At 66.5% G+C, this 114,780-nt stretch carries 101 protein-coding genes, 1 tRNA gene, 1 pseudogene and 2 riboswitches (2 of these 105 running past the window's edge); of the genes and pseudogenes, 47 read left to right on the forward strand and 56 right to left on the reverse strand.

Annotated features, from left to right (window positions below):
* The 3 genes from CFN17_RS04010 to CFN17_RS04020 form a co-directional block, all read right to left on the reverse strand.
* Window positions 1-872, reverse strand: the 5' portion of a protein-coding gene (locus CFN17_RS04010; RefSeq protein ID WP_208751329.1) for an acyl-CoA dehydrogenase family protein. Its footprint begins 274 nt before the window's first position; only the first 872 of its 1,146 coding nucleotides appear in the window; it begins with the start codon at window positions 870-872; the stop codon falls past the left edge of the window.
* Between the two features lie 115 nt (window positions 873-987).
* Entirely contained in the window at window positions 988-1,881 is an 894-nt protein-coding gene (locus CFN17_RS04015) for an amidohydrolase family protein (RefSeq protein WP_208750078.1), read from the reverse strand.
* 1 nt (window position 1,882) lies between these two features.
* The gene (locus tag CFN17_RS04020) at window positions 1,883-2,818 is read right to left on the reverse strand and encodes an SDR family NAD(P)-dependent oxidoreductase (RefSeq protein WP_208750079.1); all 936 of its coding nucleotides are present in this window, start codon (window positions 2,816-2,818) and stop codon (window positions 1,883-1,885) included.
* 138 nt (window positions 2,819-2,956) lie between these two features.
* Between CFN17_RS04020 and CFN17_RS04025 the strand changes: the two genes are divergently transcribed.
* The 4 genes from CFN17_RS04025 (at window position 2,957) to pabB (ending at window position 6,717) form a co-directional block, all read left to right on the forward strand.
* On the forward strand, window positions 2,957-3,436 hold the full coding sequence (locus CFN17_RS04025; RefSeq protein ID WP_208750080.1) for a MarR family winged helix-turn-helix transcriptional regulator: 480 nt from the start codon (window positions 2,957-2,959) through the stop codon (window positions 3,434-3,436).
* 10 nt (window positions 3,437-3,446) lie between these two features.
* Window positions 3,447-3,977 (forward strand): NUDIX domain-containing protein, encoded by a 531-nt coding sequence (locus CFN17_RS04030; protein ID WP_208750081.1) that lies wholly within the window; start codon window positions 3,447-3,449, stop codon window positions 3,975-3,977.
* 86 nt (window positions 3,978-4,063) lie between these two features.
* The gene (locus CFN17_RS04035; RefSeq protein WP_208750082.1) at window positions 4,064-4,648 is read left to right on the forward strand and encodes a low molecular weight protein-tyrosine-phosphatase; all 585 of its coding nucleotides are present in this window, start codon (window positions 4,064-4,066) and stop codon (window positions 4,646-4,648) included.
* Complete coding sequence (gene pabB, locus CFN17_RS04040; protein WP_208750083.1) at window positions 4,645-6,717, forward strand: aminodeoxychorismate synthase component I; 2,073 nt, start codon at window positions 4,645-4,647, stop codon at window positions 6,715-6,717. Before CFN17_RS04035 ends, pabB begins: the two co-directional genes overlap by 4 nt.
* 17 nt (window positions 6,718-6,734) lie before the next feature.
* On the opposite strand, the gene cls is transcribed toward pabB, so the two are convergent.
* Entirely contained in the window at window positions 6,735-8,210 is a 1,476-nt protein-coding gene (cls, locus tag CFN17_RS04045; protein WP_208750084.1) for a cardiolipin synthase, read from the reverse strand.
* Window positions 8,211-8,303: 93 nt separating this feature from the next.
* Between cls and CFN17_RS04050 the strand changes: the two genes are divergently transcribed.
* Entirely contained in the window at window positions 8,304-9,272 is a 969-nt protein-coding gene (locus CFN17_RS04050) for an aminodeoxychorismate lyase (protein ID WP_208750085.1), read from the forward strand.
* 90 nt (window positions 9,273-9,362) lie between these two features.
* Here the strand turns inward: CFN17_RS04050 and CFN17_RS04055 are convergent, their stop codons facing one another.
* A complete protein-coding gene (locus CFN17_RS04055) occupies window positions 9,363-10,316 on the reverse strand; it encodes a hypothetical protein (RefSeq protein ID WP_208750086.1) in 954 nt (317 codons plus the stop codon).
* Window positions 10,317-10,543: 227 nt separating this feature from the next.
* A riboswitch (SAM riboswitch) is annotated at window positions 10,544-10,658 on the forward strand.
* 12 nt (window positions 10,659-10,670) lie between these two features.
* Between CFN17_RS04055 and CFN17_RS04060 the strand changes: the two genes are divergently transcribed.
* From CFN17_RS04060 to CFN17_RS04070, 3 genes are read left to right on the forward strand one after another with little or no spacing between them, the layout of a single operon-like run.
* Entirely contained in the window at window positions 10,671-10,976 is a 306-nt protein-coding gene (locus CFN17_RS04060; RefSeq protein ID WP_261792353.1) for a DUF1737 domain-containing protein, read from the forward strand.
* Window positions 10,973-11,392 (forward strand): rhodanese-like domain-containing protein, encoded by a 420-nt coding sequence (locus CFN17_RS04065; RefSeq protein WP_208750087.1) that lies wholly within the window; start codon window positions 10,973-10,975, stop codon window positions 11,390-11,392. Before CFN17_RS04060 ends, CFN17_RS04065 begins: the two co-directional genes overlap by 4 nt.
* On the forward strand, window positions 11,393-12,601 hold the full coding sequence (locus CFN17_RS04070; RefSeq protein ID WP_208750088.1) for an O-succinylhomoserine sulfhydrylase: 1,209 nt from the start codon (window positions 11,393-11,395) through the stop codon (window positions 12,599-12,601).
* 8 nt (window positions 12,602-12,609) lie between these two features.
* Here the strand turns inward: CFN17_RS04070 and CFN17_RS04075 are convergent, their stop codons facing one another.
* The 5 genes from CFN17_RS04075 to CFN17_RS04095 all read right to left on the reverse strand — a co-directional run bounded on the left by CFN17_RS04075 (window position 12,610) and on the right by CFN17_RS04095 (window position 18,556).
* Window positions 12,610-13,773, reverse strand: coding sequence for a glutamate--cysteine ligase (locus tag CFN17_RS04075; protein WP_208750089.1), 1,164 nt, complete (start codon window positions 13,771-13,773; stop codon window positions 12,610-12,612).
* 51 nt (window positions 13,774-13,824) lie between these two features.
* The gene (locus tag CFN17_RS04080) at window positions 13,825-15,348 is read right to left on the reverse strand and encodes a UDP-N-acetylglucosamine 1-carboxyvinyltransferase (RefSeq protein ID WP_208750090.1); all 1,524 of its coding nucleotides are present in this window, start codon (window positions 15,346-15,348) and stop codon (window positions 13,825-13,827) included.
* A gap of 105 nt (window positions 15,349-15,453) precedes the next feature.
* The gene (locus tag CFN17_RS04085; protein WP_208750091.1) at window positions 15,454-16,257 is read right to left on the reverse strand and encodes an energy-coupling factor transporter transmembrane protein EcfT; all 804 of its coding nucleotides are present in this window, start codon (window positions 16,255-16,257) and stop codon (window positions 15,454-15,456) included.
* The gene (locus CFN17_RS04090; RefSeq protein ID WP_208750092.1) at window positions 16,254-17,879 is read right to left on the reverse strand and encodes an ABC transporter ATP-binding protein; all 1,626 of its coding nucleotides are present in this window, start codon (window positions 17,877-17,879) and stop codon (window positions 16,254-16,256) included. The genes CFN17_RS04085 and CFN17_RS04090 overlap by 4 nt, the downstream gene beginning before the upstream one ends.
* A gap of 29 nt (window positions 17,880-17,908) precedes the next feature.
* The gene (locus CFN17_RS04095) at window positions 17,909-18,556 is read right to left on the reverse strand and encodes an ECF transporter S component (protein ID WP_208750093.1); all 648 of its coding nucleotides are present in this window, start codon (window positions 18,554-18,556) and stop codon (window positions 17,909-17,911) included.
* A 66-nt stretch (window positions 18,557-18,622) separates the two neighbouring features.
* A riboswitch (TPP riboswitch) is annotated at window positions 18,623-18,767 on the reverse strand.
* Between the two features lie 200 nt (window positions 18,768-18,967).
* Between CFN17_RS04095 and CFN17_RS04100 the strand changes: the two genes are divergently transcribed.
* Window positions 18,968-19,561, forward strand: coding sequence for a heme-degrading domain-containing protein (locus tag CFN17_RS04100; RefSeq protein ID WP_395926165.1), 594 nt, complete (start codon window positions 18,968-18,970; stop codon window positions 19,559-19,561).
* Here CFN17_RS04100 and CFN17_RS04105 read toward each other — a convergent pair.
* Window positions 19,558-20,313, reverse strand: coding sequence for a DUF4386 family protein (locus CFN17_RS04105; RefSeq protein WP_208750094.1), 756 nt, complete (start codon window positions 20,311-20,313; stop codon window positions 19,558-19,560). The two genes, CFN17_RS04100 and CFN17_RS04105, sit on opposite strands and share 4 nt — an antisense overlap.
* Window positions 20,314-20,474: 161 nt before the next feature.
* Between CFN17_RS04105 and CFN17_RS04110 the strand changes: the two genes are divergently transcribed.
* Window positions 20,475-20,738 carry a DUF4235 domain-containing protein gene (locus CFN17_RS04110; protein WP_208750095.1) on the forward strand — a complete coding sequence of 88 codons (264 nt, stop codon included), beginning with the start codon at window positions 20,475-20,477 and terminating at the stop codon, window positions 20,736-20,738.
* Here CFN17_RS04110 and CFN17_RS04115 read toward each other — a convergent pair.
* Genes CFN17_RS04115 through CFN17_RS04145 form a run of 7 tightly spaced genes read right to left on the reverse strand, consistent with a single transcriptional unit; the run spans window position 20,735 to window position 27,866 of the window.
* A complete protein-coding gene (locus CFN17_RS04115; RefSeq protein WP_208750096.1) occupies window positions 20,735-21,433 on the reverse strand; it encodes an ion transporter in 699 nt (232 codons plus the stop codon). The genes CFN17_RS04110 and CFN17_RS04115 overlap by 4 nt on opposite strands.
* A complete protein-coding gene (gene mnhG, locus CFN17_RS04120; protein ID WP_261792354.1) occupies window positions 21,414-21,842 on the reverse strand; it encodes a monovalent cation/H(+) antiporter subunit G in 429 nt (142 codons plus the stop codon). The genes CFN17_RS04115 and mnhG overlap by 20 nt, the downstream gene beginning before the upstream one ends.
* Complete coding sequence (locus tag CFN17_RS04125) at window positions 21,832-22,110, reverse strand: monovalent cation/H+ antiporter complex subunit F (RefSeq protein ID WP_208750097.1); 279 nt, start codon at window positions 22,108-22,110, stop codon at window positions 21,832-21,834. Before CFN17_RS04125 ends, mnhG begins: the two co-directional genes overlap by 11 nt.
* Window positions 22,107-22,652 (reverse strand): Na+/H+ antiporter subunit E, encoded by a 546-nt coding sequence (locus tag CFN17_RS04130; RefSeq protein ID WP_208750098.1) that lies wholly within the window; start codon window positions 22,650-22,652, stop codon window positions 22,107-22,109. The genes CFN17_RS04125 and CFN17_RS04130 overlap by 4 nt, the downstream gene beginning before the upstream one ends.
* A complete protein-coding gene (locus CFN17_RS04135) occupies window positions 22,649-24,262 on the reverse strand; it encodes a Na+/H+ antiporter subunit D (protein ID WP_208750099.1) in 1,614 nt (537 codons plus the stop codon). The genes CFN17_RS04130 and CFN17_RS04135 overlap by 4 nt, the downstream gene beginning before the upstream one ends.
* On the reverse strand, window positions 24,259-24,795 hold the full coding sequence (locus tag CFN17_RS04140) for a Na(+)/H(+) antiporter subunit C (RefSeq protein WP_208750100.1): 537 nt from the start codon (window positions 24,793-24,795) through the stop codon (window positions 24,259-24,261). Before CFN17_RS04140 ends, CFN17_RS04135 begins: the two co-directional genes overlap by 4 nt.
* A complete protein-coding gene (locus CFN17_RS04145) occupies window positions 24,792-27,866 on the reverse strand; it encodes a Na+/H+ antiporter subunit A (RefSeq protein ID WP_208750101.1) in 3,075 nt (1,024 codons plus the stop codon). Before CFN17_RS04145 ends, CFN17_RS04140 begins: the two co-directional genes overlap by 4 nt.
* Window positions 27,867-28,030: 164 nt before the next feature.
* Between CFN17_RS04145 and CFN17_RS04150 the strand changes: the two genes are divergently transcribed.
* Genes CFN17_RS04150 through CFN17_RS04160 form a run of 3 tightly spaced genes read left to right on the forward strand, consistent with a single transcriptional unit; the run spans window position 28,031 to window position 31,157 of the window.
* Window positions 28,031-29,434, forward strand: coding sequence for an MFS transporter (locus tag CFN17_RS04150; RefSeq protein WP_208750102.1), 1,404 nt, complete (start codon window positions 28,031-28,033; stop codon window positions 29,432-29,434).
* A 38-nt stretch (window positions 29,435-29,472) separates the two neighbouring features.
* Complete coding sequence (locus CFN17_RS04155) at window positions 29,473-29,955, forward strand: cation:proton antiporter regulatory subunit (protein ID WP_208750103.1); 483 nt, start codon at window positions 29,473-29,475, stop codon at window positions 29,953-29,955.
* A 5-nt stretch (window positions 29,956-29,960) separates the two neighbouring features.
* Entirely contained in the window at window positions 29,961-31,157 is a 1,197-nt protein-coding gene (locus CFN17_RS04160; RefSeq protein ID WP_208750104.1) for a cation:proton antiporter, read from the forward strand.
* Window positions 31,158-31,203: 46 nt separating this feature from the next.
* Here the strand turns inward: CFN17_RS04160 and dcd are convergent, their stop codons facing one another.
* Together dcd and CFN17_RS04170 are read right to left on the reverse strand one after the other, a co-directional pair.
* On the reverse strand, window positions 31,204-31,779 hold the full coding sequence (gene dcd / locus CFN17_RS04165) for a dCTP deaminase (protein ID WP_208750105.1): 576 nt from the start codon (window positions 31,777-31,779) through the stop codon (window positions 31,204-31,206).
* Between the two features lie 47 nt (window positions 31,780-31,826).
* Window positions 31,827-32,273 (reverse strand): SRPBCC family protein, encoded by a 447-nt coding sequence (locus CFN17_RS04170; RefSeq protein WP_208750106.1) that lies wholly within the window; start codon window positions 32,271-32,273, stop codon window positions 31,827-31,829.
* A 282-nt stretch (window positions 32,274-32,555) separates the two neighbouring features.
* Between CFN17_RS04170 and CFN17_RS04175 the strand changes: the two genes are divergently transcribed.
* Window positions 32,556-32,629: transfer RNA gene (locus CFN17_RS04175), tRNA-Gly, on the forward strand.
* A 90-nt stretch (window positions 32,630-32,719) separates the two neighbouring features.
* Here CFN17_RS04175 and CFN17_RS04180 read toward each other — a convergent pair.
* Both CFN17_RS04180 and CFN17_RS04185 read right to left on the reverse strand, forming a co-directional pair.
* A complete protein-coding gene (locus CFN17_RS04180; protein ID WP_208751333.1) occupies window positions 32,720-33,880 on the reverse strand; it encodes an MFS transporter in 1,161 nt (386 codons plus the stop codon).
* Window positions 33,881-34,107: 227 nt separating this feature from the next.
* Window positions 34,108-35,469 (reverse strand): MFS transporter, encoded by a 1,362-nt coding sequence (locus CFN17_RS04185; RefSeq protein WP_208750107.1) that lies wholly within the window; start codon window positions 35,467-35,469, stop codon window positions 34,108-34,110.
* A 141-nt stretch (window positions 35,470-35,610) separates the two neighbouring features.
* Here CFN17_RS04185 and CFN17_RS04190 point away from each other — a divergent pair, with 141 nt between their 5' ends.
* Window positions 35,611-36,465 (forward strand): LysR substrate-binding domain-containing protein, encoded by an 855-nt coding sequence (locus CFN17_RS04190; protein ID WP_208750108.1) that lies wholly within the window; start codon window positions 35,611-35,613, stop codon window positions 36,463-36,465.
* Window positions 36,466-36,684: 219 nt separating this feature from the next.
* Window positions 36,685-37,080, forward strand: coding sequence for a hypothetical protein (locus CFN17_RS04195; protein ID WP_261792355.1), 396 nt, complete (start codon window positions 36,685-36,687; stop codon window positions 37,078-37,080).
* A 156-nt stretch (window positions 37,081-37,236) separates the two neighbouring features.
* Here the strand turns inward: CFN17_RS04195 and CFN17_RS04200 are convergent, their stop codons facing one another.
* Both CFN17_RS04200 and CFN17_RS04205 read right to left on the reverse strand, forming a co-directional pair.
* Window positions 37,237-40,785, reverse strand: coding sequence for a bifunctional proline dehydrogenase/L-glutamate gamma-semialdehyde dehydrogenase (locus CFN17_RS04200; protein WP_208750109.1), 3,549 nt, complete (start codon window positions 40,783-40,785; stop codon window positions 37,237-37,239).
* Window positions 40,786-41,120: 335 nt separating this feature from the next.
* Entirely contained in the window at window positions 41,121-42,584 is a 1,464-nt protein-coding gene (locus CFN17_RS04205) for an amino acid permease (RefSeq protein ID WP_208750110.1), read from the reverse strand.
* A gap of 143 nt (window positions 42,585-42,727) precedes the next feature.
* On the opposite strand from CFN17_RS04205, the gene CFN17_RS04210 reads away from it, so the two are divergent.
* From CFN17_RS04210 to CFN17_RS04250, 9 genes are all read left to right on the forward strand, one after another.
* On the forward strand, window positions 42,728-43,675 hold the full coding sequence (locus tag CFN17_RS04210; protein WP_208750111.1) for a LysR family transcriptional regulator: 948 nt from the start codon (window positions 42,728-42,730) through the stop codon (window positions 43,673-43,675).
* Between the two features lie 75 nt (window positions 43,676-43,750).
* Window positions 43,751-44,179, forward strand: coding sequence for an aspartate 1-decarboxylase (panD, locus tag CFN17_RS04215; protein ID WP_208750112.1), 429 nt, complete (start codon window positions 43,751-43,753; stop codon window positions 44,177-44,179).
* 132 nt (window positions 44,180-44,311) lie between these two features.
* On the forward strand, window positions 44,312-45,238 hold the full coding sequence (locus CFN17_RS04220) for an AEC family transporter (RefSeq protein ID WP_208750113.1): 927 nt from the start codon (window positions 44,312-44,314) through the stop codon (window positions 45,236-45,238).
* A gap of 68 nt (window positions 45,239-45,306) precedes the next feature.
* Window positions 45,307-46,437, forward strand: a complete 1,131-nt coding sequence (locus tag CFN17_RS04225; RefSeq protein ID WP_208750114.1) for an FAD-dependent oxidoreductase — start codon at window positions 45,307-45,309, stop codon at window positions 46,435-46,437.
* Between the two features lie 32 nt (window positions 46,438-46,469).
* Complete coding sequence (locus CFN17_RS04230; protein ID WP_208750115.1) at window positions 46,470-47,363, forward strand: LysR family transcriptional regulator; 894 nt, start codon at window positions 46,470-46,472, stop codon at window positions 47,361-47,363.
* 134 nt (window positions 47,364-47,497) lie between these two features.
* Window positions 47,498-48,595: a tartrate dehydrogenase gene (locus CFN17_RS04235; RefSeq protein ID WP_208750116.1), complete on the forward strand. Its 1,098-nt coding sequence runs from the start codon at window positions 47,498-47,500 to the stop codon at window positions 48,593-48,595.
* A 121-nt stretch (window positions 48,596-48,716) separates the two neighbouring features.
* Window positions 48,717-50,126 (forward strand): C4-dicarboxylate transporter DctA, encoded by a 1,410-nt coding sequence (dctA, locus tag CFN17_RS04240; protein WP_261792356.1) that lies wholly within the window; start codon window positions 48,717-48,719, stop codon window positions 50,124-50,126.
* A gap of 1 nt (window position 50,127) precedes the next feature.
* Window positions 50,128-51,321 (forward strand): glycerate kinase, encoded by a 1,194-nt coding sequence (locus CFN17_RS04245; RefSeq protein ID WP_208750117.1) that lies wholly within the window; start codon window positions 50,128-50,130, stop codon window positions 51,319-51,321.
* 138 nt (window positions 51,322-51,459) lie between these two features.
* Window positions 51,460-52,476, forward strand: coding sequence for a DUF1524 domain-containing protein (locus tag CFN17_RS04250; protein WP_208750118.1), 1,017 nt, complete (start codon window positions 51,460-51,462; stop codon window positions 52,474-52,476).
* Window positions 52,477-52,516: 40 nt separating this feature from the next.
* Here CFN17_RS04250 and CFN17_RS04255 read toward each other — a convergent pair whose 3' ends face one another.
* The 4 genes and pseudogenes from CFN17_RS04255 to CFN17_RS04270 all read right to left on the reverse strand — a co-directional run bounded on the left by CFN17_RS04255 (window position 52,517) and on the right by CFN17_RS04270 (window position 56,730).
* Window positions 52,517-55,144, reverse strand: coding sequence for a trehalase-like domain-containing protein (locus CFN17_RS04255; protein WP_208750119.1), 2,628 nt, complete (start codon window positions 55,142-55,144; stop codon window positions 52,517-52,519).
* 149 nt (window positions 55,145-55,293) lie between these two features.
* Window positions 55,294-55,446: pseudogene (locus tag CFN17_RS19875) on the reverse strand (aldehyde dehydrogenase family protein); the annotation flags it as partial.
* A 36-nt stretch (window positions 55,447-55,482) separates the two neighbouring features.
* The gene (locus tag CFN17_RS04265; RefSeq protein WP_208750120.1) at window positions 55,483-56,343 is read right to left on the reverse strand and encodes an alpha/beta fold hydrolase; all 861 of its coding nucleotides are present in this window, start codon (window positions 56,341-56,343) and stop codon (window positions 55,483-55,485) included.
* A gap of 18 nt (window positions 56,344-56,361) precedes the next feature.
* Window positions 56,362-56,730 (reverse strand): hypothetical protein, encoded by a 369-nt coding sequence (locus CFN17_RS04270; protein WP_261792357.1) that lies wholly within the window; start codon window positions 56,728-56,730, stop codon window positions 56,362-56,364.
* 256 nt (window positions 56,731-56,986) lie between these two features.
* Here CFN17_RS04270 and CFN17_RS04275 point away from each other — a divergent pair, with 256 nt between their 5' ends.
* On the forward strand, window positions 56,987-57,922 hold the full coding sequence (locus CFN17_RS04275) for a LysR family transcriptional regulator (RefSeq protein ID WP_208750122.1): 936 nt from the start codon (window positions 56,987-56,989) through the stop codon (window positions 57,920-57,922).
* An 81-nt stretch (window positions 57,923-58,003) separates the two neighbouring features.
* Here CFN17_RS04275 and trxA read toward each other — a convergent pair whose 3' ends face one another.
* The 6 genes from trxA to dnaK are packed head-to-tail and all read right to left on the reverse strand — an operon-like array spanning window position 58,004 to window position 64,768.
* Window positions 58,004-58,432 (reverse strand): thioredoxin, encoded by a 429-nt coding sequence (trxA, locus tag CFN17_RS04280; RefSeq protein ID WP_208750123.1) that lies wholly within the window; start codon window positions 58,430-58,432, stop codon window positions 58,004-58,006.
* Window positions 58,429-61,065 carry an ATP-dependent chaperone ClpB gene (gene clpB / locus CFN17_RS04285; RefSeq protein WP_208750124.1) on the reverse strand — a complete coding sequence of 879 codons (2,637 nt, stop codon included), beginning with the start codon at window positions 61,063-61,065 and terminating at the stop codon, window positions 58,429-58,431. The genes trxA and clpB overlap by 4 nt, the downstream gene beginning before the upstream one ends.
* A complete protein-coding gene (locus CFN17_RS04290) occupies window positions 61,062-61,379 on the reverse strand; it encodes a chaperone modulator CbpM (RefSeq protein ID WP_208750125.1) in 318 nt (105 codons plus the stop codon). Before CFN17_RS04290 ends, clpB begins: the two co-directional genes overlap by 4 nt.
* Window positions 61,376-62,326 carry a DnaJ C-terminal domain-containing protein gene (locus CFN17_RS04295; protein ID WP_208750126.1) on the reverse strand — a complete coding sequence of 317 codons (951 nt, stop codon included), beginning with the start codon at window positions 62,324-62,326 and terminating at the stop codon, window positions 61,376-61,378. Before CFN17_RS04295 ends, CFN17_RS04290 begins: the two co-directional genes overlap by 4 nt.
* A complete protein-coding gene (locus CFN17_RS04300) occupies window positions 62,319-62,861 on the reverse strand; it encodes a nucleotide exchange factor GrpE (RefSeq protein ID WP_208750127.1) in 543 nt (180 codons plus the stop codon). The genes CFN17_RS04295 and CFN17_RS04300 overlap by 8 nt, the downstream gene beginning before the upstream one ends.
* An 8-nt stretch (window positions 62,862-62,869) precedes the next feature.
* Window positions 62,870-64,768: a molecular chaperone DnaK gene (dnaK, locus tag CFN17_RS04305; protein ID WP_208750128.1), complete on the reverse strand. Its 1,899-nt coding sequence runs from the start codon at window positions 64,766-64,768 to the stop codon at window positions 62,870-62,872.
* A gap of 453 nt (window positions 64,769-65,221) precedes the next feature.
* Between dnaK and CFN17_RS04310 the strand changes: the two genes are divergently transcribed.
* From CFN17_RS04310 to CFN17_RS04325, 4 genes are all read left to right on the forward strand, one after another.
* The gene (locus CFN17_RS04310; protein ID WP_208750129.1) at window positions 65,222-65,485 is read left to right on the forward strand and encodes a UBP-type zinc finger domain-containing protein; all 264 of its coding nucleotides are present in this window, start codon (window positions 65,222-65,224) and stop codon (window positions 65,483-65,485) included.
* Between the two features lie 24 nt (window positions 65,486-65,509).
* Complete coding sequence (locus tag CFN17_RS04315) at window positions 65,510-67,246, forward strand: FAD-dependent oxidoreductase (protein ID WP_208750130.1); 1,737 nt, start codon at window positions 65,510-65,512, stop codon at window positions 67,244-67,246.
* Between the two features lie 210 nt (window positions 67,247-67,456).
* Window positions 67,457-69,130 (forward strand): CdaR family transcriptional regulator, encoded by a 1,674-nt coding sequence (locus tag CFN17_RS04320; protein ID WP_208750131.1) that lies wholly within the window; start codon window positions 67,457-67,459, stop codon window positions 69,128-69,130.
* A gap of 46 nt (window positions 69,131-69,176) precedes the next feature.
* Entirely contained in the window at window positions 69,177-70,343 is a 1,167-nt protein-coding gene (locus CFN17_RS04325; protein WP_261792358.1) for a hypothetical protein, read from the forward strand.
* Between the two features lie 52 nt (window positions 70,344-70,395).
* Here the strand turns inward: CFN17_RS04325 and CFN17_RS04330 are convergent, their stop codons facing one another.
* Window positions 70,396-71,457, reverse strand: a complete 1,062-nt coding sequence (locus CFN17_RS04330) for a LacI family DNA-binding transcriptional regulator (protein ID WP_208750133.1) — start codon at window positions 71,455-71,457, stop codon at window positions 70,396-70,398.
* A gap of 210 nt (window positions 71,458-71,667) precedes the next feature.
* Here CFN17_RS04330 and CFN17_RS04335 point away from each other — a divergent pair, with 210 nt between their 5' ends.
* The 11 genes from CFN17_RS04335 (at window position 71,668) to CFN17_RS04385 (ending at window position 82,987) form a co-directional block, all read left to right on the forward strand.
* Window positions 71,668-72,150 carry a hypothetical protein gene (locus CFN17_RS04335; RefSeq protein WP_208750134.1) on the forward strand — a complete coding sequence of 161 codons (483 nt, stop codon included), beginning with the start codon at window positions 71,668-71,670 and terminating at the stop codon, window positions 72,148-72,150.
* A 155-nt stretch (window positions 72,151-72,305) separates the two neighbouring features.
* The gene (locus tag CFN17_RS04340; protein ID WP_261792359.1) at window positions 72,306-73,358 is read left to right on the forward strand and encodes a substrate-binding domain-containing protein; all 1,053 of its coding nucleotides are present in this window, start codon (window positions 72,306-72,308) and stop codon (window positions 73,356-73,358) included.
* Between the two features lie 50 nt (window positions 73,359-73,408).
* On the forward strand, window positions 73,409-74,917 hold the full coding sequence (locus tag CFN17_RS04345) for a sugar ABC transporter ATP-binding protein (protein ID WP_208750136.1): 1,509 nt from the start codon (window positions 73,409-73,411) through the stop codon (window positions 74,915-74,917).
* Between the two features lie 3 nt (window positions 74,918-74,920).
* Entirely contained in the window at window positions 74,921-75,907 is a 987-nt protein-coding gene (locus CFN17_RS04350; RefSeq protein ID WP_208750137.1) for an ABC transporter permease, read from the forward strand.
* A 6-nt stretch (window positions 75,908-75,913) separates the two neighbouring features.
* Complete coding sequence (locus tag CFN17_RS04355; RefSeq protein WP_208750138.1) at window positions 75,914-77,068, forward strand: Gfo/Idh/MocA family protein; 1,155 nt, start codon at window positions 75,914-75,916, stop codon at window positions 77,066-77,068.
* Window positions 77,065-77,886, forward strand: coding sequence for a sugar phosphate isomerase/epimerase (locus tag CFN17_RS04360; RefSeq protein WP_208750139.1), 822 nt, complete (start codon window positions 77,065-77,067; stop codon window positions 77,884-77,886). Before CFN17_RS04355 ends, CFN17_RS04360 begins: the two co-directional genes overlap by 4 nt.
* A gap of 66 nt (window positions 77,887-77,952) precedes the next feature.
* Window positions 77,953-79,125: a Gfo/Idh/MocA family protein gene (locus tag CFN17_RS04365; RefSeq protein ID WP_208750140.1), complete on the forward strand. Its 1,173-nt coding sequence runs from the start codon at window positions 77,953-77,955 to the stop codon at window positions 79,123-79,125.
* 89 nt (window positions 79,126-79,214) lie between these two features.
* Window positions 79,215-79,538 carry a putative quinol monooxygenase gene (locus CFN17_RS04370; RefSeq protein WP_261792360.1) on the forward strand — a complete coding sequence of 108 codons (324 nt, stop codon included), beginning with the start codon at window positions 79,215-79,217 and terminating at the stop codon, window positions 79,536-79,538.
* A gap of 94 nt (window positions 79,539-79,632) precedes the next feature.
* Window positions 79,633-80,628, forward strand: a complete 996-nt coding sequence (locus tag CFN17_RS04375) for a sugar phosphate isomerase/epimerase (RefSeq protein ID WP_208750141.1) — start codon at window positions 79,633-79,635, stop codon at window positions 80,626-80,628.
* A 242-nt stretch (window positions 80,629-80,870) separates the two neighbouring features.
* A complete protein-coding gene (locus CFN17_RS04380; protein ID WP_208750142.1) occupies window positions 80,871-81,845 on the forward strand; it encodes an ROK family protein in 975 nt (324 codons plus the stop codon).
* Window positions 81,846-81,943: 98 nt separating this feature from the next.
* The gene (locus CFN17_RS04385; RefSeq protein ID WP_208750143.1) at window positions 81,944-82,987 is read left to right on the forward strand and encodes a helix-turn-helix domain-containing protein; all 1,044 of its coding nucleotides are present in this window, start codon (window positions 81,944-81,946) and stop codon (window positions 82,985-82,987) included.
* 188 nt (window positions 82,988-83,175) lie between these two features.
* Here CFN17_RS04385 and CFN17_RS04390 read toward each other — a convergent pair whose 3' ends face one another.
* From CFN17_RS04390 to mmuM, 17 genes are all read right to left on the reverse strand, one after another.
* Window positions 83,176-83,478 (reverse strand): DUF4193 family protein, encoded by a 303-nt coding sequence (locus tag CFN17_RS04390; RefSeq protein WP_208750144.1) that lies wholly within the window; start codon window positions 83,476-83,478, stop codon window positions 83,176-83,178.
* A gap of 92 nt (window positions 83,479-83,570) precedes the next feature.
* Window positions 83,571-84,389 (reverse strand): hypothetical protein, encoded by an 819-nt coding sequence (locus tag CFN17_RS04395; RefSeq protein ID WP_208750145.1) that lies wholly within the window; start codon window positions 84,387-84,389, stop codon window positions 83,571-83,573.
* Window positions 84,379-85,491, reverse strand: coding sequence for an EAL domain-containing protein (locus CFN17_RS04400; RefSeq protein ID WP_261792361.1), 1,113 nt, complete (start codon window positions 85,489-85,491; stop codon window positions 84,379-84,381). Before CFN17_RS04400 ends, CFN17_RS04395 begins: the two co-directional genes overlap by 11 nt.
* 861 nt (window positions 85,492-86,352) lie before the next feature.
* A complete protein-coding gene (locus CFN17_RS04405; protein ID WP_208750146.1) occupies window positions 86,353-87,255 on the reverse strand; it encodes an aldose 1-epimerase family protein in 903 nt (300 codons plus the stop codon).
* Complete coding sequence (araA, locus tag CFN17_RS04410; RefSeq protein ID WP_208750147.1) at window positions 87,252-88,772, reverse strand: L-arabinose isomerase; 1,521 nt, start codon at window positions 88,770-88,772, stop codon at window positions 87,252-87,254. Before araA ends, CFN17_RS04405 begins: the two co-directional genes overlap by 4 nt.
* Before the next feature lie 92 nt (window positions 88,773-88,864).
* Complete coding sequence (locus tag CFN17_RS04415; protein WP_208750148.1) at window positions 88,865-89,587, reverse strand: L-ribulose-5-phosphate 4-epimerase; 723 nt, start codon at window positions 89,585-89,587, stop codon at window positions 88,865-88,867.
* Entirely contained in the window at window positions 89,584-91,299 is a 1,716-nt protein-coding gene (gene araB / locus CFN17_RS04420; RefSeq protein WP_208750149.1) for a ribulokinase, read from the reverse strand. Before araB ends, CFN17_RS04415 begins: the two co-directional genes overlap by 4 nt.
* A gap of 242 nt (window positions 91,300-91,541) precedes the next feature.
* The gene (locus CFN17_RS04425; protein ID WP_208750150.1) at window positions 91,542-92,633 is read right to left on the reverse strand and encodes a nitrilase-related carbon-nitrogen hydrolase; all 1,092 of its coding nucleotides are present in this window, start codon (window positions 92,631-92,633) and stop codon (window positions 91,542-91,544) included.
* 189 nt (window positions 92,634-92,822) lie between these two features.
* Window positions 92,823-93,809, reverse strand: coding sequence for a LacI family DNA-binding transcriptional regulator (locus tag CFN17_RS04430; protein ID WP_208750151.1), 987 nt, complete (start codon window positions 93,807-93,809; stop codon window positions 92,823-92,825).
* A 149-nt stretch (window positions 93,810-93,958) separates the two neighbouring features.
* Entirely contained in the window at window positions 93,959-94,672 is a 714-nt protein-coding gene (locus CFN17_RS04435; protein WP_208750152.1) for a gluconate 2-dehydrogenase subunit 3 family protein, read from the reverse strand.
* 36 nt (window positions 94,673-94,708) lie between these two features.
* Window positions 94,709-96,361, reverse strand: coding sequence for a GMC family oxidoreductase (locus tag CFN17_RS04440; protein WP_208750153.1), 1,653 nt, complete (start codon window positions 96,359-96,361; stop codon window positions 94,709-94,711).
* Between the two features lie 43 nt (window positions 96,362-96,404).
* Window positions 96,405-97,355 carry an aldo/keto reductase gene (locus tag CFN17_RS04445; RefSeq protein ID WP_208750154.1) on the reverse strand — a complete coding sequence of 317 codons (951 nt, stop codon included), beginning with the start codon at window positions 97,353-97,355 and terminating at the stop codon, window positions 96,405-96,407.
* Window positions 97,356-97,402: 47 nt separating this feature from the next.
* Entirely contained in the window at window positions 97,403-98,440 is a 1,038-nt protein-coding gene (locus CFN17_RS04450) for an ABC transporter permease (protein WP_261792362.1), read from the reverse strand.
* A gap of 60 nt (window positions 98,441-98,500) precedes the next feature.
* On the reverse strand, window positions 98,501-100,078 hold the full coding sequence (locus CFN17_RS04455; RefSeq protein ID WP_208750156.1) for a sugar ABC transporter ATP-binding protein: 1,578 nt from the start codon (window positions 100,076-100,078) through the stop codon (window positions 98,501-98,503).
* Window positions 100,079-100,148: 70 nt separating this feature from the next.
* Complete coding sequence (locus CFN17_RS04460) at window positions 100,149-101,225, reverse strand: substrate-binding domain-containing protein (RefSeq protein WP_261792363.1); 1,077 nt, start codon at window positions 101,223-101,225, stop codon at window positions 100,149-100,151.
* Window positions 101,226-101,853: 628 nt separating this feature from the next.
* Window positions 101,854-103,179 (reverse strand): hypothetical protein, encoded by a 1,326-nt coding sequence (locus CFN17_RS04465; protein WP_208750158.1) that lies wholly within the window; start codon window positions 103,177-103,179, stop codon window positions 101,854-101,856.
* Window positions 103,180-103,357: 178 nt separating this feature from the next.
* Window positions 103,358-104,326 carry a homocysteine S-methyltransferase gene (gene mmuM / locus CFN17_RS04470; protein WP_208750159.1) on the reverse strand — a complete coding sequence of 323 codons (969 nt, stop codon included), beginning with the start codon at window positions 104,324-104,326 and terminating at the stop codon, window positions 103,358-103,360.
* 212 nt (window positions 104,327-104,538) lie between these two features.
* Between mmuM and CFN17_RS04475 the strand changes: the two genes are divergently transcribed.
* The 3 genes from CFN17_RS04475 to CFN17_RS04485 are packed head-to-tail and all read left to right on the forward strand — an operon-like array spanning window position 104,539 to window position 106,558.
* The gene (locus tag CFN17_RS04475; RefSeq protein WP_208750160.1) at window positions 104,539-104,988 is read left to right on the forward strand and encodes a hypothetical protein; all 450 of its coding nucleotides are present in this window, start codon (window positions 104,539-104,541) and stop codon (window positions 104,986-104,988) included.
* A complete protein-coding gene (locus CFN17_RS04480) occupies window positions 104,985-105,737 on the forward strand; it encodes a cyclase family protein (RefSeq protein WP_208750161.1) in 753 nt (250 codons plus the stop codon). The genes CFN17_RS04475 and CFN17_RS04480 overlap by 4 nt, the downstream gene beginning before the upstream one ends.
* 32 nt (window positions 105,738-105,769) lie before the next feature.
* On the forward strand, window positions 105,770-106,558 hold the full coding sequence (locus tag CFN17_RS04485) for an IclR family transcriptional regulator (RefSeq protein WP_208750162.1): 789 nt from the start codon (window positions 105,770-105,772) through the stop codon (window positions 106,556-106,558).
* Window positions 106,559-106,574: 16 nt separating this feature from the next.
* Here CFN17_RS04485 and CFN17_RS04490 read toward each other — a convergent pair whose 3' ends face one another.
* The 3 genes from CFN17_RS04490 to CFN17_RS04500 all read right to left on the reverse strand — a co-directional run bounded on the left by CFN17_RS04490 (window position 106,575) and on the right by CFN17_RS04500 (window position 110,094).
* A complete protein-coding gene (locus CFN17_RS04490; RefSeq protein WP_208750163.1) occupies window positions 106,575-107,375 on the reverse strand; it encodes an IclR family transcriptional regulator in 801 nt (266 codons plus the stop codon).
* A 37-nt stretch (window positions 107,376-107,412) separates the two neighbouring features.
* A complete protein-coding gene (gene alr, locus CFN17_RS04495) occupies window positions 107,413-108,576 on the reverse strand; it encodes an alanine racemase (protein ID WP_208750164.1) in 1,164 nt (387 codons plus the stop codon).
* A gap of 78 nt (window positions 108,577-108,654) precedes the next feature.
* On the reverse strand, window positions 108,655-110,094 hold the full coding sequence (locus CFN17_RS04500; RefSeq protein WP_208750165.1) for an amino acid permease: 1,440 nt from the start codon (window positions 110,092-110,094) through the stop codon (window positions 108,655-108,657).
* Window positions 110,095-110,394: 300 nt separating this feature from the next.
* Between CFN17_RS04500 and CFN17_RS04505 the strand changes: the two genes are divergently transcribed.
* The 3 genes from CFN17_RS04505 to CFN17_RS04515 all read left to right on the forward strand — a co-directional run bounded on the left by CFN17_RS04505 (window position 110,395) and on the right by CFN17_RS04515 (window position 114,374).
* Window positions 110,395-111,447 (forward strand): homoserine dehydrogenase, encoded by a 1,053-nt coding sequence (locus CFN17_RS04505; protein ID WP_208750166.1) that lies wholly within the window; start codon window positions 110,395-110,397, stop codon window positions 111,445-111,447.
* Window positions 111,440-112,852: an aldehyde dehydrogenase family protein gene (locus CFN17_RS04510; protein ID WP_208750167.1), complete on the forward strand. Its 1,413-nt coding sequence runs from the start codon at window positions 111,440-111,442 to the stop codon at window positions 112,850-112,852. The genes CFN17_RS04505 and CFN17_RS04510 overlap by 8 nt, the downstream gene beginning before the upstream one ends.
* 112 nt (window positions 112,853-112,964) lie before the next feature.
* Window positions 112,965-114,374 (forward strand): aspartate ammonia-lyase, encoded by a 1,410-nt coding sequence (locus CFN17_RS04515; protein ID WP_208750168.1) that lies wholly within the window; start codon window positions 112,965-112,967, stop codon window positions 114,372-114,374.
* A 5-nt stretch (window positions 114,375-114,379) separates the two neighbouring features.
* Here the strand turns inward: CFN17_RS04515 and CFN17_RS04520 are convergent, their stop codons facing one another.
* Window positions 114,380-114,780 carry the 3' portion of an Lrp/AsnC family transcriptional regulator gene (locus CFN17_RS04520; RefSeq protein WP_208750169.1) on the reverse strand. It continues 58 nt past the right edge of the window, so 401 of the gene's 459 nt are visible here — the last part of the coding sequence; its start codon lies off the right edge, out of view; it ends in the stop codon at window positions 114,380-114,382.

The following is a 114,780-nucleotide window of genomic DNA, read 5'->3' on the forward strand; positions in this document are numbered from 1 at the left end:
GCCGAGGTCACGTTGCCGAGCATCCGGGCGAGTTTCTCCTGCACGAGCTGGAAGGACCCCAGGGGGCGGCCGAACTGCTCCCGCTGCGCAACGTAGCGGCAGGCGGCCTCGAACGCACCGGCGGCCATGCCGGTGGCGATCCAGGCGACATCGGAGCGCATGGCCCGCAGCATCGCGGCGACGTCCCGGAAGGAGTTGACGTTGTGCAGCCGCATCGACTCCGGAACGCGCACCTCCTCGAGGGTGATGTGTGCGTTCTGCATCATCCGCAGGGCGGTCTTGCCATGGATCTTCTGCAGCGTCACGCCGGCGGCCTGGCGGTCCACGAGGAACGCTTTGACCTGCCCGTCGGCCTCATCGCGGGCGAACACGGCCAGGACGTCGGCCGTGGCGGCTCCGCCGATCCAGCGCTTGGCGCCGTTGATGACCCACGAGTCGCCTTCCCGGCGGGCGCTCGTGGCGAGTCCGCCGGCAATGTCCGAGCCGGATTCGGGTTCGGTCAGCGAGAAGACGCCCCTGAGCGAAAAGTCAATGACCCTTGGCATCCACTCGGCCTGCTGGTCCGGAGAGGCGCCGACCCGGATAGCGGTCCGGAACAGCCCTGCCTGGGCCGTGTACCAGGTGGCCAAGGACGCATCGGTCCGGGCGAGCTCGAAAATCCGGAAGCCTTGGTAGATGCCCCTGGCGGCCGGACCTGCCCCCGGGGCTCCGGTCAGGTCGGCCGGCTCCATGAGGTCCAGGTCGATCAGCGGCCGGGCCAGCTGGTCCGGGAATTCGCCGCGCTCCCAGTAGTCGGCGAGCAGCGGCCGGGCCTGTTCGTCCAGGAAGGTGCGCAGCCGGCCCAGGACCCGGCGTTCCGCGGGGGTGAGCAGGGATTCGGCGTCGTAAAAGTCACAGGCGCCGTAAAGGCGTTCCTGCGCAGTATCGACGGCAGTACCGGCAGCGGTCTCGGCGCGGTCGACAGCGACGGCGGTATCGGGATTCACCTCAGCCCTCCAGTCCGAGCAGGCGTACGGCGTTGTCCTTGAGGATCTTGGGCCGGCCTTCGTCCTTGAGCGGCAGGTCAGCGAACGCGCCCAGCCATTTCTGCGGGGTGATCAGCGGGAAGTCGGTGCCGAACAACACCTTGTCCTGGAGGTAGGAGTTGGAGGCCTTCACGAGCGACTCCGGGAAGTACTTCGGGGACCAGCCGGAGAGGTCGATGAAGACGTTGGACTTGTGGGTGGCGATCGAGTTGGCCTCGTCCTGCCACGGCACCGAGGGGTGGGCCATGATGATCTGCAGGCCGGGGAAGTCGGCAGCCACGGCGTCGAGCAGGAGCGGGTTGGAGTAGGCCAGCTTGATGCCGTACCCGCCGGGGAGCCCGGCGCCCATGCCGTTCTGGCCTGTGTGGAAGATGGCGGGAAGTCCCAGTTCCTGCAGCGTTTCCCAGAGCGGGTAGAACTGCTCGGCGGAGGGGTCGAAGCCCTGCAGGCTGGGGTGGAATTTGAAGCCGCGGGCACCCAGTTCCAGGGCCTGGTGTTTGGCTCCTGCGATTGCGTCCTCCCCGGTGCGGGGGTCCACGCTGCCGAACGGGATCAGGACGTCGTTGTTCCTTGCCGCCCCGGCGATGAGCTCGGGGATGCTGTTGGGCTCGTGCCTGAGCTGGGTGCGGGCGTCGACAGTGAAGACGACGGCGGCCATGTTCAGTTCCCGGTACACCTCGGCGATGCGGTCCAGGGTGGGCGTCCGGTCCTCGGCCTTGAAGTACTTCGCCGACGCTTCGGTGAGGGCTTCCGGGAGGGATCCGTGCCCGCAGCTGTCCACTTCGAGGTGGACGTGCATGTCGATCGCGTCCAGCGTGGCGGCATTGATGCCCGATTCATAGCGCTGCGCGGCCATGTCAGCGGACCTCGGCCGGTTCGGGCGTCAGGTCCGCGGGCAGCGGCAGGAAGTCCTCACCCACGCCCTGCAGCTTGTCGCCGAAGAGCGCCCCGAAGTTCTCCACGAGGTCCGCATAGCCCCAGCCGCCCTCGCGGTACTCGGTAGCGGCGGCCTCCGGATGGGTCCACACCTGCAGCCGGTCACCGCCGGCGCCGATCGCCTGGCCGGTGACGCCGGCAGCGGCGTCGGAGGCGAGGAACGCCACGAGGCCGGCGACGTCGTCGGCCGTGCCGAACCCGAGATCGTGGCGGAAGAAGGCCGGCATGGCCTCGCCGCGCTCGTCCGCTTCGACAGCCTTCTGGAAGTACGGCACGGTCTTGGTCATGGCGGTGGCGGCGACCGGGATGACGGCGTTGGCGGTGACGCCGGCCTTCTTCATCTCCAGCGCCCAGGTGCGGACCATGCCCACGATTCCGGCCTTGGCGGCGGCGTAGTTGGTCTGGCCGAAGTTGCCGCGCTGGCCGGTCGGTGAACCGATGGTGATGATGCGGCCGGGAACGCCGTGCTCCTTGAAGTAGGCGAAGGCCTCCCGGGCGCAGGTGAAGGTGCCGCGGAGGTGGACGTTGATCACGGCGTCGAAATCCTCGTCCGTCATCTTCAGCAGGCTCTTGTCCCGCAGGATGCCCGCGTTGGTGACCAGGATGTCCAGCCGGCCGAACTCCGTGACGGCCGCCTGCACAAGCTGTTTGGCCACCTCGGAACTGCCCACGGGGGCGACGACGGCGGCGGCCCGGCCGCCGTCGGACTGGATGGTGCGGACCGCCTCCGCGGCCACCCCGGCGTCGACGTCGTTGATGACGACCGCGGCACCCTGGCGGGCCAGTTCCCGGGCGTAGGCCAGGCCCAGGCCCCGGCCGCTTCCGGTGACGACCGCTACTTTTCCTGTCAGGCTCATTGCCGCTCCTTTGCTAGCTGCCTTGCTGTTGTCTACTTTGTGCATCCTGCCCCGCGGCGTGGGATGCTGTTCTGCATCCATGAAAATATGGATAGTTGAGAATGTCAATGATTTATTTTTTGGACTATTGGAGTGGGCATGGCGACCGAACTAGACGCACAGCCGGGCACGGAGCCGGCCGGGAAGCTCATGGCGGCGACGATCAGCCGGGATGCCGGCTTCCTCCTGGCCAAACTGCACGCCGCCGGCTCGGTCCTGAACAACCGCGCCCTGGCCGGATTCGACCTGAAGGAGCGCTCGTACTCGGTGCTGGCGCTGGCCAACAGCGGGCTGGAACCGACCCAGCGCGAGATGGCGGAGTTCCTCAGCCTGGATCCCAGCCAGATCGTGGCCCTCATTGACGAACTGGAGAAGCGCGGGCTGGTGCTGCGCGCCCCCGGGAAGCAGGACCGGCGCGCCAAGATCGTCTCGGCAACAGCGGAAGGCGCGGCCGTCTTCCGCCAGGCCGAAGCCGCGGCGCGCGCGGCGGAGGCTGCCGCCCTGGCCGGCCTCAGCGAAGCCGAAGTCGCGGCGCTCAAAACCCTGCTGAGGAAGGCGCTGTGGGGGTCGGCGGACTAGGCTCGGGGCCATGACCGTTCGGAGCGCCGGGATACTGCTGTACCGGCTGGGCAGTGCAGCAACACCGGGAACTGCGGCAGGACCGGGCACTGCAGCGGGGCTGGAGGTCTGGATTGCCCATATGGGCGGACCGTTCTGGGCCCGCAAGGACGCGCACGCCTGGTCCGTCCCCAAAGGCGAGTACGGCGAGGACGAGGACCCGTTCACGGCCGCGCAGCGCGAGTTCGCCGAGGAAATGGGCATCCCCGCGCCCACCGCGGACTACGTGGAGCTCGGCACCTTCCGGCAGCCTTCCGGAAAGCTGATCACGGTCTTCGCGGCCGAGGCGGATTTCCAGCCGGACGAGATTGTGAGCAACACCTTTGCGCTGGAATGGCCGAAGGGCTCGGGCGTCATCCGCAGCTTCCCGGAGATCGACGACGCGCGGTGGGCCACGGAGCAGGACGCCCGGACCCGGCTGGTCAAAGGCCAGCTGCCGGTCCTTGATGCGCTCATCCGGCACCTGGGGCGCGGCCCCGACGCCGCGGACGGCCCGGCATGACAAAACGTGAATGATGTTTGACATATTTTGTAACACGGCAGCGCTTTCCGCTAGCCAAGAGGCCCGTCGATCGTTCATGCTTAGCTATGACCTCAATGTCGAGCCAGTACCGGATCATCGCCGTGTGCACCGGAAATATCTGCCGGTCCCCGATGGCCGAGCTCATGCTGGCGGAGGCATTCCGGGCCGGGCACCTGACCCGGGCGGTCGTGGATTCCGCAGGCACCACGGCGTATGAGGCCGGCCGGCCCATCGATCCGCGGGCCGCGCGCAAACTCACGGCGCAGAACATCGCCTCGGACGGCCACGTGGCGCGGGAATGGCGGCCCGAGTGGTTCCGCACCCGCGAGCTGATCCTGGCCCTCGACGTCGACCACTACGGCTGGCTCCGGCAGGCGGCACCGGACCGTGACTCGCTGGCAAAAATCCGCATGCTCCGCAGTTTCGACCCCGCGGTCGCGGACAGGGACCCGCTGGAGCAGGGTATCGAGGACCCCTGGTACGGCGGCCACACCGACTTCGACTCCACCTGGAACCTCATCCTCGCCGCCGTCCCCGGGATCGTGGAGTACGTCCGCGCCGAGATCCGGCGTCGGGACGGTGAAAGCAGCACGGGACTGGGCAGCACGGGACAGGGCTACACAGGGCAGCGGGTACGCTCTATTTCATGAGCCCCGCACCCGTCATCATCGCAATCGACGGGCGGTCCGGCTCCGGCAAGACCACCCTGGCCATCGAACTGGCGGCACGGCTCCGGGAGCACCGCAAGGTCTCGCTCTTCCACCTCGAGGACATCTATCCCGGCTGGAACGGGCTCGCGGCGGGGATCGACCGCTACGTCACCACCGTGCTGTCGCCGCTGCGTCGCGGCGAGACCGCTGAGTGGGTCAGCTGGGACTGGGAGCGGCACTACGACGGCGAGGTCCGCACCACACGCCCGGCCGACGTCGTCCTGGTGGAGGGTGTCGGCGCCGCTGCCGCCGCCGCCCGCCCCATGCTGGATGCCGTGATCTGGGCGGACTCCCCGGACGCCGACCGCCGCGCCCGCGCACTGGCCCGGGACGGTGAAACCTATGAACCTTTCTGGGACCAGTGGGCGGCGCAGGAAGCGCAGTGGCTGGCCGCCGACGACGTCCCGGCCCGCGCCGACGTGCACGTGCTCAACCGGGCGGACGGCGCCGCCCCGGACGATGTCCTGCACGCCCTGCAGTACCTTCCCGGCGTCGGGCCCGCCCTGCTGCCCGAGCTCACCGCCCGGGGCGGCCTGGCGTTGCGGGCCGAACGGGTCGACGCCGCGCCGGATGCCGCCCGGCTGTTCGAGGCGCTTTTTGGCGGCTCCGGCAACGCCGTCTGGCTCGACTCCTCGCTGGACCCGGCGGGCCTGGCCCCGGAGGCCGCCGAACGCAGCCGCTTCAGCATTCTGGCCGACGACGGCGGCTGCTTTGGCCAGGCAATCCGGCACAGTTCCGGACGGACCCGCGTCAGCGCCGGCCAGGCCACGGTCACCACGGACGGCCCGTTTTTCCGCTGGCTCGACGGCGTCTGGGGCCACGAAGTGCTCCGCGCCCCGGAGGACTACCCGTGCGGCTTCACCCTGGGCTGGCTCGGCTACCTCGGCTACGAACTCAAGCGCGAAACCGGCGGCAGTGACGTCGCCGCGGCCACCCCGGATGCCTGCCTGATCTTCGCCGGCCGGGCCGTCGTCCTGGACCACGCCGAGGGCGCGGCCTGGCTGCTGGCCCTGGACACGGCCGACGCCGGAGACTGGCTGGCGGCAGCCCGCGCGGCCGTGGCCGCGACGGCTTCCGGCGCTGCAGCGCCTCGCAGCACAGCAGCGTCAGGCTCCCCCGTCGCTGCCCCGTCATTCACCGCCCCTTCCTTCACTGCCAGGGATGCCGAGGCCGGCTACAAGGCCAAGGTCGCCGAGGCCCAGCGGGAAATCGCCGAGGGCAACACCTACGAAGTCTGCCTGACCACCGCGCTCACCGCTGCCGCCCCCGCGGGCACCGGCGGCCTGGACCCGTGGCAGACCTATCTGGAGCTGCGGCGCCGCAACCCGGCCCCGTTCGCCAGCTACCTGCGGTTCGGCGGCCTGGCGGTGGCGAGCACGTCGCCGGAACGGTTCCTGCAGATCGCCGGCGACGGCAGGATGCGGGCCGAGCCGATCAAGGGCACCCGCCGCCGCGATGCGGACCCGGGCGTGGACGCGGCCCTGCGGCAGGATTTGGCGTCCTCGCCCAAGGACCGGGCCGAGAACATCATGATCGTGGACCTGCTGCGCAACGACCTCAGCCACTTCGCCGTCCCGGGGTCGGTGGCGGTCAGCCGGCTGTGCGCGATCGAGAGCTACGCCACCGTGCACCAGATGGTGAGCACCATCGACGCCCGGCTGCGCCCCGGCATGCCGCGGGCCGAGGCCGTCGCTGCCTGTTTCCCGGCCGGCTCGATGACCGGCGCACCGAAGGTCAGCACCATGGCCATCCTGGACCGGCTTGAGGCCGCGCCGCGGGGCGCGTACTCCGGGGCGATCGGCTACTTCTCGCTCAACGGCGCCGCCGACCTCGCCGTGGCGATCCGGACCCTGGTGGTCCGTGACCTCGGTGACGGCACCGCGGAACTGAGCCTCGGCGTCGGCGGCGCCGTCACCGCCGATTCGTCGCCGCAGGAGGAGTACGAGGAAATCCGGACCAAGGCCTTTGGGGTCCTGTCGGCGCTCGGGACCGGGTTCCCGCCCGGCTGACCCCGCCGGCAGCGCCCTTACTGAAGAGTCGCCGTCAGCCGCGCCACGTTGTCCACATATTTGACCTTCATGGGCCGCTTCATCCAGTCGTCCAGCACAAGTTCGTGCGAGATGCTGCGGTATGTGTCCTCCACGGCCCGGATCCGCTGGACGATGTCCTCACCGAGGAGCATCACGGAGACCTCGAGGTTCAGCGAGAAGGAGCGCATGTCCATGTTGCTGGACCCCAGCACGGCAACCTCGTCGTCGATCGTGAAGTGCTTGGCGTGCAGCACAAAGGGCGCCTTGTAGAGATAGATCCGCACCCCGGCCTCGAGCAGGGCCTCGTAGTAGGACTGCTGGGCGTGGTGGACCAGGAACTGGTCGCCCTTTTCCGAGACGAAGAGTTCCACATCGACCCCGCGCTGCGCCGCCGTCGTCACCGCATAGAGCAGCGAGTCGTCGGGGACGAAGTAGGGGCTGCACAGCGAGATCCTGTGCTGCGCGGAGTAGATGAGCGTGTTGAAGAGCCGCAGATTGTTCTCGGTGCTGAATCCGGGGCCGCTGGGGACTACCTGGGCCGTGACGTTTCCGGGATGCGGCTCCGGCCGGTGCCCCAGCTGCTCTTCGAGGGACTCGTCGGTTTCGCTGAGCCAGTCGGTCGCGAAGACCACATTCAGGGTGGTGACGATCGGTCCGCGCAGGCAGGCCATGAGCTCGACCCATTCGCGGCCCACCTTGCGGTGCTTGGGGTTGTTGTAGGAGGGCTCGATCAGGTTCTGGGATCCGGTGAAGGCGATTTCGCCGTCGATCACCATGATCTTGCGGTGGTTGCGCAGGTCGGGACGGCGCCACTGGCCATGCACGGGACGCAGCGGCAGCATCGGCCGCCAGCGGATCTTGCTGGCCTTGAGCCGGTCCGTCAGCCGGCGGTAGCCCTTGATCCGGAGCGATCCGAGGTGGTCAAAGAGGACACGGACCTCCACGCCGCGCTCCGCCGCGTCCTCCATCGCGGTCAGCAGGTCATCAGTGACGTGGTCCGAGCTCATGATGTAGAACTCGGCGTTGACGAACCATTTGGCGCCCCGGACCGCCTCGGTCATCGCCTTGATGGAGTCGGGATAGCCGGGCAGCAGCTCGACGCTGTTGCCGTCCACCATGGGCAGCGATCCCAGCGTCTTGTTCAGTTCCGAGGCGGAGGCCACCCATTCGGGTCCGGCGTAGCGGCTTTCATCGGCCTGCAGTTCCGACGTCCCCGCCCGGATGCGGGTGTTGACCGCCTCCTGCTGGGCACGGCGGCGTCGGGAAAGCCGGAAGTTCCCGAACAGCAGGAACAGCAGAAGGCCGATAGTGGGCACAATGAAGATGCACAGCAGCCAGGCCATCGCGGTGGTGGGCCGCCGGTTTCCGGGGATGATGCCCAGGACCAGCACGCGGATGGCCAGGTCGATCACGGACAGGATCAGGACCGCCCAGGACGGAAGTGTCTCCGCCAGCGGAAATGGCCACAGCACAGGCGAACCCCTCAACCTCCAGGCCCGCGGAACCGTTCCGGAACGGGCAACGAGCAAATCCTATCCCGGGACCGGCGGGACTAAGCTGGAGCCATGACCTCTCCCGCCTCTGTGCCTGCGTCCGCGACCGTCCTGGTCTTCCTCGACCCGGCGTTCGACGGCGGCCGCGTGGCTGATGCGTCCAAGCCGCAGCTGATGGCCACGGACCTCGGCGCCACCCGCGGCGACGGTGTTTTCGAATCGCTGCTTGCCGTGGGCGGCCGGCCCCGCAAGATCCAGGCCCACCTGAACCGGCTGGCCGGTTCGGCCCGCCTCCTGGACCTGGACATCCCCGCCGAGGACGCCTGGCGGCGTGCGGTGGACACCGCGATCAGCGAATACCGGCGCCAGGATCCTGCCGTGGCCGCGGCGGGCGGCGCGGCAGAGGACGAGGTTGTCGTGAAGCTGCTCGTCACCCGCGGACCGGAAGGCGCCGCAGCCCCCACCTGCTGGGTGCAGGCCTCCGCCCCCGGGACGGCGGGCCGCCGGCAGCGCGAGTCGGGGCTCGATGTCATCCTGCTGGACCGCGGCTACGACAGCGAGGTCGGCGAACGCGCCCCCTGGCTGCTGCTCGGCGCCAAGACCCTCTCCTACGCCGTGAACATGGCGGCGCTGCGTTACGCCCAACAGCACGGGGCGGACGATGTCATCTTCACGTCGGCGGACGGCCGGGTGCTGGAGGGACCTACGTCGACCGTCCTGCTGGCGCACCTGGAAACCACGGACGACGGCGCGGGCGGCGTCCGCACGGTCCGCCGGCTCATCACGCCGCAGCTGGACAGCGGCATCCTGCCGGGCACCTCCCAGGGGGCCCTGTTCACCGCCGCCAAGGCGGCCGGCTGGGAGCTGGGCTACGGCCCGTTGGAACCGAAGGACCTGCTGGATGCCGACGCCGTCTGGCTGATCTCCAGCATCCGGCTCCTGGCGCCCGTGAACCACATCGACGGCCAGGAAATCGGGACGCCGGAACTGCGCCGGCAGCTCACGGCCGAGCTCAACGCCCTCTTCGCCACGATCGAATAGTTCTCCCCTCCCGACAGGCAACGCGGGGTCAGATACAGCCCATTCCGGGGTCCGGGATGGGCGCTATCTGACCCCGCGTTGCTGTTTCGCTCAGCCCAGGGCGTCCGCGGGCACTGCGGGGCTGCGGCGGAAGGATGCCGGGTTGAACGCCGGCAGCATGAAGGTGGCCAGCACGGCGTCGAGCAGTTCCGGAGCCCACCGGCTGTTCTCCCCCAGCGTCGCGCACACGCCCAGCACCACGGGGGTGCCGTCGGCACGGCGCCGGATCTGGACCTGAACCGGCCCGGTCAGGCCGAGCGTGCGGACGGCCGCCAGCCCGAGCTTGCGCACATCCCCGGCCTCACCGGCAGGGACCCTGCGGGCCACCTCGTCGGTTCCGGGCCGCCCGTACGGGGTTTTGGTCTTTTCCAGGACCACGGCCGCCGGCGCCATCGCGTTGCGGGCCGGGGTGCCGAAGACCAGGGCGACGTAGTCGCTGCCCGGGATGAATTCCTGGACCAGCTGGCCGGAGGGCATGTTCTTCCAGTTCACGGAGGCCGTCCCGGCCAGCAGATGGACAGCGCGGGAGCCTTTGAAGACCCGGGGTTTGACGACGACCGGCCCGTTGAGACCCGCCAGTGAGGCCGGCGCGGCGGCGAGGTCGCCCGGGACGGCGAAGCGCGGGACAGGGACACCGGCTGCGTGCAGGGCCCATGCGGTGAAGAGGTGGTCATTGGCCAAAGCCACCGCGTCGGGGTCGCCGACAATGATCCGCACGTCCGGGCCGAATCCGGCGCGGGCAGCGGCCAGCACCGGGAGTTCGACGCTGAGGGTCGGGATGATGACGTTGATGGCTTCCCGGTCCACCAGCCGGCGCAGGTCCAGGACCATGTCCGGATCCGTCGCCGGCAGAAGTTTGACCGCCGCCGCCTGGGCGTCCCCGGACTGGCGGGTGATGGCGCGGGCGTCGGAGCCCAGGCAGGGGATGCCGCGCGCGGCAAGCTGGGCCGCGACGGCCATGCCAGCGGCGCCTGCAATGCCGGTAACCAGTATGCGCGGGCCCACGGTGACTCCATTCCGTCGTAGTTTGATTGCCTCAGCAGTTCCCCAGTACTCCGATTCACCCAGTACACTGCGCTTCCCCCCGGCGGGCACGAGTGGGCAGTACCCGAAACTGGAGCGCGCTACTACTTGGCCGCAGCCACGGCGTGGGCACTGCGGCGGCGGCCCGGTTACGGAACATGACGACGGCGGCACTGCGTGCCGGCGTCGTAAGTGTTACGTTCTTGGGGAGTAATGAGAACCGGTGGCAAGCCCTGACTGGCCGGTCGGCAACCCTCCCTTTCGCGGCGGGGTGCCTCAGGTGAATACTCGGCATATCGACCATTCGAGCTGCAAGCGTGAAAGAGGAGATCCGTCGTGCCTGACATATCCGCACCCGCTGTACCCGGTACAGCATCCGCCAGCGAGGAGAAGCTGGCCTACCGCCTGTTTACCGGCGCCGATGACCGCGCCTTCTGCGAGCGGGTGTCTGCAGCCCTGGCCGAGGGCTATGTCCTGCACGGAAGCCCCGCCGCCACGTTCAACGGCAGCACCGTCATCGTGGCGCAGGCGCTGGTCCTGCCGTCGGCGATTGCGAGCGCGGACGCCGCCGTGGCCAACGCCGTCGATGACCTCGACACCGGCGAGTTCGGCGAGGAAGAAGCCTTCGAGGGCCACGCATGAGCTACGCCGGAGACCTCAGCCCGGACCAGGCATGGGCCAGGCTCGAAGCGGGCGCCATCCTGGTGGATGTCCGGACCGAGGCCGAGTGGGCGCACATCGGCGTCCCGGACACAGCGGCCGCAGGCACTGGGCGCAACGATCCGCTCTTCATCCAGTGGAACCTCTCCGGCGGCCTGCCGAACCCGCACTTCGTCGAAGAGCTCCGGCGGCAGGCCCCGGAGGACACCGGCGTCGAACTGTTGTTCCTGTGCCGTTCCGGCGCCCGGTCGATCGCCGCCGCGACGGCCGCCACGCAGGCCGGCTACACCTCATACAACGTCCTCGAGGGCTTCGAAGGCGAAACTGACCGCTTTGGCGACCGCACCGTCAACGGCTGGAAGAACCGCGGCCTGCCCACCAACCTTGGAAAGAATTAAGTGACCTTCAATCCTGACGCCGCCGGATGGGCGGCCGACACCCAGGCTGTCCGTGGCGGCCTTGACCGCACCGGTTTCCAGGAAACGGCCGAGCCGATCTTCCTCAACTCAGGATTCGTCTACGAGTCCGCGGCCGCCGCAGAGCGCGCCTTCACCGGGGAGGACGAACGCTTCGTCTACTCCCGCTACGGCAACCCTTCGGTCGCGACATTCCAGGAGCGGCTCCGGCTGCTGGAAGGCACCGAGGCGTGTTTTGCGACGGCGTCCGGCATGTCCGCCGTGTTCACCGCCCTCGGCGCGCTGCTGGCGGCGGGCGACCGGGTGGTCGCCGCCCGCTCGCTCTTCGGCTCCTGCTTCGTGATCCTCAACGAGATCCTGCCGCGCTGGGGTGTCGAGACGGTCTTCGTGGACGGCCCGGACCTGGACCAGTGGTGCGCCGCGCTGTCCGCGCCGACCACGGCGGTCTTCTTCGAGTCGCCGTCGAACCCGATGCAGGAAATCGTGGACATCGCCGCCGTGAGCGAGCTGGCCCACGCCGCCGGCGCCACCGTGGTGGTGGACAACGTCTTCGCGACGCCGCTGCTGCAGCGTTGCGGGGACCTCGGCGCGGACGTGATCGTCTACTCCGGCACCAAGCACATCGACGGCCAGGGCCGGGTGCTTGGCGGGGCCATTCTGGGCAGCAAGGAATTCATCGACGGGCCTGTCAAGCAGCTCATGCGGCACACCGGACCGTCGCTGTCCGCGTTCAACGCCTGGGTCCTGACCAAGGGCCTGGAGACCATGGCCCTGCGCGTCAGCCACTCCTCCGCCTCCGCCCTGCGCCTGGCCGAATGGCTTGAAGAGCAGCCCGCGGTCAGTTGGGTGAAGTACCCGCTGCTGAAGTCCCACCCGCAGTATGAGCTCGCCGCGAAGCAGATGAAGGCCGGTGGCACGGTGCTCACTCTGGAGCTGTCGCCCTCCCCCGGGCGCACCGCCAAGGAGGCCGCCTTCGCGCTCCTGGATGCGCTGCGGATCATCGACATCTCCAACAACCTCGGCGATTCGAAGTCCCTCATCACGCACCCGGCCACCACGACACACCGGGCCATGGGCCCGGAGGGCCGCGCGGCAATCGGGCTCAGCGACGGCGTCGTGCGCCTGTCGGTGGGACTGGAGGATGTCGAGGACCTGATCCGCGACCTCGGGCAGGCGCTCAAACAGGTCTAGGGAAGCGGTCAGCCCCGGAAGGCGGCGTCCGGTTCGCCGGTGACGGCGCCCTGCATGGTCACTTCGACGGCCCGTTCGACGACGCCGGCCAGGCCGCCTTCCCGGAACGGTGCCCGCTGCAGTTGCGAACCCGTGCCCTCCGCCAGGATCCGTTCGACGCCCTCGCGCGCCAGTTCCAGCTCGCCCTGCTCTTCCAGCACGGGTGCCACGAAGTCCACCAGTGCCCGGACGACGTCCGCGGCCGGGGCAGGGGTGAACGTTCCGAAGTCCAGGAGCTGCCCGCGCAGCCCGCAGTTGCTGGCCTGCCATGCGGCCATCCGCAACAGCAGCGTGGGCACGGGGGCGGGATCGACGCCGTCGTTCCATTCCCGCGCCGCCGACTCCACCAGGGCACGGACCAGCACGGAGATCAGCGCCGCATCCTCAGCCCGCAGGCAGACATCGGCGACCCTGACCTCAACCGTGGGATGCAGCCGGGCCAGCCGCGCATCGAAGTAAATCATGCCCTCATCCATCAGGACGCCGCTTTCCACCAGCCGGGTCACCACCCGCCGGTAGACCGGAAGACTGCCGAAAATCATGGTGGGGCCCGATCCCGGCCAGCGGTTCCACGCCTGGGTGCGGTAGCTTTCGAACCCTGTTTCCGCGCCGTTCCAGTACGGGGAATTCGCGCTGAGGGCGATCAGCACGGCGAGTTTGTCCCGGATCCGGTCCATGACGGCCACGCCCTCCTCCGGGGACTCCACATAGGTGTGGACGTGGAGGCCGCAGGTCAGCTGGTTGCGCACCGTAAGCCCGAAGCGTTCCTGCATGGTCTGGTACCGCTGCTTCGGGGTCAGGTGCGTGGCGGCGCCCTGGGGCGAGGTGGCCAGGGCGGCGACCCGGCCCCCGTGCACCCGGGCGGCGCCGTCCGCCAGCCCGCGGCCCTTCCTGAGCTGCCGGAGAAGTTCCGTGTAATCCAGGCACGGCCGGGTCTGGGTCTCAATCTGCTCAAGCTTGAGCTCGTAGCTGAAGTCGGCTTCCGCGTGCACCGGCCGCTGCGACGGGCCGACGCCGGTGACGTCCTTCCCCGGCGGGAGGAGGCCGGGCAGCATGAGATCGGCGAGGGCAAGCAGCCGGCCCGATTCAGGGTCGACGATCAGCAGTTCTTCCTCCGCGCCGAAGGTTCGCATGACTCTATTGTGCGTCAGGATCTCCCGACACGCGCTACCCCCGACACCGGGTCAGTCCTGGAAGTACTCGATCTTCGCGCCGATGGTGTTGAGGCGCTCGGCCAGATCCTCGTAGCCGCGCTCGATGACGTAGATGTTCCGCAGTTCAGAGACGCCGCGGGCCGCGAGCATGGCCAGCAGCAGGCAGGCGGCGGGACGGAGGGCCGGCGGGCAGCCCACCTCGGCGGCGCGCCACTTGCTGGGCCCGTTGACGTAGATCCGGTGCGGATCCAGCAGCTGCACCTGGGCGCCCAGCTTGTTCAGCTCGGTCAGGTAGATGGCCCGGTTCTCGTACACCCAGTCATGGATCATGGTCTGGCCGTGGGCGTTGGCGGCGATCACCGCGAAGAACGGCAGGTTGTCGATGTTCAGTCCCGGGAAGGGCATCGGGTGGATTTTGTCCTCCGGCGCCCGCAGTTCCGAAGGCTTGGTGGTGACATCCACCAGGCGGGTGCGGCCGTTGCGGGCAAAATACTCCCCCGACACCTCGAGCCGCTGGCCCATCTGCTCCAGGGTGGCGAGTTCGATTTCCATGAACTCGATCGGGACGCGGCGGATGGTGACTTCGGAGTTGGTCACGATGCCGGCGGTGATGAGGCTCATTGCCTCGATCGGGTCCTCGGAGGGGAAGTATTCGATGTCGACGTCGATCGACGGGCGGCCGGTGATCTTCAGCGTGGTGGTGCCGACGCCGTCGATTTCCACGCCGAGCATCTGCAGGTAGAAGCAGAGGTCCTGCACCATATAGTTGGGGCTGGCGTTGCGGATGATGGTGGTGCCGCGGCGGTGTGCGGCGGCCATGATGGCGTTCTCGGTGACCGTGTCACCGCGTTCGCTCAGCACGAAGGAGCGGTCGTAACTGTCCGACGGCGGCGCCTGGACAGCGTAGAAACCCGACTTCGCCTCGACGCTGAGGCCGAACTGGCGCAGCGCCTGCATGTGCGGCTGCACGGTGCGGGTGCCGAGGTCGCAGCCCCCGGCGTAGGGCAGCCGGTAGGTGCCGGCTTCATCCAGCAACGGACCCAGGAGCATGATCACGCTGCGGGTGCGGCGGGCGGCCTCCACGTCCATGGAGTCCAGGTCCAGGACCTCGGGGCGGCGGATCTGGAGGTCGTTGGCGTTGAGCCAGGTGCATTCGACGCCGATGCTGGTAAGCACCTCCACGATCCGGTTGACTTCTTCAATCCGGGCCAGGCGGCGCAACGTGGTGGTGCCCCGGTTGATGAGGCTGGCGCACAGGAGTGCGACGCCGGCGTTCTTGCTGCTGTTGACGTCCACCGCACCGGAGAGCGTCCGTGCGCCTTCGACCCGCAGGTGGGTCATCTGGGGCCGGCCCACGTTGACGATGCTGTGCCCGACGATCGTCTCCAAACGCTGGATCATTTTCAGGCTCAGGTTCTGCTTGCCCTGTTCCATCCGGGCGATCGCACTCTGGCTGGTGCCGAGCTCGGCGGCGAGTTGTCCCTGGGTCCAGCCTTTCGCGCCGCGCGCTTCGCGGAGCAGCAGGCCTACGTGTTCAGCAGTCGGTTGCGTCATGTCCCGAAAATATCACGGATGATTTATTAACTCGGGACATCCGCGCCGGAATGCCGTGAATGTCACACGCATACCCGCACCATGCGATAAACGGTGGGGCGTGCCTTACTGGCGGGCGAGGAATACGAGGTTCCAGGTGCCCGCGCCGAGGGCCGCGGCGACGGCTGCGGCCGCTATGACCAGCCCGCCCAGGAGCACCCAGATGTCGAGTCCGCTAAACGTCGACGGCCGGGCCCAGGTCCGGGCCGCGCCGCCGAACCCGCGCGCCTCCATCGTCACCGCCAGCCGGGACGCGCTCCGGATCGCCTGCACCAGCAGCCCGAAGCTCTGGCCCAGGGTGGCCCGGAACCGCTGGTAGGGGCTGCCGCTCGAACCCACGCCGCGGGCACGCCGGGCCATTCCGATGGTCTGCCATTGCTCGGCCATGATCCCGACGAGGCGCATGGCTGCCAGCGTGCCCAGGACGAACCGGTGTGGCAGCTTCGCGTTCTGCGCCAGGGCGTCGGCCAGGTCCGTGGGGTCGGTGCAGCTCATGAGCAGCACGGCCGGCAGCGCGATCGCCAGGCCGCGGAGCATGAAACCGAGCCCCAGCTGCAGGGAACCGGCGCTGATGGACCAGATCCCGGCGTCGACCAGAACGGCCCCGGCGTCGGGCGCCAGGATGGCCGTGCTCCAGCCGCCCAGCGCCGCGGCGAGGATCAGCGGCCAGCCGCGCTGCCACAGCAGGGCGAGCGTGAGGCCGGCGAGCGGGAAGAGAAGGAGTTCGCAGGCCAGCGCCACCGACGCCGACACCCAGTCAATAGACAGCGCCAGGACCATGGTGATCAGCAGGACGGCGGTGAACTTGGCCAGCGGGTTGGCGCGGGTCAGCAGTGCGTGGTTGCCGCGAAGGCTCAGTTCGGCTCTCATGGCGCGGCCGCTTCCGGCAGTTCACGGTCCGCAGCGGCAGCGGTTACGGCGGCCGCACCCCCTGCGCCGAGCCGGAGTTCCGTGCCGCCCAGGACGGCGGAGAATTCGGCGTCGTGCGTCACGGACACCACCGCGGTGCCGGCGTCGAGGAGTTCGGCGAGGAACGAGGCAAGTTCGGCCCACGTGTTGGCGTCCTGGCCGAAGGTGGGCTCGTCCAGGATCAGCACCTTCGGGTGCGCCGCCAGGACGGTGGCCACCGAGAGGCGCCGTTTCTCGCCGCCCGAGAGCGTGTAGGGGTTGGCGTCCACAAGCCCGGTCAGCCGGAGCCGTTCCAGGAGCTCGTCCACGCGTTCCTCGCCATAGCCAAGGTGGCGGGGGCCGAACATGAGCTCGTCGAAGACCCTGCCGGTGACGAACTGGTGCTCGGGCTCCTGGAACACGGTTCCGATCCGGGCGATCAGCTGCTGGGCCTTCCACCGGTAAGGATCGGCGCCGGCGCTTACGCGGCCCACGACGGGACCCCTGAGTTCCTGCGTGGCCGACACCGTCCCCGCCACGGGGCGCAGCAGACCGGCCAGCGTCAGCGCCAGGGTCGACTTCCCCGAGCCGTTCTGCCCGGTGATGGTCAGGGCCTCGCCGGCACGGACCTGGGCCGAGACGCCGGACAGCACCGGGCGCGGCGCGATGGCCCGGAATCCTTTGCGCAGCCCGGCCCGCCGCGGCCGTTCACGGGAGACCGCGAGCCCGTCCGCGGACAGCAGGAGCTCCCCCGCTGCCGTGGCGGTCCGGACCCGGGCCGTTGGCACATGGCCCGGCACCCAGACGCCCGCACCGATGAGCATGTCCCGCGCCTCGGCCAGAACCCGGTCCGGCGGCCCGTCGATCAGGACCGCGGGGTCCGTGGCGGTGCCGGGCTGCAGGACCACGATCCGGTCCACCAGGTCTTTCCAGACCGCCACCCGGTGCTCCACGACCACCAGGGTGGCGCCGGTCTTGTCCAGGCACCGGCCGACGGCGTCGCGGACTTCCAGGACGCCGTCCGGGTCCAGGTTGGCGGTCGGCTCGTCGAGCAGGAGCAGCCCGGGGCGCATCGCGAGGATCCCGGCGAGCGCCAGGCGCTGCTTTTGTCCGCCGGACAGGGCCGACGTCGGGTGGTCCAGCGGCAGCCGGCCCAGCCCGACGTCCTCGAGCGCCTCGCGCACCCGCGGCCAGATCTCCGCGGCGGGGACGGCGAGGTTTTCTGCGCCGAACGCGACGTCGTCGCCGAGGCGGGACAGCACCACCTGGGTTTCCGGGTCCTGCTGCATGAGCCCGGCGCGGCCGCGCCGGGCTCGCGGCACGGCGCCGTCGATCAGCAGGCTTCCGGCCTCGTCGGAGTCCTCGGCGCCGGGAGCGTCACCGGCCGGTCCGGCGGCCCCGGCGGCGCTGTCGCCGAGCACCCCGGCCAGGGCGTGGAGAAGCGTCGACTTGCCGGCGCCGGAGGGGCCCAGCAGGAGCACGCGCTCCCCGGGGCGGATGTCCAGGTCCAGGCCGCTGACGGCAGGCCTGGACCGGCCGGCGTGCCGCCAGCCCCAGCCGCGAGCCGTGACGGCGGCCGGGCGGACGGCCGGTGTTGGTGTCATGATGCGTCTGCCGATTCCAGGGGCCGGCGTCAGGAGAAGACCGGCTCCGTGGCCGCCTTGCGGGAAGCGAAGGAGCCCAGCACGCCGGTCTTGGCCAGGCCGCGGGTGGCCAGCCAGGACAGTCCGCCGGCGATGACCGCACCGGAGATGGTGGTGAAGATGATGTAGGCGAGCTTGTCGCCGGCTTCGTAGGCGATGTTCCAGCCCCACGGCAGGAAGGAGTCGTTCAGGCCGCAGAAGAGGCCGGCACCGGCCCCGGCCAGCAGGGACACCGGCAGGTTGAACTTCTTGTACAGGAACGCCGCGAAGACCAGCTCCGCGCCGAGGCCCTGCAGGACACCGGAGATCAGCACCGTGGTGCCGTACTGCGAGCCCATGATCAGCTCACCCGTGGCCGCGACCGTTTCGCAGAAGAGGGCCGCGCCGGGTTTGCGGATGATGAGCATGCCCAGCACTGCCGGGATCATCCAGCCGCCGGCGTAGAGTCCGGTCAGCGGCGGGTAGACCGCGTTGACGGGGGTTGAAATGAGGTTGGCACCCTGGGACCACGCCCAGAAGATGACGCCGCCGGCCACGGCGATCAGTGCTGCCACCACGATGTCCACCACGCGCCAGTTGTAATGGTGCCGGGCCGATGAACGGCCGGTGGAGCCTTGCTGTGCTGAAATATCTGTCATGTCGTCCTCCTGAGGAACAGGAGGGGAGGGTGCTCCGGCCGGCCTCGGCTTCCGCCGCCCTCCGCGCACCCTGAGAACTCGACTCCCTTGCGCCGGTACTAACCGGATCAGGTTCGAGGGTCTGCGGCTGTCCGCACTCTCAGCGCCCACCCTTGGTATCCCCGGAAATGTTCCGGCGAGGCCCGACGGCGGCGCTCCCCTGTCGTGATTATCTTGCCCTTGTGGGCTGGCCCAGTTTACACCCGGATGGCCGGGTTTTCAGTGCCGGGCTGTCACAATCGGGCCCGCTCCCCGGCCAGGGCCGCCGGCCGGGAACACCCGCTTGGTAGAGTCGTCGTGTCGGCCACCCGGGACCGCCAGCGTGCGGCCCTGTCACCGGAAACCTGTCACCCACCGGAAAGCGGGACCACCTTGACGCACACACCGGCCACACCCGTTCCCTCCCCGGGCCGCAATGCGGAGCACAACGCTGACCACAATCCGGACGACGTACCTGAGTACGACCCCGACTCCAGCGAGCCCCAGCCGCACGGTTCCCTGGCGGCGCTGATCGGCCGCGTCCTGGCCGAAATGGATGCCCTCCAGTTCGCCGCTTTCAGCAAGGACGACGCCCTGGACCTCGGCCTGCTCCTGGTGGAGCTGGGCCGGCAACGCTCGCTGCCGATCGCCGTCGACATCACTAAGGGCGAGCAGGTCCTGTTCCACGCGGCGCTGGACGGTGCCACCCCGGACAACGAGCGCTGGATCAACGCCAAGAAGCGCACCGCCCAGCGGTACGAGGTCCCGTCCCTGCTTGTGGGCCTGCGCGCCCGCGCCGCCGGCGGCCGGATCGAGGACAACGGCTGGTTCGATCAGACGGAGTTCGCCGCCCACGGCGGAGCGTTCCCCATTTATGTGCGCGGCACGGGCGCCGTCGCCGTCGTGACTGTCTCCGGCCTGCCACAGAAGGCGGACCACGACCTCGTCGTCGAGGCCCTCCGGGCGGTCCTCACCCCGGGCCGCTAGGCCGGCGGAGGACCAGGCCTCGGAAGGACCCGCGCGCCGGGCCCGCGCGTAGTTCTCAGGGCCAGCCGGATCAAAGCGATTCCCACGGCGGCGAACCAGGCCCACATCAGGACGCCGTACGCCAGATAGACATCCGGAACCGCAAAACGCAGCGCCTCGGCAATCATTCCGGCCGTTCCCGCCGCCACCCCGAGCCAGCCGACCGTCCGGGGCAGCACGCCCCTGAGCATGGGCAGCGAGATCAGCAGGATGCCAAGCGCCGACAGGACGCCGGCGACGGCGGGCGTGTTGTTCTCGGCGATCACCGCCTCCGCGGCGGTGGCATAGGTCAGCCGGCCGTCTCCTGACCCGGCGGTGCCCGAGGCGGTGTACCGGTCGCTGAGGTAGACCAGGATCAGCGATCCGCGGGTCGTGACCGGAATGGCCAGGAACAGCGCCCACGGCAGCCCTCCAATCACAGCGGCCAGCAGGGCCAGGCTCTTGTTGACGGGGGCCAGGGCCACGAAGAGGGTCACGAACACCAGCACCGGAAGAATGTTGGACACGGTCCAGAGAAGCTGTTCAGCGATATAGGTGCCCTTGTTCCGGGCGATGAACTCCAGGGTTTCCGCGCCGCCGTGGACCGGCGGCGGGGCCAGGAAGTCCAAAACGAGTGCCAGGACCAGCAAACCGACGAATGCGACCGAGGCGATCCCCGCCCAAAGGTAGAGCTGCCGCCAGCTTTGACCGCCTGCCTCCGGGGGCTGTTCCATCCTCGGAGGGTACGTCCGGGCCGGCGCCGCGGGACAGGGACGTTGGCCCTGTCTGGACGGCCCTGACCCGACGGCCCTGTCTCGACGGCCCTGTCCCGACGCGCGGGTCCGGACGGCTAGGCTAGGGGAAGCCCTGTTCCCGCCATCAAGGAGTCCGAAGAATGAACTTCCTCATCAAGCTGCTCGGCACCGGCGTCAGTCTTCTGGCCGGCTTCGCCGGCACCAAGCTCGTTGACGCCCTGTGGGAAAAGTCCACCGGCAACAAGCCGCCCAAGGGCGACGACGAGGACGTCCCCACCACGCTGCGCCAGGCACTGACCTTCGCCCTGATCTCGGCCTCGGTCAGCTCCGTCATCCAGGTGCTCGCCAACCGCGGCACCCAGCGCGCGATCACCCGTTTCGCCAAGTCCCAGGACGTCGTCTAACCGGGGCTGCCGGTGCCGCCCGCGTCGACGGGCGGTGCGGTCTCCTTCTTCCTGGGTGAGAGGAAGAAGGTGGCCAGGTAGCCGGTGAAGGTTCCGAAGATGCCGACCCCGACGACGATGATGCCCGATCCGATGATCCGGCCGGCGTCGCTGACGGGAAACTTGTCGCCGTAGCCGACTGTCGAGATCGTGACGATCGTGTACCAGAGGGCATCCGAGGCGGTGGTGATGTTCGCTCCCGGGACGCCCTGCTCGACGCGGAGTATCGCAAGGCTCCCGAATTCCAGCACGAGAATGCCCATGACCAGCAGGATGTACAGGGAGCTGCCGGCGCGGTCTTTGCTCAGGGTGCGGCCGACCGTGCGGACGCCGACCTCGCGCAGGAGCCGGAACACGCGGGCCAGCCGGAAGGCGCGCAGGATCTTGACCTGCTCCAACGGCATGCTGGCCAGGAGGTCCGCCCACCCGAAGTGCCTGAAGAAATACGCCCCCGCCGAGGGCGCGGTGGTGATCCGGTAGATGAAGTCGGCGAGGAAGATCAGGCTGAAAAGGCCGTTCATGACGGTCAGCACAGTGCCGAGCGACTTGTCCTGCACGACGTACAACAGCACGAGATTGACGATCGACAGGGTGGACAGGATGCCGATGAAGATCTCGTACCCGATGCTCTTCAGTTCACTGCGTTCCTTGCTCATGTGAGGATTCTGGCACGCCGTCGTCCGTTCTGTGCCGGTCCGCCTGCCGGGCGGCTTGCCGGGCGGCCTGCTGCACGACGGCCTCGAGCTCGTCGGCGCTGAGCAGTTCCGGGTGCAGGTGCTTGGTCCGGTAGCCGGCCCGGCCCACCATGTGCGCCGAGACGGGCACCGTGAGCAGCTGGAACAGCCAGGCGACTACCAGTACGGGCCACACCCACCAGGTGCGCACCTGCAGGCCGAGGGCCGCCAGCAGCAGGAACAATCCCAGCACCTGCGGCTTGGTGGCCGCGTGCATTCTGCTCATGAGGTCGGGGAACCGCAGCAGCCCGATGGCGGCGCCGAGCGACATCAGCGCCCCGGTCACCATGAACACGGCGGAGACGGCGTCGATCACTGTGTCAGGATTCACGGACGTTGTCCCTCCGGTCGGCCACGAACCGGGCCACAGTGACGGAGCCGACGAAGCCGATGAGGGAAATCGCCACGAGCAGCATCAGGTTGTTCAGGTGCCGGTTGGCGGCCATGTCGATGCACAGGGCCGCCCCGAAGATGGCCAGCAGCACGTCGGCGGCGAGCACCCGGTCCAGCAGCGAGGGGCCCCGCGCGATCCGGATGATCGCCCCTGCGGCGGCCAGGGAAAGGACGACGGCGGTCACCGTCAGGACGATCTGCATCATGCGGGAGCCTCCTGTGCGAGTGCGGACAGTTCCTCTTTGCTCCCCATGATCCTGATCAGCCCGGCCTCGGTGTCCCGGACCTCCTTGCGCAGCCTGGCAGCGTCATCGGCGTTCCGGACGTTGATGCCGTGGATGTAGAGCGTGGAGGTGGACCTGTCGACCTCCACCACGAGGGAGCCCGGGATCAGCGAGATCACGTGCCCGGTGGCCGTTACCAGGAGGTCCGAGTGGCTGCGCAGCGGCACCGCTACGATCGCACTGACCACGCGCGGGCCACGAACCACGGCGAGGTACAGGACCTGGAAGCTCGCCGCGACGACTTTCCCGAGGAACACCAAGGCGAAGGGAACGGCGCGGAGCACGTTGAAACGGCCGCCGAGCTCCACCGGGGGCAGGTAGAACAGGCGCGCCACCACCACGGCGATCAGGGCGCCGAAGAGGAGATTGCCCGGGCTGAAGTTCTGCCACAGGGCGCCCCAGACAAACACGAGCCACACCAGCAGCGGCAGCTCCTGGCGCAGCGAGATCCGTTTGCGGCTCATTTTCCGCCGCCTGCCTGCCGGCCCGGCAGGGCCGCGGGAACCGGCGCGTCCTCGCCGAGCACGGCATGGATGTACGGGGTCCGCTCCAGCATCTCCCGGGCGGACTGGTCGGCCACCTGGAACAGCGGTCCGGCAAAGACCGTCAGGGCCACGCCGAAGACCACCAGGCCCAGCGTGGAGCCCACCATGGTCCGCGGCAGCAGGTTCACGGTCGCCGTCCCGGTCCGGCGGCCGTCGGCGGAGGCCTCCGGCTCGGCCAGGAGTACAGGGTCGGGGTGTTCCGCGTCGGTCGGTTTGCGCCAGAACGTACGGTTCCAGACCCGGGCGATCGCGAGCAGGGTCAGCAGGCTCGTCAGCACGCCGCCGATCACCAGGGCGTAGGCCAGCGGCGTGCCGAGCTCGACGCCGGCCTGCAGGAGCCCCAGTTTGCCCAGGAAACCGGAGAACGGCGGGATCCCGGCGAGGTTCATGGCGGGGATGAAGAACAGCACCCCCAGGACCGGTGAGAGCTTGGCCAGCCCCGCCACGCGGTCCATGGAGGAGCTGCCGCCGCGCCGTTCAATGAGGCCGGTCACCAGGAACAGGCTTGTCTGGATGGTGATGTGGTGGGCCACGTAGAAGACGGCGGCGCCCAGGCCGGCCACGGTGGACATCGCCAGGCCGAACACCATGTAGCCGATGTGGCTGACCAGGGTGAACGACAGGAGCCTCTTGATGTCGCTTTGGGCAAGGGCGCCGAGGATCCCGACCACCATGGTCAGCAGCGCCGCAATCATGAGCGGGGCGTTGAGCGCATCCCCGGGGAAGAGCAGGGTCTCCGTGCGGACCATTGCATAGACGCCCACCTTGGTCAGCAACCCGGCAAACACGGCCGTGACCGGCGCCGGCGCGGTCGGGTACGAGTCGGGGAGCCAGAAGGACAGCGGGAAGACGGCGGCCTTGATGCCGAAGGCCACCAGCAGCATGACGTGCAGCAGGGTCCGGGTGCCCTGGTCCAGGTCGCCGAGCTTGATGGCGAGGTCGGCCATGTTGATGGTTCCCGTGGCGCCGTAGACCATGGCGATCGCGATCAGGAACAGCACGGAGGAGACCACGGAGACCACCACGTAGGTCACGCCGGCCCGGATCCGCGGGCCCGTCCCGCCGAGGGTGATGAGAACGTAGCTGGCGGTCAGCAGGATCTCGAACCCGACGTAGAGGTTGAAGAGGTCTCCGGAGAGGAACGCGTTGGACACCCCGGCCACGAGGATCAGGTAGGTGGGGTGGAAGATCGAGACCGGCGCGTCACGGTCGCCGTCGGCCATGCCCTGACCGGTGGCGTAAATCAGCACGGCCAGGCTCACGGCCGAGGACACCACAAGCATCAGCGAGGAGAACTGGTCCACCACCATCACGATGCCCCACGGCGGCAGCCACCCGCCGATATTCACGGCGGCGGTCCCGCCGTCCCAGACGGAAGCCAGCAGCCAGCATTCCAGCAGCAGGGTCACGGATAGCAGGGCGATGCTGACCGCCCGTTGGGCCCGGGTGTAGCGGATCAGCATGAAGGTCAGGGCGGCGCCCAGGATGGGGAGTACGACGGCGAGCGGGGCAAAGCTGGCGATGTTCACTCTCCGCCTCCTTCCGGGCTGGGGTCAACGTTGAGGGAGCCGGGCTGCTCTTCGGAGGCGGCCGTTTCGGCCCGCACGGCACGGTCGCCGGCCATGACGGCGCCGGCGCCGCTGGCGGCCAGCGGGAATTCCGAGGTCTCGACGGGAATGACGGAGTCGTCCTCGGCGTCGAAACTGGGCGTTTCCGCGACGCGGCGGTCCTCGGCGTCGTCCTGGATTTCGTCCTGCCGGGCCAGGACCCAGGTCCGGTAGATGATGCCCAGCATGAAGGCCGTGACGGCGAAGGAAATCACGATCGAGGTCAGGATCAGGGCTTGCGGCAGGGGGTCGTTGTAGTCTCCCGCGGGGATGCTCTTGTCAAAGAGCGGAGCCAGCCCGGCGTAGCCGCCCGTGGCCAGGATCAGCAGGTTGGTGGCGTTCGCCAGCAGCATCAGGCCCAGCAGGACCCGGGTCAGGCTGCGTTCCAGGATCAGATAAATGCCGCACGCGTACAGGGCGCCCATGACTATCAGCAGGGTCAGATTGATGCTCATGCTTTCCCCGTGCCGGTCGTTTCGGCGTCAACGGCGTCCACACCGACGGTTGCCGTGCCGCCCACGGCTGCCGTATCCGCGGGGGCGGCAACGCCTCCGTCCGTGTCCTGGTCCTCGGACTGTTCGGCAGGTTCCTCAAAGTGCTCATCGATTTCCGCGCCCAGGCTGCGCAGCACGTCCAGGGCCAGGCCGACCACCACGATGTACACGCCGATATCGAAGATGGTCGAGGTGACGAACTTGATGTCGCCGAACACGGGCAGCCACAGCTCCACGATCGCGCTCTGGAACACCTGGCCGCCCAGCAGCAGCGGCGTCATGGCGGCGGCCGCGGCCGTGGCCAGGCCGATTCCCAGCAGGGTGCCGGCGCCGACGGGCGTGGCCTCGCGGAGTTCGAACCGGCCGCCGGCCAGGTAGCGGATCGTCAGGGCAATACCGGCCGTCAGGCCGCCGGCGAACCCGCCGCCGGGCAGGTTGTGGCCGGCGAGGAGCAGATAGATGGAGAACACGATCATCGAGTGGAAGATCAGGCGCGTCACCACCTCGAAAATGATCGAACGGCGCTCAGGCGCCAGGGTCCTGCCGGCCACCAGCCACGCGTCGCGGGCGGCGGCGGCAAACTTCCGGTTCATCGCCAGCGCCGCGTCCTCCCGGCTGCCGCCCCTGGCCGGGGACCGCCGGCCGACCGTCCCTTCGGCGACGGATGCGGACGCGCGGAGCCGGTCGCCGCGGCCGCGGACGAAGATGAGGCTGGCCACACCGGTGGCGGCGAGCGCCAGGACGGAGATCTCGCCGAACGTGTCCCAGGCGCGGATATCCACCAGGGTCACGTTGACCACGTTGAGGCCGCCGCCGCCTTCGTAGGCCAGCTGCGGGAAGTCCAGCGAGATAGGTGCCGCCACACGGGCGCCGAGGGCATGGATGGCGACGAAGATCATGGTGACGCCGAATGCCAGGCCGATCACGACGCGGATCACCCGGTATTTTCCTCCGGTCCGGTCGCGCAGCCCCGCGGGAAGGCTGCGCATGGCCAGGACGAACGCCACCAGGATGATGGTCTCGACCAGCATCTGGGTCAGGGCCAGGTCCGGGGCACCCTGCAGGGCGAAGATCATGGCGATCCCGTAGCCGGTGACGGACACCATGAGCACGGCCAGGAACCGCTTGTTGGCCCGGACCGCGGCCAGGGCGCCGATCACCACGCCGGTGCCGGCCACAATCTGCAGCGGCGATCCCGGATCAATGACATAGATTCCCTGCGGCAGCGGCTTATTGGCCACAAGCAGCACCGTCAGCGGCAGGGCGAACGCCACGGTCAGGATGACGGACAGGTAGAAGAACAGCGAACCGCGCTGGGTCCGGCCGGTGACCCAGACGGCGGTGTCGTCCAGGGCGCCGATCGTCTGCTGGTAGGCCCGGTCCGCGTCGATCCAGGCCGGGACCCGGGCCTGCAGCCGGTCCACGGCGTCGCGGCCGTAGAACATGGCCAGGCCCAGGACGAACGTCAGCACGGTCAGCCCGAGGGCCGGGGTGAGGCCGTGCCACACCGCCAGGTGCCCGGGAGGAGGCGTGCCGGGCTCCACGAAGAGCTCCGCGTAGGGCTGGATCCAGCCGTCGACCGGGGCCGGCCACAGCCCGTACAGGATGGTCAGGACGCTCAGGACGGCCGGTGCGGCGAGGAAGGCAGGTTTGATCGGTTTGAACGGGGTCGGCGTCACGCCGGGCTTCACGGCGAACGCGCCCCACATGAACCGGGCGCTGTACGCGAACGTGAGGACGGACCCCAGTACGATGCCGGCCAGGAGCCACGGCCCGGTTCCGAGCCCCGTCCCGGGTTCGGCGCCGTAGTGGAGGAAGGCCTCCAGCACCGATTCCTTGGCGACGAAACCGGCCGTGAGCGGAATCCCCGCCATGGAGGCGGCACCGATCGCCGCAACGATCGCCAGGCCCCTCGCCGAGCTGTACACGCCGGACAGTTTGCGGGTGTCGCGGGTCCCGGCCTGGTGGTCGATGATACCCACCACCAGGAACAGCGTGGCTTTGAAGAGTCCGTGCGCCAGGACCATCGCCAGGCCGGCGAGCGCCGCGTCGGGCGTGCCGAGGCCCACCACCATCGTCAGGAAGCCGAGCTGGCTGACGGTGCCGTAGGCGAGGATGAGCTTGATGTCCGTTTGCCGAAGGGCCCGGTAGCCGCCGACCAGCATGGTGGCCAGGCCGAGGCCGAGCACGATCGGCAGCCACGGCGGGGTCCCGGCGAATCCGGGGGCCAGGCGGGCCACCAGGTAGATGCCGGCCTTCACCATGGCCGCCGCGTGCAGGTAGGCGCTCACCGGCGTCGGGGCTGCCATTGCGCCTGGGAGCCAGAAGTGGAACGGAATCAGCGCGGATTTGGTGATCGCACCGACCAGGATGAGCACGACGGCGGCGCTGACCGCTCCGGCGGCGGGCCCGGTGACCAGCGCCGGGGCCAGGTCCATGATGGCCTGGATCCGGTAGGTGCCGGCCGCCGAGCCGAGGATGATGAGCCCGATCAGCATGGCCAGCCCGCCCGCGGTGGTCACCACGAGCGCCTGAAGCGCCGAGCGCCGCGCGGACAGCCGGGTCCGTGCGTAGCCGATCAGCAGGTAGGAAAGTACCGTGGTCAGTTCCCAGAAGACGAACATCAGGAGCAGGTCATCGGCGGTGACGAGCCCGAACATGGCACCGGCGAAGGCCAGGAGCTGCGCCCCGAACCCGCCCAGGTAATCGTCCTTGTCCTTGAAGTACCGGGCACAGTAGACGAGCACCAGAGTCCCCACCCCAAGGACCAGCAGGGACATGACCCAGGCCAGGGCGTCCATCCGGAACGCGAGCTCGAGGTGGAGCCCCGGGACCCAGGGCAGTACTTCGGTGATGGCCCCGGACGCGGAGGAGCCGGTGTCCGAATAGATGGCGCCGTACTGGAACAGAAGCCAAATGAAAGAGGCCGCGGGGACGGCGGCCAGGGCGAAGAATGTATTCCTGCCGAACTTCCGGAAAAGGAGCGGTGCCACAGCAGCCACCGCAAAGTGCACGGCAAGGACTGTGATCACTGGTGTCTCCGCAACGTCAGAAATTCGAATATCAGCAAGTTGGAGCAGGCGGGTCATTTGTTAGGTTCGGTGCCCACAGTTTACCAAGCGTGTACAAATTCTTTTGCGAGGGACACCATGGGCCTGCACAATTCGTAGCGTTTGCGGCGGCTACCATTCTGGCTATGAACACTGCCGCCGCCCCCGAGGCCATGCGACCGCCGTCGGACCTGGAATCCGGAGGCCCAGCCTCGCACAAGGGCCGGGTCCTCGCGTGGGCCTCGTGGGACTGGGGTTCGGCGGCCTTCAACGCCGTCATGACAACGTTTGTCTTCACCGTCTACCTGACCTCCGCACCGTTCGGCGGTGAGGATCAGGCCTCGGCCGTCCTGGGCGCCGCGCTGGCCGTCGCCGGCATCGCCATCGCCCTCCTGGCCCCGGTCACCGGGCAGCGCTCGGACACCGGCGGCCGGCGCAAGCTGTGGCTGGGGGTCAACACGGCCGCCGTCGCGCTGCTCACCGGGCTGTGTTTCTTCGTATTCCCGCGGCCGGAGTTCCTGCTCCTCGGCGTCACGCTGATTGCCCTGGGGAACGTCTTCTTCGAATTCGCCGGCGTCAACTACAACGCCATGCTCGCGCAGGTTTCCACGCCGCGGAACATCGGCAAGGTCAGCGGCTTTGGCTGGGGCATGGGGTACCTGGGCGGCATCGTGGCCCTGCTGGCAGTCCTCCAGCTTTTTGTGCAGCCCGGCTTCGCGTGGTTTGGCGCGTCCACGGAAGAGAGCCTGAACATCCGGCTGGTGGCGGTGTTTTCGGCGCTGTGGTTCTTCATCTTCGCCCTGCCTGTCCTTTTCGCCGTGCCGGAGCTGCCGCGCACCGGGAAGGGCGCCGGCCCGGGCTTCTTCGCCTCCTACGGCCTGCTGGTCCGGCGGATCAAGGCGATGTACCGCACCAGCCCGCACACCATCTACTTCCTGCTCGCGAGCGCCATCTTCCGGGACGGGCTGGCCGCGGTGTTCACCTTCGGCGGCGTGATCGCGGCCGGCACCTTCGGGTTCGCACTCAAGGACGTCATCTTCTTCGCGATCTTCGGGAACGTGGTGGCGGCTGTCGGCGCCATCCTCGGCGGCTTCCTCGACGACAGGACCGGGCCGAAGGCCGTGATTGTCGCGTCCCTGGCCGGTTTGCTGCTTGCCGGCACCGCGATCCTGGTGCTCGGCAACGGAAACTACGACGTCTTCGGCATGGCCTGGGCCGGAACCACCACGTTCTGGGTGTTCGGCCTGTTCCTGTGCCTGTTCGTGGGCCCGGCCCAGTCGTCGTCCCGCGCCTACCTGGCCCGCCTCGCCCCGCACGGCGAATCCGGCGAACTCTTCGGCCTGTACGCGACCACGGGCCGGGCGGTGAGTTTCCTCGCGCCGGCCCTGTTCACCCTGTGCATCGCCCTGGCCGCCCCGGTCGTGGCCCCCGGCGAGGCCCAGCGCTGGGGCATCCTCGGCATCATGGCGGTACTGCTCGCCGGCCTCCTGGTCCTGCTGCCGGTCAAGGCCCCGGGCAAGACCGAAATCGCGGTCGTCCCCGCGGCCTGAGGCGTCCGCGGACCGGGTTTGCGCACTAGGCTGAAGACATGAACGTGGATGAGACGGACCTCCCCGGCCTCGGCCGGCGCAAGGACTTCATGACTGCCTCGGGACGACGCATCGGCGTCGTCGAATACCGTGAAGGCCAGACGGAACTCATCGTCTCGACCTGGGACGACCCTGACACCTGCCAGGCCTCCATCCCGCTGACCGCGGACGAGGCCGCCGCCCTGGGCAACCTGCTGGGCGGCCAGCGCCTCGCCATGCAGCTCTCGGAGGCGCACCGGGAAGTGCCGGGCATCGTCACGCGCCAGTTCTCGATCGGCGCCGGATCTCCCTTCCACAACCAGCCGATGGGCAAGGCGTGCATCAGGACCCGCAGCGGGGTCTCGATCGTGGCCATCATGCGCGAAGGCGAGGTCCTCCCCTCGCCGGGCCCCGACGTCGTCCTCCACCCCGGCGACCTCCTGGTTGCGGTGGGAACGCAAGAAGGCCTGGATACGGCGGCCGGCATCCTGCGCAACGGATAAGCGGCATGGATCCGCTCGCACTGACCCTGATCGAGCTGGGGGCTGTCGTCTTCTGTCTCGGACTGCTGGCCAGACTGGCCGGGCGGATCGGCATGTCGCCCATCCCGCTCTACCTCGTCGGCGGGCTCTTTTTCGGCGCCGGCGGCCTCGTCAAGCTTGAGGGCATGCACGAGTTCGCCCATCTTTCCGGCGAGATCGGCGTCATCCTCCTGCTGCTTATGCTTGGCTTGGAATATACGGCGACGGAACTCGTCACGGGACTGAAGCGGTCCTGGCAGGCCGGCGCCCTGGATCTGGTGCTGAACTTTATTCCGGGCGCGCTCCTGGCGGTCATGCTGGGGTGGGGCCCGGTCGGGGCCATGGTGATGGGCGGCGTCACCTACATTTCCTCCTCCGGGATCGCGGCGAAGGTCATCACCGATCTCGGCCGGATCGGCAACAGGGAAACCCCGGTGGTCCTGGCCATCCTGGTCTTCGAGGACCTCGCCATGGCCGTCTACCTGCCCGTCCTCACCGCCACGCTGGCCGGCGTCGGCTTCCTGCTGGGACTGCAGACCGTGGGCATCTCGCTCGCCGTCGTCACGTTGGTCCTGGTGGTGGCCCTGCGGCACGGCCACCACGTGTCCAAGGCCGTGCACAGCGAAAACTCCGAGGTCTTCCTGCTCAATCTGCTGGGCGCTGCCCTGCTCGTCGCGGGACTCGCCGCGGCCATGCAGGTGTCCGCGGCGGTGGGTGCCTTCATGCTCGGCATCGCGATTTCCGGCGCCACGGCCCACAGCGCCACCCGCATCCTGGAACCGCTCCGGGACCTTTTCGCGGCCATCTTCTTTGTTGTTTTCGGGCTCAACACGGACCCGCGGTCCATCCCGCCGGTCCTGGGCTGGGCGCTGCTGCTGGCCCTGGTGACGGCCGCAACCAAGCTCGTCACCGGGTTCTGGGCGGCCAAGCGGGCCGGGATCGGCATTCCCGGCCGTTTCCGGGCGGGCGCCGCCCTAATTGCGCGCGGCGAGTTCTCCATCGTCATCGCCGGCCTGGCGGTTGCCTCCGGCGTCGTGCCGCCGGATCTGGCGGCCCTCGCCACAGCCTATGTGCTGATCATGGCGATCGCCGGTCCGCTGGCAGCCCGGTTCGTGGAACCCGTGGTGCGGGTGCTGCGCCGTCCGGCACGACGCCCTGTGGTCCGGACTTCGGGCCCGGCGTAAGGCCGCCGGGCGTTTGGATGCCGGGCGTTTGGATGCCGGGCCGCTGCTAGATGTCGGTGCGGTGGAAGTTCAGGTGGCTGCGGCTGGCGGTGGGTCCGCGCTGGCCCTGGTACCGGTTGCCGTACTCGCCCGATCCGTAGGGGTGCTCCGCGGCCGAGGACAGCCGGAAGAAGCACAGCTGGCCAATCTTCATGCCCGGCCACAGCTTGATGGGCAGCGTGGCCATGTTGGACAGCTCAAGGGTGACGTGCCCGGAGAAGCCGGGGTCGATGAAGCCTGCCGTTGAGTGCGTCAGGAGTCCGAGCCGGCCGAGAGAGGATTTGCCCTCCAGCCGGGCCGCGATGTCAGTCGGGAGGGTCACCGTCTCGTACGTGGAGCCGAGGACGAATTCCCCCGGATGAAGGATGAATGGTTCGCCGGACTCGACTTCCACCAGGCGGGTCAGCTCGGGCTGCTCCTCGGCCGGGTCAATGTGGGCGTATTTGTGGTTGTCGAACAGCCGGAAGAACTTGTCAATCCGGACGTCCACCGAGGACGGCTGGACCATGCCGGCGTCGAACGGTTCAAGGACAATCCGCTGGGAGTCGATTTCGGTTCGAATGTCGCGGTCGGAGATCAGCACAGGTTCAAAAATACCGTACGGCCGGCGGCCCGGCCGATCCGCCCGACTTATTCCGCAGCTGGCATATCTTCGAGGACCGTCTTGAGCCGTTCAAGCTGGCAGACCTCCGCCTTCATACGCCGCTGGAACGGGCTGGTCACCCGGGCCAGGAAGCCCCTGGGTTCGCAGTTCAGGGCGAAGCGGACCCGGGTGCTGTGGCCCTCCGTGCTGAGGTAGTAACCGCCGTGCGGTCGGGCCGGCCCGGCGATGACCTGATACTGGATCTCCGCGCCCGGACGCGCCTCGATGATCTCAAAATCCGCGGCGACGGGGCGCCCGCCGGGGCCGGCGACCGTCTGCCGGTACACGGCGCCCTTGGCGCCGGCGGCACCGGAGCGCAGCTCCACGCTGCGGACCCCTTCACGCCACAGCGGCAGGTGGGCCGGGTCCATGAGGAAGTTGTAGACCTTCATGGCGTCGCGGTGGATGACGACGTCGTACTCTGCAAATGCCACGGGAATCCTTGCTCGGCGGACGGCTGATGGGCGTAGCCCGCTTCCGGCGGAACTGCAGCTAACCATTTCAGGATAGACAGCACCGTCCCGGGCATGGCGGTCCGTGACCGGCTTTCGCCGAAGAGTGTCCGAAGAGTTACAGGCCGCCGCCGAACCTCGGCGAGCCAACGCGCCCATGGAATGTGTTCAACGTCGGGCCCGGACTGGGGTAATGTAAATCTCGTTGTTTCACCGGGGCACTGATACACCGGGGCAAAGTTCAGCACTTTGGCCGGCCCCACTGCGGCTGTAGCTCAATGGTAGAGCGCTAGCTTCCCAAGCTTGATACGCGGGTTCGATTCCCGTCAGCCGCTCCAAACCCCTCATTCCGCATGCCGGGCATCTTCACCCCATGATCAACAGCCCCCTGGCGGCCGTGGTCTCGCCGGGCGGCCATTGGAAACGCCTCACCTGCCCCGCTCGCGGGGACCGGCCGGATAGCCGTTCTTGCGGCTCGCCGCAATGATGGCCAGGGCAGCCGCCACGGGCACGGCGGCGGCGAGCGGCACGAGCCCGGGACCCGTCGTCGTGAAGGCAAGCGCACCGTATGCCGCGCCGACGGCGATCCCCAGCTGGATGGTGACGACTGTCAGGCTGTTGGCAGCGTCCCGGTGGTCGCCGCCGGCGCGGAGGATCGCGGCCTGGTTATAGATGCCGATGGCTCCGAAGGCCGTCCCCCAGAGTGCCAGCAGCGTGAATGCGCCGGCCCCGGATCCGCCCAGAAGAGGCAGCAGGGCGAAGGCCGTCAGGAAGAGTGCCACCGCGGCCAGCAGGGAGCGTCTCGGGTGCGAGTCCGCGGTGATGCCGGCAATCCAGATTCCCGCCAGGCTCGCGACTCCGATCACCGAGAGGGACATGCCGGTGGCGTTCGCCGGCAGGCCGGCACTGAGCAGGAACGGGGCGATATACGTGAAAAGCGCGAAGTGTCCCAGGAGCAGTAGCGGCCAGGCAGTGGCCACTGCAACAACACCGGGAACGGCGAGCGCCCGTCGCAAGGACGGCCTTGCCCCGCGGCCCCCGTCCGCGGCGGCCGGGAGCAGCCAGACGGCCACGAGCGCCAGGAGGGCGGCGACTCCGGCCAGGACCAGGAAGGAGCTGCGCCAGGACAGCACGGCGCCCATCATTGTTCCCAGCGGGGCCCCGACGGCCAGCGCGATGCTGTTGCCGCTGAAGACGATGGCCATGGCCCTGCCCACGGAGTGCGCCGGCACGATTCTTGCCACGTACGGCGCCATGCTTGACCACAGGAGCCCGTGCGCCACACCGCCGAGGAGCCTGGCCGCGATGGCCACGGCAAGGTTGAGGCTGAGGGCCAGCAGCACGTTGCTGAGGGCGAACGCGAACACCGTAGTGATCAGGAGCGTTTTGCGGGGCACACGTCCGGCCAGCAGCCTGGACAGCGGCAGGGCCGTGAACACGATAACGGCGGCGTAAACCGCCGTCAGCGACCCTACGGCCGATTCCTGCACACCCAGTTCCCGGCTGATCTCCGGCAGCAGCCCGGAGGGCAGCAGTTCGGTGGTGACCGCGGTAAAACCCGCCGCCGCCAGGACCAACAGTCCGGCCATCGGGATCCCGGATCCGCGGGGTGCGGCAGCGTTCAATGACGCCGGCTTCCGGGCTGGGGCGTGCTGGTCTGCGGAGAGGGGAGATTCGTGCGGCAATTTTTCTCTTTCTCACGGTTCGGCGCCGGCAGGCGCGTGTGGTCTGCGCGGAGCAGCCACCCGATAAGCAAACCAGCGTGCCGCCAACTGTGGGAGTCACTGGTAAAACCCCTCTGGCCGGGGACCCCGGATCACACGGCCGGACGGCCCTGCATCGGGACAATCCGCAGCAGCCGCCGCCGGTCTTGCAGGTCCACCTTGAGCATGAGCTGCCCGCGCCGGGCAAGCACGACGGCGACCGTCGCCGCGGCCAGCACCGGCACCCCGCCGGAAATCAGGACGGCGGTGTGCGGGCCCGCGTGCTCGGCGAGCCAGCCGAGCATCGGCCCGCCGATTGCCTGGCCGCCGATCAGCACCATGATGTACAGGCTCATGACGCGGCCGCGGATCGCCAGGTTGGCGCTGACCTGGACCAGCTGGTTCGCGGCGGTGAGGAACATGAGGCACCAGAACCCGGCGAACACCATCGCCGCTCCGAACCAGGGCATTGACGGCGCGAAGGAGGCCAGGCAGAGCATGAGCCCGTACATCCCGGCCCCCAGGACCACCGAGCGCAGCCGCAGCCGGCGTCGCCGGGCCGAGGTGACGGCGCCGGCGAGCGCCCCGAGCGCCACGAGGGTGTTGAGCAGGCCATACCCGCCGGCACCGGCGTCGTACACGTGGTCGGCGAACGCCGCCAGCAGCACCGGCAGGCTCATCGCGAACACAGCGATGAACCCGGCCATCAGCCAGGGCCAGTAGATGGTGGGCTTGCTCAGCGCGTAGTGCAGCCCTTCCCGGAGCATGCCCCGCCGTTTGGCGGCCGGCGTGCTGACGTGCAGCTGGTCCCGGCGCAGGCACAGGAGCATCGCCACAGTGAAGCAGCAGGCCACCGCATTGGCGGCAAAGGCCCAGCCCGCACCGACCGCCGTCAGCAGGATCCCGGCGATTGCGGGACCGATCAGGCCGCCGAGCTGGAAAATCGTGGAGTTCACGCTGATCGCGTTGCGCAGGTAGCCCGGGCCCACGAGCTCGTTGACGAACACCTGGCGGGCCGGCTGATCGAGCACGGTGACCAGGCCCAGGACCAGCGCGATCGCATAGACGTGCCAGACCTCGATGCGCTGGCTGAGGGCCAGCACGGCGAGGGTCGCGGCGAGGACCGCGGCGACGGACTGGCAGAGGATGAGGATCCTGCGCTTGGCGAAGCGGTCCGCCATCATGCCGGCCCACGGGCCCAGGAACAGGGACGGCAGAAACTGCAACGCGACGGTGACGCCGACGGCGGTGACGGAATCGGAGAGCTGGAGCACCAGCCAGTCCTGGGCGATCCGCTGCATCCAGAGCGCGATCACGGCGACGAAATGCCCGGTCGCGAAGATGCGGAAGTTGCGGACTTTCAGTGAGATGAATGTGTGGCGCCACGGCAGGCGCTCGTTGACGACGGCGATGGGTTGGGTGATGGTGTCCGGCAGGGCGGCTGCGTTTGCCTCGAGCGGCGGAGGGGGTGCCACGGAAATGTCCTCAAAATGAGCGGGTGGAGCGGGATGCACTTAACGCTAGGCTGGCCGCAAAAGATTGTGGAAGATTATTGGCCGCATAACTAGCATTACGAAACGCAATGCGTTGCTTGCGGCAGCCGACCCGGGAGACACATGTTCGAACCCGCCCAGCTCCGTTCCTTCCTGGCCGTCGCCGAAACCCTGAGCTTCACGAAGGCCGCGGAACGCCTCGGCCTGGCGCAGCCCACGGTGAGCCAGCACGTGCGCAAGCTGGAGGCCGCTGCCCGGCGCGTGCTCATTGCCCGGGACACGCGGGACGTGCGGCTGACGGACAACGGCGACGCGATGGCCGGGTTCGCCCGGAGCATCCTCGCCGCGCACGACGCCGCGGCCCGTTACTTCTCCGGGTCGGCCATGCGCGGACGCCTGCGCTTCGGCACTGCCGACGACCTCGCCATCACGGGACTGCCCCGCATCCTCCGCGAGTTCCGGCAGATCTACCCGCAGATCAACCTCGAACTCACCGTGGGCCAGAGCGACCAGCTGTACAAGCGCCTGAACGCCGGGCAGCTGGATCTCGTCTTCGTCAAGTGGGTGGCCGGCGCCAAGGACGGCACGGTGGTCCAGCAGGACGCCTTCGCCTGGGTGGGCCTGGAGCAGACCGTGCTGGATCCGGCCGACCCGGTGCCGCTGATCGCCTACCCCTCCCCCAGCCTGAGCCGGAAACTGGCGATCGACGCCCTCGAGGCCACCGGCCGGACCTGGCGGATCACCTGCACCACGCGGCAGATCAGCGGCGTGCTGGCCGCCGTCCGGGCCGGCATCGGGGTGGCGGTCATGCCGTCTTCGCTGGTGCCGGAGGACCTGAAGATCATCACCCGCCGCTTCGATCTGCCGCCCGTGGGCGACGTCGACTTCACGCTGATCCGCAATCCGCTGGCCAACACCGAGGTGATCGACGCCCTCACACAGGCGATCGTCGGCCGGACCTTCAAGCGCCCGGCCTGAGCCGCCGGCTCCGCCGGGGTACCTACGCGGAAGGCTACCCGTGCGGGCAGGAGTACTTACTTGACCGTTGAACCGTGCAGGTACTTCATCTATCCTGACACTACTCAAGATCAACAGTTCGAGGTCAAGCAGAGGCCAACGACAACGATTCGAAAAAACGAACGCTGTCCGTCGCTGATGCCTTGTGGCTGGCGGCGGCCCGTTCGGGATAGGCCGACAATGATGCCAGCCATAAACCACCCCCGATTGTCCACGCCGGCCGCCGCCCACGCGGCAAGGGCCGTCCGGACGGCCGCCCCGCCGGTGCACCACACCGCCCCGGCGCAACACGCAAGCACGGCCCAGCACTCCGGCACGGCGCACCATCCCAGCCTTGGCCGCCGGGGAATCCTCCCGCCCACCCTGGCGGAATCCGACTTTGTGGCCAGCCCGTACTGCGAACGCTGCGGCACGGACGAGTTCATTTACCTCGAGACCTTCGTCCCGGCCACGCACCGCCGGGACGGCTCGGTCAGCAAGCTCGGCGAGGTCACCTACTTCTGCTCGGGCTGCGATGACTACTCCGCCCATGCGGTACCGGCAGCGTGGGTGCCGCCGGGCTGGTACTTCGGCTAGGCCTGCGGCTACGCCCGCAGCAGTGCAGCCCCCAGCGCAGCCCCCTTAACGCCATCGCCGCCGCGGAGCACCGGAGGATGCTGCGCGGCGGCGACAGTGTTTTGGCACACCCCGGCTAACTGCCTGGCGCGACAAAGCTAATCTGGCACACCCCGGCTAAATCAGGGCGTCCGAGAGGTGATTCGGCGTGCCGAAGCGGTGCGCGGTGATGCTGATGGCCTGCTCATGCAGGAAGGGCAGCAGTTCGACGCGTCCGGCTTCCGTGACCGGGTGGACGTAGACCGCCAGGTCGGGGCGTCCGCCCGTGACCTCGGCCAGCGCCTTGGCGTCCCCGCCGATCAGCCTGATCCGGGCGCCGGACAGTTTGCCCGCCGCGGCGAGCCTGCCGGCGGACGCCAGCCACTCGGCGTCGTTCTCCACAGTGGCGTTGACGCCAAGCCCGGACAGGACGGCACGCAACCGGGCGGGGAGTTCGACGGCGGTGGAGACCGTCAGCGCGGACCCGGCCAGGACACCGGCCGCGACGGTCCGGACGAGCCCGGCGAGCGGCTGGCCCTCCGCGAGGCGGACCGTCATCGGCAGGGCACGGTAGCGGAAGACGTTGCGTTCCGCGCTCAGGCCCGAGACGTCCTTGGCGGTGCCGAACTCCTCGGCCCAGGCCCGGGCGTCGGAGGCCAGCGCACGCTGCAGCGGCGCGAGTTCCTCGGCCGTCAGGATGCCCTTGGCTGCCTCTTCGATCCGGCGGACGCCGGAGTGGACGGCCGCTGCCGGGGTGCCGGTTGTTGCGGCGGGCTTGCTGACCCACTCGCCGAGGCCGGCCAGGTAGTTCGGGCCGCCGGCCTTGGTTCCGGCGCCGACGGCAGACTTCTTCCAGCCGCCGAACGGCTGGCGCTGGACAATCGCGCCGGTGATGCCGCGGTTGACGTAGAGGTTCCCGGCCTGGATGGTCTCCAGCCAGAGGCCGAGCTCGTCCGGGTTCAGCGAATGCAGGCCCGCGGTCAGGCCGTACTCGATCTGGTTCTGGATCGCGATGGCCTCTTCGAGGGTGTCCGCCGTCATGACGCCGAGGACGGGGCCGAAGAACTCGGTGAGGTGGAAGTAGGACCCGCGCCGGACCCCGGAGCGCACGCCGGGGCTCCACAGCCTGCCGGTCTCGTCGAGCTTCCGGGGCTCGACGGCCCAGGTCTCGCCCTCGCCGAGGGTGGTCAGGGCGTTGAGGAGCTTGCCGCCCGCGGGCTCGATGATCGGGCCCATCTGACTCGCCGGGTCCTGCGGGTAACCGACCTTGAGCGAGGTGACGGCGTCGATCAGCTGGTTGTGGAAGCGCTTGGATTTTGCCACGGAGCCGACCAGGATCACGAGCGAGGCCGCGGAGCACTTCTGGCCGGCGTGGCCGAACGCGGAGTAGGCCACGTCCTTGGCCGCGAGGTCCAGGTCCGCGCTCGGGGTGACGATGATGGCGTTCTTGCCACTGGTTTCGGCCAGGAGCGGCAGGTCCTTCCGGAAAGAACGGAACAGCTCGGCGGTCTCGTAGCCGCCGGTCAGGATGACGCGGTCCACGGCCGGGTGGGAGATCAGCTGCTGCCCGAGTTCACGCTCGCCGAGCTGGACCATGGTGAGCACATCCCGGGGGACGCCGGCTTCCCAGAGGGCCTCGATCATCACGGCGCCGCTGCGGCGGGCCTGCTTGGCGGGCTTGATGACGACGGCGGAGCCGGCGGCGAGCGCCGCGAGGGTGGAGCCGGCCGGGATGGCGACCGGGAAGTTCCACGGCGGGGTCACGACGGTGAGCTTCGAGGGGACGAACGTGGCGCCGTCGACGTCGTCGAGCTTGCGGGCCGATTCGGCGTAGTAGTGCGCGAAGTCAACGGCCTCGCTGACCTCGGGGTCGCCCTGGTCGATCGTCTTGCCGGTCTCGCTGGCCATGACCTCGAGGAGGTCGGCGCGGCGGGCCTCCAGGACGTCTCCGGCCCGGTGCAGGACCGCGGCGCGCTCGGCGCCGGAGAGGGCGCCCCAGGCCTTGCCCTTCTCGAGCGCGGTTTCGATGGCGGCATTGAGGGTGGCCTCGTCGCTGATCGTGGCGGCCTCGACGGCCGCGTTACCCAGCGTGGACGTGGCGACGCGGCCCAGGATGGCGCGGCCCCAGCTCCGGTTAGCCGGCAGTGAAGGGTCGGTGTCGGGGGTGTTCGCGAACGCATCATGCGGCAGCGGTTCGGCCGGGAGGGCACGGTTCTGCCGGCGGTTCGGCGGCGGGACCTCGTCGTCGAGCTTGGCCAGGGACGCCAGGAAGCGCTGCTTCTCGCGCTCGAAGAGCGATTCGTTCTCGGAGAGCTCGAAGACGGCGGACATGAAGTTGTCCTGGCTCGCGCCCTCTTCGAGGCGGCGGATCAGGTAGGCGATCGCGACGTCGAACTCGGCCGGGTGGACCACCGGCGTGTAGAGCAGGAGCGAGCCGACATCGCGCTTGACGGCTTCGGCCTGGCCCTGCGCCATGCCGAGCAGCATCTCGAACTCGATCGCGGATTCCACTCCGCGCTGCTTGGCCAGCAGCCAGGCGAAGGCGATGTCGAAGAGGTTGTGGCCGGCGACGCCGATCCGGATGTTGTGGACCCGGTCCGGGTGCAGCGAGTAGTTGATGACGCGCTTGTAGTTGGTGTCCGAGTCCTGCTTGGTGTTCCAAGTCGCCAGCGGCCAGTCGTGCAGGGAGGCCTCCACCTGCTCCATTGGCAGGTTGGCGCCCTTAACCACGCGGACCTTGATCGCGGCGCCGCCGGCGGCGCGGCGGGCTGCGGCCCACTCCTGCAGGCGGATCATCGCGGCGAGCGCGTCCGGGAGGTAGGCCTGCAGGACGATGCCGGCCTCGAGGTCCTTGAACTCAGGCTTGTCCAGGATCCGGGTGAAGACCGCGATGGTCATGTCCAGGTCCTTGTATTCCTCCATGTCCAGGTTGATGAACTTGGCCTTGCCTCCCCCGGCGGCAAAGGACGCGGCGCGGGTGAAGAGCGGGGTCAGCTTCTCCACGACGTGCTCCACGGCCTCATCGAAGGCCCAGGCGGAGTGCGGGGCCACCGTGGAGGAGACCTTGATGGAGACGTAGTCGACGTCGGCGCGGGAGAGCAGGGCGTGGGTGCCCGCGAGCCGGCGGGAGGCCTCGTGCTCGCCGAGGACGGCCTCGCCGAGGAGGTTGACGTTGAGCTTGATGCCGTCCTTGCGGATCTTCGCGATCGCCGGGCCCAGCTTGGCGTCCGTGGCGTCGACGATCAGGTGGCCGACCATTTCGCGGAGCACCTTGCGGGCCGCCGGGATGACCACCTGGGGCAGGACCGGGGCCATGGTGCCGCCGACGCGGACGGCGCTGCGCATGTACCAGGGCAGGAAGGCCGGGACCTTGGGAGCCAGGGCGGCCAGGTTGCGGGCGGCGACCTGCAGGTCCTCGGGGCGGACGACGCCGTCGACGAACCCGACCGTGAAGTCCAGCCCGTTGGGGTCCTTCAGGACTCCGGCGAGCTGCTGGGCCGAGGCGTCGACCGGCATCTTGGCGGCTTCGGTGAGCCAGCGGCGCACCAGCGCGACGGTGTCCTCGGCCAGGGCGGCGGCCTCAAGGACGGGGGAGCCTTCCGATACGGCGTGTGTGGCCGTGCTTCCGGCTGCGTTTCCGGTGGATGCGCCGGTGGGTGCGCCGGGCTCCGTGGAGATGTTGGTCATGGCTGGAACTCGTTCTTTCTCAAAATGTGGACCTCTTAGGAATCAGTATGCGACCGGATTTTCATAAGATAAAGCGATGTTTTCCGAGCAATACCAGTTAGAAAAGCCAACGATTTTTCGACCCGCCCCGCCCCCAGACCCTCCCTCACTTCCTGCCCCTTTTCAAGCGTCCCTCCCTCACTTCCTGCCCCTATTTCAGGCGGCCCTCCCTCACTTTTCGCAGCGAAACGGCAAACCCTCTCCCACTAGATGAGAGAGGGTTCGTCGATAGTGGCCCGGATCTGAGGGAGCGTCCGGTGAATTGCCGCAGAAAGTGAGGGAGCGTCGGGTGGGGGCTAGGTGAGGGGACGGTGCATCTCCACGATCTCCTCGTGCCGCGGGCTGTCCGGGTTCATCAGCGAGTTCTTGCGGCCGTAGGTGAAGTAGATGATCAGTCCGATCACGAGCCAGACGCCGAAGCGCAGCCAGGTCTCCCAGTGCAGCTGGAACATCAGGAACAGCGAGGCGAACACACCGAACGCCGGCACCACGGGCATCAGCGGCAGGCGGAAGGTCCGCGGAGTGTCGGGGCGCTTGTAGCGGAACACGATCACGGACACGCAGACGACGACGAACGCGGCCAGGATGCCGATGTTGGTCAGGTCTGCCACTGCCTTGATCGGCAGGATGCCGGCCAGGACGGCGGCGCCCGCGCCGGCGATCCACGTCACGCGCTGCGGCGTGCCGTGCCTGTCCGTCTTGGCGAACCAGCCCGGGAGCAGGCCGTCGCGGCTCATCGAGAACCAGACACGGCTCACGCCGAGCAGGAACGTCAGCATCACGGTGAGGATGGACAGGACCGCGAACACGGAGATGATCGTCGCAATCACCGGCAGCCCCACGCTGTTGAACGCGGAAGCGAACCCCGCCTTGGGGTCGATCTGCGTGTAGTGCTGCATGCCGGTGAGCACCAGGGTGGCGGCGACGTAAAGCAGCATGGCGATGATCAGGGAGTAGATGATCGCCCTCGGCATGTACTTCTTGCCGTCGATCGACTCCTCCGCGGCGGTGCTCATGGCGTCGTAGCCGAACACGGCAAAGAACACCGTGGCGGAGCCGGCCACCACGGGGCCGAACCCGCTGGGCATGAAGGGATCATAGTTGTGGGCGTTGATGTAAAAGACGCCCAGACCGATGATGAACAGGATCAGCACGACTTTGATGGCGACGGCGACCAGTTCGAAGCGCCCGAAGGTCTTGGTGCCCCGGGAAAGAATCCAGGTCACCAGCAGGCAGACGAGGATGGCAGGGAGGTTGATGATGCCACCGGTGCCCTCGTCCGGCGTCGCCGTCATCCAGGCGGGCATGTGGATGCCGATGCCGGAGAGGAAGGCGTCGAAGTAGCCCGAGATGCCGATGGCCACCACGGCCACGATTGCGATGTACTCCAGCAGCAGGTCCCAGCCGATGAACCAGCCGATCACTTCGCCGAGGGCAACGTAGCCGTAGGTGTAGGCCGAACCCGCCCGCGGGATCATGCCGGCGAATTCGGCGTAGGACAGCGCCGCGGCGGCGGACGCCAAGCCGGCGATGAGGAACGAAACGAGCACGGCCGGGCCGACACCGGGTTCGCTCTCGCTGCCGTGGGCCACAAGGCCCGCCAGGGAGAAGATGCCGACGCCGATAATGCCGCCGACGCCGATTGCGGTGAGCTGCCAGAGCCCCAGGCTCTTATGCAATCCGCTGTGTTTGCTTTCCTCTTCAATGTCGTCAATGGGCTTGCGCCGCATGATCGACCGCGCCAGGTCTTGTGTAGCCATGAGGGCCTCCTTGCTCAGGTATGACCTCCATCAATCCGCCCTGTGATGGGGGTTAGCGAGTGACAACAGTATGCAAGCCCCATTGCATTAGATAAAGTGAATTCTCTTAATCAATAACCATTAGAATTCGCTAAGGAATTGCAATGCTCGACGTCCGGCGGTTGCGGCTTCTCCGCGAACTGAAAATCCGGGGCACGCTGGCCGAGGTGGCGGAAGCGCTTCAGTACAGTCCGTCGTCGGTCTCGCAGCAGCTGGCCCTCCTGGAAAAGGAGGCCGGAGTGGAACTTCTCCGGAAAACCGGACGCCGGGTACAGCTGACCCCGCAGGCCGAAGTCCTTGTGGCCCACACCTCCCAGCTCCTGGAAACCCTGGAACAGGCCGAAGCGGACCTGGCCGCCTCGCTGACCACCGTCACCGGCACCGTCCGCATCGCGGTGTTCCAGTCGGCCGCGCTGGCACTCATGCCCGGAGCCCTGACCCGGATGTCCGCCAGCTACCCCGAAGTCAGGGTGGAAATGACCCAGCGGGAGCCGGAAACGGCCCTCCACGAGACCTGGGCACGCGACTTCGACCTCGTGATCGCCGAACAGTACCCGGGCCATGCAGCCCCGCACTACGCCGAACTGGACCGTGTGGCACTGACCAGTGACGCCATCCGGCTCGCCGTTCCGCCGGCGTCGCCGGACCGCGCCGCCGTCAAGTCGCTCGCGGACACCGCGACGCTGCCCTGGGTGATGGAGCCCCGCGGCGCCGCTTCCCGGCACTGGGCCGAACAGGCCTGCCGGAGCGCTGGATTCGAGCCCGATGTCCGGTTCGAAACCGCGGACCTGCAGGCCCAGATCCGGCTGATTGAGTCAGGCAATGCGGTGGCCCTGATGCCGGACCTCGTGTGGACCGGCCGCGGCACCAGCGCCCAGCTGCTGGAGCTGCCCGGAGACCCGCACCGCACGGTGTTCACCTCGGTGCGGCGCTCCAGCGCCAAGCGGCCGGCCATCCTGGCGGCCCGGGAAATCCTTGCGGCGACGGCGGCCTCGATCGCCCCCGCGGCGGACGGCGCACCCGACCCGGCCCCGGGGGACCGGCACGTGTAGCCGGCGGCCGGACGCCTGCCTGGTGTGCGCCGGGCCACAGCGCGCGTCGTGGCCCCGCGTTAGACTGGTGACGTTATGAATCGAACAATGTTCAAATCCAAGATCCACCGCGCGACGGTCACGCACGCGGACCTTCACTATGTCGGTTCGGTCACCGTGGACCTGGATCTGCTGGAGGCGGCCGACATCCTCCCCGGAGAGCTCGTGGCGATCGTCGATGTCACCAACGGCGCCCGGCTGGAGACCTACACGATTGCCGGCGAACGCGGTTCCGGCGTGATCGGCATCAACGGCGCCGCCGCCCACCTGATGCACGAGAACGACATCGTCATCCTCATCACCTACGCGCAGATGACCACCGAAGAGGCGAAGGCCTACCACCCCAAGGTGGTCCACGTGGACCAGGACAACAAGATTGTCCAGATCGGCGACGACCCCGCGGAGGGGATGACCCCCGGGCTCCTGCGCCCGCCGCACGCGTTGAACAACGCCGCGCTCAACTAGGGCACCGCCCGCCGGGCGTAACACCGGCACAATACCGTCGGGCGTAACAGGGCCCGCCGGGCGAATAAAAGATGATTACTCTGGGACGGTGACCTTTCCCCGCCGACCTCCCGCCATGTTGCGGACAGCCGCGTGCTAGGGGTACTGGCAGGCTTCTTCGTCGTCTGGTTCATCATCCTGGTCGGCATGTTCGTCGGCCGGCGCAACATCCTGGGCGAGAACGCCCGCAACGTCCTCAGCGCCCTGACCTTCTTCGTGGCGAGTCCCGCCCTGCTGTTCGAGACGCTCAGCAAGGCCAAACTGCATGACGTCTTTGCCGCACCGCTGCTCGTCACCGCGGTCGGTGCGGTGACGACGGCGGTGCTGTGCTTCGGCATCGTGCGCTTCGCGCTCAAGCGCCCCATGCCGGAAGCCCTCATCTCCTCCATGAGCGCGTCCCTGGCCAACTCGGCCAACCTCGGCATCCCCGTCGCCGTCTTCGTGCTCGGTGATGCCAGCTACGTGGCGCCCCTGCTGATCTTCCAGCTGGCCTTCTTCACCCCCGCCTACCTCATGGCCCTGGACGCAACCACCAGCACACACCGCACCACGCCGCTGGGGTTCGTGCTCATGATCCTGCGGAACCCGATGATCGTGGGCTCCGCCCTGGGCCTCGCGGTGGCCGGGACCGGCTGGCAGGTGCCGCCGCTTCTCATGGAGCCCATCCACCTGATCGGCGGGGCGGCCATCCCGGCAATGCTGATCGCGTTCGGCATGAGCCTGAACGGCTCCCGGCCGCTGCAGGCCGCCGGCGGACGGCGGCTGGACACGCTGCTGGCGAGCTTCTTCAAGCTCATCGTCCACCCCTTGGTGGCGTACCTGTTTGCCCGCTATGTCATGGGCATGCAGGAGCAGGCACTGTTCGCCGCCGTGGTCACGGCCGCGCTGCCCACGGCCCAAAACGTGTTTGTGGCGGCCAGCCGCTACCGCACCGGCGTCACAGTAGCCAAGGACACGGTGCTGATCACTACGGTAGTAGCTGTGCCGGCCATGATCGCCGTGGCCCTGCTGCTGGCCTGACCCCGGCTGGTCGTGGCCGGCTGGCCCTGCCCCGTCGGGCAGGCCGGCACCAACCCCGAGGAGGACCCTTGAGCACAACCCTGGACACGGTGGTCATTGGCGGCGGCGCGATGGGTTCGGCCAGCGCGTGGGCCCTGGCGCGGCGCGGCGTGGCCGTGACCCTGCTTGAGCAGTTCGGGCCCGGCCACCGCAACGGCGCCTCCCACGGCACCACCCGCAACTTCAACCCCGGTTACGCGGACCCGGACTACGTCGCGATGCTGGCGGAATCCGCGCGGCTGTGGAGTGAGCTGGAAACGGACAGCGGCGAGCGCCTGCTGGCGCCTACCGGCGTCGTGAACCACGGCGCCGACCCGAGGCTGCCCGACGTGCAGGCGGCGCTGCGGGCCGCCGGGCTCCGCGCGGAGTTCCTCTCCGCCGCGGAAGCCGCCGAACGCTGGCGGGGTATCCGCTTCGACCGGCGCGTCCTGCACATGCCCGACGGCGGCCAGCTGAACCCGGACGCCGCGTTGCCTGCAATGCAGCGGCTCGCCGCCGGCCTGGGTGCGGAGATCCGCCACCACGTGAAGGTCCTGGAACTGCAAGTCCTCGACGACGGCGTCCGGCTCACGCTGCAGACCGGCGGCCGAACCGAGGTGCTTTCGGCGCGGCAGGCCGTGGTCACCGCCGGCGGCTGGACCACCAAGCTGCTCGCCGGGGCGGCGCCGCTGCCCCGGCTGACGGTCACCCAGGAACAGCCCGCGCACTTCGCCATCACGGACCCGGACGCCCAGTGGCCGGGGTTCAACCACACGCCCGGCCGCGGCGAGGCGTACGCGTACTGGCGGTCGCCGGTCTACGGCATGCTCACGCCGGGCGAGGGCGTCAAGGCCGGCTGGCACGGGGTGGGCCCCGTGGTGGACCCGGACCGGCGGACCTTCGCCCCCGAGCCCGAACAGCGGGCGGCCCTGCAGCGCTACGCCCGGGATTGGCTGCCCGGGGTCGACGCCGACTCCCTCACCGACGTCAGTTGCACCTACACGACCACCCTGGATGAGAACTTTGTTTTGGACAGGATCGGCCCGGTGGTCATCGGGGCCGGATTCTCCGGGCACGGGTTCAAATTCACCCCCGCCGTGGGACGGATCCTGGCCGACCTCGCCACCGGCGACGGCGGGGCGCCGGCGATGTTTTCGGCGTCCCGGCCCGGCATCCGGTAAGCGCACTCAACGGACCTGCGGCAGGAGCTGGCATGGACACCCGGAAGCTGAAGTACTTTTTGGCCGTCGTCGACCACGGCGGGTTCAACCGCGCCGCGGAGCATCTGCTCATCGCCCAGCCGTCGCTGTCCCAGACCATCGCCGGGCTGGAGCGGGAACTGGGCGTCCCCCTGTTCCACCGGATCGGCCGGCGGGCGGTGCTGAGCGAGGCGGGCAAGGAACTTGTGGGTCCCGCGCGGCTGGTGATGCGCGACCTCGACGCGGCACAGTCCGCGGTCCAGGCGCTGCGCGGGATCCGCAGCGGACGGCTCGACATCATCACCATGCCGTCGCCCGGGATTGAGCCGCTGACGTCCATGATTGCCTCCTTCACCCGGGCCCACCCTTCGGTGCGGCTGAACGTCAGCGCCGCCTTTACCCCTGAAGAGGTCATCGAATCGGTCCGCAACGGCAGCTCCGAGATCGGGCTCGCGGGCTCCGCCACGCCGGTCCGGGTTCCCGGCGTCCAGGTACTGGAGCTGGAGCGCCAGCCGCTGATCCTGATCGTCAATCCGCACGCCGATACCTTCGCGGCGGGGACGGCGATCCGGCGCGAGGATCTGGCCGGCCACCGCCTCATCGCCAGCCAGCGCGGGTCCCTCATGCGGTGGCTGGTGGACGACGCCCTGGCCCGCGGCGTCGCTGCCGAGATCGTCGTCGAGGTGGCGCACAGGACCTCCATCCTGCCGCTCGTGCTGGCCGGCGTCGGCCACGCCGTCATGCCGTTCTCCTGGGCGCCGACCGCCCGCAAGTCCGGGCTGCGCACGCTGCTGATCGAGCCTGTCGCGCATCTGGAAGTAGCAGTCCTCAGCCGCAAGGAGGACCTCACCCCGGCTGCGAAGGCCTTCCTGGACGTCGCGGGGGAACACACCGAGGGCGCCCGCTGATCGGACGCAACCGATAGGGCATGCCTATCAGTCGTATCCAAAGTAAGTCTTGGACGCGGACGGAGCGCAGACCGTCTACTGGATGAGGAAGGGCAGTGTGACGCTGCTAACAGACTCAACGAGGAGGTCGGCACGTGAGCGCCACCCAGACATTCAGCATCGCTTCAATCCCCGCGGACGGGGTCGGCAAGGAAGTTGTTTCCGCCGGCCGCCGCGTCATGGACGCCCTGGCTGCGAACTCCAACGGCAAGTTCGCGTTCGAGTGGACCGAGTTCCCCTGGGGCTGCGGCTACTACGAAAAGACGGGCCGGATGATGGACCCCAAGGGGCTGGAGGCGCTGAAGAAATTCGACGCGATCTACTTCGGCGCCGTGGGCTGGGAAAACGTCCCGGACCACATCAGCCTGTGGGGACTGCGGCTGAACATCACGCAGAACTTCGACCAGTGGGCCAACATCCGCCCCGTGAAGTTCCTCCCCGGCGTGCAGTCCCCGCTGCGCAAGGCCGACAACACCGAGCTCGACTGGATCGTGGTCCGCGAAAACAGTGAGGGCGAGTACGCCGGGCTCGGCGGGCGCAACCTCAGCGGCCGCGGCCCCGGCAACGAGGTCGCCCTGCAGACCGCGTTGTTCACCGAGAAGGGCTGCGAGCGGATCATGCGGTTCGCCTTCGACCTCGCCCGGACCCGCACCGTGAAGAAGGTCTCCTCGGTCACCAAGTCCAACGCCCAGCAGTATGGCATGGTCCTCTGGGACGAAACCTTCCAGCGCGTGGCCCTGGACTACCCGGACGTGGCGACCGAAAGCGTCCTGGTCGACGCCATGAGCGCCAAGTTCATCCTGCACCCGGAGGAGCTCTCGGTCGTCGTCGCCTCCAACCTGAACGCCGATATCCTCTCCGACCTCGGCTCGGCGCTGGCCGGAAGCCTGGGCCTGGCCGCCAGCGCCAACCTGAACCCGGAGCGCCGCTTCCCGTCCATGTTCGAACCCGTGCACGGCTCCGCCCCTGACATTGCCGGCAAGGGCATCAGCAACCCGATCGGCGCGATCGCCAGTGCTGCCCTGATGCTGGATCACTTCGGCCTGCACGAGGAAGCCCGCCAGGTGGAGGCCGCCATCGAGCAGACCACCGGCGCCGGCTACCTGACACGCGACGTCGGCGGCGATGCCGGCACGGACGACGTCACCGACGCCATCATCAAGGCCCTCACCCACACCCTGGCCGCCGTCTAGCCCTGCGATCCCCGGCGCGGGCGGTGCCGCACACCGCCGCCGCCCGCCCCGGTCCAGCGCAGCTCAGCTCCTTCATTCTTCAAGCACCGAACCATTCACATTCCACAATGAGGTAGGAATCATGGGACACACCACCACCGCGGGCACCGCCACGGCAGCCCACAGCCCGGCCCCCAAGACACGCTGGTACAAGCAGCTGTACTTCTGGGTTCTAACCGGCATCGTCCTCGGCGTCCTGGTCGGCTGGCTCGCCCCTGCCGCGGGCATCGCCCTGGAACCGATCGGCACCACCTTCGTCAACGCCATGAGGATGCTGATCGGCCCGATCGTGTTCCTGACCATCGTCGGCGGCATCGCCAGCGTCGCGGACCTGAAAAGGGTCGGCATGACCGGCCTGAAAGCCCTGACGTACTTCCAGATCGGCACCATCTTCGCCCTGCTGTTCGGCCTGGTGGCCATCAACATCTTCCGGCTCGGCGACGGCGTCAACGCCAATGCCAGCGCGATCAAGACCACGGACTCCGCCGCCAAGCTGATCGACGCCGGCGCCCACCAGGAATGGTGGCAGTTCCTGACCCACATCATCCCGACCAGCATCGCCGCACCCTTCGTGGAAGGCGACATCCTCCAGATCATCTTCATCGCCGTGGTCTTCGGCATCGCCCTGAACGCCATGGGCAAGGTCGGCGCGCCCGTCCTGGACGGGGTCCAGCGCCTCACAGGGGTCATGTTCAAGATCCTCGGCTTCATCATGAAAGCCGCTCCCCTGGGCGCGTTCGGCGCGATGGCGTTCGCCGTCGGCAAGTACGGCGTCTCCTCCCTGTCAAGCATGGGCGGGCTGATCGTCCTGTTCTACGCCACCTCGATCCTCTTCGTCATCGTGGTCCTCGGATCCGTCATGGCCTTCCTGAAGCTGAACCTCTTCAAGATGATCCGCCACCTCAAAGAGGAGTACCTGCTCATCCTGGGCACCTCCACCGCCGAGCCGGCACTGCCGGGCCTGATGCGTAAACTCGAGCACGCCGGCGTCAAGAAGGAAACGGTCGGGCTGGTTGTCCCCACCGGGTACAGCTTCAACCTCGACGGCGCCGCCATCTACCTTTCGCTGGCCGCCGTTTACATCGCCCAGGCCACCAACACCAGCCTGAGCATCGGCCAGCAGCTCGGCCTCATCGCCGTCATGCTGCTCACCTCCAAGGGCGCGGCCGGTGTCGCCGGCGGCGGGTTCATCGCCCTGACCGCCACCCTGGCCACCATCGGCACCATCCCGGCCGCCGGCATCATGCTCATCTTCGGCATCGACAAGTTCATGTCCGAATGCCGGGCCCTGGTGAACTTCACCGGCAACGCCGTCGCCACCTTGTTCATCGCCTGGTGGGACAAGACCCTGGACGCGGACCGCGTCCGGCGGGTCTTCAACGGGGAAACCGTGGAGCCTGCCCGCAGTGACGACCCGGTCCGCCCCGACAGGGGCGCCGCACCCGATGAAGACCTGGCCGACCGCCGCCTCGCCTACTCGGAAACCGCCTGACATGCCCAGCCCCACCGCCCCGAAAACCGTGCGCGCCCTCATCGCTCCGGACAAATTCAAAGGCAGCCTCACCGCCAACGAGGTGGCCGACGCCCTGGCAGCGGGGCTCCGCTCCGCGGCCGGTGCGGCCGGCGGGACCGCAGCCCTCTACTGCGAACTGCTCCCCCTCGCGGACGGCGGTGACGGCAGTGTGGACGCCGCCGTCGCCGCCGGCTTCACCCGGCGCAGCTGCACCGTCGCCGGGCCTACCGGCCAGCCCGTGAACGCCAGCATCGCCTTTGACGGCACCACCGCCGTCGTTGAAGTCGCCAACACCTGCGGGCTCGCACTCCTGCCGGAGGGACGGCTGGAACCGCTCGATGCCTCCAGCCGCGGCTTCGGCGACGCGCTCCTGTTCGCGCTCAGCCTGAACCCGGCCAGGATTGTCCTGGCCCTCGGCGGCAGCTCCAGCACCGACGGCGGCATGGGCATGCTCACCGCCCTGGGGTACAGCTTCCGCGACGCCGGGGGCCGGCCGCTGCCCGGCAGCGGCCGCACCCTGGGCAGGATCAGCTCCGTCAGCATGGCGGTGCCGCCGGAACTGGCCGGGACGGAACTCGTCGTCGCCAGCGACGTCCGCAACCCGCTGCTCGGTCCGGACGGCGCCCCGGCGGTCTTCGGCCCCCAGAAGGGCGCCGGGCCGGACCACGTGGCGGCCCTCGATGACGGGCTGGAGCACTTCGTCTCCCGCATGGCCGCGGCGGGGGTGGCCCGCGCGGCGGCCCTGGCCGGGCAGGAGGGGGCCGGGAGCGCCGGCGGCCTCGGCTACGCCTGCCTGCTGCTGGGGGCGCGGCTGGTCTCCGGGGCGGACTTCTTCCTGGACCTGCTGGACTTTGACCGCCGGGTGGAGAGCTGCGACGTCGTCATCACCGGCGAAGGCAGCCTCGACGAACAGACCCTGGCCGGCAAGCTGCCCGCCGCCGTCGCGCGGCGGGCCGGCGGCCGTACGGCGATCGCGGTCGCCGGCCGCTCCCTGCTCCCTGCGCAGCGGTGGCCCGACATGGCCCTGGACCGTGTGTACACGCTGGCCGAGTACACCGATCAGGACTCCTCCCGCGACCCCGGGCTGTCCGCCACGTTGCTCCGCAGAATCGGGCAGGACATCGGCGCGAGCCTCTCGACCCCCGTGGGTCCGCTCCAACCGGCCCGCCGGTGACCGCCGCGCGGGACCAAACGGTAGGCTGGGATCGGTCCCGCGCCGAGCGCAGGCCGCGCACGCACCACCACTCAGCACGTAGGGAACACATTGCATAGCCTCGGATCACGCCCCGCACCCGGCCGGAACATCGGGGCGGTGGACTGGATCGCCCGCGGGGCGGCCGTACTGCTGCTCGTCGCGACGACGGCGTGCGGCAGCGCCGTCGCCACCCCCGGGACCGCGCCGGGGCCCGGGGCGACGCCGGGCGCCACGGTTCCCGGCGCCGGCGCAACGCCCGGTGTCGACACCGGAGCCGACGGACCCGGCGTCGACACCGCGCACCAGCAGCCCGCCTCCGCCGGAAAGGCCCTGGCGGCGCTGGCGGCGCTGCCCGTCAAAGGCCGCGCGCCGAAGACCGGCTACTCCCGGGACCAGTTCGGCCCGGCGTGGTCCGACGTCGACCACAACGGCTGCGACACCCGCAACGACGTGCTCCGCCGCGACCTGACGTCGGTGGCGCTCAAGCCCGGGACGCACGACTGCGTGGTGCTCTCCGGCATCCTGAGCGACCCCTACACCGCCGCCAGCATCAACTTCCAGCGCGGCAACGCCACCAGCACTGCAGTCCAGATCGACCACGTCGTGGCCCTCAGCGACGCGTGGCAGAAGGGCGCGCAGCAGCTCAGCCCCGACCGGCGGCTGTCCTTCGCGAACGATCCCCTGAATCTGCTCGCGGTTGACGGTCCCACGAACCAAGCCAAGAGCGACGGCGACGCCGCCACCTGGCTGCCGCCGAACAAGTCCTTCCGCTGCGCCTATGTGGCACGGCAGATTTCGGTGAAGTCCACCTACGGCCTCTGGGTCACCCAGGCCGAGCACGACGCCATGGCCCGGGTCCTCGCCGGCTGCCCGGACACAGTGGCGCCCGCCGGTCCGCCGGCAACCTCGCCCGCGCCGGCCGCCCAACAGCCTGCCCCGGCCCAGCAGGCGGCGCAACCGGCGGCGCCTGCGCAGGTCCCTGAGGCGCCCGCCCCGGCACCGCCGCCTGCGGCGGGGGTGTATTACGCGAACTGCACCGCGGTCCGCGCCGCCGGCGCGGCCCCCATCCGCGCCGGCCAGCCCGGGTACAGCGGCAAGCTGGACCGCGACGGCGACGGCGTCGGCTGCGAGTAACCCGGCCGGCATGCGTGCCGCCCGGGCGGCGCGGTGCCGGTCAGTTCCGCTGGTGTTCGTCCAGGAGCCGGGCGCAGCGGATGAAGCCGAGGTGCGAGTACGCCTGGGGGTGGTTGCCGAGATGGGTTTCCGTGCCGGGATCGTATTCCTCGGGCAGCAGTCCCGTCGGCCCGAAGAGGTTCACCAGCTGGTCGAAGAGGTCCCAGGCCTCCTCGATCCGGCCGACCGCGATGTAGGCCTCGATCAGCCACGTGGTGCAGATATGGAAGCCGCCCTCCAGGCCCGGCAGACCGTCGTCGTACCGGTACCGGAAAACGGTGGGTCCCACCCGCAGTTCCCGCTCCACCGCCGTGACCGTGGCCAGGAACCGGGGGTCGCCGACGTCCAGCAGGCCCGAAAGCCCGATGTGCAGCACGGCCGCGTCCAGGTCCGGGCTGTCGTACGCCACGGTGTAGGAGGAGGCTGAGTCGTCCCAGCCTTCCCTGAGGACTTCCTCGCGGATCGTCGCCGCGGTGGACTCCCAGGCCGGCACCGGCTCGCGGCCGTGCCGGGCGGCCGTGCGCAGGGCGCGGTCAAGCGCCACCCAGCACATCACCTTCGTGTAGACATGGTGCCGGGGCGCCCGCCGGGCTTCCCAGATGCCGTGGTCCGCCTCATGCCAGCGGGCCAGCACGGCCGCGGCCATCTGGACCATCAGTTCCCAGTGGGCGTCCGACAGCGCGCCCTGGCGGGTGCTGAGGGCGTCGATCAGCTCGGCGATGGGGCCAAAGACGTCCAGCTGCACCTGGTGGTCGGCGGCATTGCCGATCCGGACCGGCCGGGACCCCGCATAGCCGGGAAGGCTTTCGATGATGGCCTCGGTGGACAGCGGCGCCCCGGTCACCGAGTACAGCGGGTGCAGCCATTCCGGGCCCGGGGCGTGCGCCAGGATCCGGCCCAGCCAGGCCAGGAAGCCCTCGGCCTCGGCGGTGGAACCGAGGTCCACCAGCGCATTGACGGTCATGGAGCCGTCCCGCAACCAGCAGTACCGGTAGTCCCAGTTCCGGGTTCCGCCGATTCCCTCCGGCAGCGAGGTGGTGGGCGCGGCCAGCACGGCCCCGGTGGGTTCGTGGACCAGGGCGCGGAGCACCAGCGCGGACCGGCGGACCAGCGACGGCTTGACGCCCGGCAGCTTCAGCTCATGGACCCAGCGCCGGGAGTGATGGGCGACGGCGGAGCGCCGCCCGGTTTCGTCGTCGGCCACCGCAGGCTGCGGTTCCGTGTCGCCGCAGCGCAGGTTGAGGACAACGGGCCCGTCCCGCAGGTCGACGTCGCCCGTGGCGGTGGCATGCCGGCCGTCCGAGGTGATGGCAAAGCTCACCCCCGGCGCCAGCAGGATGATCGGGTCCGCGGTTCCCACCACATGCAGCTCGGATCCGCGCGCCTCCATGCTGAACGGAGCGTTCGCGTAGTCCGGCCGCGGGGCGAACACGATCCGCGCCGTGCCGGTGCCGGACAGCACCCGGACCAGGCTGGTGATGCCCTCCGGTGCCGGTTCCAGATAGTCCGTCACCGTGACGTCGGCCCAGCGCGTCTCGACGATCATGGTGCTGTCCACATAGCGCTGACCCAGGACCTGCGAGGACTTCACCGGTTCCACGGAGAAGTGGCCGGCCGCGTCTCCGCCGAGCAGATGGGCGAACAGCGACCCTGAATCGGGCAGCGGGTGGCTCATCCAGCAGATCTTCGCGTCCGGTGTGATCAGCGCGGTGGAGGAGCCGTTGCCGATCATCGAGTGCCGTTCCAGGCCCACCGCGTCCTCGCCGAACAGCCACGCCCGCCGCAGTTCGAACAGGATCGCCAGGACGCGGGCGAAGGACTCCGGATCCCGGAGCCGGTGGCTCGCCACGGTGGGGCCCTCCCCCACGCGCACCGCCATATCCGGGCCCCGCAGCGTGGCCATGGCCAGCTCGTCACTGGAGGCATCGCCGGCATAGAGGGCGGCGCTGACGCCGAGCACCGAGCGCAGATGCTCCAGGGCTTTGGCCTTGGAAGGCTCGATGACGGACAGGTCCAGTACCGAGCCGTCCACGATGAAGTGCAGCCCGTGCGCCCGGGCAATGTCCGACGCCTGCCGGGTGGCCAGGGCAACGATGTCCGGCGCGGCGGACCGGGTGTGCACGGAGACGGCGACCGGTTTGCGTTCAATCGTGATGCCCCGGTAGGCCCCGACCGTCTCGGCGAGCGCCTGGTGGACCTGCTGCAGGACGGACTCCGTGGCCAGCGAGAGGCTGTGGGCATAGCCCATGTCGAACTCGGCCCCGTGCGAGCCCACCAGGTGCACCTCGGCGGGCAGCCGCGAGACCGCGGCGAGATCGCGCAGCGACCGGCCGGAAACAACGGCGGCATGGGTATTGGGCAGCGCGGCCAGGGCGCGGAGGGCGATCGCCGCGCTGCCCAGCGGCAAGGTCTCGGTCGAGATGCCTTCCGCCGCGCAGAGCGTTCCGCCGTAATTGCAGGCCACGAGCAGCCCGGGGGTGCGGGCCAGGATCTTGAGCTCGGCCAGCAACTGGGGCGTCAGCCCGTCGTCGGCGGCGTCAGTCTGCACAAAGGCCCGGAGCAGGCCCAGCGGCAGCGACTTGGTCAGTAGGGCGGAGTCGGCAAGTGACTGGTTAAGCCGTGTTGGCATCGGCGCGGTCCTTCTAATAGTCCCCAATGCCTGCATGAGAATCGCCCCGAGGGCGTATCTCCAGTATCGTCCCGGCGCGATTTCACGGTGGTGTCCCGGCTGTTGCAACTGTGTAACGTCTGGAAAAGCCGGAGCACCCGAGGCAACAGCCGGGCCGTGACCAGCTCGAACGCGCGGCGCAGGATCTCCCCGAGTTCCCGCGCCGGGACCTTCGCCCAGGACTCCTGCGCCTCCGCGGCGGCGTCCAAGGCCGCCCTGCCGTCCTCCGGACCGGCGCCGGCAATGCAGAGGCGGTGCCGGCCCTGCCGGGTCGGCACCGCCCCTTAGGTGGGAATCGGCTAAACGCGGACGCTCGTCTTGGCGCGGATCAGGTCCAGAGCCTGAACGAGGTATCCCTTGAAGACCGGGTAGTTCTCGCTCATCGGGAAGTGCCCGATCGCCTTCATCTCGATGAACTCTGCGTCCGGGATCTGGCTGGCGGTGCGGGCTCCGTCTTCAGGGGTGGTGAGGTAGTCGTACTCGCCCGTCATCATGACCACCGCGCACTTATCGGTCTGGATTTCGCCCAGCTTACCGCGCAGATCGTGGTCCACCGAGTAGAAATACAGGTCACCCTTGAACGCCTCGGAGCCCTGGGTGTAGTAGAACCACGTTTTCCAGCGGTCCGCCTCAGGCGACTGCGGGGCCATGAGGTCCCACGTGCCGCTGCCGCACACCTGCGCGGCGTTGGCGTGGGGGTGCTGCCACCAGTCGAGGTAGAACCCCGGTGAGTAGTCCGCTCCCTCCACGGGGATGACGGCGTCGAACCTCTCCGGGAAGCGGTGGGCGAGCTGCAGCGCTATGTTGCCGCCGAAGGAGGATCCCATGAAGATGGGGTCGACCAGTTCCAATGCATCGACGAGGGCGACGATGAAGTTGGCGTAGTGGTCCGCGCTGAGCTGGTACTCCTCGGTCCACCACTGGGTGTTTTCCGGCGGGTCCGATTTGCCGTGGCGGGGAAGGTCGTAGGCGATGACGCGGTAATTGGCGGTGATCTCCGGGTCCTCGAGCAGGCCGCGCCATTGGTGGTTGTGGGCTCCAGCGGTGTGCTGGCAGACCAGGGGCTGGCCCTGGCCGTTTTCGAGGTAGAACACCTTGTATTCGAGGCCGTCCACGTCGACGGTGACGTAGTGGCCGGTGACGGGGGAAATTTTGCTCATGTCAGGAACTCCTATGGTCTAGACGGGTGCGCCGGTGGAGCGCAGCAGTTCGATCTGGCGGGTGATGCATCGCAGGTTCTGCATCAGGACCAGGACGTCGCCCTCCAGCTTCATGTCGCGCTGGAAAGTGGCGGCCCAGATGCCGTGGTACATGGGAGCCGGAACGGGCTTGCCGAATTCACCCCAGGTGTGGGCGCTGGCCCGGATGGCGAATTCGTAGGGCACCTCGATGGGGCCCGGGTCCACGGAAATCTGGGCGATGGTGCCCGACACCACCCGGACAACGAAGGTGTGCGCCTCCATGTCCAGCAGGTAGGAGCAGGTGAAGTACTTGCCGTGGGCCCGGATTTCCGGGTCCTGGTTGTTGGCCTCGGTGAAGCTCTGCACCCAGGATTCTACGGAAGGGGCACGTGTTGCGACCGTCATTTTGTTGTTCCTCTCATTGGTCTCGCGGAGGGTCGGGCTTCTCTGTCCGAGCCTCGAAAGCGGGGTTTCCGGAGTGCCTTTGCGGCTGTCTCCGTCGGCAACCCGTCGCTGTTTCCATTGCAGCCGCCGTTGCCCCGAACGGTCCAATACCTGTCCCCTATCCACTGATAGCGTGAAACTATTGGACCCCGGTTGTGGCGGAGCTTACAGTTGAACGATGCAGCAGCCACAGCTAGACCTGCGCGTCCTGCAGTACTTCGTCGCCGTTGCGGAAGAGCTGCATTTCGGGCGAGCCGCCTCCCGGCTTCATATCGCGCAGCCCTCCCTCAGCGTCCAGATACGGAAGCTCGAACATTCGCTCGGTACTCCCCTGCTGATCCGGACCAGCCGCAGCGTCTACCTGACCAGCGCGGGGGATGTCCTGCTGGGTGAAGCGAAGCGCCTATTATCGGCCGCGGAGCGCGCCGTTTCGTTGACGCGTGAGGTTGCCAGCGGCGTGAGGGGCACTTTGATAGTCGGCTTTCAGGCCAATGCGGCTGCCGAACTGACGCCGCGGATTCTCGCCGCGTTCAAGAACAACCACCCGGAAATCCACGTCCAGATGAGGTCGTTCGATTTCGCCGACCCCACAGCGGGGTTGGCCGATGGAGGCGCTGACGTGGCATTTGTGCGGCCGCCCCTGCCGGCGGCTGACTGGCTCGCCATGGAGACACTGTTCATTGAGCCGCGGGTCCTCGTGGTTGCCAGCAGTTCCCGTTTCGCCGGTTTGTCCGAGGTTTCGGTGGAGCAGGTTGTTGATGAGCCGTTCGTCGCCCGCAAGGCTCCAGATAAGTGGAGGGATTTCTGGCTCGCAACCCAGGCCCGCGGTGGGCAGCCGGTCCGTCTGGGCACTCAGGTCGCCACGGTCGACGAGTGTTTCGAAGCCATCATGGGTGAGCGGGGAATTGCGTTCACCCAGGCCTCCACCCAGCGTTTCTATGACCGTCCGGGGCTGTCGTTCATCCCGGTCAGGGACGTCCCGCCCTCTCCGCTGTCGATTGCATGGCGCACTGACGTTAATGACGGGCTGGCACGCGAGTTCGTGGAGACCGCCCGGACCTTGGCCTCCTTCGGAGGGGTACCAAATCTCGTCGACTCCCGTCGGGCTGCTTAGCCGTCCTCTCCGCCCCGGTCTCATTAGCGCCACTGACAACCCCAGTGCAGAGCTATGTGGACGTCGTCCGCTGTCCTTCAGCTACTTCTTGAGGGCCTCCTCCAACCAGGATCGCAGCACGGGGGCGGGTGCTGCGCCAGCCTGCCTCGCGACGATCTTGCCGTCCACGATGACCATCAACGTCGGCACAGCCTGAATGGCAAATCTGGCGGAGAGCTGCGGCGAGTGGTCCACATCGACTTTCACGAGTTTGATCTGCCCCGCGCGTTCGTGGGCAAGCTGGTCCAGCACAGGGCTCACCATCCGGCAGGGTCCGCACCACACCGCCCAAAAGTCCACCAGTACCGGCACGCCCGACCGTTCGGCGATCTCGCCGAAGTCGTCGTCGCCCGCTTCAACCACCCAGGGAAGCTCCCGGTGGCAACTTCCGCAGCGTGGCCGGCCATCGGCGACAGCCGGAACGCGGTTGGATTTGCCGCAGTGGGGACATTTGATGATGGCCTTGTTCATGCCGTTCCGGCCCCTTCCAGCTCCATTGTGCTGTAGTCAACCACTAGTTCCCCTCCGGATGCGGTCACTGTGACCACTCCGCCCTCCGCGATGCTGCCACGCAGGAGGGCCCTGCCCACCTGCGTTTCCACCACATGGGAAATATAGCGGCGCAGGGGGCGTGCTCCATAGACCGGGTCGAAGCCGCGTTCGGCTATCAGAAGGCGTGCCTCCTCGGTCAGGTGCAGCTCTATTTGCTGCTCGGCCAGCCGCTGCCGCAGCTGTTGGAACTGCAGATCAACGATGCGTTCGATTTGCGGCAGTCCCAGGGGTGCAAACAGGACCGTATCGTCCACGCGGTTGAGGAATTCGGGGCGGAAATGCGCCCGGAGCTCGCCCATCACCAGGCTTCGCGCCTCCTCGGTGATCGCCCCGCCTTCGGCCGACCCCTCCAGAAGATACTGGGAGCCGATATTGGACGTCATGATGATGACGGTATTGCGGAAATCGACGGTCCGGCCCTGCGAGTCCGTTATCCGTCCGTCGTCGAGCACCTGCAGCAAGGTGTTGAAAATGTCCGGATGGGCCTTTTCCACCTCATCGAACAGCACCACCGAGTACGTCTTCCGGCGTACCGCTTCTGTGAGCTGTCCTCCTTCGTCGTACCCGATGTAGCCAGGAGGCGCCCCCAGCAGGCGGCTCACGGTGTGACGCTCCTGGTACTCGCTCATGTCCAGCCGGATCATTGCGTTCTCACTGTCGAAGAGCGCCGCAGCCAGGGCCTTGGCAAGCTCGGTCTTCCCTACGCCGGTCGGGCCGAGAAAGATGAAGGAGCCGATAGGCCGGCGGGGATCCCGGATACCTGAGCGGGCGCGGATGATGGCGTCCGACACCGCGCTAATCGCTTCTTCCTGCCCCACGACGCGGGAGCGCAGGATTTCGTCCAAGTGCAGGACTTTCTCACGTTCGCCCTGCTTCAGCCGTGCGACCGGTATGCCTGTCCAGGCCGCGACGATGTCGGCGATCTCGTCCTCCGTCACCACCTCGCGGAGTAGGCGTTTTTCACCTTGTTTCGCGGTCAGCCGTTCCTCCTCGGCGGCCAGCCGTCGTTCGAGGTCGGCAAGTCTGCCGTAGCGTAGCTCCGCAGCCCGATTGAGGTCGTAGTTCCGCTCGGCTTCCTCAGCCTCCTGCCGCGCCCGCTCCAGTTCACCGCGGATTTCCTGCAGTTTGTGGATCGCCTGGCGCTCAGCTTCCCATTGGGCCCTCTTCGCGTCGGCCTCGGCGCGCAGGTCTGCCAGTTCGCGCCTCAACTCCTCGAGCCGGGTCTTGCTGGCCGGATCGGTCTCCTTGGAAAGTGCAGCGTCTTCTATTTCGAGCCGCGTGACCTTCCGCGTGAGCTCATCCAGTTCCGCTGGCATCGAATCAATTTCTGTCCGCAGCCGGGCGCACGCCTCATCCACGAGGTCAATGGCCTTGTCGGGCAGGAACCGGTCAGTGATGTACCGGTGGGACAGGGTGGCCGCAGCCACCAGAGCACTATCTTGGATCCGTACGCCGTGGAAGACCTCAAGCCGTTCCCGCAGGCCGCGGAGAATGGAAATGGCGTCCTCGACGTCGGGTTCCTCAACCATGACCGGCTGGAAGCGGCGTTCCAAAGCCGCATCTGACTCAATGTGTTTGCGGTATTCGTCGAGGGTGGTGGCCCCGATCATATGCAGCTCCCCGCGGGCCAGCATTGGCTTGAGCATGTTCCCGGCGTCCATCGACCCCTCGGACGCGCCTGCCCCGACGACGGTGTGCAGCTCGTCTACGAAGAGCAGGATCCTGCCTTCTGCCGCGAGCACCTCGGCCAGCACCGCTTTCAGCCGCTCCTCGAACTCGCCGCGGTACTTGGCACCGGCCACGAGGGCGCTCATGTCGAGCGAGAAGATGGTCTTGTTCTTCAGCCCTTCGGGCACATCCTGCCGGACGATCCGCTGGGCCAGTCCCTCCACAATGGCGGTCTTGCCGACTCCCGGCTCGCCAATCAGCACCGGATTGTTCTTAGTTTTGCGTGAAAGGATCTGGACCACCCGCCGGATTTCCGCGTCGCGGCCGATGACCGGATCCAGCTTTCCAGTGCGGGCGTCCGCCACCAAATCACGGCCGTACTTCTCCAGCGCCTCATAGGTTTGCTCCGGTGTTGCCGAGGTGACGCGCTGATTTCCTCGCACTTGTGTCAGGACCGACAGGAATGCCTCGCGGGTGATGCCGTGCTCCGCCAGCACCCTGCCGGCCGCCGTGGACCGGCCTTCCTCCGCCAGCGCGACCAGCAGGTGTTCCACTGAGACGTACTCGTCCTTGAGCCGTTTGGCCTCGCGTTCGGCGGCATCGAGGAGTGCGCCGAGCCTGCGGCTCACGTACACCTGGCCGGGCGCCGCCCCCGGGCCGGTGACCTTCGGCTTGCGCCGCAGCTCGGCTTCGACGGCACCTTTCAGCTCTTCCACATCTACCTGCATGCCCACGAGCAGGCGCGGGACAAGGCCCTCCTCCTGCTCCAGCAGCGCCGCCAGCAGATGTTCGCCGTCGGTCTCGGTGTGCCCGTGTTGCTGGGCTATCCGCTGAGCCTCTGCCAGGGCCTCCTGCGACTTCTGCGTCAAACTCTCCATATTCATCGCGAAGCAGTCCTTTCCACTTGCGTGATTTCAACCAAACGTCGTTCAAGCCTGTCCACCCGCGCCAGCAGGTCCAGTACCAGCGGGATAGCGGCATAGTTCAGCGCCAGCTCGGAATGCAGCCGCAGGACGCGCGCGATCAGTTCCGGGGCCCGCGGGCTGAACCAGGGTCCGCCCGGGGCGTCGTCGTCCAGCGGCCGGAGCAGATCCAGCTGTACAAACCGCATGACGACGTCGGGGTGGACGCCGCTGCTGCGTGCGACGGTCTCGAGATTTAGGCGCCACGGGTAGGCGAGCGCATACACTTGGCTCATCGATCCTCCCTCGGGTTGAAGTTGGAGATGCTGGCGAGCTCTTCGTACAGCCTGCGCTCCTCCTTGCTAAGACTCGGGGGCGCCATGATCTTGATCTCCGCATACAGGTTCCCCGGTAATCCCCGCGGGTTCGGCATGCCCTGCCCCCGCAGCCGCAGCCTGCGGCCGCTGGAGGAACCGTCGGGCACGGTGATCGTCACCGGTCCGGCTGGCGCCTTTGCCTTGATCTTGGACCCGAGCGCGGCCTCCGAAGGCGTCACCGGGAGGTCGAAGTAGATGTCCCGGCCTTTTAGCCGGTACCTGGAGTCGGGCTGGATCCGCACGGTCAGTAGGAGGTCGCCGGGTGGGCCCCCTTCGCGGCCCACAGCGCCCTCCCCGGCAAGACGGATACGCTGCCCATCCAGCACACCGGCGGGCACATCGACGTCATAATTGCGGGTCTCCCCGTCCGGCTGTGCCAGCCTGACGGTGCGCTTTCCGCCACGGACAGCTTCCTCGAGGGTCAGCCATAGCTCTGCTTCGTGGTCCGCCCCTTGGGCCGGCCCCCCTGCCTGTTGCCGGAACCAGCCGCCGAGCAGATCCTCCCAATCGACGTCGCCGCCCATGTCGACGTGAGCATTGCCGTACGGGCCGCGTCCCGGGCGCGGGCCGGGCGGGGGGCCGGGGCGCGGTCCGCCGGAGCCCCACCGGCTCCCGCCGCCCCCCGGGCCTGCGCCGCTGCCGGCGTACTGCCGGAAATCGGCGCCGAAACGGTCATAGCGGGCCCTGGTTTCGGGATCCGACAAGGTGTCGTAGGCCTCACCGATCTCCTTGAACTTGTCGGCGGCATCGGGCTCGCGGTTGACATCCGGATGGTATTTTCGCGCCAATTTGCGATAGGCGCGCTGGATTTCGTCGGGCTTCGCTGTCCGCGGGACGCCGAGAGCCGAATAGTGATCCTTAGCCACGGTCCGGGGTCACCGCCCGGCTCACAACGACGGCGGCTGGCCTGAGGACGGTTTCCGCGCCGCCGTATCCCGGGCGCAATACGGTCAGCACAGTCCCGGGGGGAGCCTCGTCTGTTTCCGATACGCTGACCACCTCGTGAATCCGCGGGTCGAAGGGGACGTTCTCGGCGTCGATCCGCGGGTAGCCCAACCGGGCCAGGGTATCGATGCCCTGGGATCGGATAGCGGCTATGCCTTCGACGAGCGGATCCTCCGCGGACGGGGCGTGAGCCAAGGCCAGTTCCAGGTTGTCCAAGACGGGTAGCCACGCCAACGAGACCGCCGCGCGCTCCTGTGCCCTTAGTTGCGTGCCGTCGCGGACGGCGCGCTTGCGCAGGTTGTCGTTGTCGGCCAACGCGCGCCGCCACTGGTCCTCCATTTTGGCCAGCGCATCCGCTTGTGCCGCCGCCTCGGTTTCCCTTTCATCGGGTGCCGCGGCCTCTGCCTCGTCACTTCCTGGATGGGCCCGTCCAGCCGGCCCTGCCGGGTCGCTCATGGCCGTTCCTAGCCCCGATCGAATTCTGCATCGACGATGTCATCGTCAATTACGTCCGCGGACGCTTCGGGCTGAGATGAGGCTCCCTGGCCCGCCCCTGCGGTGGCCGCGGAGACAGCCGAGGCACTCAGCGCCGCCTGCAGCTGCTGAAGTTCGGAGATGAGTTCCCTCGCGGCGCCGACGTCCGCCTGGTTGCTGACGGCGTCGCGCGCCTGGCCAACCAGCAGTTCCGCGCGGGCCTTGTCGTGCACCGGGACTGCGTCCCCGAGCTCGTTGACGGCCCGTTCAACGCGGTAGGCCACCGCATCGAGTTCGTTCAGGGCGTCGATCCGCTCCCGGTTCTGCAGGTCCTCGCTTCGGTGGGACTCCGCTTCGGCAATCATGCGCTCGACTTCCTTGGCGTCGAGGTTGGAGCCTTCGCTGATGGTGATGCCCTGTTCCTTGCCCGTGTCCTTGTCGCGGGCGGTGACGTTCAGAATGCCGTTTGCGTCGACGTCGAACGTGACTTCGACCTGCGGTTCTCCGCGGGGCGCCGGCCGGATGTCGCTCAGCTGGAACCGGCCCAGCACCCGGTTATCCGCCGCCAGTTCCCGCTCCCCCTGCAAGACCACCACGTCCACGGCGGGCTGGTTGTCGTCGGCGGTGGAGAACACTTCGCTGCGCCTTGCGGGGATAGTGGTATTGCGCTCGATGATCTTTGTCATCACGCCGCCGCGAGTTTCGACACCCAGGGAAAGCGGCACAACGTCGAGCAGCAGGACATCCGAGACTTCTCCCTTGAGCACCCCGGCCTGGATCGCCGCACCGATAGCCACGACTTCGTCCGGATTGACGCTCATGTTGGGGTCTTTGCCGCCGGTCAGGCGCCGCACGACGTTCTGTACCGCGGGAATGCGGGTCGAGCCGCCGACCAAAATCACTTCATCGATGTCGTTGGCGGTAACCTTGGCGTCCGTCATCGCCTGCTTGACCGGATCCATGGTGCGTTCCACCAGGTCATGGGTGATGTCTTCAAAAACGGAGCGTCGAACCGTGGTGGTCAGGTGCTTGGGGCCTGTGGCATCGGCGGTGATGAAGGGAAGGTTCACTTGGGTCTGGGTCACAGAACTCAGTTCGACCTTCGCCTTTTCGGCAGCCTCGAACAGGCGTTGCAATGCCTGGGGGTCCGACCGCAGGTCGATGCCCGACTCCTTCTGGAAGTCGTCGGCCAAGTAATCGACTAGGCGGCGGTCAAAATCGTCTCCGCCGAGGTGCGTGTCACCCGCGGTGGAGCGGACCTCCACAACCCCGTCCCCCACGTCCAACAGGCTCACATCAAAAGTTCCGCCGCCTAGGTCGAAAACCAGCACCGTCTCATGCTGGCGTTTGTCGATGCCATAGGCCAGGGCCGCTGCGGTAGGTTCGTTGATGATGCGCAGGACTTCCAGCCCGGCAATCCTGCCCGCGTCCTTCGTCGCGGTGCGCTGTGCGTCGTTAAAGTACGCGGGAACTGTGATGACGGCCTCCGTCACCTTTTCGCCCAGCTGCTTCGCGGCGTCGTCCACCAGCTTGCGGAGAACGAGCGCGCTCACCTCTTCCGGCGCGACTTTCTTGCCCTGAACCTGGAACCGCGCCACCCCGTTGTCGTCCGCTACGACGTCGAAACTCACGGCCTTGGCCTCATCCGTGATTTCGTCATAGTGCCGGCCGATAAACCGCTTGGCCGACGTGATGGTTCCCTTGGGATTGAGAATCGCCTGCCGGCGGGCCAGTTGCCCCACAAGCCGTTCCCCGGTGTCCGTATAGGCCACAACTGACGGCGTGGTCCGGGCTCCTTCCGCGTTGGGCACGACGCGGGCCTCCCCGCCTTCCCAGACGGCGATCACCGAGTTGGTTGTTCCGAGATCGATTCCTACTGCTTTGGCCATGACTCACTCCGGTCCTAGAGGGCGCGACCGGTCCTGTGGCGACGTGCGCCCGAGGTTGCACCGCATGACGCACGCCCCGCCCTGCCGGGCCACGAGGTTCAAGGACTGTGCCATGGGCTCCTTATAGGGTTGAGTCTGCCCCTTTGACGTGACCAACGGTATGACCCTCCGAGGTCCAATATGCTCCAGGGAACTGACCCGGCAGGACCAGGGCCCGCCGGAGCATCCGCGGCGGCGGAGGCTGCAGGTCAAACAGATGTCCGATCCACCAGGGGCCGGGTGGAGGGGATTCACCGTTGACAGGCCAATGAGCCAGGTCTACTACTGTGTTTAATCACTTACACCCCTCGCCAGTCTGATGGCGTCCAAGCCGCCGATCAGTGCCGACGCCACACTCATGACCAGCTGTCCCGGCCAGGCCGGCTCCACGGCCGGATCGCCAGAGGAGCCACCATGATTGCCGGAATTCCTGATCCTCATCTCGCGCAGATTCGTCCGGTGCGGGTGCGAACCCCGGAAGGCTGCGAGGAATGTCTGTCATTGGGCACGCCGTGGGTTCATTTGCGTTTGTGTCTCTCCTGCGGCCATGTCGGGTGTTGTGATTCCTCACCTATGCGGCACGCCCGCGCACACGCCAGCGCGTTGCATCCAATCGTTCGATCCTTGGAGCCCGGCGAGAACTGGCGCTGGTGTTATCCCCATGAGGCATTCGTCTAGGGCGCCGGCGGGCGCAGCGAACTGATGGAACCTGCCGCAGGCTCGACGCCGATCGAAACGCCGGATGTCTCCGGCGCCTATCCGCGGCTCGGTCAAGCCCAGATCGAATTGTTGGGACGTGCCGGCATCAGCCGGGCCACCTCGGCCGGAGAGGTCCTCATCCAAGAGGGAACCTCCGACACTGACTTCTTCGTCATACTTCAGGGCACGGTGCTGGTTGTCGAGGGGTCGCACGCCGCCGGTGGCACGCAGCCTGCCGGGCCCGGCACGCGGATCCTCGAAGTTCACGGTCCGGGACGGTTCCTCGGGGAATTGGGCCTGGTCGAAGGGCAACCGGCCTTCGTCACTGCTGTGTCCGCGGAGGCGGGTGAAGTGCTCCAGATCGGCGGGGACGATCTGCGCCGTTTGGTGCTGACGGACGCCGCGGTGGGCGAGACAATTCTGCGGGCATATCTTCAGCGCCGAATCCTGTTGATCAGCACGGGCGCGGGCATCCGGATCGTTGGATCCCGCTTCAGCCGTGACACCCTTCGCCTCTTGGAATTCGCAGCCGCAAACCGCTTGCCGCACCGGCTGGTCGATCTGGAGGATGACGAGCACGCGCAGGCCATCCTGGACCGGGCCGGGATCCTCGTGAGTGACCTTCCGGCAGTGGTGCTAAACGCCACCCAAGTGCTCAGGAACCCGTCCAACGCAGATCTGGCCCTTGCCATGGGCCTGCGGATCGTGAAAGAGCATTCGGCCAAGTACGACCTCATGGTGATCGGGGCCGGCCCGGCCGGCCTTGCGGCCGCCGTTTACGCAGCGTCCGACGGGTTGTCGGTCGTCCTTAAGGAAGGCTTCGCGATAGGTGGGCAGGCCGGCACGTCGCCGCGGATCGAGAACTTTCTGGGCTTTCCCGCCGGAATCTCCGGCGGGGAACTCATTGAAAGGGCGATCATTCAGGCCCGCAAGTTTAGAGTCCAGATCAACGTCGCCTGCCTGGCAAGCGCTATCGAGTTAAAGGACGGCGAATTCCGCGCCGAATTCAACGGGAGCGGCCCTGCTTCCTCACGGGCCGCGCTGCTCGCCACCGGCGTTCGTTACCGCCGGCTGCCGGTCCCCCGTCTTGAGGAATTCGAGGGAATCAGTGTCTTTTACGCCGCCACCGTCCACGAGGCAAGGCTCTGCGGATTGCAGCCGGTGACGGTCGTCGGCGGCGGAAACTCCGCGGGACAGGCTGCGCTATTCCTGGCGGGCACGGGAGCACCGGTGCGGCTGGTGGTCCGCGGGGCGGACCTCCGCGCCGACATGTCGAGATACCTCGCGGAACGGATTGAAGATCACCCGGGCATCGAAGTGCTGCTGAGGGCCAACATCGTCGGCGTAGACGGTTCGGGCGCACTCGAACGGATCGTCGTCGATCTGGGAGCAACAGGCGAACAGCGCGTATTCGACTCGCGGTACCTCTTCATTTTCATCGGGGCCAAGCCGCACACAGAATGGCTCAGGGGTACGCTCGCCTTGGATGACCACGGCTTTGTTCTCACCGGGGCTGATCTCGAGGACCTTCCCCCTGAGTTCAGCCATCTGGGCCGCAGACGGCTGCCCTTGGAGACCAGCATCCCCGGGATGTTCGCGGTCGGCGATGTTCGGCATGGATCGGTGAAACGCGTAACGGCTGCCGCCGGTGAAGGCTCAACAGCGGTTGCGATGATCCACGAGCACCTTCGCCTCCTCCGGGACGGACCGGCCGGTGCGCGTGGGAGTGAGGGACGTTGAAAGTCCACCAGCGCTGACGGCAATCCGCGGGGACATTACAGAAGCTTAACAACGGCGGCATACGGGCGTAGTTTGGGTGGTGTTGGTATGCCGATTCCGGCCTTGCCGCGGCTTGAGCCGAGTCTCGATCACAGAGTGCGACGGACTACGGCCTGCCTAGGCTTGGATTCCCTGCAAGACCCTCGGTTGTGGACAGAGACGAGGTTCAACATGTTCGATCGACCTGCGGCAGAGGAAGTCCTCAACATGACCGCGCAGGCCGTGTCGAAGATGAGGTTCTGTGAGATCGAGGATCGCTACTTCGCGGTCGAGGGCCAGTGGAAGCCGGTCCTCGAACGAGCGGCGTTGCCTCTGGATCAGGACGTGCGGCGCCTCAACGGCCGGGACGCCTTTCTTCCGCGCTTCGGCCCGGGATGGCGGTACGCGCTGTTCACTTTTGGCGACGGCGGCGAGCTGAACGGGTGTCTGGTGCTGTCCTCCGCGGACCCTCCGGATCTCTCGCAGCTGATGCAACTCCGGACAGTTGCCGAGACCGCGGGAGCGACTCAGGCCAGGGGATCCACCGCGCAACTCCCGAATGGTGCAATGGGTCAGCTGCTCTCCCCGGACGACGTGGCGCAGCGTCTCCCGTCCCTCTCGGCGAGGGTACTTGAGCTGGAAGAACATGCCAGGATCCGGGAGGCCCTGGACCAGGTCACGACTCCCGATCTCGACAGTGACTCCAGGGAGGATCTCTTGGCGGAGGTCCTTTCACAACTGACGGGGCGGCCCATCTGTACTGAGGACGCATTCGGGCATATTCGTGCGACGGCGGGGACCGGGCCCAAACGCCCCTACCCCAGGCTTGGTGCTGCCGCCAGATTGCGGACTGCGCAGCTCTGGCGTGCTTCCGGCTCGCCGGTCCGTGAACCGCGAAGGCTTGTTGCCCTTGCCCTGTCCCACGGCGAGGTGTTGGGGGCTATGTGCATGCTGGAAACCGGCAGGGCGGTCACAGCCGGCAACGTCTTCGCTTTGAAGTACGCAACCCGGCTCTTGGAGGTCGAGTTGTCGCACCGCCGCAGCCTGGCCCAGCTGGAACTAAAGCTGGGGCGCGACCTCGTGGACGAACTGGTGTCGGGAATGGATGTCGCGACTGCGAGCGTTCGTACCACGGCATTGGGATATGACATCAGTGGTCCGCATCACGTCATCGTGGCGGAGTGGCAGCCGCCGCGAACTGACGATACTGTCGTCGTCGCACTGCGCAGGACGCTCCTGGCGCTCCGCTCATCCGCGCTCGTTTCACGGCGCTCGGACATGGCTGTCGCCGTGGTCCGCGGAGATCCGTTGGGTGTCGAGGTCTTTTCCGTTCTCGCCAAGACCCTGCGAAGTGCCACCGGTGCCATGGGCATCGGCGGTCCAAGCCCGGATGTCGCCCAGATTCCGCGCTCGTTCTCGGAAGCCCTCCACGCGCTGCACGTTCGGGCCGGTTCAACCGATCGCTACGGCGTCACCCGCTTTGATCAACTGGGGATATACCGCATCTTGGCAACAGGCGGGGGCGAACCGGATCTGGCCGGCTATGTCGACGAGTGGCTCGGAACCCTTCAACGCGCCGACAAGAGCCGGGGCTCTGACCTGGTGCATACCCTGGCCCAGTACCTGGACCACGGCGGCAACTATGACAGTTCAGCCGAGAGCCTGACGATCCATCGAAGTACCCTGCGTTACCGCTTGAAGTCCATCCGGCAGATTACCGGCTTCGACCTTGCCGACCCAGAGACCAGACTGAACCTGCATGTCGCAACGCGCGCATGGCGCCTTCGTCCGCACGCGCCCCTCACGCCTCATAGCCGGGCCACAACTTACCGGCCGACTGGCCGCGGCCGGCGCGGTGCCGATTGACCTGCCACATGGGCAGCTTCCGGACAGGCGGGGCAATGCGGGATCCATGGCGGGCGGTGACATCCGGTTCGCCGGTCAGACACTGAACCTTAGGAGGCCGCTCGTGCCGGACAGTTCGGGCGAGGCAAACCGCATCAGTGCCCGTACCCTGGGCGTGCTCGCCGAACCGGAGGTCACCGCCGAGTTTGCCGAACGTAACGGCCGCGAAGTGGGCCATCTGCTCAACCTTGCCGATGAGCGCCACGACTGGTCCGTGGTGATCGAGTACCAGGATTTTGCGGCTGGCGAAGGGTTGGCGCCGATGCTGGACTCCATGGCGAAGCACCGTATCCGCCGCGCATGGGATGTCATGGTCTGCCTGACTGACCTTCCGATCCGATTGGATGGCCGGACTGTGGTAGCGGAAGTTTCCCTCGGGGAACCGATCTCCCTCGTTTCCTTGCCCGCACTCGGCGCCGTCAACATAGACCGCCGGGTTCGCGCTGCCGTCGCCGACCTTGGCTGGGCGATGCACCGCCGCTTTGATCCCGATGATGACGCCGGGGAATTCGTTCCGCCCTCGCTCCACCAATCGCGGCGTATCGAGCCCGCTGTCCTTGACGACGGGCCGATTGGGTTCCGCTACGTCTCAGCGACCCGCCTCGGCCGCGGACGGTTGCTGGCAGGCATGCTGCGGGCGAACCGTCCATGGCGGCTGGTCTTCGCATTGAGAAGTGCAATGGCCGCCGCGATCGCCACAGGCGCCTTCGCACTTGTCACAAACACAATCTGGCAACTCGCAGACCTGCTGGGGGCGCCGAGGCTGACGTTGCTGATGGTTCTTTCGATCAGCTCGATGGTGTTCTGGATCATCACCCAACACGATCTGTGGGAAAGCCCCCGGCGCGACGATCCCCTCGAACGATTCAAGGCTTCCTTGTACAACACCTCGACGGTGTGGTCGCTGATGATCGGCGTCGTGATCAGCTACGTCATATTGTTTGCCGCCGTGCTGCTGGCCGCGGCGTTCACCATCGACGACGGCTTGTTGGCGCTGACTCTGCAACATCCCGTGACTGTTTGGGACTTTATGGAGGTGGCCTGGATGACGACATCGGCGGCGCTCATCGGTGGTGCGTTGGGCTCGGGATTCGAGTCAAAGGACGACATTCTTCGGGCGGCATACGGCCAACGCGAACGTCATCGACGCCAGTCGGTCAACGAAGACGAATAATCCCCGCCGGGGCGACCCGGTCAGGCCCCTCCGGCCCGGGGCAGGCCGTTACCTAGGATGCGGCCGGCTTGGTGCTGTCCCGGACGACAAGAGCCGGGGCTATTGGCGTTCGGTCCACTTCGCGCCCCTCCATGGCGCCGATAAGCACCTCCACGCTCATGAGCGCCAGGGCCGTGAAGTCTTGGCGCACCGTGGTCAGGGGAGGCAGGAAATAGTCGGAACCTTCAATATCGTCGAAACCGACGACGCTCACATCGTCCGGGACGCGGACGCCGTTTTCGGCGAACGCGCGTATCAGCCCGAGGGCGGTATGGTCGCTGGCCGCGAAGATCGCCTGGGGGATCTTTGCCTCCCGGACGAGCTGGAGGGCGGTCTCGTAGGCCCACCGCGGGCTCCAGTCACCTTCGACGCACAGGCCTGGTTCGAGGCCGGCGTCACGGAGCGCCGCTTCCCAGCCGCGCTTGCGCACCCGTCCATCGAACCAGTCCATGGAGCCAGCGAAATGCGCGATGTCGGTGTGGCCCAAGTCGATGAGGTGCTGGGTGGCGAGTCTCGCTCCGAGCTCCTGATTTTCCGAGTATGTGAAAACGTTTGGAGTTGACGACGCGCCGGCCGCGATCATCTCCAGTGGCAGGCGGCACGACGCATTCCAGACGGCCGCTGCCATTTCGACGAGGGGGGCGATGACGATAATTCCCCCTACGCCCGTATCGTCCAGACTGTCGAGGGCCTCCTGGACGGATTCTTCGTAGGGTTTTCGGACGCTGATCACGGTTGTGGCATAGCCCTTGTTCCGCGCAACGTTTTCGAGTGCCATGAGTGTTCCCACCGGGCCGAAACGGGGGGATCCGTCCGACAGGATGCCAATGGAGGTCGACCGGCTTGTGACCAGCGCGGTGGCTGCGCGGTTCCGGCGGTAGCCGATGTCCTTGATGACCCGCAGGACGCGTTCGCGAGTCGAGGCGCTGACATCGGGGGCGTTATTGAGGACTCTCGAGACCGTCCCGAACGAGACGCCTGCAAGTTGGGCAACATCGTTGATGGTCGGTTTCCGGCGCAAAGGGGCGTCGGCAGCCCGGCCATTGTCCCCCCGGGGAATCGTCGTGCCTGTCATGCTCTCTCCTGTCCGGCTTGTGTGGGCCGGGCCGACGGCGGCTTTGTTCGCCCTCCATCTTACGTCGCCAGCGTCTCCTCGGATTGCGCATCGGCTCTTGGTGTGACGCTTGACACTGATCTGCGTGAACGTTTACGATCTGTAGCGTAAACGTTCACGGTGGCATCGTAAACGTTCACGACGTTAGTACTTCAAGGAAGAGGGAGCGGGATGAGCGACACCACCGCCGACGCACTTTTACTCGATCTGTGCGTTGGCCGTCGAAACATCGACCAGACCCAGTGGGCAAACCTGGCACTGCTCCTGACGGACGCAGCACGTGATGATCTCGCAGTCGCTGTCCGCACCTTCGTTTCAGCCGGCTCCTCGGCTGTCATCGGCGTATTCGATGACAACTTCCTGTGGACAAGCTTGATCGTCTCCGTCGACCAAGCCGGGACTCCCGAGTCGCTGGCGACCTTTGACCGCTCGGTCGCTGAGGCGGCCGGCGAAATGACCAAGGCGGCGGGTGAGGCGGTGAAGTGGGTGCAAGCCCATTATGGACCGTGTTCTCTGGGGCTCTTCGTCGACAAAAAGCACGCTGAGACCCTCGTGAGGGCTTCAGACAAGGCTGCTGCGGTCCGCACAGCCTCCGCCGCCGGTGGACTCGTCCTCTCACCGGTGCCTCCTTCCCTCGCCATTGCCCTGGCCTGACCCACAACCATCCACCAACTATCCCCACACACAAGCACTGGAGAACAATGATGATCCGCAGGCTTCCCTTTGTGGCCTTGGCCGCAGCCCTGTCACTTTCCGTCGCTTCCTGCAGCAGCTCGACGTCGGGCAGCTCGAGCGCTCCTGATACGGGCGTGTCCCAGAAGGCGCAGCAGGCCCTTGACAAGATCAAGGGCCAGGTCCTGAGCAAGGGCCCCAATGGCGAGGCGCCGTCACCTGCATCGACTGCAGATCTCACGCCCGAAGAGATTGCGAAGATCAAGGCGCTCAATGCCACGGCTGCAATCGTGATGCATTACGGCGGCAACGACTGGGCCACTGCTCAGACCAACGGCCTCAAGAGCGAATTCGAAAAGCTCGGCATCAAGGTCATCGCTACGACAGATGCGAACTTCAAGCCGGACAAGCAGGTGTCGGACATCGAGACCGTGATGACCCAGAACCCGAACATCATGATCTCCATTCCCACTGACCCCGTGGCCACGGCCTCGGCCTACAAAAAGGTGGGGGCCGCCGGGACGAAGCTCGTCTTCATGGACAACGTTCCTCAAGGACTAACAGCCGGCAAGGACTACGTTTCCGTGGTTTCCGCCGACAACTACGGCAACGGTGTCGTCGCCGCGCACCAGATGGCCAAGGCCATCGGCGGCAAGGGCAAAATCGGCCTTGTCTTCCACCAGGCTGATTTCTTCGTGACCAAGCAGCGCTACGAGGGCTTCAAGGAAACGATCACCAAGGAGTACCCGGACATCCAGATCGTCGAAGAAAAGGGCATCGCCGGCCCCGACTTCGCCGGAGACGCCCAGGCCGCGGCAAATGCCATGCTAAGCAAGCACGCCGACTTGAACGGCATCTGGGCCGTGTGGGACGTCCCCGCAGAAGGCGTCATGGCCGCAGCCCGTGCCGCAGGCCGTCAGGACCTGAAGATCGCCACCGAGGACCTCGGAAAGAACGTTGCCATCGCCCTGGCTAAAGACCAGCTCGTCGTCGGTCTCGGCGCCCAGGTTCCTTTCGACCAGGGAGCCACGGAGGCCCGGCTGGCAGCAGGCGCCCTCATCGGTAAGACAGCCCCAGCCTATGTGGCCTTGAGCGCCGTCCCGGTTGACCACTCCAACGTCCTGGAAGCCTGGAAGCAGGTCTACCACGAGGACGCCCCCAAGGACATTCAAGAGTCCTACAAGAAATAGCCGCACTTGACGGTGCGGGGACCAACCCGCACCGTCCCGAAAGGGCAACAATGAACACCGCAGACAATGTCGTCGAGATGCGCTCTGTCTCCAAGGGCTTCAATGGCATTTCAGTCCTGAAGGATGTCAGCTTCGACGTCCGGAGGGGTGAAGTCCACGCCCTCGCAGGAGGCAACGGGGCCGGCAAATCCACGCTCATGAAGATCCTGCAGGGCGTCTATCAGGCTGACGCGGGAGAAATCATCATTGGCGGCAAGCCAGCGACGATCAACTCGATCCAGGATGCAAAGACTGCCGGCATCGGGATGGTCTTCCAGGAATTCAGCCTCGTACCGAGCCTTACCGTTGCGCAAAACATCTTCCTGGCCGCTGAACCGCTCGGCGCCGGCGGCCTCATTGATGATCGCGCCTCAGTCCGCCGGGCCAAGGAGATCTTCGCCGAAATGGAGGTTGACGTCGACCCCCGGGCCGAAGTCTCCCGGCTCGGAACCGCCTACTGGCAGCTGACCGAGATCGCCAAGGCGCTCTCGCAGAACGCCCAGGTGCTGATCATGGACGAACCCACGGCAAGCCTTGCCCGCCACGAATCTGAGGCGCTCTTTGAACTGATTGACCGCCTCAAGCAACGCGGCATCTCGATCATCTATATCTCGCACCGTATGGACGAGGTCTACCGTCTGGCCGACCGGATCACTATCCTCCGGGACGGCCGTCGGCTGCTTACAGAGCCACTGAGCGCTGTGACCCCCGAACAGATCGTCGAGGGCATTGTCGGCAAGAAGATCGAAGGCCAGCTCGCCTACCGCGAGCGGGACCACGTGGCCCACGAGGGCGCCCCTCTGTTGGAGGTACGTGGCCTAAACGCCGGTCGGCGTGTCAGGGACGTCTCCTTCTCGCTCCGGCCAGGGGAGATCCTGGGCTTGGCCGGCCTTATGGGCAGCGGCCGTACCGAACTCGCCCGGGCACTGTTCGGCATCGACCGGCGGGACAGCGGTGACATCCTCATCCGCGGGAAGAAAATCAACCTCAATTCCCCCCAGCAGGCAATTGACGCCGGAGTCGCCCTGATCCCCGAGGACCGGCGGGCACAAGGCCTCGTTCTGGACCACTCGGTCCGGGACAATCTGCTACTGCCCCTGCTAGGCCAAATTATGCGGGGACCGTTGCTTGATTCGACGAAGGGCAAGGATCTGTCTTCGTCTCTCATCCAGAAGTTCGCGGTCAAGGTCGCCCACCCCAACCGCCCGGTGCGGCTGCTTTCGGGCGGAAACCAGCAGAAAGTGGTGATCGCCAAGTGGCTCGGCACCGACCCGGACATCCTGATTCTGGACGAACCCACAGCCGGCGTCGACATCGGCACAAAGAGCGAGATCCTGGACATGATCCGCGAACTCGCCAGCGCCGGAAAAGCCGTCATCGTCATCTCCTCCGAATACCCGGAACTACTCGCGGTCAGCGACCGCGTCCTCGTCCTCAAGGACGGCTCCGTCATCCGTGACATCCCCCGCAGCGATATCGCTGACGAGGAATATCTTCAACTTGCAGTCCAGGGAGTCTGAACAGTGAGCAAGGCAAACACCATCTCCGCCCGGGAAACGGCGGAACACCGCAATTTTGGCACGGTCCTCAAAGAGCTCGACTGGCGGCGCTACGTCATCTACATCGGGTTCGTTGTTGTCTTCCTCTTCTTCGCAGTCCTGCTGCGCGACCAGGGATTCATGACCCCGCAAAACCTGCTGAACATTTTCCGGCAGACCGCCACCATCACCGTCATTGCAGTGGGCATGACCTATGTCATCTCCTGCGCTGAGATTGACCTCAGCGTCGGCTCAGTGGCCGGACTGGCCAGCGTCTGCACGGCAATGGCGGTGTCGCAGTGGGGCCTGATCCCGGGCATCCTCGCCGGCCTCGCCGTCGGACTCATCGTCGGGTCCATCAATGGCGCGCTGGTCAGCCTCCTGGGTATCCCCTCCTTCCTGGTGACGCTCGGCATGCTGGGCATCGCCGCGGGCGTCGCCCAGTGGATCACCGCCTCGGCCCCCCAGCCGATCCTCAACGACGCGTTCAACATGATTTTTGGATCCGGGGACTTCGGACCCGTTCCCGGCCTGGTCGTCTGGAGCGCCCTCTTCGTTGCCGTCGGCGCCGTCGTATTGAACCGCACCAAGTTCGGCCGCCAGGTGCTCGCTACCGGCGGCAACCGGAACGCTGCCGAGTTCACCGGCATCAACACCAAGCGCATTAAGTTCCAGGTGCTCCTCATCTCGGGCATGGTCGCGAGCGTCGCCGGCATGCTGTATGCAGGGCGCCTCCAGTCCGGCCGGTTCCAGTGGGGATCGGGTGATGAACTCTCCGCCATCGCCGCCGTCATCCTCGGCGGGACAAGCCTCTTCGGCGGATTCGGCTCCATCATCGGAACTCTCTTCGGCGCCCTCCTGATTGGCCTGATCAACAACGGCCTGATTCTGGCCGGTCTGGACAGCAGCCAACAACAGGTGGTCCGTGGCGCCATCATCATCCTGGCCGTCGCGCTGGCCCGGAAGAAGTAGAACCACATGGCCCTCAAACTACGGTCCGGAATCATCGGCACAGGATTCATGGGCTCAGTCCATGCCCACGCGGTGCGCGCGGCAGGCGGCGAAGTCAGTGCAATCGCCGGAAGCAGCCACGCTTCCGGCGAAGCAGCAGCAGCCGCGCTCGGCGCCCGAACAGCAGCCGAGTCCCCCGAAGCACTGATCGTACGGGACGACGTGGATGTAATCCACATCTGCACCCCGAACGCGACCCACGCCGACCTCGCACGTAAGGCCGTCGCAGCCGGGAAAGCAGTTATCTGCGAGAAGCCGCTCGCCACCAGCGTTGAGGACGCCAGGGAACTTACGGACCTCGCCGATCGGGCAGGCGTTGTCGCGGCCGTGCCCTTCGTCTACAGGTTCTATCCGGCCGTCCGTGAGGCCCGCGACCGTATCCTGCGCGGCGACGCCGGCCGCCTCTGGCTGTTGCACGGTTCCTATCTGCAGGATTGGCTGGCAGGCGCGGAAGCCACAAACTGGCGGGTCGATTCAAAGCTCGGAGGAGCCTCCAGGGCTTTCGGTGACATCGGCGTGCACTGGTGTGACCTCATGGAGTTCACCACCGGACACAGAATCTCCAGGCTGGTGGCAGCGACCAGCCGGGCCTACGATCAACGCGAATCCGGCGGCCAGTTGTCCTCCGTTGCTACCGAGGACGGCGCCACGCTCCTGTTCGAGACCGACAAGGGGGCCACAGGCTCCCTCGTCGTCAGCCAGGTCAGCCCGGGCCGCAAGAACCGGCTGTGGTTCTCCTTCGACGGAACCGAAGCGTCATTCAGCTTCAACCAGGAACGACCGGACACCCTTCACATAGGACGCACGGATGCCAGTTCCGACATCCCCGTGGGCCCGGAGTCCCTTTCCACCCCGGGCGGCAGACGCTACGCCAAACTTCCGCCGGGACATCCCCAGGGCTACCAGGACAGCTTCAACTCCTTCGTCGCCGACGTCTACGCAGCCGTTCAGGGACAGGCACCCGAGGGCCTGCCCACTTTCCGGGACGGGCTGCGTGCAGCGCTCCTGACGGATGCGCTTGTCACCTCCGCTGCGCAACAGTCGTGGGTAGACGTTGCCGGCACGGACACCCCCTTCGAATTACTCAAGTCTTCCTCCGCATCGGAAAGGCAGAAACAATGAAACTTGGTTACTGTTCCATCACTTGGGGCGGCGTCGTTGGCCACCCGCAGGGCGTAACGAGCGTCAAGGATCTCTTTTACATGACCCACGGCTCCATGAGGGACGCCGTCAAGGACATCGCATCCGTCGGCTATCAGGGTGTGGAGATGTTCGACGGGAATCTTGTGGAGTACGCAGAGAAGCCCGAGGAACTCAAAGAAATCCTGAGTAGTTCGGGAGTCGCACTGACAAGTGTGTATACCGGGGCAAACTTCATCTACGCCGACATCCTCCCGGACGAAATGCACCGCATTCACCGCGCCGCCGAATTGGCCGCGGGCTTCGGAGCGGAACGGCTCGTAGTTGGAGGCGGAGCACGGCGCGCGGCCGGAACCACCGACGAGGACTACCAACGCCTCGGTGGGGCGCTGGACAGCGTAGCGGACATCGCAGAAAGCTTTGGCCTGTCGGCAAGCTACCACCCGCACCTGAGCACCATCGTCGAGGGCCCGGAGGAGCTGGACCGGCTCATGCCGCTGACCCGAATCGGCTTCTGCCCGGACACCGCACACCTTGCAGCGGGCGGCGCAGACCCGGCCGCAGTCATCCGGAAGTACCCCGACAGGATCCAGCACGTCCACCTCAAGGACTTCCAGAAGGACCCCTTTAATTTCCTGCCACTCGGACAGGGTGAACTCGACTTCCCGGACATCATCGCCGCGATCCGCGAAAGCGGATACGACAGCTGGCTCATGGTCGAACTCGACAACTACGACGGCGACCCGCGGGCCGCCGCGGAAATCAGCAAAAAATACCTGGAAAAGCTCCTCTCTAGCTAATTTTTCAACCGCAGGGGACTGCCTTGGACGGCATCCGCCCCGCCTCCCGGAAGGAACAACATTCACATGAAAAACCTCAACGTCGGCCTCATCGGAGGCGGCTTCATGGGCAAGGCCCACTCCCTGGCATATGCCGCCATGCCCATGTTCTTTTGGCCGGCACCGGCACTCCCGGTCCGCAAGGTCATCGCTGAAGCCAACCCGGACCTCGCCGCCGAAGCGGCGCGCCGCTTCGGGTTCGAGAACTCCACCGCTGACTGGCGGAGCATCATTGACGATCCAGACATCCACGTCGTAGACATCGCCACACCCAACCATCTCCACGCCGAAATCGCCATCGCCGCCGCCGAAGCAGGCAAGCACATCATCTGCGAAAAGCCGCTGGCCCGCACCGGCGAAGAATCCAAGGCGATGTACGACGCTGTCAAAGACAAGAACATCGTCCACATGGTCGCCTTCAACTACCGGCGCACCCCCGCAGTCGCGCTGGCGAAGAAATACATCGAGGAAGGGGCAATCGGACAAATCCTCAACTTCCGCGGCACCTATCTGCAGGACTGGAGCGCCGACCCGAACTCCCCCCTGTCCTGGCGGTTCCAGAAGTCCATCGCAGGTTCCGGTGCCCTTGGCGACATCGCAACGCATGTCATTGACATGGCCAGGTACCTCGTCGGCGAGTTCAGCGCCGTCAATGCCGTCCTGTCGACCTGGATCCCGGAACGACCGCTCCAGGCAGGCGGGGCGGACGCACTCGGCACCGTACGCGGCGGGGAAGGCCCGCGCGGCCAGGTTGATGTCGATGATGAAGTCATGACCATGATCCGCTTCGCCAACGGGGCCGTCGGATCCGTCGAAGCGACACGCAACGCTCATGGAAGGAACAACTACATCACCTTCGAAATCCACGGAACCGAGGGCAGCATCGTCTTCAACTACGAACGGCGCGACGAACTGCAGGTCTGCTTCGCGTCCGACCAGGGCGACCGCCGCGGATTCCGCACCATCTACACCGGTCCGGCACATCCCTACGGAGAAGGACTCTGGCCCATTCCTGCCCTCGGCATTGGCTACGGCGAAACGAAGATCATCGAGGCCTATGACTTCTTCAAAGCCATCGCAGAAGGCGGCAGCGTAAGCCCCAACTTTGCCGACGGCTATCAGGTTGCCCTCATCGACGACGCGATCGTCGAATCAGCTGCAAAAGAATCCTGGGTTGAGGTCCCGCAGATCGGCGCGTAATAGCGGTTCAGGGGGACACCGGTTCAGGGGGACGGCGCCAGCTGTCCCCCTGAACCCCAAAATCGATACATCGATACAAGGATGGAAACATGGCCAGCACACTCCCGGCTCAACGCAGCGCAGCAGAAGTCTGGCTGATGCCCGTCTTCATAGCCAAAGAAGGGCGCGGCGGCGAAGTGCGGGAAGCACTCGCCAAGCTGCAGTCAGCGAGCCGCAATGATCCGGGCTGTCTGGAATACACGGTCTTTGCCGACGACCAGCGCGCGGGGACCTTCGTGCTGTTTGAGGGATGGAACAGCCACAAAGACCTCATTGACCACAACGAGAAGAGTCACGTGAAGGATTTTGTGGAGATGGTGGCGCCGCTGCTGGCCGTGCCATTTTCGGTGACTCCCCTTACGCCGCTGGCCTGACAAGAGCCAGGGGCCATCGCGGAAAGCAGCTCTGTGGCCAACCCTGAGCAACATCATCCGATTCCCCCGTCCCAACACGCAGTAGGAGCCTGACATGCCCCGCCCGTACACCCTGTTCACCGGCCAGTGGGCCGACCTGCCCTTCGAGGAAGTCGCCCGCCTCGCCTCCGGCTGGGGCTACGACGGCCTGGAAATCGCCGTGTCCGGGGACCACCTGGACGCCTGGCGCTGGGACGAACCCGGCTACGTCGAATCCAAACTCGCCATCCTGGACAAATACAACCTCAAGGTCTGGGCCATCTCCAACCACCTCAAAGGCCAGGCCGTCTGCGATGACCCCATCGACTTCCGCCACGAGGCGATCGTCGGCCCCAGGGTCTGGGGCGACGGCGACCCCGAAGGCGTCCGGGCCCGCGCCGCCGAGGAAATGCAGCACACCGCCCGGCTCGCCAAGGCCCTGGGCGTGGACACCGTCGTCGGGTTCACCGGCTCCTCGATCTGGCAGTACGTCGCGATGTTCCCGCCCGTCCCGGACAAGGTCATCGACGCCGGCTACCAGGACTTCGCCGACCGCTGGAACCCCATCCTGGACGTCTTCGACGAGTGCGGGGTCCGCTTTGCCCACGAAGTCCACCCGTCCGAGATCGCCTACGACTACTGGACCACCGTCCGCACCCTCGAGGCGATCGGCCACCGCGAGGCCTTCGGCCTGAACTGGGACCCTTCCCACATGATGTGGCAGGGCATCGACCCCGTCTCCTTCATCTGGGACTTCAAGGACCGGATCTACCACGTGGACTGCAAGGACACCAAGGTCCGCCAGACCGGCCGGAACACCGTCCTGGGCTCCCACCTGCCCTGGGGCGACCCCCGCCGCGGCTGGGACTTCGTCTCCGCCGGCCGCGGCGACGTCCCCTGGGAAGCGTCCTTCCGCGCCCTCACCGCGATCGGCTACACCGGGCCCATCTCGATCGAATGGGAAGACGCCGGCATGGACCGGCTCCACGGCGCCCCCGAAGCCCTCGCCGCCCTGAAAAAGTTCGACTTCCCGGCCTCGAACACCTCCTTCGACGCCGCGTTCAAGCAGTAAGGACTGAGGCCATGACCGTTCCCCCTCGCGTTTCGGCGGGAGAGGTCTTCCAGCATTTCCGTGGCTCGCCACCGTTGACCCGGGCCCGGCTCTCAGTTCTAACAGGCCTTTCGCGCGCCGCCACTACAGACAGGATAAGAACCTTGGCGTCGCGGGGACTCATCGGACCCACCAACGAAGCGCCCTCGACGGGTGGCCGGCCATCCGCTCAGTATCGCCTCATGCCGAACGGCGGATTGGTCATGAGCGTCCTGCTCGGTGCCCACGAGGCAAAGGTGCAAGCCTTCGACCTGTCCGGGCAGCCGTTGAATGCTGCGAAGCGCGTGGAAACCGGCCGTGGCGGGCCTGCCGCTATCTTGGATTCCTGCTTGGCTGCGGCGACTTCACACCTGAATTCCATGGACCCCATTCCCCTCCAGCTCGTAGCAACGGGCGTTGCCCTGGATGAAGATGCGCCGGATCTGGAATGGCCTGAACATTTTGGTGGCCGCCCGGTCGTCATCGATTCCGCGCTGGGGGCCATGGCAACCGCCGAGGCCCTGTCGCGAACCCCTCGTGCGCAAAACATGCTCTTTCTGGACGTGGGCAAGACCATTGACTGCGCCGTTCTCCTTCACGGAAGGACGCTGGGGGCTCTCAGGACGTCCAAGGGGGCCTTCGGGCACACTCCCGTGAAGAGCAAGTCGGCAAAGGGCACGTCGGTGCTGGCCTGCGCCTGCGGCACTACTAATTGCCTGCAGTCCATCGCAGGAGAAGAGGCAATAATTGCGAGCCTGTCGTCGGACTCTAGAGACGAACCGGACGCGATCAGCGACGCTGTCCGGCGGGCCGATGCGGCTGCAGCCAGTGCCCTGCGACAAGCAGGTCGGGATATAGGTGACACCCTGTTAGGGAGCATCCACCTCCTTCGACCTGAGGTCATCACTGTCAGAACCCGGTGGCCGGGTGGCACTGACTTGCTACTGGCCGGCTTGAAGGAAGCAGTGTACGTCGGGGGCGCACCCGCTGCGACAGAGAATCTGGTCTTGGCAAGTTCCAGGAACGGGTCGCCCGCTACCGGGATTGCACTTCGAGCCATGGACACCGGACTGGCGGTGGAACAAGTGGACCGCTTGCTGTCGGCTCCGCCTGGCCTGAGCGGACAACTGGTCTGTCGGCCAGCACAGCGCAAGTCTACCGACCATCAGCGGGCGCACCTGCTGACCGGCCGCGGGTAGAATTTATTGGCGATCGACGAGCCGTACAGCACGATCACTCTCTCTGTTGCAGCGACGCGGAACAGTGAATCTCCGATTAGCAAGAAGGTTCCCAGCCTATGGAATACACATCTTCCGGCAACGTCTTTGCCGGTCCGGACGGAGCACCGCAGGACCAGATCAGACGCTACAGGGTTCCGGCCGGGTTGAGCCCCGAAGAAAAATTCGAACATTGGCGCCACTGGTACGGCACCGCCATTGATGCTCCCGCCCGGTTGGAAAAAACCGAAAAGCCAGTGCCACCGGGCTTCAATCCAACCGCACTGAGCCTTGACGGTCCCGGGTTCAGCCTTGTTGATGTCACGAATGAACCCGCCAGTTGCTACTGGAACGCGGTTTCGGATCCTAGCGACTGGCTCGTGTATTTCAGGACTTCGTGTGACAAATTCAGCTTCTCAGGGCGCTCCGAGGCTGTCTCTGCCGGTACAGTCAGGTTCTTTGATCTTTCTTTGCCGGGCAACTTCTACGCGCCAGCTGGCTTTAGCGCGGTGCGGCTGCATTTCGACCGAGAGCTGCTGGGCTTGGACGACAGATCAGTTAAACGGCTGCAGGGGTTGGCCGACATCAGAGAAAACCCGATTATGCGTGGGCTGATTCTTCCAGCCTTGTCCGGCTGGCAGAGGACAGGTCTAGCACAGGAGATGCAGCGTCTCCAACCGGTTGCCCGGTCGATGATGACGGCCCTGGTCAGTTCATTGCTCGAGACCCTGGCCGATCCCGGCGACCTTAAGCTGGCCCGCATCGCAGCGATCAAGAAGTTCGTGCGCAAGAACTTCAGAAACCCTGCCCTGACTGTTGACGAGGTCGTGGCATACTCATTTCTTTCACGCCGCGCCCTTTACTACCTCTTCGAAGTTGAAGGGCTCCAAGTGAGCGGACACATCCGCGCCCTGCGGACCTTGGAAGCCATCGAGCTCCTCGCCGAAGCAACCGCCTGGAAACGCTCTCTGACGGACATAGCGGGCGCCAGCGGGTTCACGAGCCTGCAAGCCATGCGACGTGCCATTAGGGAATTTACCGGTCTCTCGCTTAGGGACGCGCAGGAGAAACCGGACCTTCTGCGGATTCGATCCGCCGAACTGAGAAAACTGACCGAGCTGTGAACCCCGCCGTCAGAATCCCGCCTGGCAGGTAGTCGGTGCCACGCATTCGCCGGTCCTCCCTTCTGCCTCGATATCTGACACTTCCACCACGACCCGTTTGCTCCGGTTTGCCTGTGCCCGACGCCATCCAGAATCTGAGGCGTTCATTTGACGGCCTGGCGGGTGTCTGGCGCTCCACACCCAAATGTCTAGCCTCCGCATTCCAAGCAGTAAGCGCGGCCGTTCGTTTTGCGGAAGATTTGGGAACGGTGCCGGACCAGAAAGCAGGAGTAGCAGGTGAACTCGTCCTCAGCCTGGGGGACAATCTGTACGATCAGTTCCTCGGCAACAAATTCCCAGCCAGAGGCGATGGTGTCGGCCATGGCGTCGACCTCATCCAGTTCCTGGGCGATGCGGCGTGCACCAAGGGTGCTTGCGGATTGGAAGGCATGGAGGGATCCGTTCTGTGCGTCCTCGAGGTCGGAGAGTACTTCGTCGTAATCAGGTGCCACGTGGGCGTTTCTCTTTCTGTGGTTCTTATCCGACGGGGATGCAGACACGGGGCCGCCCTGCGGCAGGTGCGGCCAGTTCGCCTCGCCCGCGCCTAATCGAAAGTGACACCTTCTGTCGTGGATTTCGGCGACCCCGGGGCCGAACTGTGCCCTGACAAAGAAGGGACGAACCGTGCCCGCTCCTTAATTTCTTCCCTGAAGCTCTTGACAATGCCGTGGCCTTCCCCGTGGCCAAGCCGTGAAATAACGACCGGACCTCGGGGCAGGACGACCCGGAGGGTCTCTCCGGTGATTCTCTTACCCAGCGAAAGTGCTTCGATGGATCCGTGCGGGGCATCGAGGAGTGTCCCAGATCCGTGGCTGGACGCTTCGATGACGAGGAGGCGCCGGGTCGTAAGGACGATGTACCCTTCGGTCTCATCCAGGTGCCCCATCCCGATAGCTCGGATGGTTTCGTCTCGAGCCATCTCGCGAACGATGACACGTAGCGTGGTTGGTCCTCCCAGGGAGAGACCTGCCCTCAACGCGGAGTCCTCAAGACCGTGGTAGTACATGACACCCTCGGGCAGCTTTTCCTCGATACTGGCGAGATGGTAGTGGTTCAGCGGCCCGGAATCTCCTGTCCAGGCTATCTCTGCCCCTCGCGCGGAAGGCCGTACGGTAGCGGTAAGCCTCGCGGCTCGGCGTCGCTTGCGGAGGGAAAATGGTATCTCGATATTGATACGGTCCTCATCGGAGGACGTAGCCCTTAAACCTGATTCAACCGCAGCACCGCGGATGTGGTCCCGGGAGACGTCTGCACTTGTAAGCATCGTCCAAAGGACGGTTTCGGGAGCTGATGTCATCTGAATACTTTCCGTATATTCGTGGCGTTGGTTCTTCGGGGTGAGGCGTCGGTTCTTAACTGCCATGACTTTCGTCTTTTCCACTTGTTGACGACCGGTGCTGTCTCCATAGGGACCAGTCGGCTGGAAGAACGGACGGTCGTCCCACGAGGTAGCCTTGGGCGGCGTTCACTCCCAGCTCGGTAACCGTGGCTAGTTCAGACTGGCTTTCTATTCCCTCGGCGACAAGACTTGCACCGGTTTGTGATGCGAAGCTGACCATCGCCGCGCACAGGGCGCGCAGGTTGGCATCATTGTCGATTCCTGCCACGATTGACCGGTCAAGTTTGATCAGTTCTGGGCTGAGCCTAAGTATGTGGCGCATCGACGAGAACCCGTCGCCGGCATCGTCGATAGCTATGCGTAGGCCGGCGCTTCTGAGTGGGGCCAGCGCCGCTGTGAGACGTGCATAGTCAGCAACGGCTGTGCGCTCGGTCAGCTCCACGACGATGCGCCCGGGTTGCAGGCCCGAGCCCCTCACGATGTCACTTAGCCTCGGATCAAGGCATGCCGCCGGCGAGAGATTGACGGCAATGTAGAGATGCCCGGGGAGATCCACTGCAGCACGCAATGCTGTCTCCAGGGCAAGGAATTCGAGATCGGCGCCCCGGCCGGCTGAATCCGCCTCAACAAACCATTGATCCGGAGACCTGAGGGGAGAGCTGACGAAGCGAGTGAGCGCTTCGGCGCCGACAATATCGCCGGTTGCCAAATTCTGGATCGGCTGAAACGCCGTTATCAATGTCCGGGTGGCGAACAGGCGATCAAGGCGCGCTCTGATTTCCCGGCTCGCCGGTCTGTGCGCCGCAGAGTCAGCCAGCGGGCGGGCGATTCCCTCGAATCCTGATCTTTCGCTGTCCCCGTCGGACCGGGGCCTGCCGACGACTTGGAGGTTCAGGCGGTGCCCGCCCCGGTGACGCGCGGAAAGCACAAGACCTTCCCGACCAGCGCGTGCATCTGGCATTCGTGCGGCCCTCACGTCGGCGAGGTCGACTATGAGACTGCACGGGCGTCCCAGCAGCTCGGAGGGTTCATAGCCGACCAGTTCCCGGCTTGCTCGGCTGGAGAATGTAAACCGGCCGTCGGCTCCCACCGCCCAAAGCCACTCCCGGGTTGCGCCCATGACCATGTCCAGGAGGCTCGCGGTACGTGACGCCTCGAGCTGATCGCGGCGCTGTTGCCGAACGAGATACCAGACCCCATGTAGGACGATCGGACCGAGCAGGATCGAGGCGAGCGTGAAAACTATCGCGGGGAAGTTGCTGCCGCCCCATGGCTTAGAACCAAACAGGAGTGGAAAGAGTATTGACCAGGCCGATCCCAGCTCAAGGGACAGAAGGGCGAGCAGCCATCGACCGGCCCGTGTTGTCCGAGGTTGGGCGTTGTCAGCCGGCGCTGGAGACGTGACCGTCGGGCGCCGACGACGTGATGTGCCCAAAAACAGGTTATGCCGCTGCATCAGTCTTGATGGCACTGTGCTGATGTATCGCGTCTGGTGACATGCGGGTCTTCTTCTTCCGTGCTCTATTCGGTAGTAGGTCAGCATCGGCAGATGTCCGCCTACGCCAGCCGTGACGCGGCAGGGAATGTCCAGGATCGGGGCGGCCGGACCCCGTTCTTGACAGCACTGTCCCGGTCCTGGGTGAGATCCCGTTCCTTCCGGTTCGGGTGGCGCTCGTAGGCAGTTCGCTTTCGCGGCCGGTGTCCCGGGAAGGGAACCACATGTGCAGCGCGGAAGGGTCGTTATGAATCGCGGCGCCGGGCCATGGCGCGACGAACGACCCACCCGTCCGGCCGTAGTTGCCAGGTCGAAAGCTGTTTGACCGATTTCAAAATCCTACGGTTGATGGTCGCGCCAAGCAGGGGACAAGTGGCCCAAAGTGTGCATTCTTTACTCCCGGACCGATCACTTCGTGCAGGAGTCCCGCCAACCGAACCCGGGTCGGTGTGCACACCCGGGACTATCCCCGGTTTTGTTGACTCTCGACGGTCAGGCGGCGAAGATGCTCCAGGACGCTTCATGGGACGCGCCAGGCGCGAGCCGCACGAGGTTCTGGCCGCTGTTGAATGCATCCGGCGGGCAGGTCATGGGTTCCACGGCCAGTCCCAGCCTGTTGGGACAGGGCGGCTGCTTATCGGCTGTGTGCACCTGCAGCCAGGGGCTGTTCCGGTCCCATTCCAAGCCGACGCCGGTCCCTCCCGGGTCGCGGGCAATCAGCCGTGCGCGGCCGTCCTCGCCAAAGACGATGTCCGTGAAGGCGTGGTCGATCTCCGTGGCGCCGATGACCCGGGGAGCCCGGAAATCGTACTCGTGGCCCTCAACCGGGCGAATAGCCCTTGGCAGCAGACGGTCGGGAGTCACTTCCAGGAGTTTCCCGGCGGGGAACTGAAGTATCCATTCATCCAGCGGGGCAGGGCCGGCGAGCAAGTACGGATGCGGGCAGACTCCGTAGGGAGCTGTCATGCGGCTTGAGTTGGTCGCCGTCACGCTGGCATGAAGTCCGTCCTCGTCCAGCCGGTAGCTGGCAGTGACGTTGAGCATGAACGGGTACCCGGGGGCCGGGCCGACGCAGCAGCCGAGGACCACGGCGGAGTCGGAGTGCTCCTTCAGGGTCCAGTCGAGCGGGAAGACCAGACCGTGCAGGGCACAGTCCCGTCCGACCTCATTGACGGGCACCTGGTAGTCGACCCCGTCGAAAGTGTACTTCCCGTCTGCGATGCGGTTGGGCCACGGGGCCGCAATGATGCCCCGGTAGTCCGGGATGGGCGCCTCGGCGTCGAAAGGAACTATGAGGTCCCGGCCCCGGAACGTCAGCTGCCGCAGGGCCGCTCCGCGCTGGACTACTGAGGCAGAGTAGTCCCCTGAAACCAGCCGGAATTCCTCGCCGTTCACAGCCCGCCGGCCAGCTTGTAGTAGGCGGCGTTCCAGGCAAGTTCCTTCTTGAACTGTTTGATGGTGGTGTCCTCATCAATGGTGAGCAGCTCCGTCTGGGCGATTTCCGCGAAGTCCTCGAACACGTCCATGCCCACCTGGGTGGACAGGACGGTGTGGTGCGCCGCCCCGGCAGTGAGCCAGGCGGCTGCGGAGGTGGCGAAGTCCGGCTCGGGCGACCAGAGTGCGCGGGCTACCGGCAGGTTGGGCAGGGGCTCGTCAAGGTCCACGACGTCGACGGCGTTTGCCACGAGGCGGAAGCGGTCACGCATATCGGACAGCGCCACCACGACGCCCGGTCCGGCATCGGTGTCGAAGACCATGCGGACCGGGTCTTCCTTGCCGCCGATGCCCAGCGGGTGGATCGCGACCCGGGGTTTGGAAGCGGTCAGGGACGGGCAGACCTCAAGCATGTGCGCGCCGAGAATCTTCTCCTGGCCCGGGGCGAGGTGGTAGGTGTAATCCTCCATGAGCGAGGCGCCGCCGGGCAGGCCCGCGCCCATGACCTTGGCGGCGCGGACCAGGATCGCGGTCTTCCAGTCCCCCTCGGCGCCGAAGCCGTAGCCGTCGGCCATGAGCCGCTGCACTGCCATGCCGGGGAGCTGGCGCAGTTCGCCGAGGTCCTCGAAGGACGTGGTGAACGCCGCGGAGCCGTTGGCCTCGAGGAAGGACCGCAGGCCCAGTTCGATCCGGGCGCTGTAGCGCAGGGACTCGTGGCGGGCGCCGCCGGCCTTCAGTTCCGGGGCCACGTCATATAGGCGCTCGTACTCCGCGACCAGGGTGTCGACGTCGGCCTCCGCCGCGCCGTGCACGGCGTCGGCAAGTTCATTGACCGACCAGGTGTTGACCGAGACGCCGAAGCGCAGCTCGGCCTCGGTCTTGTCCCCTTCGGTGACGGCCACGTTGCGCATGTTGTCGCCGAAGCGGGTCAGCTTCAGGGTCCGGACGGCCGCCCAGCCGGCCGAGGCGCGCTGCCAGGATCCCACCTGGCGGGACACCTCCGGGTTGGACACGTGTCCGACGACGGTTTTGCGCGGAACGCCCAGGCGTGACTGGATGTAGCCGAACTCACGGTCGCCGTGCGCGGCCTGGTTCAGGTTCATGAAGTCGAAGTCGATATCCGCCCATGGCAACTCGACGTTGGCCTGCGTGTGCAGGTGCAGGAGCGGTTTGCGGAGCAGGTCCAGGCCCTGGATCCACATCTTGGCCGGGGAGAACGTGTGCATCCACGCGGTCACGCCGATCACGGAATCATCGGAATTGGCTTCCAGGGCGGTGCGGCGGATGGCGTCCGAATCCGTCAGCACCGGCTTCCAGACGACTTTCACCGGGACGTCGGCAGACCCGTTCAGCGCGTCCGCGATCTCCTGGGACTGGGCGGCGACCTGCTTCAGGACATCTTCACCGTAGAGGTGCTGGCTGCCGGTGAGGAACCAGACCTCGTAGTGGTCAAGGGACGTGTTGTTGGCGTGGGACATGGTGGGCTCCTGGGATAGGAAAGGTCGTTGGACGGGGCGCCGGGCCCGCTTGGAAGTGCAGTGGCCGGGCGCCCCGGGCTTGTGGGGTTCGGCTACCGTCCGTAGACGTTCTGGTAACGGGCGTAGAGCGAGTCGATCTGGGCGGGATCGATCGGCAGGGGATCGCCCAGCTGGCGGGCGACGTGGACGGTGCGGGCCACTTCCTCGCACATCACGGCCGCCTTGACCGCGGAGCGGGCGTCCTTGCCGATGGTGAAGGGGCCGTGGTTTTGCATCAGGACCGCCGGGGAGTTGGAGGCCTGCAGGGTCTCCACGATGCCGCGGCCGATCGAGTCATCTCCGATCAGCGCGAACGGCCCCACCGGGATCGTCCCGCCGAACTCATCCCCCATCATGGTCAGCACGCAGGGGATCGCCTCTCCCCGGGCCGCCCAGGCAGTAGCGTAGGTCGAATGGGTGTGCACCACTCCCCCGACTTCCGGCATATGCCGGTACACGTAGGCGTGCGCCGCGGTGTCCGAGGACGGCGACAGCCCCGGGTTGCTCCATTCGGATGGTTCACCGCCTACGCCGGTACGATCGCCGACAGGAAGCGAAGTCACCGGCGTGCCGTACAGGTCCGTGACCACCATGAGCTCAGGGGTGAGCTCATCGTAGGAGACACCGGAGGGTTTGATGACCATGAGATCGTGGCCGGGAACCCGGGCGGAGACGTTCCCGGCGGTCCACACCACCAGCTGGTAGCGGGTCAGTTCCGCGTGGAGTCCGCACACTTCCTGCCGGATCCGGGCGATGGACTCCTGCAGCGCGCTCATGCGGAGGCTCCGGCACCGGCGAGGGCCCTGACGGAGTTGCGCTGGATGGCCTTGAGCCGGCGCATGACGTCGTTGGTTCCCCTGCCGAAGTAGTCGTGGAGCGTCCGGTATTCGCGGAACAGTTCCTCATAGGCGGTGACGTTTTCCGGGATGGGGGTGTAAACGGAGCCCGGCTCTGATCCCATGGCGGCCGCTGCGGTCCGGATGTCCGGATACTTCCCGGCCGCGACGGCCGCGTGGATGGCCGATCCCAGGGCCGGCCCCTGGGCGGAGCCGATGGTGGAGAGCTGCAGGCCCGTGACATCGGCGTAGATCTGCATCAGGAGCCTGTTCTTCAGCAGCCCTCCGGCGACGATGAACTCCTTCACCGGTACCCCCGAGTCCCGGAAAGCGTCCACGATGGTGCGGGTACCGAAGGCCGTGGCCTCCAGCAGCGCCCGGTAGGTGTCCTCGGGGCGGGTGGCCAGCGTCTGTCCGACAATCAGGCCGGAGAGTTCATGGTCCACCAGCACGGAGCGGTTTCCTGAGTGCCAGTCCAGCGCGATCAGGCCGTGTTGTCCGATCGCCTGGCTGGACGCGAGCTCGGTGAGATATTCGTGGATGTCCAGGCCGGCGGCAGCCGCGGCTTGGTGGTATGCCGGCGGGACGCCGTTCTTGGTAAACCAGCCGAAGATGTCCCCCACCCCCGACTGCCCGGCCTCATAGCCCCAGAGCCCGTCCACGATGCCGCCATCGACGACGCCGCACATGCCGGGCACTTCCCGCAGCTCGGTCCCGTTCATGACGTGGCAGGTGGAGGTGCCCATGATGGCCACGAGCTGTCCCGGGTCGACCGCCTTGGCTGCCGGAGCGGTGACGTGGGCGTCAACGTTGCCGACCGCGACGGCGATCCCCTCTGGCAACCCTGTCCAAGCGGCGGCTTCGGCAGTCAGGTAGCCGGCGGCATCGCCGAGCCGGCCGATGGTGTGTTCCAGCTTGGTGGACACGAAGTCCTTGAACTGCGGGTTCAGCGCGGCGAGGAAGTCTTCGGACGGATAGCGGCCGTCCTGGTAGATCCCCTTGTAGCCGGCCGTGCAGGCATTGCGGACGTAGTTGCCGCTCAGCTGCCAGACAATCCAGTCCGCGGCTTCCACCCAGCGGTCCATCGCGGCGTAGCTCTCGGGGTCCTCCTCGAGCAGCTGCAGCCCCTTGGCGAATTCCCATTCGGAGGAGATCAGGCCGCCGTAGCGGGGCAGCCAGCTTTCCCCCCGTTCGGCAGCCAGGGCGTTGATGCGGTCCGCCTGCGGCTGCGCGGCGTGGTGACGCCACAGCTTCACATAGGCGTGCGGCCTGTCCGCGAAGCCCGCCACTTCACTGAGCGGGGTGCCGTCGGCCTTGACCGGAACCATGGTGCAGGCCGTGAAGTCCGTCGCGATCCCGACGACGTCGGAAGGATCGATGCCGGCGGCGGCGACCGCCGCGGGCACAGCCTGGCGCAGGACCTCCCGGTAGTCATCGGGCACCTGGAGCGCCCACTCGCCCGGAAGCCGGATGCCGGCGGCGCCCGCGGTGTCCTCCGGAAGTTCGCCGGTGACCACAGCATGCGGGTAGTCGAAGACCCCGCTGCCCAGTTCCTTGCCGTCCCGGACCCGGACGACGACGGCCCGCCCGGAAAGCGTGCCGTAGTCCACGCCAATGACAAATTTTTCGGTTCCGTCCACTGAGACGTCCATGAATCCTCCAAGCAAAACACCCGTCGACTCCACGGGCTGGAATGTGTGTTAGCGCTAACAATATTTGCCGAAAAATGTCCCGGGCCCCGGTGGCGGTGCGAGGACTCCGGGACCCTCGCCCTGCCATGGGCACTGTCGGGGGCATCGGCCTCCGTGGGCACAAACTCGATGGCACGGCACCAAATCGGGGACGTGGTGTCGGCCGGGGTGCGCGATACGCGCACCCCGGCCGGGCTCCCAACCTAGGCTTTGTAGCCGGCCGGCGGCGTGAGCACGCCGCGCTCGATGAGTTTTTCGATGTTGGCGGCCCGTGTTGAGTCTTCCCGGGCGAGCCATCCCTCGCCCGGGGGGGCCTCGAGGTACTGGTTCTTCGGGTAGATCGGGTTGTCGTAGATGACCCGGTACTGCTCGGTGCGCAGGTCCTTGACCTGGTTGTACAGGCCGTTCGACACCCGGGCCCGGCGGAGGGCTTCGATGTCGATCGTGGTGCAGACGAACGAGTCGCCCGACGTCCAGCCCTGCTGCTTGGTCAGGATCTGGCCCCGGGGGCCGACAATCATGGACTGGCCGCCGAACAGGTCCTGCATGCTTCCGTCCTCGCGGACCTCGGGCCCCAGGTTCGGGGCGACGACGTACGCGGAGTTGAACATGGCGTGCGCACGGTTCTGCAGCTCCCACATGCCGTTCTGGACGGCCGGCTCGATCAGGGTGCCGCGGATAATGATCTCGGCGCCGTTCATGGCCAGGCCGCGCGGGACTTCGGGGTAGACACCTTCGTGGCAGATGGCGTACCCGATGTTGCCGATCTCCGTCTTCGCCACCGGGAAGATGGCGTCCATCGCGTTGCCGTTGCCCTTCTTTTCAATCCACTCGTCCCACACGTCGTGCGGGTTCATGTTGCCGAGCATGCCGCCCTCGTAGGCGTCACTGGTGGCCTTGCAGCGCTTGTAGATGATCTCGCCCTGCGGATCGATGATGAACGCGACATTGAAGTGGCGGTCCGGGAAGTCCTCGTCCTTGACCATGTACAGCTCGGCCGCGATATAGGTGTTCAGCTCCACGGCCTTCTTCGCCAGCTCGTCCGTCTCCGGACCCGGGATCGTCACGGCAAAGTGGCGCTCCTTCTCCCGGTTCCCCGGCGTGTTGGCAATCATGCCCTGGATCGCCATCTCCGGCAGGACAACCAGCCTGACCGGAGAGCCCTCCCAGGCCCCGACCATCACCGCCGTGTCGATGAACTCGTTGATGCGCTTGACGTTTGCAACACCGTCGCCGGGATTCTTCACATTGATAGTCCGCGGCGAAACCGCCACAACGACAAATGGATCGACCATTGTATTTCTCTCTTTTCTCTTCTTTGAGTATCTGAGTTAGCGCTAACTCAGGCTAGCCCGGTTTGGTAGAAATTTTCAAGACCTTGGTCTTCGCTTTTTAGGAAATGCGTTATGCCCTTTTAGCGACTCATGCCAAAGGGGCTGCCAAAACGGCATGAGTGTGGGAAGTCAGAGCCGCCGGTGTTGGCCCTAGCTTCGTGGCGGTGCCGTGGTATCGCGGAGAATCAGGCGCGGTTCCAGCAGAGGGATATCTCCCTCAGCCTCCTCTTTGATCATTGACAGTACGCGGCCTACAGCGATGTGGCCGATGGCTTCAAAATCAAGCCTTACTGTCGTTAGTGCCGGCCGAAAGTAGGGTGCTTCCTTGACGTCGTCGAATCCCACGACACTGACATCTCCCGGCACGTCCCGGCCGGCCTCGTCCAGGGCCTTGATCACCCCGAGCGCAAAGGGGTCGTTGGCCGCAAAGATCGCCGTGACGTCCTGCCTTGCGGCCAGTTCGCAGCCGACTCGGTATCCCTCGGCGGCGGACCAATCGGACGTTGCAAGCGGCGTGGGAATGACGCGTCCGGCCGCCCCCAGTTCCGCTGCCCATCCTTGGACCCGGGCGGATGTTGCCATCCACCCCGGGGGGCCCTGAACGTGCCACACTGTCTTGTGCCCGAGGTCCAGCAAGTGGCGGACCACCATCCGGGCTCCCTTTACCTCGTTGACGGAAACGCTATTCGGGCTCGGCTGCGATCCTTGCTGGAACGTCACCACGGGAACGCCGATGTCGAGGTCGTCGAGAACGGAAATTGCATCCAGCAGGGGCGCGAGCACGATCACGCCGTCAACGGTGTCCGAATTGATGGACTCGAATGCCGCCCTGATGTCTTTCCGTTCGAGGCTTGCCAGCGTGACTAAACGCGTCGCGTAGCCGTGCTGCCGCGCTTCCTCGGAAATACCGTACAGGGCCACCGTTGGTCCGAGGACCGACAGTTCGAAACTGACGACGCCGATGGTCATTGTGCGGTTGCTGGCCAGAGCGGCAGCCGCCGGATTTCGCCGGTACCGGAGCTGTTCGATTGCGTGCTGGACGCGTCGACGGATGTCGGGATCCACATTGGTTGCCCCCCGGACAACCCGTGACACCGTCTGCTGGGAGACACCGGCGAGCCGGGCGACGTCGGACATCCGGGGGGCCTTCGACCTGGAAGCCAGCCGCTCCCCGCGCCCGTTGAGGTTTCGGGCGTCTGAGGGCGCGGAAGTCGGGGACACACCTCCATTATCCCCGGCTATCCCCGACAGACCAGTGAGCGCGGCTCCTGTCGGCGCGCCCCTCATCAGGGACGCCGGTACCTCAGGACTTCGGGATGCTGATCGTACGGCCACTCTGCCCCCTCAACCATGTACTTGCGGGTCGTGTAGCTGCCGTCCATGGTGGACGCCAGCGACGGGGGCCCGTCGAACCCGATGACGCCCCAGCCGACCCTGTTCTCGTTGCCGCCGTACACCGGGTCACCGTAAAACCCCTGACGGGTGTTGAGCACCAGCAGCGGGAAGAACTCGAGAAAGTCCTCATTGACAGGTTGGTTGCCTGCCGGGGCGCCCCCGAGCCCGGCTTCGGAGTGCTCCAGTGAGAATGCGCTTGGCTTCGATGCCCCCGATAGGGTCTCGAGCACCGCGTCCTGGTCCGCCTCCGAAAGCCCGAGGAACTCGACGTCAGCGCGCTCCTTCGCCAGGCGGTCCAACTCCACGACGCCTTCGCGGTAAAACTCCCGGCGCTGCTTGATGCGCTCCTGCCACGCCGCCTCGTCGCGGCCCTCCATCTGGAGGAACCCGTTCCCGTCTGCGGCCGGGAAGATGAACTGCGTTCCGGCGAGCATCCGGTCAATGAAGCGCACCACTTTGGCTTCACGCGCGCCCGGGTGGTGGTCGGTCGGAATGATCCGCGCCGAGGCCGCCTCGATCGTATTCCACTCGTGCTCGGTGAAGAAGACCGGGCCGTCGACGTCCCGCGTTGAGATGGGCACCGTAGCCCATTCCGCCTGTCCCATGTGACAAACGTCCTTTCGTATCCTGTGAAGCCTGAATTAGTTTTCGGACCAGCCGTGGCGGTCGACCTGGAGGATGCGGTCCGAGCACCGCCAGGCGTTGGCCATGATCGTCAGGGCCGGGTTGATGCCGGTGGCGGTCGGGAAGAAGCTCGCGTCGAAAACGTAGAGGTTTGGTACCTCGTGCGAGCGGCACCACCGGTCGACGACGGACGTTGCCGGGTCGTTGCCCATGCGCGCGGTGCCCAGTTCGTGGGAGGTGTTGCCCGTGATCCGCTCCATGTTGACCGGGATGACCTTCTTCGCGCCGGCGGCCTCGAGGATTTCCCCGTTTTTGGCGACCTGCCAGCGTTCCTGGGCGAAGTCGTTGGAGTGGGGCGTGTGGGTAATGCGGGCTACCGGCAGGCCCCAGGCGTCCTTGACGTTGGGGTCAAGATCGACGCGGTTGTCCTCGACCGGCAGATCGTGCAGCAGGACGCCGATCTTCATGCTGTGGTTGAAGAACTCGCGGTCTGCATCCTTCGCCGCCTGGCCCCAGGTGGGCCGGCCGGGGAAGCTCCAGTTCACCGGGTGGCCGATCATCGACGGGAAGATCAGCGACCCGAGAATGTGGCCGCGGCTCTCGTCCGTCTCGTAGAAGTCGAACGAACACAGGCTCATGTAGTGGCCCGCCCACCCGTACAGCGGGTCGCTAACCTCACGGTCAAACAAGCCAACCGAGAATGAGTACTGATGGAAGGTCGCGTTCTTGCCGACCATGCCGTTGCCGTTGCCGAGTCCGTCCGGGAAGAGCCCGGACTTGGACATGAGCAGCAGGCGCGGGGTCTCGATGCCGCCGCCACAGACAATCACGGCTTTCGCGTGCTGGACGAATTCGTCGCCGTCCCCGTCCTGGTAGCGGACACCGGTGGCGCGGCCGTCCTTGCCGACGAGTATCTCGCTGACATAGGAGTCGGAGCGGAGGTCATAGCGCCCGGTCGCGACCGCGTCCGGAATGAAGCTGATCAGCGTCGATGACTTGCCGCTGCCCGGATCCGGGTACTGCTGCCAGAAGCCGTTCTCGCTGAAGGGCTGGCGGCCCCGGTAGGGTTCGGTGACCATGCCCTGCGGCATCGGGAAGGTGCCATGGCCGAGCTTGGACATCGCGGTGGCAAAAGTCCGCCCGATCTGGCTCAGCGGTGACGGCTTGGTCGGGTAGCCGCGGCTGCGCCACGCCTCCCACTTGTTCGCCCCCGCCAGGCCCGAGGTGCCGAACTCCCACTCAACGCGCGTGTAGTACGGCTCCAGCTCGTCATAGGAGATTGGCCAGTCGACCAGGCTCGCGCCCGGAACATCGCCGTGCAGGCTGCGCAGCTTGAAATCGCTCTCGGCCATGCGCGGCACCATGCCGCCCCAGTGGGTGGTGCCGCCGCCGACGACCTGCGGCGTGGCGGAGAAGTTGGTGATTTCCGCCTCGACCTTGTCATTGGGGCGGTAGGTCCGCGGTTTGATCTTCGGATCCTGCCAGATGAAATTCCGGTTGAGGAACTTGAGCTCGTCTCCCGAGGCGTGCTCGGGCTTTAGCCAGGGCCCACGCTCGAGCCCCACCACCTTCAGGCCCGCTTCGGACAGCACCTTCGCTGCGGTTGCCCCGCCGGCGCCTGCGCCGACGATGACGACATCTACGGGCTCAGGCTGCTTCTTCCTGGTCATTGCTTCGTTTCCTTTCGTAAATTCCTGCTGCTCGTCCCGGCAGTCAGACCGTCACGGCTTCGATGCCGTTCCGGCCCTCGCGGGCAAGGGGCAGGAGCTGGTCCCAGAGTTCCTGAGGGATGTCATGGTTGAGCAGGCCGAGGGTCTCCTCGACCCGGCCCGGCTGGGACATTCCAACGATGGTGGACGCGACGCGCTCGTCCCGCACGGAGAACTGCAGGGCCGCAGCAGCGAGCGGCACACCGTGTTGGGCACACAGCGCTTCCATGCGCAGGACCCGGTCGATCGTCGCCTGGTCGACCGGTGCGTAGCAGTACCGCGGGACGGCGCGCGGTCCCTTCACCAGCATCCCGCCGCCGAACGGGGCTGCGTTCACGAAGGCCACTCCGCGCCGGCCTGCTTCTTCCAGGAGCGGCTCGGCCGTCTGCTCGACGAGCGTGTAGCGGTTGTGGCTGATGACGGCGTCGAACGCGTCCGTCCCAAGGTACTTCAGCTCGAGGTCGATGGGACCTCCGGCTACGCCCAGATACTGGATGACGCCCTGGTCGCGGAGGTCGATGAGGGCCTCCAGCGGACCTCCCTTGGCCACTCCCTCCTCGAACGAGATCTTCTCGGGGTCGTGGAGGTACACGAGCTGGAGCTTGTCCAGGCCGAGACGCTCGAGGCTCTCCTCGACGGACCGCCGCACGCGGTCGCCGGAGAAGTCTGTGGTGCCGGGAATCGGATCGACCTTGGTGGCGACCACGTATCCCTCGGGGATGCCGCCGCGCTCGGCGATCGCCCGGCCGATCCGCTCTTCACTGGCGCCGCCGCCGTACTCGTTGGACGTGTCGATGAAGGTGAACGGCCCGTCGAAGACGCGTTGGATCGTGGCGACGGCGGTGTCCTCATCGACCTCGTAACCGTACTGGGCGGGGAAGCTCCCGAGCGCACTCGTGCCGACACAGACCTCTGAGACGGTCAGATCGGTGCGACCGAAGGGACGAATGGACATGAAATTCCTGCTTTCTGAGGCTGGACGAGCTAAAGATGGTTGGCGGACTAGGCCGGCTGGGTACGCCGGAAGTGTCTGGAGAAGAAACCGGAAATCCTCTGGACGCCGCCGGCGCTGGAAAGGAAGACGGCCAGGACGATCACGGCTCCCTTGATCACCAGCTGCGGCTCCGAGGAGATCCCTACGAGGTTCATGATGTTGATGATCGTGGTCAGGATGAACACGCCGATCACCGCGTTCAGGGGGTCGCCCTTGCCTCCCATGAGGGACGCTCCACCCACGACGACGGCCGCGATGGCGTCAAGTTCGTAGCCGACGCCGATGAGCGAGCTTCCTTGCCTCAGTTGTGCGGCTGCGATAAGCCCTGCGAGGCCGGCCAGCACCCCGGAGATGGTGTACGTGAGGATCAGGTTCCGTGCGACCGGTAGCCCCGAAAGCCTGGAGGCCTCAGGGTTGCCGCCGATTGCGTACAGCGAGCGGCCAAACGTCGTGTATTTCGCCACGAGCGCCGCGACCACGGCGACGATGATGAAAATCAGGACCGGGTTGCGGACGCCAAGGAAGCTGCCGCGGGAGAAGGCCTGAATGAACGGCTGGTCGCGGATCTCGATCAGGCTCGTGGACTGGATGATGTAACTGAAACCCTTGACCGCGCTCATCATGGCCAGAGTCGCGATAAAGGGCGGGATGTTCAGCCACACGACGAGGATGCCGTTGATCACCCCGGCAATGGCGCAGCAGCCCAGCACGAACACGACGGAGACCCCAGCGGGCATTCCGGCCTGCAGGGTCAGTGCCGTGAGGACCGTGGACATGGCCAGGATCGAGCCCACGGAGAGGTCGATGCCGCCCGTCAGGACGACGAAGTACTGGCCGATGGCGAGTATGACGATGATCGATGCGGCGGTGATGACGTTTTCGGCGTTACGGAACGTCAGGAAGTCGTCCGAGACGTAGTAGCCCACCACGATAATCGCGAGGAGCACCAGGATGAGGTAGCTCTTCGGCAGGGCGCGCAGGGCGCCCGCCCGCAGACGCGAGCCGATGCTCGCTGAGGGGGAGGAAGTGTCACTGCGTTGGGGCAATGGTGACAGGGTCCGGGACATAGTTGTTCTCCTGGATAGAAAGTCTGGTGGATGGCGCCGTCAGGCGAAGCGTTCGAGAATGGCGTTGCCGGCGGGATCGATCTCGTCATGGTCAAGCTCTGCGACGACACGCCCGCGCGCCATCACGAGGACGCGGTCACACATCATCGCCTCCGTGATCTCCGAGCTCGCCACCACGACGGTGCCTCCGGCCTGCGCGAACTCGCGGATGAGCTCGTACATGTCTTCCTTGGCCCCGACGTCCACGCCGCGGGTGGGCTCGTCGCACACGAGGATGCGCGACTGGCGCACGAGCCACCGCGCCAGGATTGCCTTCTGTTGCGTCCCGCCGCTTAGCGTCTTCAGGGGTTGGGTTACCCCGGAGACCTTCATGCCGAGGCGGTCGACCATGTCGGCGGCGACGCTGCGCTCCCGCCGAGACTGGATTACACTCAGCCGGCTGAACTGGGGAAGGCTGGCCAGGGTGATGTTGCCGGCGACCCCCATATCCGGGATGAATCCCGCAGCCTTCCGGTCCTGCGGCAGCAGGCCGATGCCGTGGCGGATCGCGTCCCGCGGCGCACGGAAGTCCACCGCCTGCCCGTCGACGCTCATCTCTCCGGAAGTGCGCTTCCGTGCACCGGCTATGAGGCCTGCCAGCTCGGACTGGCCGCTCCCAATGAGTCCGGAGAGACCGAGGACCTCGCCTTCGCGCAGCTCGAACGAGACCTCGTCCACGGACCCGCGCTCGGAGATGTTGCGGGTGGAGAGGATGACACGTTCGCGGGCGCCGGGGCCAAGGCGTGGCGAGCGTTCTCCGCGGAGCGCGGCGTCGGCAATGGACCCTTCCAGGCTCTTTCCCACCATCGCCGTGACGACGTCGGCCGGCTTGGAATCTGCCGTCTTCAGGTCCGCGGCATTCACACCGTCGCGCAGCACAGTCACGGCGTCGCAGAGCGAGAAGAGCTCGTCCATGCGGTGCGAAATGTAGAGCAGCGTTACGCCCTGCTCCGAGAGGGACTTCAGGACGGTGAAGAGCCGCTCAACGTCGGGCATCGGCAACGTCGACGTGGGCTCGTCCAGCAGGAGGACCCGCGCGTCCTTGTGGAGCGCCTTCGCGAGTTCCACCGCTTGCTGCTCTGCAGTGGAGTAGCTGCCCACGGGGCGCCGCACGTCGAGGTCGAAGCCCACCCGGTCGAGGGCCGCTCGCGCTTTGGACTGCATCCGCTGCCAGTCCACGGCCGCACCGCGGCGCAGCGGCAACTGGCCGAGGAAGATGTTCTCGGCCACCGACAGTGAGGGCACGAGCGAGAGTTCCTGGTAAATGGTGTGGATGCCAGCCTGCTGGGCATCCATCGGATCCCGGAAGCGCTGGAGCTCGCCACCCAGGCGGATGCTCCCCGTGTCCGGGGACTCGGCCCCGGAGAGGATCTTGACCAAGGTGGACTTGCCGGCCCCGTTCTGCCCGGCAAGGGCGTGGACCGAGCCGCGGCGGACGCTGAAGCTGACACCCTTCAGCGCGTTCACGCCGGGGTATGACTTCGTGATGCCGTGGAGTTCGAGTTCTGGGGCACCTGACTGCGATTCCCCTGCCGTCCCGGTGGCAGGTGCCACCGGGACCGGGTTGTTGGCGGGCATAATTGTTCCTTATCTAGGACTTCGGGGCAGAGCGGGGCCGGCTGCAGATCGCTTGTCGAGCCGGCGGACGTTAGTCCTTGGCCCGGACGTAAGTGTCCGTGGGGACGTAGTACTTGGCCGCGTCGGCGGGCGTGACTACCGTCGTGTCGATGTAGTTCGTCTTGCTTGGGCACTGCGACTGGTCGCCCTTTGCCGCGGCGATCGCCATGCGCACGGCTGCGGCTCCCTGATCCCACGGCTGGTTGGACGCGTCAGCCTGGAGCGGGCCCTTCGGGTTGTCCACCATTTCCTTGATGGCTCCCATGCCGCCGTCATAGCTGGCCATGATAATCCCGTCGCCCCAGAGACCAGCCTGCTGCAGGCCTTGGACTATGCCACCGTGCATGACATCGCTCATGCTGTAGACGACCTTGAGGTCTGGATTGGCTGTGGCGACGTCGCGGATAGGGGCCAGCGCCTTGTCCGGCTTCCACTCTCCGTACTTCGTGTCAAGCTTCACAGTGGTCACACCGGGGTGCTTTTCCATTACACGGTTCCAGCCGGCCATGAAGCCGTTGAAGCGAAGGTCGCTCAGCACGTCTCCCGGGAAGCCGCCGATGCCCACTATCTTGATTTGCCCGCTGTCGCCGTACTTCTCGAGCGCCTTCTTTGCGGCTACATCGCCGGCAAGCGCGCCGGTTTTCTCCTGGTCCTCCGCGACGTAGCAGAACATGTCCGGAACCAGAGACTTATCAACGCTCGAGTTGACAGTCACAACCGGGATGCCCGCGTCCTTCAGCGCCTGAATCGAGGGGCCAACGCCCAACGGGTCATTCGGGTTCATGACGACGACGTCCACGCCCTTTGTGATTAGGGTCTGTACGTCCGCGTTTTGCCGCACAGTGTCACCGTTGGCGTCCAGCAGCTCGAGCCGCGCCCCGACCTTGCTGGCCTCGGCCTGGCCGCCCTCGACCAGGGTCTTCCACCAGTCACTGCCACTGATGCCGCGCTGGCTCCAGCCGATGACCAATCCCTTGCCTGTTGCTTTCTCCCCGCCGTCAGCAGCCGTTGCAGCACCGCTCTTGCACCCGGACAGCCCGAGTGCGGAGACCGTCAGGATCGAAGCGCACAGCGCGACAGTGGCGAGCCTTCGCCTCCGACGGACCACAGTTGTACTCCTCCGCATAAACAACACTCCCTTGTGTATTTGACCGCCCCGCCGTCGGGGCTATGTGAGTCAAGTTACACGTGAGTTAGCGCACTATCAATGGCTTGCTGGAAATATGTCCAAGATTAGCTTCGCTCGGGTTTTCAGCCGCCAAGTAGGCTTATATTTAGGGGATGATCCCACCAGCTCCAACGCTGAGCGACAATGAAGTCCAGCGGGTTATCGCTAACTCATCGGTCCTTCTAAGCCCGGGTGCCGTTGAAACGGCGGGACGAGTGAGAACCGGGTCTGTCCGGTGCGGCGGATCCCCTGCGGGGCCGGCGCGTAGGGAGCAGCAGCCAGGTCGCCTTGGAGCGGGTGCCGGCACAGGCCCGCTCCTGCCCGGGGAAGCATTCGAGCCTGGCCTGCACAACGACTAACCGTCCACCCCGGTGGGCGAAAAGAATCAGCAGGTGCCGGGCCGGCCTCAAATCAAAATTCTACGGCTGGCCACATTGGGAGACGACTGCGTTTCGTGCAGACTTCGAGGACATATTGGCCATTCTGTGCACAGAGGACCGGGCGGCTGATCCACCCCGGCGCCATCCTGGAGTCCTCAAGGTCTCGCGCCGCCGGGATCTCGGGAACGTCAGCAGCCGGGCGGCCTGTATTCGTAGGTTCCCGCATCGGCCGCGCCCTGGCCCTGGCAGTCGGCGCCCTGGGTGGCGGTCCTGCCGTCCAGGTCCGCGGGGAAAGGACTCGCCCCGGCCCGATCGATGGCAGGGCTCCCCGCGGCGAGGTGGAGGTCCGCGGGCGCGTTCACGAAGCCGGCAGGTTCGGTGGTGGACGTGGCGCTGGGAACGATATTGGTGGGGCCGTTGAGGACATTGCTTTCCTCGGTCCAGCCGGAGCCGTCCATCCACAGCGAGTTGCGGACCGCCACAAGGATGTTGGCCCTGATGACCGTGGACTTCGGGCAAGAGGCGTGGCAGACGACCGCCTGGGAGTCCTGGCCGTCCAGCCACACGGTGTTGTGCTCGAACGTGGTGCCGTTGGTCGGGCCGAAGGAGGAAGTATCGCCGCGGGCGATCAGCCCCATGGCCTGGGCACAATCAGGCACGCAGGTGGCCCTGATGAGGTTGTAGCTGTACGTATTGCCGTCGGCGGTGCCACTCCGGCCGCGGCCGATTTCGGAGAAGACGTTGTTGTCCACCGCCACGTTGTGGTGGATTTTGTTCCGGTTGCCGTTATAGATCTCGAATGCGCTGCCGTCATGGCCGAAGTCATAGGACAACGCGGTGGAACCTGCGACGGTGTTGCCGGAGAATTCGTTGTCGCTGCCGTTGATGAGGAAGCCGAAGGCACCGGAGTCGTCGCTGCAGTCCACGGCGGCTTTAGTGTCGCAACCCGTCCCCGGGGTATTGACGTTCATGATGTTGTTATCGGTGACCGTGTTGTTGACGTAGCTGCCGAAGTCGGAGCCCTCGCTGACCTTGATGCCCGCGGCGTTGTTCCGCGCGGCAGAGTTCCGCACGAGGTTGTGGTTCCCGTAGATGCTGATGCCCGCATAACCGCACGAGTCCGCCTGCAGGCCGTCCACAGCAATGAAGCTCCCGTCCAACCTGACGCAGGTGCCCTGCAGCCCTCCCGTGATGACTGGCAGCTCCCCGGTTCCGTAGGCATTGAATGTGATTCTGAGCCGGGTGGTGCCGCTCCTGCTGACTGTGAGGCCGCCGGAGAACACGTCACCGCGGCGGAAGCTGACGGAGTCGCCGGGATGCAGCACCGCGGCGTTGACCTTATCGAGGCTCGCCCACGCGGACTCGGGCGACGCCCCGTCGTTGCTGTCGCGGCCGTCCGCGCTCACGTAATACGTGGCCCCGGCCGCCGACGCCGGCGCAGAGGCGCCGCCCAGCAGGCCGCCCAGGAACAGCAAAATGACCAGTGTGGCGGCGGCTGTGGGCCTGATCTTCATGGATGCACCTGGGTTCTCGCCATGTATCCGCGGATATCCGGGTGCCGCTGCGCTCCGCGTCCGGCGGAGCGCAGCGGCACCCTGAGTGGCTTAACGCTATGAGGGCGCCAGATCCAAGTCAATGAATCCGGCTCGGGCAGCGCCCAGCCCGGCAAGCACCTTCCGGCCAGGGCCGTCCCTAGGGTCCCGCCACGGCGGCAATGTCCAGCGGGGTAGTCCGGCAGCATCCCCCGACGAGCCGGGCACCGAGGGAACGCCAGATCGGCGCCCCCTCGGCGAGGCTTGCCGGCGCTGGAGTGTCGCGGCCAGCCAGGCTGCCCGCGTCCCTGCCACCCGTCACGGCCGGCCCCCACGTTTTGGTGACTGCGTCATAGCTTTCGCCGGAATTTGGGTACGCGATCAGGGGTGTGTCGGTGGCTTTGCCCAGAGCCCGCAGGGACGGGGAGACCAGCCCCAGCGGCACACAGTTCACGCCTATCGCCACCACGAGCGGTTGCCCGCTGAAGAAGTTTGCCACCTCAGCCAGAGGCGTACCGTCGCTGATGTGCCCGCCGTCCCGCAGCGTGAAGGAGAACCAGGATTCGACGTCGAACTCTTTCACGAGTGCCAGCAGCGCGTCGGCCTCCGGCAACGACGGCAGGGTTTCACAAGCGAGGAAGTCCGCTCCGGCCTCCACCAGCGCCGCAATCCGGGGGCGGTGGAATTCCATGAAGTCGTCGCGGCTGAGAACGTAGTCGCCCCGGTATTCGGATCCGTCCGCGAGGTACGCCCCGTAGGGCCCGACCGATCCTCCAATGAGCAGGGGGCCGGCATCCGCATTTTCGGCCAGGTACTCGCGGCGTGCTTCGTCGGCCAGGCGCACGCTCAAGGCCACCAGCCCCAGGGCTTCTTCCTCGTCGATGCCGCGCCGGGCAAATCCCAGGGGTGTGGCCTGGTAGCTCGCCGTGATGGCGGCCGTAGCTCCGGCGCGGAAGTAATCGTGATGGACGCGCTTGATCAACTGCGGCTGTTCCAGCAGTACTTTTGCCGACCACAGAGGGTCTTCCAGGTTGCAGCCGTGCGCCTCCAGCTCGGTGGCGAGGGCACCGTCCACTGTGAGGTTCGCTCCGGAATTGAGGAGGAGGGAGAGCTTTGCGTTAGTAGGCATCGTTTGGGGCTCCAAGCGGTTCGGTTCGTTGTTGACTGCCATGCGGACGCGACGCCTCGTGGTCCGGCAATGCAAGCTAGCACACCGTCGGGCGACACGGTCATCACCCCAAGTGTGCGTAATAAGCATTTTTCAATGCTTGTAATGAACATCACTCTATGCCACCATGGCATCCAGAACACCTTTTGTGACCCCGCAGGAAGAGGCATCCCTTGAAAATTGAAATGAAAGCAGTACGCAAACTGCGCGTGCATTGGCCCATAGCCTCGGAAACGCTCGCCCGGCTCAGCAAAGGAGACGCAGACGCACTAAAGGACGAGGCAGGCATCGCGGCGCTGCTCCAGGCCCTGTCGGAATCCCCGGATCTAGGAGATTTTGGCAACTACCGGCATGTCTTCGAATCCGGAGTCGGTTTCGAAGGGTTTACCTGCGCGGAGGGCGCAAACCCTACGCTGGGTCAGGTGGGCCAGCGGACCATTTCGCCAACCTTCGTCTTCACGACGTATTTCGACGCGCTGCTCGATGAAGCCACAGTGGAACGCTTCCTCCAGCGCATCATCGACATCCACCCCTGGGAGGTGCCTGTCATTGAACTGACCGGGCCAATCACCGTCTCCAGCACCGCACTTCCGGCATTCAGTGAGAGCGGGGCCGCGCGATGATTGAAGCCGCCACGGCCGGACTTTGGAACGATCTGCAGCCGCTGCTGGCAGGCAGATCGTTCACCGATCTGACGCACGCCTTCCACCCCGGCCAGCCACATTTTCCGGCATTCCCCGACGAACAAAGAGAGGCCCTCTTCGACCTGGAGAACGGCGATGGATTCACCGCCCATCGCTATTCGATCGTGGGCCAGTGGGGAACGCACGTGGATCCGCCCTCGCACTTCATCCGCGGAGGACGCACGTTGGACCAGATTCCCGTGGAGGACATGGTCCTCCCGCTGGTCATCCTCGACATCACCTCGCGGGTCGCGGAAGACGCCGATGCCACGCCCACCGTCGAGGACATCCATGCATGGGAGCGCCGCAATGGTGCCATCATGCCCGGGGCCTTTGTGGCATTGCGGACCGGCTGGAGCCGCCGCTGGCCCGACACCGGTGCCATGGCAAACCGGGATGAGGAGGGGATCAGCCATACGCCGGGATGGTCGCAGGAGGTCCTCTCCTTCCTGATTGAGGAGCGCTCGGTTACCGCCGTCGGCCATGAGCAGACGGATACGGATCCGGGGAGCGCCACATCCCGCCAGGACTTCACCTTGGAGACCTACGTCCTGGCGCAGAACCGGTGGCAGATCGAGCTGATGGCCAACCTGGACGGGCTTCCGGAAGCAGGCGCGATCCTCATTGCGAGCTGGCCGAAGCCGCTGCAAGGCAGCGGGTTTCCGGCCCGGGTCTTCGCCATCCACTAGGACGCCCCGGTCCAGTGGCTAGAATCGGTTTCATGTCTAAGACGTCCAGCATGGGCCGGGGAATCATGGCGGTCCTGGCAGTCGGCGCCCGCAGTACCGGAGGGCTGCCTGGCGGAACAGTTGCTGACATAGCTGCTGATCTTGGCCGGGACCGCAGCCAGGTGTCGCGCAGCCTCCGGACCGCCGAGCAAGAGGGATTCCTGGCACGCGGCGGGCAGAGGTCGTACACCCTGGACTGGTCGCTCCTGACCGATGCCCAGCTGTTGACAGAACAGCGTCTCCAGACGGACGGCGCGACTGCCCTGGAACGCCTGGCCGGAGAGACCGACGAAGGATGCTTCCTTGGCGTTCTGCGGGGTGACAGTACGGTCACCATCGGCGAGCGCGTTCCGGCAAGCAGCAACATGGTCGGCTCCTGGCTGGGCCGGCCCTACCCGGCTTTCTGCAGTGACGCCGGCCAGGCGTTGCTGTGGGAGGCGTCCGACGCTGAGGTCCGGAACATCTTCTCCGGCGTCCCGTTCGTCCGGCACGGCCCTAATACACCGCTTGACGTCGAGGACTTCCTGTCACGACTGCACGGGGCGCGGGCCCGGGGATACTCCGTTGTCGATGAGGAAGCCGAACCGGGGCTGTATTCCCTGGCCGTTCCGATTCGGGACTTCAAGGGCGACGTGGTGGCAGCCTTGCAGGTGGTGGGCACCAAGACACGCCTGGAGCCGCGGCACGAACTCTGCGCCACGGCCTTGGTTTCCTGGGGGGAGTGGCTTGAGTCCAGGCTCGGGCATGCCGTGCAGAAGAACCCGACGGCGGGTCAGGTGTGACACCCGGAACGATGCATTAGCTGGCAAGGTCCTTCCGGCCGGCGTCGGTCCGCGTGCGGCCGTCCACCGATCCCAGCCGCGCCGCTGCTGACGTAAGAGCCGCCGCAATGTCATCGGCCCTGGAGATGATCTCGGCCCGGCCGCCCAGGACGCTGAGCGAGGCAAGGATGGAGCCGGCGGCGCCGCGTACCGGAACTGCCAGTTCGTAGACTCCGTGCTCGAATTCCTCTTCCGCGACAATGTAGCCCCGCACCCTGTCGCGCTCCATCAGGTCGGCAACCTCCTGGGTCGAATGGGCCGCCCCCGGACCGCCGACGCCGATGAAGTTCACGTCGCCGAGGAGGGTTTGGAGGGCCGGCTCCGGTTCGTCCCACAGCAGGGCCCGGCCGGCCCCGGTGCACCACACGGGCGTCACCATGCCGGGTTTGACGAAGCTTCCGGGGACCGCGTCGTTGCTGGAGGCGCGCAGGAGAATGACGCGGAAGCCCTCGCGGGCACAAACCCTGGCTCTCAGTCCGAAAGAAGCCACCAGAGCCTCAAGTTCAGTTCTCGATTCACGGACCCATCCGGCATTCAGCGCCGCGGCCAGGCCGAAAAAACGCGGGCCGGTTCGGAACGGGCCACGTTCGACCCGTTCCAGCAGTCCCAGCTCGCACAACTCCTGCGTCAGCCGGGAGACACGGCTCTGTTCCATGTCCAGCTCGGATGCCAGCTGGGAAACCCCGAGAAGCCGCCTGCCCCTCTTCTCCCGGTCCGCGACCAGCCGAACTATGCGAAGCCCCTGGGCCACGGATGACGCTTCCGCGGATGCATCCACGCTGCACGCTCCTTCCACCCGATACCTACGCCCATTCTCACATGTGCTCGTCGTTGACCCGGATGCGGTTTCCTTGCGCCCACACAGTGTAGAGGTCCGCGAGTATCGCTGAATTAGCTGCCTCCAGCTCCGCGGGAGCGATTTCGGCGTCCCCTTGCCGCCCGAACAGCACGACTTCGTCTCCCGGCGCAACGTCCGGCAGGTCGGTGACGTCGACAACCATCGAATTCATGGACACGACGTCGACTATGGGCGCGCGTTGTCCGCGGACAAGCACGCTTCCCTGCTTGGCCAGTGCCCGCCGGTAGCCGTCGCCGTAGCCTGCTGTCACGGACGCCAGTCGGGATTCGCGGCCGAGAGTGTGGGTCAGCCCGTAGCCGACCTTCGTCCCGGCGGCATAGCGATTGATGGAAGCGATCCGGGCCTTGAAAGCCAGGCACCGCTGGAACTGCGGCGTGGTCAGCCCCGAATCGCCGTAAAGCGCTGCCCCGGCCCGGACCATGTCCAGCCACGAGTGGCCCACATGCAGCGCGGCATAGGAATTGGCGCAGTGCAGCAGCACCTCCTGCCGGGGAGTTCCGGTCAGCTGAAGCAACCTCAGCGCCTGGCTCTGAAAACGTGAAAGAGCCGCTTCGATATGGCTGGTGTCGTCCGTGGGAAAGTGCGTCATGATGCCGGCCAGCTGAAGCCCCGGGTGGTTCACAATCGCCGCCGCCGTTGCCCGCCCCGGCGCGGAGGAGACGTCGAGGCTGTGCCTGCTGATGCCGGAGGAGTTGATGTCGAGGTGGATGCGCACCGTCTTCCCCGCGCCGGCAGCGATCCTGTGCATCTGCCATGCGCTCTGCGGGTCGGCTACAAGTTCTTCGATGTCATAGCACATGCCGGCCGCGACTTCCTGCGGCGCGGCCGCCCGCACACGCAGGATCCGGCCCGTATGACCGCAGCGGCGTGCGATAGCCGCCTCCTCGTTACTGCCTACCCCGATGAACGGAACGCCCAGGCGAACGAGGGACGGCAGCAGAAGATCCGCCCCATGGCCGTAGGCATGGGATTTGATCACTGCACACAGCAGCGCCCGGTGATCGAGCATGGACAGGAAATTCCGGACGTTTGACTCGAAAGCGGCAGCGTCAATCTCCAGCCAGTTCCCGGCGTTCCGGCCCGCACTGCGCAGTTGTTGCATCAAGTCTGGTGAGTTCATGGCCTCTCCATAGGACAGCTTCGCGGCGGGGAAGGATGCCCCGCCGCGAAGCTGAGTAGACGATGGCTGATGACGGCGTCAGGACGCCTGGTTCGCCCGCGCCGGGCGACCGTACTTGAAATGGAAGAAGGCGTAGCAGGCGCCAACAAAAGCGACGCCGAAATAGAGGGCCGCCACCTGGTTCGGGTCAAAGGCAATACCGATGAGCGAAATGAGACACAGCGAGAAGGCCAGGATCGGCACCAGCGGGAACAGCGGCGCCTTGTAGGGAAGGGCAGAGACATCGCCGCCGTTCCTGACGAAGGACCGCCGGTGGAAGAAGTGCGAGGCAGTGATGGACATCCAGACCCCGACGACGGCAAACCCCGCCACCGACACGAGAGCCAGGTAGACGGTTTCGGGTGCAACGACACTGCTGATGAGCGACGCCAGGCCGCCGAGCATGCTGACGGAGAGGGCGATCATGGGGATCCCGCGGCGGGTCAGCTTCTTCAGCACCAGGGGGGCGTGCCCTTCGTCAGCAAGGGAGTAGAGCATCCGGGCGCAGGAGAAGAGTCCGCTGTTTCCGGCGGAGAGCAGCGCGGTGATGATGACGAAGTTCATGATGTCGGCGGCAAACGGAATGCCGATGGACGAGAAGACCGTCACGAACGGACTTTCATCCAGCCCGACCTGCTCGAACGGGATGGTGGCAGCGATGACGGCGATGGCGCCGACGAAGAAGATCAGCAGGCGGATGACTGTGCTGCGCATGGCCTTGGGGATGCTGGTGGCGGGGTCGGCAGTCTCGCCTGCTGCCACGCCAATGAGTTCGGAGCCGGAGAAGGCGTAGAACACCGCAAGTGCTGTGATGAGGACGCCGGTGAGGCCGTTGGGGAAAAGGCCGCCGGAGGTGTTGAAGTTCTCAAACAGGCTGGGGTGGTTGGCACCGGCACTGAGTGGGTGGAAGCCGAACAGCGCAGCGCCGCCGAAAACGATGAGGACCACGATTGCGCCGACCTTGACGATGGCAAACCAGAACTCGGATTCACCGAAGAACTTCGAGGAAACTGCGTTGAAGCCGAAGAGCACCGAGGCGAAGATGACGCACCAGACCCAGACGTCGACACCGGGGAACCAGCGCTGCATCAGCAGACCCGAGGCCGTGAACTCCGATCCGATGGCCACGGCCCAGCAGAGCCAGTAGAGCCAGGCCGTGACAAAGCCGGTGGCCGGGCCGATCGACCTCGCAGCGTAGATATGGAACGCGCCGGAGACCGGATAGGCGATGGCAAGTTCGCCGAGGCAGGCCATCACCAGGTACACAACAAAGGCACCGATGAGATAGGCGATGACCGCCCCGAGCGGGCCGGCCTGGGAAATGGTGTAACCGGAGCTAAGGAACAGCCCGGACCCGATCACCCCGCCCATGGCGATCATGATCAGGTGTCGCGCCCCCATGGACCGCCGGAGTCCGGAATCGGTCGACGGCGGCATCGTGGGCTGTGGTTCAAGCTGAACAGGTGCTGAGGGTTCCATGGTTTCTCCCAGGTGAGTGGACAGGTCTGATGCGAAAGGCGCGCACATCGCCCCGCGTCCGGGACGGGCCGCCACCAGCGGTGCGGTGGCGATAGTGATGAAAGTAACACAAAACAGAGATTTTGGTCATTAAAAACATTTCATCATGCCTATGTTGCACGTAAGTTACTTCGAAGTGCCGATGGCGAATCGGCAGTCAGATGGTCACTTCGCCCTGTTTTAAGGTCACAATCACATGCACCGACGGACATGGAATGCGGCGAGCATTGGAGGACAGACGTAACCCACTGAAGGAGCACCATGACCACCTACGACATTGCGCTGATCGGCTTCGGCGGCGTCAACCGGACACTGGCCGAACTCATTGCAGCCCGCGGCGAGACGCTTCGTTCCGAGCTGGGCTTCGGCCTGCGGGTCGTGGCCATCACCGACCTCCGACTCGGCTCACTGGTCCAGCCCGAAGGCATCGACCTCTCCGTCGCCCTCAAACTCGGCGGCGGCAGCGAAACGTTCGCCGCGCACGGCGGCTCCGCGGACACCAACAATGAGTCAGTCATCCGCAACTGCACCGCCGACATCATCTGCGAGGCCACTTTCACGAATCCCGACGACGGCGAGCCGGCGGTTTCGCACGTGCGGTGGGCCCTCGAATCCGGCAAGAGCGTCTGCACGACGAACAAGGGCCCGGTTGCCCTTCGCGGTACGGAGCTGACCGCCCTGGCCGAACGGAACGGCGTGTATTTCGAATTCGAGGGTGCCGTCATGAGCGGCACTCCCGTCATCCGCCTGGCCAAGAAGATGTTCGCAGGGCTGAAGCTGAATGGTTTCGAAGGCATCCTCAACGGCACCAGCAACTATGTGCTCGGGCGGATGGAAGCCGGACTGGACTTCGCAGCAGCAGTCAGTGAGGCACAGGAACTCGGTTACGCCGAGGCCAACCCCGCAGCAGATATCGAGGGGTACGACGTTCAGCTCAAGGTTCTCATCCTCGCCAACGAACTGCTCAACGCAGGCATGGAACTCAAGGATGTTCAGCGCCAAGGGATTTCGAGCGTGACGCCGGAAAATATCCGGAAGGCAGCCCTCGAGGGACGCCGCTGGAAGCTCGTCGGCGCGGCACGGCGGAACCCGGACGGCTCCGTGACGGCAGGTGTCTCCCCCATGGCGCTTCCCCTCGACCACGGGCTGGCCGGGGTTTCCGGCGCGGCCAACGCCGTGTCCTTCGAGACCGACCTCCTGGGGGCAGTGACGGTTTCGGGACCGGGAGCAGGCCGCGTGGAGACCGCCTACGCGCTGCTCTCTGACATCATCGCCATGCACGCAGCCAGGACGGGAGCAGCTGCAAATGTCTGAAACCACGCTGTGTTCGACAGAAACCGGGCTGCCGCAGTTCCGCGACGTGACGAGCCCGTTCGACGGCAGAGTGGTCGGCGCGGTTGCGCTGACCGATGCCGCGGGCGGCGCGGCCGTGATCGAAACGGCCCGCATCGGTGCCCGCAAGGCACGGGCGCTGTCCCGCAACGCCCGCGGAAAGATCCTGGATGGTGCCGCCGCGGCGATCGAGCAGCGCAACGAGGAATTCGCGCAGACCATCGTGTCCGAATCAGGGAAAACGATCCGCCAGGCACGTAAGGAGGTCCTGCGCGCGGTCAACACGCTGCGCCTCTCCGCCGCCGAAGCCCGCCGGAACGCCGGCGACGTCATTGCCTTTGACTCGTACGAGGGCTCGGAGGACCGCACCGGCTGGTACTCGCGCGAGCCCTTGGGCATCATTGCCGCGATCACTCCTTTCAACGACCCCCTCAACCTGGTGGCGCACAAGATCGGGCCGGCAATCGCCGGAGGAAACGCCGTGATCCTCAAACCCTCCGCGTTGACTCCCTTGTCAGCCCAGCTGCTCACGGACGCCCTCCTGGGCGCCGGGCTCCCGCCGGAAGCCCTCACGATTGTCCATGGTGACCGGGAAGTGGCCGAAACGATCATCAGATCCCGGGACGTGCGCATGGTGTCCTTTACCGGGGGGTTCTCCACGGGTGAGAGTATCGCCCGCACCGCAGGCCTGAAAAAACTGTCCATGGATCTTGGCGGAAACGCGCCCGTCATTGTCCTGGAGGACGCCGACATCGGCAACGCAGTGGATTCCTGCGTCTCCGGAGCGTTTTGGGCCGCCGGCCAGAATTGTGTGGGCGTACAGCGGGTCCTCGTGGCCGCGCCGGTGTACAGCGAGTTCCGCCGTCGCTTTCTTGCGGCAACGGCACGGCTGGTCGCAGGAGATCCGTCCGATGAGCGGACAGACGTCGGGCCCATGATCAGCCCCGCTGCGTTGCAGGAGCTCCAGTCCAAGCTGGACACGGCCGTGGATGCCGGCGCCCTGGTCCTCGCAGGCAATGTCACGGACGGCAATGTGCTCCGCCCCACCGTCCTTGAAGCGGTCCCGGCGGACAGCCGGCTGTGGAAGGAGGAGGTTTTCGGACCAGTCGTCATGCTCCGTAAGTTCGACACCTTTGACGAGGCCGTCGAGGTCGCCAACGAGATCGAGTTCAGTCTTCATGCCGGCATCTTCACCGATTCCCTGGCCAAGGCCATGGACGCAGCGCACCGGCTCGAAGCAGGGGGCGTCATGATCAACGATTCCTCTGACTACCGGTTCGACGGCATGCCGTTCGGCGGAGCCAAATACGGAAGCATGGGCCGGGAGGGCGTCCACTTCGCCTATGAGGAAATGACCCAGCCCAAGGTCGTCTGCATTAGGAACTGACCGGTCCGGAGGGGCGCGGGCCTCGCGCCTCTCCGGATCCGGGCCGGCACCGAACAGGGCCCCCACCGCGCCGATGTGCACCCACCCAACCAGACAAAGGATGAAAAAGACCATGACCACCCGCATCGAGACGGATTCGCTCGGCTGCATTCCCGTGCCGGCCGCAGCCTATTGGGGTGCACACACCGCCCGGGCCCTGGAAAACTTCACCATCAGCGGCATTCCGGTCTCCCGCCACCCGCACCTGGTGCGCGCCCTGGCGATGATCAAGGATGCCGCTGCGCGGGCCAACTGCGAACTGGGCATCCTGGACCCCCGGGACGCGACGGCGATCCGCGAAGCGTGCCGGGACATCCAGAATGGACAGCACCATGACCAGTTCTGCGTCGACGTCATCCAGGGCGGCGCCGGCACGAGCACGAACATGAACGCCAACGAAGTGATCGCGAACCTGGCACTGGAAAAACTGGGCCACCGCCGCGGGGAATACCAGCACCTGCACCCCATCGATCACGTCAACCGGTGCCAGTCCACCAATGACACCTATCCGACAGCGATCAAGCTGGCCCTGATTTTCGCAACCGAAGAACTCCACCGTGAACTGGGCAACCTCGCCGCATCAGCCCGCACCAAGGGCGCCGAATTCGCCGGGATTGTGAAAATGGGACGGACACAGCTCCAGGATGCAGTCCCGATGACACTTGGGCAGGAGTTCAATGCCTTCGCCGCGACTCTGGAAGAAGACCGTGCCCGGCTCATGGAATCCACCATGCTGATGCGCGAGTGCAGCCTGGGCGCTACCGCCATCGGGACCGGTATCACCGCCGAAGCCGGCTATCAGCAACTCGTGATTCGAGCGCTTTCGGAGATTTCCGGCGTCGCGCTCCTGCCCGCCCCGGATCTCATCGAAGCAACGTCCGACGTGGGCGTTTTCATGCACATCTCGGCCATGCTGAAGCGCACGGCCATAAAGCTCTCCAAATTCAGCAGCGACCTCCGGCTGCTCTCGAGCGGTCCGCAGAACGGATTCGGGGAGATTGTCCTGCCCCCGCGCCAGGCAGGCTCGTCAATCATGCCGGGAAAGGTCAACCCTGTGATCCCGGAGGCGGTGAATCAGATTGCCTTCGCTGTCGCCGGAGCTGACACCACGGTGACGATGGCCGCGGACAACGGCCAGCTCCAGCTCAATGCTTTCGAACCTGTCATCGCCCATGTCCTTCTCCAGAGCATTTCGTGGCTCGAACACGGGGCCCGCATCCTTCGCCAGTACTGCCTGGAAGGCATTGAAGCGAACACCGGCCATCTCGCCCGCCAAACGGCAGCCTCGGTGGGCCTTGCCACGGCGCTGATACCCGCTATCGGGTATGGCGCCGCGTCAGCGGTGGCACGGGAAGCCCTTCAGGACGGATCGACCATTCTCGACGTCGTTACCGGCAGGAAGCTTTTGGACCGGGACGAGGCCCGGTCACTGCTCGAATCCGCCGTTGCACCCGCCGGCACGGCAGGGGTGTCCGGAGCCTGACCCACTCACTCACTGACCCGGGCGCCTCCGGCGCCCCGCTTGATGAAACTGGAAAGCGTCATGGCCGTCACGGTGTCCGCTACGCCGGGAATGGCGGCGATCTGTTCCCAAATCTCCTGCACCCGTTCCAGCGACCGGGCCTCCACCCTCACCAGCAGGTCGAAATCACCGCTGACAACATCACATAGAACCACTTCCGGGATCGACTGCAGGACGGCGATGACATCCGATCCCCGCACCCGGTCCTTCCGGTAGACCATCAGGAATGCCGATACCAGGCCCTGGCCCGGCGGTCCGGAAACAATCGTGTACCCCTGGATATAACCCTGCCGTTCCATCCGTTCTATCCGCTGGCGCACGGCATTTCTTGAAAGGAGGACCTTCGTCGCCAGCTCCGCATGGCTCA

The sequence above is a fragment of the Arthrobacter sp. PM3 genome (assembly GCF_003352915.1).
GTDB lineage: Bacteria > Actinomycetota > Actinomycetes > Actinomycetales > Micrococcaceae > Arthrobacter.

Bases quoted from the DNA above. Each gene is read 5' to 3' on its own strand.
- CFN17_RS04015 (WP_208750078.1), bottom strand. From the start codon at position 1,881: ATGGCCGCGCAGCGCTATGAATCGGGCATCAATGCCGCCACGCTGGAC.
- CFN17_RS04020 (WP_208750079.1), bottom strand. From the start codon at position 2,818: ATGAGCCTGACAGGAAAAGTAGCGGTCGTCACCGGAAGCGGCCGGGGC.
- CFN17_RS04025 (WP_208750080.1), top strand. From the start codon at position 2,957: ATGGCGACCGAACTAGACGCACAGCCGGGCACGGAGCCGGCCGGGAAG.
- CFN17_RS04030 (WP_208750081.1), top strand. From the start codon at position 3,447: ATGACCGTTCGGAGCGCCGGGATACTGCTGTACCGGCTGGGCAGTGCA.
- CFN17_RS04035 (WP_208750082.1), top strand. From the start codon at position 4,064: ATGACCTCAATGTCGAGCCAGTACCGGATCATCGCCGTGTGCACCGGA.
- pabB (WP_208750083.1), top strand. From the start codon at position 4,645: ATGAGCCCCGCACCCGTCATCATCGCAATCGACGGGCGGTCCGGCTCC.
- CFN17_RS04050 (WP_208750085.1), top strand. From the start codon at position 8,304: ATGACCTCTCCCGCCTCTGTGCCTGCGTCCGCGACCGTCCTGGTCTTC.
- CFN17_RS04065 (WP_208750087.1), top strand. From the start codon at position 10,973: ATGAGCTACGCCGGAGACCTCAGCCCGGACCAGGCATGGGCCAGGCTC.
- CFN17_RS04075 (WP_208750089.1), bottom strand. From the start codon at position 13,773: ATGCGAACCTTCGGCGCGGAGGAAGAACTGCTGATCGTCGACCCTGAA.
- CFN17_RS04080 (WP_208750090.1), bottom strand. From the start codon at position 15,348: ATGACGCAACCGACTGCTGAACACGTAGGCCTGCTGCTCCGCGAAGCG.
- CFN17_RS04085 (WP_208750091.1), bottom strand. From the start codon at position 16,257: ATGAGAGCCGAACTGAGCCTTCGCGGCAACCACGCACTGCTGACCCGC.
- CFN17_RS04090 (WP_208750092.1), bottom strand. From the start codon at position 17,879: ATGACACCAACACCGGCCGTCCGCCCGGCCGCCGTCACGGCTCGCGGC.
- CFN17_RS04095 (WP_208750093.1), bottom strand. From the start codon at position 18,556: ATGACAGATATTTCAGCACAGCAAGGCTCCACCGGCCGTTCATCGGCC.
- CFN17_RS04105 (WP_208750094.1), bottom strand. From the start codon at position 20,313: ATGGAACAGCCCCCGGAGGCAGGCGGTCAAAGCTGGCGGCAGCTCTAC.
- CFN17_RS04110 (WP_208750095.1), top strand. From the start codon at position 20,475: ATGAACTTCCTCATCAAGCTGCTCGGCACCGGCGTCAGTCTTCTGGCC.
- CFN17_RS04115 (WP_208750096.1), bottom strand. From the start codon at position 21,433: ATGAGCAAGGAACGCAGTGAACTGAAGAGCATCGGGTACGAGATCTTC.
- CFN17_RS04125 (WP_208750097.1), bottom strand. From the start codon at position 22,110: ATGATGCAGATCGTCCTGACGGTGACCGCCGTCGTCCTTTCCCTGGCC.
- CFN17_RS04130 (WP_208750098.1), bottom strand. From the start codon at position 22,652: ATGAGCCGCAAACGGATCTCGCTGCGCCAGGAGCTGCCGCTGCTGGTG.
- CFN17_RS04140 (WP_208750100.1), bottom strand. From the start codon at position 24,795: ATGAGCATCAATCTGACCCTGCTGATAGTCATGGGCGCCCTGTACGCG.
- CFN17_RS04150 (WP_208750102.1), top strand. From the start codon at position 28,031: ATGAACACTGCCGCCGCCCCCGAGGCCATGCGACCGCCGTCGGACCTG.
- CFN17_RS04155 (WP_208750103.1), top strand. From the start codon at position 29,473: ATGAACGTGGATGAGACGGACCTCCCCGGCCTCGGCCGGCGCAAGGAC.
- CFN17_RS04160 (WP_208750104.1), top strand. From the start codon at position 29,961: ATGGATCCGCTCGCACTGACCCTGATCGAGCTGGGGGCTGTCGTCTTC.
- CFN17_RS04180 (WP_208751333.1), bottom strand. From the start codon at position 33,880: ATGGCCGGACTGTTGGTCCTGGCGGCGGCGGGTTTTACCGCGGTCACC.
- CFN17_RS04190 (WP_208750108.1), top strand. From the start codon at position 35,611: ATGTTCGAACCCGCCCAGCTCCGTTCCTTCCTGGCCGTCGCCGAAACC.
- CFN17_RS04195 (WP_261792355.1), top strand. From the start codon at position 36,685: ATGATGCCAGCCATAAACCACCCCCGATTGTCCACGCCGGCCGCCGCC.
- CFN17_RS04200 (WP_208750109.1), bottom strand. From the start codon at position 40,785: ATGACCAACATCTCCACGGAGCCCGGCGCACCCACCGGCGCATCCACC.
- CFN17_RS04205 (WP_208750110.1), bottom strand. From the start codon at position 42,584: ATGGCTACACAAGACCTGGCGCGGTCGATCATGCGGCGCAAGCCCATT.
- CFN17_RS04210 (WP_208750111.1), top strand. From the start codon at position 42,728: ATGCTCGACGTCCGGCGGTTGCGGCTTCTCCGCGAACTGAAAATCCGG.
- panD (WP_208750112.1), top strand. From the start codon at position 43,751: ATGAATCGAACAATGTTCAAATCCAAGATCCACCGCGCGACGGTCACG.
- CFN17_RS04230 (WP_208750115.1), top strand. From the start codon at position 46,470: ATGGACACCCGGAAGCTGAAGTACTTTTTGGCCGTCGTCGACCACGGC.
- dctA (WP_261792356.1), top strand. From the start codon at position 48,717: ATGGGACACACCACCACCGCGGGCACCGCCACGGCAGCCCACAGCCCG.
- CFN17_RS04245 (WP_208750117.1), top strand. From the start codon at position 50,128: ATGCCCAGCCCCACCGCCCCGAAAACCGTGCGCGCCCTCATCGCTCCG.
- CFN17_RS04255 (WP_208750119.1), bottom strand. From the start codon at position 55,144: ATGCCAACACGGCTTAACCAGTCACTTGCCGACTCCGCCCTACTGACC.
- CFN17_RS04265 (WP_208750120.1), bottom strand. From the start codon at position 56,343: ATGAGCAAAATTTCCCCCGTCACCGGCCACTACGTCACCGTCGACGTG.
- CFN17_RS04275 (WP_208750122.1), top strand. From the start codon at position 56,987: ATGCAGCAGCCACAGCTAGACCTGCGCGTCCTGCAGTACTTCGTCGCC.
- trxA (WP_208750123.1), bottom strand. From the start codon at position 58,432: ATGAACAAGGCCATCATCAAATGTCCCCACTGCGGCAAATCCAACCGC.
- clpB (WP_208750124.1), bottom strand. From the start codon at position 61,065: ATGAATATGGAGAGTTTGACGCAGAAGTCGCAGGAGGCCCTGGCAGAG.
- CFN17_RS04290 (WP_208750125.1), bottom strand. From the start codon at position 61,379: ATGAGCCAAGTGTATGCGCTCGCCTACCCGTGGCGCCTAAATCTCGAG.
- CFN17_RS04300 (WP_208750127.1), bottom strand. From the start codon at position 62,861: ATGAGCGACCCGGCAGGGCCGGCTGGACGGGCCCATCCAGGAAGTGAC.
- dnaK (WP_208750128.1), bottom strand. From the start codon at position 64,768: ATGGCCAAAGCAGTAGGAATCGATCTCGGAACAACCAACTCGGTGATC.
- CFN17_RS04310 (WP_208750129.1), top strand. From the start codon at position 65,222: ATGATTGCCGGAATTCCTGATCCTCATCTCGCGCAGATTCGTCCGGTG.
- CFN17_RS04315 (WP_208750130.1), top strand. From the start codon at position 65,510: ATGGAACCTGCCGCAGGCTCGACGCCGATCGAAACGCCGGATGTCTCC.
- CFN17_RS04320 (WP_208750131.1), top strand. From the start codon at position 67,457: ATGTTCGATCGACCTGCGGCAGAGGAAGTCCTCAACATGACCGCGCAG.
- CFN17_RS04325 (WP_261792358.1), top strand. From the start codon at position 69,177: ATGGCGGGCGGTGACATCCGGTTCGCCGGTCAGACACTGAACCTTAGG.
- CFN17_RS04330 (WP_208750133.1), bottom strand. From the start codon at position 71,457: ATGACAGGCACGACGATTCCCCGGGGGGACAATGGCCGGGCTGCCGAC.
- CFN17_RS04335 (WP_208750134.1), top strand. From the start codon at position 71,668: ATGAGCGACACCACCGCCGACGCACTTTTACTCGATCTGTGCGTTGGC.
- CFN17_RS04345 (WP_208750136.1), top strand. From the start codon at position 73,409: ATGAACACCGCAGACAATGTCGTCGAGATGCGCTCTGTCTCCAAGGGC.
- CFN17_RS04355 (WP_208750138.1), top strand. From the start codon at position 75,914: ATGGCCCTCAAACTACGGTCCGGAATCATCGGCACAGGATTCATGGGC.
- CFN17_RS04360 (WP_208750139.1), top strand. From the start codon at position 77,065: ATGAAACTTGGTTACTGTTCCATCACTTGGGGCGGCGTCGTTGGCCAC.
- CFN17_RS04365 (WP_208750140.1), top strand. From the start codon at position 77,953: ATGAAAAACCTCAACGTCGGCCTCATCGGAGGCGGCTTCATGGGCAAG.
- CFN17_RS04370 (WP_261792360.1), top strand. From the start codon at position 79,215: ATGGCCAGCACACTCCCGGCTCAACGCAGCGCAGCAGAAGTCTGGCTG.
- CFN17_RS04375 (WP_208750141.1), top strand. From the start codon at position 79,633: ATGCCCCGCCCGTACACCCTGTTCACCGGCCAGTGGGCCGACCTGCCC.
- CFN17_RS04380 (WP_208750142.1), top strand. From the start codon at position 80,871: ATGAGCGTCCTGCTCGGTGCCCACGAGGCAAAGGTGCAAGCCTTCGAC.
- CFN17_RS04385 (WP_208750143.1), top strand. From the start codon at position 81,944: ATGGAATACACATCTTCCGGCAACGTCTTTGCCGGTCCGGACGGAGCA.
- CFN17_RS04395 (WP_208750145.1), bottom strand. From the start codon at position 84,389: ATGGCAGTTAAGAACCGACGCCTCACCCCGAAGAACCAACGCCACGAA.
- CFN17_RS04400 (WP_261792361.1), bottom strand. From the start codon at position 85,491: ATGGTCATGGGCGCAACCCGGGAGTGGCTTTGGGCGGTGGGAGCCGAC.
- araA (WP_208750147.1), bottom strand. From the start codon at position 88,772: ATGTCCCACGCCAACAACACGTCCCTTGACCACTACGAGGTCTGGTTC.
- CFN17_RS04415 (WP_208750148.1), bottom strand. From the start codon at position 89,587: ATGAGCGCGCTGCAGGAGTCCATCGCCCGGATCCGGCAGGAAGTGTGC.
- araB (WP_208750149.1), bottom strand. From the start codon at position 91,299: ATGGACGTCTCAGTGGACGGAACCGAAAAATTTGTCATTGGCGTGGAC.
- CFN17_RS04425 (WP_208750150.1), bottom strand. From the start codon at position 92,633: ATGGTCGATCCATTTGTCGTTGTGGCGGTTTCGCCGCGGACTATCAAT.
- CFN17_RS04430 (WP_208750151.1), bottom strand. From the start codon at position 93,809: ATGTCCGACGTCGCCCGGCTCGCCGGTGTCTCCCAGCAGACGGTGTCA.
- CFN17_RS04435 (WP_208750152.1), bottom strand. From the start codon at position 94,672: ATGGGACAGGCGGAATGGGCTACGGTGCCCATCTCAACGCGGGACGTC.
- CFN17_RS04440 (WP_208750153.1), bottom strand. From the start codon at position 96,361: ATGACCAGGAAGAAGCAGCCTGAGCCCGTAGATGTCGTCATCGTCGGC.
- CFN17_RS04445 (WP_208750154.1), bottom strand. From the start codon at position 97,355: ATGTCCATTCGTCCCTTCGGTCGCACCGATCTGACCGTCTCAGAGGTC.
- CFN17_RS04455 (WP_208750156.1), bottom strand. From the start codon at position 100,078: ATGCCCGCCAACAACCCGGTCCCGGTGGCACCTGCCACCGGGACGGCA.
- CFN17_RS04465 (WP_208750158.1), bottom strand. From the start codon at position 103,179: ATGAAGATCAGGCCCACAGCCGCCGCCACACTGGTCATTTTGCTGTTC.
- mmuM (WP_208750159.1), bottom strand. From the start codon at position 104,326: ATGCCTACTAACGCAAAGCTCTCCCTCCTCCTCAATTCCGGAGCGAAC.
- CFN17_RS04480 (WP_208750161.1), top strand. From the start codon at position 104,985: ATGATTGAAGCCGCCACGGCCGGACTTTGGAACGATCTGCAGCCGCTG.
- CFN17_RS04485 (WP_208750162.1), top strand. From the start codon at position 105,770: ATGTCTAAGACGTCCAGCATGGGCCGGGGAATCATGGCGGTCCTGGCA.
- alr (WP_208750164.1), bottom strand. From the start codon at position 108,576: ATGAACTCACCAGACTTGATGCAACAACTGCGCAGTGCGGGCCGGAAC.
- CFN17_RS04500 (WP_208750165.1), bottom strand. From the start codon at position 110,094: ATGGAACCCTCAGCACCTGTTCAGCTTGAACCACAGCCCACGATGCCG.
- CFN17_RS04505 (WP_208750166.1), top strand. From the start codon at position 110,395: ATGACCACCTACGACATTGCGCTGATCGGCTTCGGCGGCGTCAACCGG.
- CFN17_RS04510 (WP_208750167.1), top strand. From the start codon at position 111,440: ATGTCTGAAACCACGCTGTGTTCGACAGAAACCGGGCTGCCGCAGTTC.
- CFN17_RS04515 (WP_208750168.1), top strand. From the start codon at position 112,965: ATGACCACCCGCATCGAGACGGATTCGCTCGGCTGCATTCCCGTGCCG.